This window comes from Pedobacter nyackensis, assembly GCF_032678475.1.
In the GTDB taxonomy this organism is placed as follows: domain Bacteria; phylum Bacteroidota; class Bacteroidia; order Sphingobacteriales; family Sphingobacteriaceae; genus Pedobacter; species Pedobacter nyackensis_A.
The window spans coordinates 1-115,343 of sequence record NZ_JAVTSF010000009.1 but is presented as its reverse complement, the minus strand read 5'-3'; the positions used below and the strand labels follow the sequence as shown (position 1 = coordinate 115,343).

The window sequence follows — 115,343 nt, the reverse complement described above, 5'->3', positions numbered from 1 at the left end:
TCCTGCCCTGTGGGTTCGTATACCTGGCCCTTGCAGGTGCCTTGAATACAGAAAATATACAAAATGCAGTGACCTATATGTTCTGGTTTGGACTAGGAACATTACCTTTGATGTTTATTGCTACACTTGGCATTGGATTTACAGGCGCCATGTTCCGGAAGAAGATTAACCGCGTAGTCCCCTACCTCATGCTTTGCATTGGCCTTTGGTTTATATTAAGAGGACTAACGCTAGACATACCTTATTTAAGTCCTGCTGCAACAGGTATAAGCAACTGTAACTAAAACAAAAGATGGAAGATATTCAGCATAAACAAGATATACTATATCTTGTAGAAACATTTTATAAAACAGCTTTAGCGGATCCGCTTATCGGCCCTGTATTTGAAGAGGCTAATTTCGTATTGGAAAACCACATCCCTGTAATGGTTTCGTTTTGGGAAACTATTCTTTTCGATGTCATTACATATAAAGGCAACCCCATGTTAAAACACCTGGAGTTACATCAATCTGTACCACTTTATCCATCACATTTTGAGCGTTGGATGAATATCTGGATAGCAACTGTAAATGAAAAATTCTCCGGACCTGTTGCTGAAAAAGCAATCATAAGAGCAAAATCCATTGCTCAGCTGATGGAGTATAAAATCAAACAGGCCGATCAAAAGACCAGCCTATAAGCGCCATTAATGAGCATTAATTGCGGGGGGAATATAAGTACAGATTAGTCTGCTAAGCTAAACAGCTGTTTTTCCGGTTGTTTATTCCACAAACGGGCATCCAAATTCATACAGATATTTCTTAAAAATCGTTTCCCAAAACCGGTTACCTGTAAACCATTTGGTGATAATATAATTAAACCATCCTGGGCAAGCCAGCGCATTCTTTCTATTCCGCTTGCAAAAGATTCATTTTCCAACTCAAAAACCGTCCAGGATGTATGTCCCTGGCACATGATATTTAAAATATGCTTACGGATCAATAAATCGGTTTCCGTCAGAATATGTCCTTTGACTACAGGGAATTCACCTGCATTAACCATTTCCATATAATTCTCTACCGTCTTTACATTCTGTGCAAAGGCAGTCCAGGTATCGCTAATTGATGAAACACCGAGGCTCACCATCACAGCACTATACTGATGGGTATACCCCATAAAATTGCGATGTAACCTACCCTCTTTTTCCGCTTTATAAAGACTATCCGTTACCAGGGTAAAATGATCCATGCCAATTTCTACATAGCCATTTTCTTTTAAAAGCTTTCTACCCAACTCATAAAGTTCACGCTTAGATTCCGGTGAAGGTAGGTCATCTTCTGTGTAGCGACGCTGTCCGGGCCTAACCCATGGTACATGGGCGTAACTGTAAAAAGCAATACGATCTGGTTTTAATCTTAGCACTTCATATATAGTATCAGACAAGCCGTCGAAAGTTTGATTAGGCAAACCGTAAATTAAATCGTAATTTATTGAATTGTAGCCAGTCTTACGGGCTAATGCAGTAATTGCCTCCACCTGTTCAACCGACTGCATCCTATTAATGGCCAACTGAACAACCGGATCGAAATCCTGGATACCCAGGCTTAAACGCCTAAAACCTAACCTATTCAATGTAAAAAGATGCGCTTCAGTTGTATTACCTGGATGTGCTTCGAAACTAAACTCTGCATCCTCATGCAACGTAGCTTTTGCCAATATCCCCCTGATTAGCGTATCTAAATTTCGGGGACTAAAAAATGTAGGTGTACCTCCCCCAAGATGAAGTTCTCTCAACACAGGTTTCTCCTTAAAAAGACCGAGATATAAATCCCATTCTTTTAATAAAGCATTGATATATGGTTCTTCAACTTTATGATTCTTGGTTATCCTTGTATTACATCCGCAATAAGTACACAAGTCTTCACAAAATGGAAGGTGAATGTAAACACTGATACCATCCTTACTGTTACTCGACTTAAATGCATTCGCAATTGCCTGGCTCCATTTTTCCGTGTTAAAATTCACTTCGTCCCAATAAGGAACGGTCGGATAACTGGTATAACGGGGAGCAGCAACATGATACTTTTCAATCAACGTGTTCGTGTTCATGAGTGTTGTGGTTATTTACGGTTGAGTGGTTTACTTGGTCACAAGATCTGGAACATACACAGGCTAAGCCCAGGCATCTATTTTGTTGCCATTTGTCCAGATTTAAAATAGTCTCTTCAGCAAGGGCCATAGGTAATTCGGATTCCGAAAGTCCGCTTAAGGCTAGTAAAGGAACGCTCGCAATTCTAATTGACCTCACTGTAGCAGCCTCACGGTCAATATGATCTGAAGAAATAGAACGCGTAGCAATATACTTCACACCCATATCTGCGAGTTTGTGAATCACATCAGCAGATACGTCATCATCTTCAAATACAATTACAGCTTCCTTTCCTGTAGCGTAACTCACAGTATCGGCACTTAGCACATTCGAAATCAGTGTGATTTCATGCTTTTTATGATTGGCGATCGCCAGGGGTTCTTTCTCAAATGTCTTTATACTGTAAGCGACTACTTTCATGCAAATTGATTATTAATAATCAAATTTACCAATACCACACCTTACAGAGAATGAGGCTAGTCAGTCAAAAAAGTGATCTTCATCAGTTTTTCATATTTTGAAGACGCGACTCATCAAGTATGATAATCTGACTACCTTTCTTTTCTATAATTTCCTCATCTCTAAAGTCACTTAAAATACGGCTCACAGTTTCAGTAGCCATACCCGCCATTGCGGCAAGGTTGTCCCTTGATATTTTCAGGTTCATTATTTCATCCTGATTTTCCTGCTTACACAATCTGATCAGCACCTCTGCCATACGTTTTCTTACCGAATGATAGGCCAATTGCAATAATTGCTCTTCTTTATCCAGTAAATTATTAGAAAGAATTTGCATGAACTGACGCGTTACATCAGGATACTTATTCAATAACTCATCTACCATATCTTTTGGCAGCAAACATACAGTAGAATCTTCTAAAGCCTCAGCAGTTTCTGCATAAGGTTCCTGACTTAAAAATGCGGGAATTCCAAAATACTCGTCCGGCCCGTACATACCAGTAAGCAATTCACGTCCATCTTCGCTCAACTTTATCGTTTTAACTTTACCTGTTATGATTAAATAAATTCCAGCAACGTCATCACCGTCAAAGTAGATCAGTTGTCTTTTTTTAACGTTCCGTACCTTACGCTCTGCAATCATTTTTTGCAGCGTATTTATTCCAGACGTTCCGCCTAATAAAGTCGTTAATTTATCTATAGATTGACTGTAAAACAGTTCATTCTTATCTTTCTTACTCAAACGGCTTTCAATTGCATTCAGCAGCTCTACATCATCAAATGGCTTAGTCAGATAATCATCTGCCCCCATTTCCATCCCTTTTCGCATATCAATCCGTTCTGCTTTTGCAGTTAAGAAAATAAAAGGGATTACAGCTGTTTTAGGATTTTTACTCAACATATATAACACCCCATAACCATCTAGTTCGGGCATCATAATATCGCATAAAATCAGATCAGGGGAATGTGTTGTAGCCAGTTCAACACCTATCTTGCCATTATGCGCCTGTATCACGTCAAAATTTGCTAGCTCCAATATTTCTGCAGTACTTTCTCTAATATCTTCGTTATCCTCTATAATCAGTACAGTTGTCTTCTTCATCTATTTATTAAAAGAAAGTTTAAAAGTTGTTTCTTTATTAATCACGCTTTCAAAATGTAGCGTTCCGTTCATCAAAGTTGCATAACGGATCACAATATTTAATCCCAAACCGGTTCCAGGAATATTCCCGGTATTATTGGCTCTAAAAAATGGCTGAAATAAGTGTTTCTGATCCACTTCAGGAATACCAATCCCATTATCCTTTATGGTAATGATAATTTGTTCCTTGGTAACCTCAGTATTAAACTCAATGAAGGTATGTTCACCTGAGTATTTAATAGAGTTAGAGATCAGGTTAATCATACAATTACGGATAAGATTTTGATCCAGCTTAACCATACTTTCCAACCCGGTGTGCTGATAAATAATATGTTGCTCCTGTTTGGCAATCATTTGCATCTCTTCGGTCACCTCCTCTGATAACCTAACGAGATCAAAAGGGAGAAAAGCCGGCTCCACCATTCCGGCCTCCAATCGTTCAAGCGACAAGAAGTCATTCAAAATAGTTGTTAAATTGCCAACAGCATTCTTAATCTTACCAACGTGTTTGGTTATATTTTTATTGTTAAAAGGTTGCGCATATTTTTCTATCAACGATGAGGAAAGTTGCACAGAGCTCAAAGGTGTTCTAAATTCATGAGAAGCCATAGATACAAAACGACTTTTCATCTGGTTCAGTTCTTTCTCCTTTTCTAAGGATATACTCACCTCTTCTTTCGCTTCGCTCAATGCCCTTACTGTTTTTCTTAATGATTTGGTTCTTTCTTCAACCAATTCTTCCAATTCCGCGGCATATTCACGTAAGCGCTCTTCAGCTTCTTTTTCTTTCGAAAGATCATGGATAAAACCGGTGTAAATGATACGGTCATCATATTGCACTTCACTTACCGCAAGTCGAAATGGAAAAGTGCTTCCATCTTTTCTAAGGCCACGAACTTCTCTTCCCTTACCAATAATACGTTTTTCCCCCGTCGTCTGGTATCTTTCCAGATACCCATCGTGACCACTTTTATCCGGTTCAGGCATTAACATTTTGATATTGTTTCCTTTTACTTCATCAAGGGAATATCCAAAAAGTTTAAGTGCGGCAGGGTTCAGACTTTCTATATGACCTCTTTTATCAATGGTAATGATACCATCAATGGCAGTTTCAATAATCGCTTCTAGTAACCTGACTTGCTCCATATGCTCCTTTTCACAAATATATACATTTTATCAATTAACAACTTATCGCCAGAGTCAATTTTAAAAGTGATTTCCGTCATATTTTAAACTAAAAATAGTACGCTTCTTTGCAATCTAAATCTTATCATAATTTCATGAACCATACCTTTCATATTCCAGTACTAGGCCTTGGCTATTCTATAGATACCCCTTTAAAAGTAGCAAAATACGGCATCTCTTCTGTTGTTTCTATTGTGGATGACGAGCTAACGGAACGTATGCGGAAATTCCATTCGGAAAAGAACAATAAAAGCTATGTACTGATTGATAAAAAAGAAACGGATAGCCGTGCCCTAAGAATTACAGCTTATTTAAACCTATTGAACACACTGGTTAATGAAGATTTTGCAGGTTTACTTCAACAAGAAACTACCTTAAACAAGTATTTTGAACTCCTGCCAGACCAATCTACGCTGAAAGCGAAATACACCGAACTACAGTTCATGTCTGACGGTCAGGAAAAGGAACTGGCACTTGATAGTCTAAAAAAACAGCTAAAACCTGGAAACATTGACGTAAACATCATGTCGAAAGTTGATAAAGCCAATTATAGCACAAATAATGAATACCTGGGCGAAGACTATACTGACGCACTTGCTGCCATGCGGGGGTTTGCCAATAGCGATCTTAAATCATCTGTAATAATTTCGGCTGGCTTAAACCCAAGACTGTATGGTTACATGGAAAAATGTACCGATTTCTATCCTACTCCTACTGGTACATTAAACAAAACAATTATTCTAAAGGTTAGTGATTTCCGTTCTGCAATGATTCAGGCGAAGATGCTGGCGAAAAAAGGATTATGGGTATCCGAATTCAGAGTTGAATCTGGATTAAATTGTGGCGGACATGCTTTTGCTACTGAAGGTTTTTTATTGGGGCCAATCCTTGAAGAGTTTAAAGAAAAACGCAATGCGCTCGCTGTTGAACTTTACGAGATATATGCAGCGGCTTTAACAACAAAAGATATTTATGTATCAACTCCCCCTTTACAGCGAATTACTGCACAAGGCGGAATTGGAACAGCCGAAGAGCACCAGTTTCTGATCAACTACTATCAGTTAGACGCTGCTGGCTGGGGTAGTCCGTTTTTATTAGTACCCGAAGCAACGAATGTAGATGACGATACACTTACGGACCTAATGAACGCTGTCGGTACCGATTATTTCGTTAGCAATTCATCACCATTGGGCGTGCTTTTTAACAACTTCAAGAAAAGCAGTATAGAGAAACAACGATTGGAGCGAATCGAAAAAGGCAGACCTGGTAGCCCATGCACTAAAAAATTCCTCTGTACAAATACTGAATTTACCGAACTACCCATTTGTACTGCATCCAGGGAATATCAGAACCTAAAAATTAAGGAACTTCAAAAGCAAAATCTTCCGGAAGCAAGCTACAAGCAGCAATTTGACACAATCACAGAGAAAATATGCCTTTGTGAAGGATTATGTGCGTCGACCTACTTAAAAAACGGGATGCTCAAACCAAAGGAAAATAAAGCTGTGAGCATTTGTCCCGGGCCCAACCTTGCTTATTTCTCTGGAAAATATAGCTTAAAAGAAATGATCCAGCACATTTATGGAAAAACGAATCTCCTGGATTCCGTAAGTCGACCAAACTTATTCATCAATGAACTGAACCTATATGTAGATTATTTAAAGAAGGATATTGCTTTACAATTGGATGAATTGAGTACTAAAAAAGCAAAATACTTTACTAAGTTCAAAGAACAATTATTGCAGGGTATAGCTTATTACCAGGAATTGATTCCCGAGCTGAAAAAACAAAGCAATGTTGCCATCAGTGAAATGCAACAGCAGTTACAACAGGCAGAAAGCAGCCTGATTGCTTGTAAAATATAATGAAATTCAGGTATGACAGGCACATTCTTCCTGCTTCTTCCAACAAAAAGGGTGGCTTTTTGTTGGATAGAGTATTAAGAGTGTGCCCCATTATACCTGAATTTTAAAATCATCAATTAAAATGGTATGGACATATGCACCATTAATCGGTTACCTGCATTAGCGCGTCCGCCCGCTAAATCCTGAGCACGAACATTCTGGTAGTTTAGGCCAAATGACAACCCCTTCGTCCCACCTTCAATTCCGGCCACGGCCGACAGCGAATATCCACCGGACACTTCCACTTCATGACTACCTGATTCTACGTCCTTTTGCGCAGTTTCATATAAAACACCGGCATTAGGAGCCACAGTAACGGTTTTTGCAATCCTTATCTTATAATAAGCCAGCAAATTCCCGGTAAACTTATTGCCATAGCGATAATCGTATTTATTTTCGGTATTGATCTTATAGTTTACATTAGCATTTAGCCCAAGATCGTTGTAACGAATATCATAGGCCGCATTAACAGTAAAATCTGTACTTGCAGTACCCAACTGAAAATTATTCGGTGATTCCTGGATAGCAGTTCTTTCTGCTGGTTCATATTTACCTGTTGGAACTTTTATGCCGCCACCAATCCACAACGACTGCACCAACAAACGCCCTCCAAGAGTTCCTTTAGTATCGAATAGCTTGTAATACCCCATTACAGCAATATCACCCAAACCATTTTTACTGCCGTTACCAGTCTGGCTTTTACGTTCATTGAAGTTATAGGGCACAAAAGCTAGTAACCTAAAATTACTGCCAATATTCCATCCACCCCATAGTTCAGCACTCTGGTAAGTTTCATCGGCTGTAATTGGCGTCCGCTCTCCATGTGGGCCCAAATGTGTACGAAGACTTTTATATTGGTAACGCATTCCTAAAAAACGCTTGTTGTATTCAGGTAAAATACCAAGATAGTAGCTTCCTACTCCGCATCCACAAATATCACATGCCCGCGTAACGGTTAAACTAATTATGATCAGCACGAATGTGACTGTTATTTTTTTAATCATTTGTTCAATTATTATTGTTCAGAAAGGGATTTATCCTTAATAAACATTTCATCATTTAATGTATTCAGAAAAGCCAGCAAATAGTTTTTATCAGCTTCTGAAAGTTGAATTCCCAACCTACCATTCTGCTGAAGCAAGGGATCAAGATTCGGTGATTGCTGCACCTCTGATGCATAATGGTCTAAAACCCCCTTTAAAGAATAGAACCTTCCATCGTGCATATATGGTGCTGTATACTTCAGGTTTCTAAGACTTGGAACTTTAAATTTATACCTATCAGTATCATTAGCAGTAATCTCATACCGCCCCAGATCGTCTACAGAACCGATACCTATCCCATTGTTACGAAAGGATTCATCTGTAAACAAAGGAGCGGTATGACAGCTTGTACAATGCTGCTTAAATAAGACAAATCCCTGTTCCTCTTCAGCTGTAAACACCTGATTATCTTCTTTCCTTAATACCTTATCATATTTAGCATTACTGGAAATACACATCAGCATAAACTGCGACATGGCCTTCATAGTCCTTGCTGTAGTAATCTCTTCGGTTCCAAAAGCGGTTTTGAACAATCCTGTATATTTAGGCATAGCTTTCAATTTAGCGAGTACCCGATCCAGCGTTTCGTCCATCTCCTCATGTGCGGTAATCGGTGCAATTGGCTGTAGGTCTAAATCAAATACGCCGCCATCCCACATAAAGGATTTTCTCCAGGCCAGATTCATAATCGGCGGAGAATTCCGTTTTCCCAAACGATCTTCTATCCCGTGACTTACGTCATGTCCGTGATGTGTAAAGGCTGCCGACTGTATATGGCATGATCCACAAGAAATAGAATTATCGCGAGAGAACCTTGGTTCGTAAAACAATGCTCTTCCAAGTTCAAAACCAGCTTTTGTAACGGGATTAGCTGCAAAATTATACTCTGGTTCAGGAAAGTTCCCAGGCTTTCTAAACCCCAGGAAACTTTCTATTTCTTCTTTTATGACCTCATTCTTACTACAGCCAACGGTAAACAGTACGATTGCCAGCAATACATACCAGTGGTTTGCTTTCATAATTCAGAGGATTAATTTTCGGTATGGTCGTGGGAGAACATGTTTACATAATTGTTAGCGACCACCGTACTAAAACTGCCCGACATTACCGTAGGGTTTGTAGCAAAACTAACATTGGTTGGTCCGTTAAACACTTTCATGATATCTGCAAACAAATGGATATTGCTGTTTCTATCTTTACGAACCTTAGCAATACCTGCTGTTCTTAAATCTATCGTTACGGTTTTAATATTATTGATACCTGGTGCTGAGTAGCCACCAAAACCACCGATATGATATCTTACCTTTTTGTCGGCAGAGCCGGCATCCGGAGCAGAACCTTCCAGCTTAACAAAAATGTAACCGCTATTCCAGGACCAGTACATACCACTTGTACTGTGATCGCCCGCCGGATCTAAAACACCCGTTCGCTTACTTACATCCATGGTACTACGCAGGCTATCCACACCAATCGTAAAAGTTAAAGACTGGTAATCCGCAACCGGCACTTTTACCTTCGCAAACTGGCTCGCCGCATCACCTTCGTTGATTAAAAAATAACTACTGTCTTGCGGAACAGTATAGTCATGTCCATCTGTAGTTTTCAGTTTAATATTACTTATAAAGTACTGTAATAAAGAAACATTGAACTGTTGTTTTAACGCATTGGTATATGTCCCGTTATTTAATACCAGGTTCTTATCTCCAACAATATTGTCAAACTGAATAGATAAACCAGCTTTTTCCGATTCATTAAAATCAGGCTTAGCCTCGTCATTCTTTGAACAGGCGGTAAATAATAGTATAGATAAACTTATAATTGATAATAATTTTTTCATTTTTTTATATAATAATCCAAGCAAAATAGAACCATAGGCTATTTTGTCGGAAATGATTAAAAATTTAGTATTTACTTGTATTCTGCTAGCAGCACATCCATATCGCTCAAAAGCTGTTCGACTTCTTTATCTTGTGTACCGTCGTATGCACCTCTGATACGTTTCTCTTTATCCACGAGTACCAGATACCCCTGATGAATAAATCCACCGGGTGCATTTTTGTCTTCCTGTGCAGAAACCAGGTAATTACGCTCGGCAAGTGCATAAATTTCGTCCCTGCTTCCCCATAAATATTCCCATTGTGTTCCTTCTACCCCAAGTTTGGTCGCATAGGTTTTCATTCTTGAAGGGACATCGTACTTTACATCAATGGTATGAGAAGCCAGCTTAACCTCTGGATTGTCTTTGTATTTCTGGTATACCTTTAACAGGTTTCTATGCATAACCGGACAAATGGTCGGACAAGAAGTGAAGAAAAAGTCGGCCACGTAAATCGTACCGTCAAAATTCTTTTCGGTCACCTCAACGCTGTCCTGATTCAATAATTTAAATGCCGGGATGGTTCTAAACGATGAATCAATCACAGTCTTTCCATCCACCATATTTTCTGACGTCTCCAATTGCAAAAACGGTAACCTTTTCTGTTCACCTTTGCAACCAAAAAGAACCGAAAGCAGCAAAAACGAATAAATGCCTAACCTTCCCATTACTTCTTAAATTTTTCCAGGTACGCGTTTGATAAACCTATCTCCTTCTTATACAAACTATCTACAGCAACGATTTTAGCTTTCTCATCTTTAAAATACTGCACGGCAACATCATTAGATTTCCCTGTCACATCAGGCTCAAACTTATGCATCCAGTCGTTCATGCTATCCTCCGCCTTAGTCAGATCCTGAATCAACGCCGTAATCGTTTCCTTCTCCTTCAAAGTATCTATGTCCGGGAACTTCAATTTCAGTCCTTTCAAATCCTTAATCAAGGTATCCAACTTCATCTGGTTACTGACAATTGCACCGTGATCAGCCATCACAACATCATGAAATTTCATCACTTCATCACGTACTACTTTATAATCTGTTTCTTTTTTCTGTTGATTACAGGCAATTGCAACAATTGCCATAAAAAATATAACTGCTATTTTTTTCATTGTATTTTAATAAAAAATTGATCAAATCGTTTGCTAAGAAATACGGTCCTCTCTTTAGAAATAACATTCCCGCATACAGCGTTACTGCTGTAAAGAATAATACTCCTGCAAAGAATACTTCCGCTAAAAAAGAAATAATGTCTTAACAAGGAATAATACTCAAGCAATAACTAATACTCAAGCAAGGAATAACACGCAAGCGAAGACTAATACGCTTGCAAAGTACACCTGCTATGGAGTATAATTTAAAATTCACCTTCTCAGAAGAGACCTCAGGCGCTTTTGCTTTTTCAGCAAAAGATGCCAGGCTCTGAAGAGAACGGTTAATTTTACCCCCTTGGCGGCTGAAAAATAGAATTTTTAATATTCTGTGGCATTCCCATAGATACAGGAATATGAAGTTTTGTCTCTGCCACAGCATAGCGTTTAAAGACAGTTGGCACATTAACCAATGCTTCCTGAAAATGACTCTTTTGAGATTGACGATCTTGTTTTTCTTCTTTCTCCTGAGCTTGTTTTAATTTTTTCATCAGGAAACACTGACCATTACAATGCAATTCAGGCTTGTTTTTATTTACACAGAGTTCTGTTGCAATGTAATTCCTATTCAATTCAAATCCTGCAAATAAAAACAGATTTGAAAAGTTAGTCATTAGCAAACTAAACAAAAGTAATATGGAAACTGGCTTCAGTAACATTTCGCTGCAAATGTAAGTATCATCATCAGGAATACTTCATAAAAAACAAAAATAAAGTTAACAACAGGTGCTTTTATATAGTAAAAAAGCCGTTGCACATCAAATTGTGCAACGGCTCTGAGTCTAAACCTATAATTCCTATTGAAATTTACTTCAAAATTGAAGTTGGCTTTTTATTATCATCAATAGCTACAAAAGAGAATTCACCTGTTACGGCTTTCTCTCTTGAGTCGGAATACATTTGTTCCGTATAAATCTCCACCCTAACCTTTAAGCTGGTATTACCTATATGGCTTACGCGTCCGATCAATTCTACAATTGTACCCGCCGGAATTGGCTTATTAAAATCAATACGATCACTGCTTACAGTAACCATCCTTTGTCTGCTGAAACGGGTAGCTGTAATAAATGCTACCTCATCCATCATATGCATTGCAGTACCACCAAATAAAGTATCATAATGATTTGTGGTATTCGGGAATACAGCTTTAAAAATTCGTGTCTCTGATGCTTGTATTTTGTCTTCTATAGTCATTTAATCTTTTTTAGACTGGCGAAGCTGCCCCCATTTAAGGTAAGTTGCCCCCCATGAAAAACCTGCTCCGAAAGCAGTTAATATCATTTTATCGCCATATTTAAAATCATCTTTAAAATCCCATAAGCACAAAGGAATAGTTGCAGCGGTGGTGTTACCATAACGATCGATATTTACCTTTACCTGATCAGCAGAAAGCCCCAGATAATCGCCCACAGATTGTATGATCCTAAGATTAGCCTGGTGCGGAATCAGATAATCGATTTGAGAACTCACCAGATCATTTGACTTTAACACTTCATTACACGTATCTGTCATTCCCTGAATTGCAGCCTTAAAAACCACTCTCCCGTCCTGACGTACATAATGCAACTTTTCATCCAGTGTAGTCTGAGAAGCAGGGTGTTTAGACCCACCAGCGGTAACAATCAAATTCTCCTTCCCTGAACCATCTGTTCTGAAAAAGCTATCCATTAACCCAACCGGTTCTTCAGTTTGCTCCAACAACACGGCACCGGCTCCATCGCCAAAAAGAATACAGGTATTGCGATCTTTATAATTAATTATTGAACTATTTTTATCAGCGCCAATCACCACAACTTTCTTACAACGTCCGCTCTCAATCATACTGGCACCGAGTGTCAATGCATATAAAAAGCCACTGCATGCTGCATTGGTATCGATCCCCCAGGCATTTTTCAGACCTGCTTTTTCACATACCATACTTCCGGTACTAACCATCACATAATCTGGGGTTGAAGTGGATACAATGACACAATCAATTTCATCCGGATCAACGTTTCCATCTTCCATTAGTCTCTTCAGCGCATAAGTCGCCATATCTGAAGTAGCAATATCAGGGTCATTTACAATCCTTCTCTCCTTTATTCCGGTCCTAGCAATGATCCATTCGTTATTGGTATCCACCATTTGTTCGAGGTCATGGTTACTTAAAACCGTATCGGGAACATAACCTCCAAGCGCGGTAATCACCGCATTTTTCCTTATTCTCATTTGTGCGTACGTAATTCTGTAAAAGGAGGCAGGTATGGCACCTGCCCTCTTTTTTTTACAAAGTTACAGCTTCTTCCACAGATTCTCGCAGTACTTTTGCTGCTGCGACCATTTCTGTTAGTGCTTTTTTTGTTTCCTCCCAGTGACGGGTCTTTAAACCACAGTCTGGATTTACCCAAAGTTGTGCTGCTGGAATAACTTTCCGGGCCTTTTCAAGCAGAAAAACCATCTCTTCCTTAGCTGGCACACGTGGTGAATGAATATCGTAAACACCAGGTCCAATTTCATTAGGATATTTAAAATCTGCAAAAGCATCCAGCAAATCCATCTGTGAGCGGGAACATTCTATCGTAATTACATCGGCATCCATGTCCGCAATGTTCTGAATGATGTCGTTAAACTCCGAATAACACATATGGGTATGGATCTGTGTATCGTCTTTAACGCCACTGGCTGAGATTCTGAAAGCCTTAACTGCCCAATGCAAATAGTCTTGCCAATCTGTTTTATGTAATGGCAACCCTTCCCTTATTGCAGGTTCATCAATTTGAATGATCTTAATTCCAGCGCTTTCCAGATCAACAACTTCATCTCTTATGGCAAGCGCAATTTGCGTACAGGTTTCAGAACGAGGTTGGTCGTTACGAACAAAAGACCATTGCAATATGGTAACAGGACCGGTAAGCATCCCCTTAACCCATTTTTCAGTTAGCGACTGTGCATAGGCCGACCATTTTACAGTCATAGGTGCCGGACGATGAACATCTCCGTAAATTATTGGTGGTTTTACGCAACGACTTCCATAACTCTGCACCCAACCATTTTTGGTAAAAGTAAAACCTGCAAGCTGCTCGCCGAAATATTCAACCATGTCATTCCGTTCAAACTCACCATGTACCAATACATCTATTCCTGCCTCTTCCTGGAAACGGATGGTTTCCTCAGTTTCTTTTTCTATAAGTTTATAGTATTCCGTCAGACTCAAATCACCTTTTTTGAATTTCGCTCTCCAGCTGCGTACTTCCTGTGTTTGCGGAAAAGAGCCAATAGTGGTTGTCGGAAACAACGGAAGATTTAATGCCTCACACTGTACCCGCTGACGAACGCCGAAAGTATTTTCTCTTTGATCATCCTTAACCGTAATAGCTGCTACACGCCTTTTTACCGCAGCATTGTGTATCAAATCAGATGTTTTTCTGCACTCATTTGCCAACTTATTCGCTTTCAATTTTGGCAACGCATTCTCATCCTGTTCAGCTAAAGCTTTTAAAACCACAACTTCGTCAATTTTCTGTCTGGCAAAAGACAACCATTGTTTAATATCAGCACTCAAAACGACTTCATTAGTCTCCAGATCCAAATCACAAGGTGAATGAATTAAAGAACAGGAAGGGCTGATCAGGATGCGATCCTTACCTAATTTATCAACTGCAGTTTTGATTAACGATAAAGAAGCTTCAAAATCATTTTTCCAAACATTACGGCCATCAACAAGCCCCAGCGACAAATTCATATGTCCAGGAATATCAGCCAGAATATCATCCAATTGCTCAGGGTTACGCACCAGATCGATATGCAAAGTATGTACAGGCAATGCAAGTGTCAGTTCCTTATTATCCTCTAAAGCACCAAAATAAGTAGCTAACAATGTTTTTAACCGTGGAAATTTCTTTTTAATTTCGGTATACACATATCTAAAAGCCTCTTTATCTTTCTCGGTAATATCCAACGCTAAAAATGGTTCATCAAATTGGACCCATTCTACATGTTGCTCCTCCAACTTGCTAAGTAACTCTAAATAAACCGGCAATAGATTTTTAACCAGGTCTATCCTGTCGAATCCACTTTCTTTTTCTTTGCCCAGCAATAAATATGAAACCGGACCGATAATCACAGGCTTTGTTTTTATACCTAATCTAATACTTTCATTATACTCATCTAATAGTTTCGTTGAAAATAATTTAAACTGCTGATTTTTTAAAAACTCAGGAACAATATAATGGTAATTGGTATCAAACCATTTGGTCATTTCCATTGCTGTAATGTCCAGTCCATCCTTCTGATAGCCCCTGGCCATCGCAAAATAAAGATCCAGTTCGGAATTACCTTTGTTTAAAATAACCTCATGATAACGTTTTGGTATTGAGCCAACGGTAAGTGATAAATCCAGCACCTGATCATAAAATGAAAAATCATTTGATGGAACCAGGTCAATACCTGCCTCTTTTTGCAACTCCCAGTTATGTTTACGGATTTCCTTCCCCGTTTGCACCAGGTTCTGAATACTTGAATTACCTGACCAATACTGCTCGCAGGCTTTTTTGAGTTCTCTTTTACTACCAATACGCGGGTAGCCCAGATTGTTTGTTAGCATTTTCTTGCTTTTAAATTGATGAAAAAATCAGTTAAAAGCTCTTTTGCTGAACTTCGCAATACTGTCGAAATAAAAAGAGTAAGAAAAAATGAATGTAATAATGAACATCATCTACACACTCTAACCCTATTTTAATACGTATCGTCTTCTGAATTTATTTCAGGATCATACAATAGCGGTTTAATAGCGAATTCGAGATCCTGAAATAAATTCAGGATGACGACAGTATTTGACCTAGTACACTATATACATCAAACTTAACTTGTGCTTCTTATCGCGAAAGCATTGTCAATTCGATAAAGGCAGGTCTCCTGACTTGTAACATCTTTACCATCCTTCCCATTCCATTAAAAGAACAGTGGATATATTATCGGTAAAAACTCTTATGTGTTACTTACAGTTGCGCGACAGTTCGTGATTTACACACGATTCCCTATTAATCTACAATTAAGTAAAACCATTATCTGTTGATGAAGAAAGTAAAGAACTTATATCGCGTAAAGTTACAGTAAAAAACTCTCTTTTGGTAAAGAAGAATTAAGCTTAGCCTATTTTACCCAGATACACACTATTGGCAATGGCCTTTCTATTAAAAGAAGTCATGCTTAAATATACATCCAGGGTCTTACCTACAAATGGCTCTACTATTTGCACAAGGCATTGTTTCTGAGACCTGTTTACCCCGCCGGTGAAACCAAAAGTCATATCCAGTTCACGGGAATAAACCACCAGCATTAACTGATCGTCAAAAGCAGTGTTTTTAGCAAAATCATCCTTCCATGTCAGCTTCAGTGTTTCAAGCGACTGAAGTTCCATATGGATATCATTAATCATCGGCAGGTTACCCACACTTAGCTGTAGTTTACTATAATCAGCTTCGAGTGTTGGATACGTGCCCGATATCATAGTGTGGTAATTAGCAGAAAACGCAGCACTAATTTCTGTCTGCTCTTCTGCTTCATGTGCAAAACCAACCGTGATGTAGGCATGAAAAGGGACCAAAATATTATTCATAAGTTTCAGTTTTTCCTGAGCTGCAATCTGTGCCGGGCTTCTTTTCTTATTTTTCTTTTTTTTAGGTTTAGTCCTGATGTAAGGGATACCCTTCCATGTGGCTCCTACCACGGGACCAATTTTTCCTGATACAGGGCCTAAAATACCTTTTCTAATCTTTGCCATTTTGTTAATTGTTTTTTGTTAATTGTTTCTGTTAATTGATATTGCGTTTATTATTAATTCTCTATAAAACTGGCTTACTGGCCTTATATTGCTTACCTGGCAAAAGCTTTAAAAAAGCCTTTCAACAGCTTTTTAAATGACGTTAAATCATAGACAGTCGTACGATACTCATAGGAGACTCATACAATACTCATATAATTTACGATACAAACAATAAAACACACTAGATATCAACAAGATACGCACCAATGTTTGCAGCAAAAAAGGATAAATCACTAACATCATAAAAAACAGATCTAAGCCTAAAAACCTGATGTACAAACATAAGCACCTACACCTCATCCGTCAAGTTCAAGGGGGTTCCCAACCCCCCACCTAAAAACCAACAAAAACAATGTCTAAGCATATGTCAGTGCCGATGTTTTTTTTTAAAAAAACACTTTATTAGCATTTTACGGTGGAGCCTGGCATCCAATCTGAGAGCCTGAGGTAAGCAATTGCCCCCTATTTAAATCATTTTTATTTATATTCTTTTGAATTTTATTATCTTTCCGATCTAAATTAAATTAACGCGAATGAAACCAATCAGCTTTTCAGCTCTGCTGCTACTTATAATACTGACAACCGGATCTTGCAAAAAAATACCGGTAATGAATAATACAAATTCCATTATCTCTTTCAAAGTTGACGGGGTACTCAAAGAGGCCAAGGGAAAGCAAAATGTATTTTCCGCATATGTGAAAGAAGAAAATGCAATGATGATCATTGGAAATCTTGACGCTACCGGAGATCAGCAAATTGCGCTCACCATTACCAATTTCCATGGTGTTGGAGAATATTATGCTGACGAAGAAACTAACATGGAAGATTTCGGGGGTATGTACACGTCCTCGGAGTTAGAACAAAGCTATTACAGCACTAAAGGCAAGATCAAAATTACCGAATATACTGAGGGAAAAAGCATAAAAGGGGAATTTCAATTTGATGGCGTAGCCGCTATATTCGTTATCGGGAACACAAATCCTACAGAAGTTACCAAGGTCTTTTCTGAGGGCAAATTTCAAACAATAATTATTCCTACCCCAGCAATGACTCCCTAATAAAAGGTTATTCAGTCTAAGTTAATGTACAATGGGTAAAGAAAAACAAAACCTGCTACCTTCACCTATCGCACTTTCAACCCAAATATTTCCATTTTCAGCTTCAATAAAGTCTTTGGAAATGGCCAACCCAAGTCCAGATCCCGATTTATTGTTTCCATCAGTTGGCACTTGAAAGTACTTATCAAACAAGCGTTTCTGATATTGCTCTTCAATACCTTTACCAAAATCCTTCACAGAAAACTCAATCCTATCGTTGTTTTCAATCACCTGTATCACAATCTTAGATTTTTCTACACTATACCGCAGCGCATTTGACAAGAAATTAACCAGTACCCAGGCTGTTTTTTCAATATCGACACTCACCTGCGGAAGGTTGTTTCTTGATACGAATTCCAGTTCAATCGACTTTTGCTCGGCCTGAAACCGAACCGCATCCATGGCGTAAATGGCAATCTTTCTCGGATCAGATTTAACAAAATTCAATTGAAGATTGCCTGTTTCCACCTGTGCAAGGTCTAAAAGTTCTGAAGTAATCTTCAATAAACGTCCACAGTCTTCTTTAATGTGTTGTACCAATTCCTTTTGCTCAGCATTCATGCTACCCACCCGCTCATCATCCAATAATTTCAGACTCATTTTAATTGATGATATAGGTGTTTTTAACTCATGTGACACGGTAGCAATGAAATTTGTTTTGGCTTCGTCCAACTCTTTAAACCGCGTAATATTTTTAAGGATGCATACCTGTCCTGCCGCTTTTCCGGTCCTGACAGTAGTATTATCTACATGATCATCATAATCAGGCACCCTAATTTCCCTGCGTTCCAACTGAAAGTAAGATTCTTTCTGATCCGCATAGATCTTCATCGGTTTATCTTCTATCTGTTCCTGTAAAATACGGTTCAGCAGATCATTCTTTTTTTTGAGCTCCATAGCATTCATACCAATCACCTGTCCCTGGTCGAGGTTCATCAGCTGACCTGCAACTTTATTAAAAAACAAAATCTCCTGTTTCTCGTTCAAGCCGATAATAGCATCCTGCATCTGTTCAATAATTGTCTCAATTCTCAACTTTTCGGACTGAATTTTAGCCAGATTGCTACTCTCCCATTTATTCAATTCAGCAACCATAACATTAAATGAATCAGCCAATTCAGAGAACTCGTCAGAACCTTTAAATTCCAATCTTTGTTTGTAATTTTTTCTACTGATTTCGTGTATCGCATCTGAAAACGCACGTAAGGGATTTGCCACAAAACCTGGGAAATTCACAATAAACGAGAATAATATGAGAAAACAGACGGAGGCTGTAAAAATCACATACGTGACTGCTTTTTCGATAGAAGCCTGTGCTGCTGCATTCTTTTTTACTATAGCATTCATATTTAGGTCATCGATCAGTTTAAAACGCAAGCGCACCTGAATTACCGCTTTCTGTTTTTCAGCTATAGATGATGAAGAAATGACAAGGTTCTCATACGCTGCTTTTAATGCGGCAACGGCTTTACCCTCGCCAGTTTCCGTAACGTTCTTTCCCTCCAGCAAAAGCTGTTTCTCAAACAGTGATTTCGCCTGTTCCGATAATGGTAGCGTATGTTCGTCCAGTATCGAACGCATCTTACTGGTATAGTTCAGCGTTTCATAGTTATCTTTCAAAATAAGCTTCGACCTTATAGAGATTTCATTCATATAGTATAAAGAAATGCCTCCAAAAATGAGTATCACCAAGAATAGAAATCCGAATCCGAGGCGAAGTTTCGTTTTTATTTTCATTATTATTCTTTTATTTCATTTATATTTAATACCATTCTGAATTTATATTGGTTAGCAGCTAATAGGTGGTCAGGCTCCCCTTAAGCACGCAACCATCACCATTTAACTCAAAATCACTAACTCAGTTTCCGTCGCCGAAATATTCCACAAAAGTTGGTTAAAAATCGCAGTTCTCATGATAATTTGAAATAAAATAACAACGAGAAACAAATAAAAAAGAAACGATCACTTGGTTGCCAAATAAAAAAAAACACCAAAATAAAATGCTTCTTTACCATTTTGGTATATTTAGGCTATGAACTTCTCTATACAATCGATACTCGAAAATGAACAAATTAAGCTTGTCCCTTTAACCCCTGCTGATTTTGAAGACCTTTATCTTGTGGCCTCCGATCCCGAAATATGGGTGCAACACCCCAATAAAGATCGATGGCAGCGGGAAATTTTTCAAAAGTTCTTTGAAGGTGCAATTGGTAGTAAGGGAGCTTTCAAAATCGTTGACAAAAGTACAAATGAAATTGTTGGCAGTACCCGCTATTACGATTATAATAAAGAAGACAATGCTATTTTTATCGGCTATACGTTTTATGCGACCAGATACTGGGGTACAGGAATAAACCCTATTGTAAAAAAGCTAATGATCGATTACATTTTTCAATATGTAGATAAAATATTGTTTCATGTAGGTTCTACAAATATTCGTTCGCAGATTGCTGTGTCGAGATTAGGTGCAAAAAAAATAGCAGAACAAGAAGTTACTTACTTTGCTGAAGTTCCAAAATTGAACTTCGTTTATGAGATCATTAAGGAATGATATTGTAAATTAATATTCACAACAGTGAACAACCCCGTAACATACTGATTTGCAGATACAAAGACTTAAACTTATATTTATATTAGGTGTAGGTGCTTTGGGTGTAATGTACCGGGTTGAAATTAAAGTGAGGGTGTATAGTGTTTGTTTGAGACTTCTAACTTAAAAACTATAAACATGAATTTAATTGAACTGTTGAAGAATGAGGTGAGTGATAAAGTTATCTCATCTTTAAGCCAGAAAGCTGGCGTTAGCGAGGATCAGGTAAAGACTGGCTTCTCTGCTGGTATCCCTGCTATTTTAGCCGGTATCCTAAAAAATGGTGCAGGTGGAAATTCAGGCTTTCTTAGTAGCATACTGTCTGGCGTTACCGGTTCAGGTGCCGATACGAACCCCACAGATTTACTAAATAACAGTGAGGACTCCTTATTAGAAAAAGGAAAATCAATGTTAGGTGGTTTATTTGGCAATGACACCAGTGCTGTAGCGGGTGTTCTTTCTTCATCTACAGGTTTAAGCCCTGAAAAATCTACAGGTTTACTGGCGATGATTGCTCCATTGGTTACCGGATTTATTACAAAAATAATGGCAGGAAAAGGCTGGAATATCACAGATCTATTGGGGAAAATTTTTGAAAACAAAGCTGATATCACCGCAGCACTGCCTCAAGGCCTGGGCGACTCGTTAAGCCTTGCCAACGTGAAAATGCCTGATTTAAAAATCCCTAAGGTAGAAACACCTGAAGTTGATATCCCTAAAGCTCCACCTTTACAATACCGCAATGTACCGGAACCAAAATCTGGCGGTGGCATTTTAAAATGGCTCATACCATTGCTAATTGTTCTTATCGCCGCATGGTGGTTAATGGGAAAATCGGGCTGTAACGAAACGAAAATGAATGGTATGGCCGACACATTATCGGCACATGTTGATTCGATAGGAACTGGTATAGATTCACGTGTCGATATGGTTGAGACAGGAGCTACAGCAGCAATAGGAACTATCACCGGCAAATTAAATGAAGCTGGTGATTTTGTGAGGGATTTAGGTGCTACAATGAGTAAAAAACTTCCTGATGGGAACGAAATCAGCATTGCCGAAAACTCTGTTGAAAACAGGTTAATCTCATTTATAGAAGATAAAGATAAACCAGTAGATAAAACTACCTGGTTTACATTTGACAGATTGTACTTCGAGACTGGTAAAACTACCTTAAAACCGGAATCACAGGAACAACTAAAAAATATGGCTGCCATTTTAAAGGCTTATCCCAATGTGCATTTGAAAATGGGCGGATATACTGATAACACTGGCGATGCAGCATTAAACAAGAAATTATCCAATGATAGAGCTAACACAGCAATGCAGGAGTTGACAAAACTAGGTATAGATGCAAACAGATTGTCTGCAGAGGGTTACGGACCAGAACATCCAATTGCCAGTAACGAGACACCAGAAGGCAGAGCACAAAATCGTCGTATTGATATACGCGTTACTCAGAAATAACCTCTAATTTTTTTCAAAAAAAACATCTCTCGGCCGTAAATCAGGCTGAGAGATGTTGTATTCTGTGAAAAGAAAAATCACCTTCTCAGAAGAGACCTTAGGCGCTTTGCTTCTTCAGCAAAGATGCCAGGCTCTGAAGAGAACGGTTATTTTTCTCCATTACTTCTCAATTTTCCGATACAAAGTAGTCAATCCTATCCCTAATAATCTGGCAGTCTCCGTTTTATTCCCCCCGGTATATTTAAGAATTTTATCGATATGTTGTTTTTCAATTGTCTCTAACTTCATCATATCTCCATCATTGCTGATTCCTTCAGCGTGAAACTCATACGGAAGAAGATTTGCATTCAGAATTGAACCGTCAGCCAGTATTACTACCCGTTCAATTACATTCTTCAATTCCCTGATATTCCCCCTCCAGGCATGTTTCATTAATAGCTCCTGAAAGTCGTCACTCATTTCGAAACCAGGCTTATTTACTTTACTTGCAAATTCCTTTAAATAATGTCGTGCAAGCAACAGAACATCCGATTTACGTTGTGATAAAGATGGAAGTTCAATAGTAAAAACCGAAAGACGATAATACAGATCTAACCTAAACCTACCAGCCTCGGCTTCCTGCTTCAAATCTCTGTTCGTGGCTGCGATAATCCGAACATTTACTTTACTGGTTTGTGTATCGCCAACTTTAATAAAAGTCTGGTTTTCAAGCACGCGCAACAATTTCGCCTGCAAGTCGAGGTTCATCTCTCCTATTTCATCCAGAAAGATCGTCCCTTCATTGGCTTCTTCGAGCAAGCCTTTTTTATCTTTAACCGCTCCTGTAAAAGCACCAATTTTATGTCCGAAAAGTTCACTTTCAAGTAATTCATGGTTAAAACCACTGCAGTTTACAGCCACAAACGGTTTCATTTTACGCAAGCTCTCGTAATGAATAGCCTGTGCAAATACTTCTTTCCCAGTGCCAGTTTCTCCAAGTAACAATACGGTTGTATCTGTTCCAGCTACTTTCTGCGCAAGGTTTAGGGCTTCATTAATAGCTTTTGATTGGCCAAGTATCCCTGAAAAACTGTATTTTTTGACTACTTTATTTTCCAGTTCATTTACACGGTATTGCAATTTAGCTTTATCCAGTGCCTTATAAACCAAAGGGATAATCTTATCATTGTCATCCCCTTTGGTAATATAATCAAAGGCTCCGTTCCGCATAGCCATTACACCATCTGCAATAGTGCCAAAAGCAGTTAGGTTAATTACCTCTGCATAAGGTTTTATTTTCTTGATTTCCTTTACAAGCTCGACACCATTAAAATCCGGAAGCTTTACATCGCTAAGCACTACATAAATGTCATTGGTTGCTAAAATCTTTAAGCCCTCCTTTCCCGTACTGGCCTGAAAAACTTTAAACCCTTCTAACTCTATAATTCGAGCCAAAAGGCTGCAGATCTTTTTCTCATCATCTATAATTAAGACTGTGTACTGCATAGCGTATATTTTCGACAATATTAGTAATTATTCGACACAACATTGGTAACATGACATCTTCTTATTTCATGACGGTATTATGGCAGTACTATACCTCGTCAAAACAATAGGGTTAATTTCATTTTGATTACATTTGCGTTCCTTCAATTATCATTATTCTTATGAAGCTAAAATTTTCTTTTTCCCTTTCTCTTTTAAGCGCTGCTGTAATTTTCTTATCCTCTTGCCAGAACGAGAAAAAACTACCAATTTTGGGTCCTAGAGCCGCTGAGACTGTTAAAAACCCTGATGGTTCTACAAGCATTGATACCGTTTATAAAACAATTCCGGCTTTTAGCTTTTTAAATCAGGATAGCGTGCCGGTTACCCAGGATACGTTTAAGGACAAGATTTACATAGCAGATTTCTTTTTTACTTCTTGTACAACCATTTGCCCAACTATGCACCGCAACATGAAGGAGATATTTGAAAAATACAAAGACAATCCTGAGGTGATGTACCTTTCACATACCATCGACTTTAAATATGACAGGCCTTCAGTCCTTAAAAAGTATGCTCAAAAACTAGGGGTCGACAATGGAAAATGGCAATTTGCCTTTGGCAGTAAGGATAGTGTTTACCGCATTGCAGAAAAAGACTACTTAGTAGCTGTTATTGAGGATACGACAGCTAAAGATGGCTATATACACCAGGGCTGGTTGGTATTGGTAGACAAGCAAAAACGTATTCGCGGTGCTTATGACGGTACAGACACTAAACAAGTGGCCCAATTGATGAAAGACATCCCCGTTTTACTAGCTGAAGATAAAAAATAAGACATGCGTAAATCTCTGATTGCTATTTTATTTTCATGTGTATTAGCAACGATCATTTATTCTTGTCAGAATGCCGCCCAGGTAAAACAAGATGTGTATTATGTAAACGGCCGGGACCTTTATATTAAACATTGTCAGAATTGCCACGGTGCAAAAGGCGAAGGACTGGGTGCACTTACACCTGCGTTAACTGACACAGTATTTTTGAAAGCAAACAGAGAGAAACTAGCTTGTTTTATTAGAAATGGAATTAAAGATACGATTACAGTAAACGGACAGCAATACGAAGGCACAATGCCTGCTTTCCCTGAGCTATATGATATCGACATTGCACAGCTACTGGTTTACATCACAAATTCATTTGGTAATAACCAGGGTATGTATACACCTGAGGAGGTTTCTACCGTACTGAAAACCTCTAGATAAAAAAGCTGTATATGCTAATTATTACACAGCAAATCTTTTTTTTTCTCTATCATTGGTTTACACACTAATGAAACATTTACATCATGAAAAAACTATTTCTATTAGCCATAGCTACAGCTTTTGGCACCTTCGGCTATGCGCAGAAGCCCTACACTAACTCTAAATTTAAACAGCTGAGCGGTGGGCATAAACTGATCGCTATCTTACCGGCTGATGTGAAAATCACTTACAAGGCCCAACCCAGATATTTCGACTATGAAGCTAACCGTGATAAAGAGACCGAACTAGCCTATAAAGTACAATCAGCACTTTATACCTTTCTGCTAGAGCGTGAAATGAAAAACGTTATCAGTTTTCAGGATCTTGAGAAAACCAATATACTTTTAAAAAGAGCTGGAATGATAGATAGTCTTAGCAGTTTTACCAAGGAAGAAGTTGCAAAAGCATTGGGTGTTGACGCAGTGGTTTCCGAAAATTACGAAGTGGAACATTTTAATGCCCGGACGGATCGCACAAAACCTGCTCCGATGGAAAGACCATCGGGTTTGACAGATCCCGCCACTATTACAGGGGCTGCAACTTTAACAGTAACTTTAAACAACAATACGTCAGGGGATTTGCTATGGAGATTCTATGTAAACGAACGCGACTATGATGTATTTTCAACAATGGACATGATAGAACGGCTTGCTAAAAAGCCGGTTAAAAACTTCCCTTACTCAAAATAAATATTAGAAAGAAGTGGTTGATCATTGGTAACAAATGATCAACCACTTTTCTTTTAGCCGTAATAGCACAGATATGCTACGTCGGACTCACATACTACATCAAAAGATGTACCTGCTGCGACATCAAATTCTTCCTGCGCACCATACGTCTGAAATTCCTTATCTTTTAGTTTGACATCCATGCTACCTGTGATCACGATCATTTTTTCGGGAGAAGATGCCGAAAAAGTGTAAGCCCCTTTTTTCATTACACCAAGGGTCGCTTTTCCGTTTGTGGTTTCAAGTCCCAGGCTTTGCACTTTACCTTCGAAATATACATTGTGACTTATTGATTCATTTGCTGAATTACTCATATTTTTTTGTTCGGTTGGTTGAGGTTTATATTGAAAAAGCAAATGTATTGAAATCATGTTATGGTTGAACATCGCTGCTGAATATTTCATCGAGATTTAAAGAAAAACCAGGCAATAAGTCCGAAGTAAACATTCCTCCCGAAATTGTGAATTGTTCAGTAACATACATTCCTGAAGTACTGAGTATATGTTTGAGTACCATTTTGGAATTCGGATCAACAATCCAATATTCCCTTACCCCGAACTCCTGGTACAATTCGTACTTGATCCGCAGTTCTTTTCGGCTATTTCCCGGAGAAAGTATTTCTACAACAAGGTCCGGTGCACCGAGACACCCTTTTCTATCCAATTTTCGAAGATCACAAATGACACAGATATCTGGTTGTACTACATTATAAATATCACGATCAGCTTTCGAACCCTTGGGAAACCTAATATCGAAAGGCGCGCAAAACACTTTGCATTTATGCCCTTTTAAATAGTTATATAGTGCGCCGAAAAGCTCTCTGGACACTTCCTGATGAAATGTAGCCGGAGCAGACATTTCGAATATCTTACCTTTGATCAGTTCAATGCGCTCCTCAAACTTCCACCTCAGATAGTGGGCATAGGAATAGCTGCCGGAAAGATCTATTTCTTTTAATTCCCTTACTTCAGGGATTTGTTCTGTGTAGTTTTTTGACGCCCGCTTGCTGCGTGCTTTGTTGTCTTTATTGTCTTCCATCTACTAAGATCCGGACATATTAATTAAAAACCACAATAAATTAAATAAATAATTCATTATGAAATACAATTACATTCATATTCAAATATATTATACTTAAAATATAGTGATAGCGGGCACTTCTTTTAAATTATTTTCAAATCAGCTGCTGATAAGTTTTTGTATCTTTGACGAAAATGCAAGCTGTTCTATCGCTGGCCTGATTCATCAGGAAAGAGGAAAGTCCGGGCAACACAGAGCATCTCGCTTCCTAACGGGAAGAGGTTCAGGAATGAATGCCTGAATTATGGAAAGTGCCGCAGAAAACATACCGCCGATGGCTTTTGCACAGGTAAGGTTGAAAACGTGAGGTAAGAGCTCACGATTTTTCCGGGCGACCGGAAAGCTGGTAAACCCCGGGAGTTGAAAGACCAAATAGGCTAACGCACGTAGGGCTGCTCGTCCGATGTTAGTGGGTAGGTCGTTAGAGATAAATGGTAACATTTATAGTAGATTAATGATAGAATCTCGGTTTCGAGAACAGAACCCGGCTTACAGGCTTGCATTTTTTATTTTTATAAATGGGTTATTAATAATATAAATTATATTAGTAGCCAAACACCAAAATGATTAGCATACCTATGGCAAAATTATTGATAATTGATGATGAAAGAGCAATAAGAAACACACTACGTGAAATTCTGGAATATGAAAATTACGAAGTTGAGGATATTGACAACGGCATTGAAGGATTAGAACTGATTAAGAAGAAAAAGTTTGATCTTGTATTGTGCGATATCAAAATGAACCGAATGGACGGCATGGAAGTACTCGAACAAGCTTTAGCCTATAGTCCGGATCTTCCATTCATCATGATATCAGGTCATGGAACTGTTGAAACTGCCATCGAAGCAAGTAAAAAAGGTGCTTTTGATTTTATTTCTAAACCACCAGATCTAAACAGATTATTGATCACGGTTAGAAATGCGCTTGACAGGGGAACTTTAGTTACTGAAACCAAAGTCTTAAAAAGAAAAGTAAGCAAGACCAGAGATATTCTTGGTAGCTCTGAAAATATCTGTAAAATAAAAGAAACCATTGAACGTGTTGCACCTACTGAAGCCAGAGTACTGATTACAGGTGCAAATGGTAGTGGTAAAGAGCTTGTTGCGCGCTGGTTACACGAAAAATCGCACCGTGCCGACAGTCCTCTTATTGAGGTTAATTGTGCAGCAATCCCTTCAGAATTAATTGAAAGTGAACTATTTGGTCATGAAAAGGGCTCCTTTACGTCTGCCGTTAAACAACGTATAGGTAAATTTGAACTGGCCAGTGGAGGCACCTTATTTTTGGATGAGATTGGCGATATGAGCTTGTCTGCACAGGCAAAAGTATTACGCGCCTTACAGGAACACAAAATTACCCGAGTAGGTGGCGAAAAAGAACAGGAGGTAAACGTTAGGGTTATAGCCGCTACAAACAAAGACTTGTTAAAAGAAATTGAAGCTGGTAATTTTCGTATGGACTTATACCATCGCTTAAATGTAATCAACATTCATGTACCTCATTTAACGGAACGTACTGAAGATATACCGGAAATTGCACTCAACTTTCTTGATGAAATTTGCCGTGATTATGGAATGCCTGTTAAAAAAATCAGTGAAACTGCGATGATTGCACTACAGGGTTTACCGTGGACAGGTAATGTTAGGGAATTACACAATATGATTGAACGTCTGATCATTCTGAGTGATAAAACCATTACTGAGAATGATGTAATTTCCTTCGCTAATCCAGGAGGAGGTACAAATATTGGTGCTGCAAATTCAAATAGCGAACAATCTGCAAATGGTAGCGGAACCGCTCTTGATTATGAAAAATTCACCAATTTCCAGGATTATAAAGATTATGCAGAAAGAGAGTTTATCAAATTTAAACTAGAGAAAAATAACTGGAATGTATCAAAGACAGCAGATGATATTGAAATTCAACGCAGTCATTTATATAGTAAAATAGAAAAATTCGGCCTTAAAAGAGCCGCAGAATAAAAGAAGCCTTAAAATAAAAAACCTGTAGAAAAAAAAATATACAGGTCTGTAATATTTCACAAAAAAATTACCTTCTCAGAAAGAGCCTCAGCGTTCTTCGCTCCTTCAGCGAAGTAATGCAGCTCTTGAGGAGAACGGTTATTTTTTATTCCATGTAATCCGCCTGCCTACTCAACAAAGCCCGGTACTTATTAAAGATGGCAGTTTTAGAAACGAAACCTATATAACTACCATATTCGTTTAATACAGGTAACAACCACACATTTTCTTTTTCCATCTTCTCTAGCACTGTTTTTAACGGATCAGATATAGTTACCGTTCCCGGTGCCGCCTGCATTAAGTCATTAACAGAAAGTCCTTCTGTATGTCCAACCCCTTTTTTAAGGATATCCTCAACATATACAAGACCTTTAAATACCTGTTCATCTCCAATAACAGGAAAAATATTCCGCTTAGACTGCAGAATCTCGCTTAATCTTTCAGCAATCAAATCATCGTCTTGCAGCACCAGATAATCCTTTTCAACCAAATGTCTCAATTTCATCATGTTTAACACGGTGGTATCTTTATCTTCCAATGAAGACAACTCGCCTCTTTCGGCTAATGGTTTCGTATAAATGGAATATTTGTTTTTACCGCGATTAATCAGATAAGAGATCGCCGAAACAATCATCAAAGGAACCATGAGTACATAGCCCCCGGTAATTTCGGCAATTAAAAAAATTCCGGTAAGAGGGGCATGCATCACAGCGCTTAACGAACCAGCCATTCCGGCAACAATAAAGTTTGCGACGTTTAAATGTGCTATGCCTAAAGTATTGATGGTAAAAGCAAGGGAAAAGCCCATCAGGCCTCCCATAATTAAACTAGGTGCGAAAATGCCTCCATTGCCACCTGCGCTCAAAGTAATTAGCGTAGCAGCTGATTTTGCAAAAACTGTAACTACTGTAAAGAGTATAATGACCCAGGGTAAATTACTATAGTCTGAAAAGATACTGTTGGTAAGCAAAGAAGCATAATTTCCTCCCAGAAGGTTCTTAATCGTGATATATCCCTCACCATATAAAGTTGGAAATAAAAATACCAAAACACCCAGCATTAAACCACCAATCACGACCTTTTTGTAAGGATTTTTGATTTTATAAAATGATGATTTAATAAAAGCACTAACCTTGGTAAAATAGAGCGAGAAAAAGCCAATGATCAGCGCCAGTAATACATAATAAATCAACGCATCTATTTTCCAGCCTTCAGTTACCAGAAAAAAGAGTTGTTCATTATAAAATAACCGGGCAACTACAGCTGCAGTCGCCGACGCAAGCAGCAAAGGGATAAAAGCCGGAATAGTAAACTCCGGAAGCAGAATTTCAATGGCGAATACAATACCAGCGATTGGACTATAAAAGGCCCCCGCAATACCAGCTGCTGCACCACAGGCCAGCAACATCGTTGTTTCCCGGTAAGATAAGCCCAAAAAACGTCCTACCACCGACCCTATACCACCACCACTGGTTACAATTGGTGCTTCCAAACCAGTGGAACCACCAAAACCGACAGTTAAAGCCGCCGTAATAATTTGCGAATAAATATTGTGTGGCTCAACTTTACTCGACTTCCTGGAAATAGTATATATCAAAGGTGTTAAACCCGTTTCAAATTTCCCTTTCCTGATAAATCTGCGTACATACATCACCGACAACAATATCCCGATAAAAGGGAAAAAGAAGTATAAATAATACTTGTACTGCCAGTGAAAGCCACTTTGCAAAAAGTCTTCAATATGATGTGTTATGGCTTTAAGTAAAGATGCGGCAAGGCCTGCAAGAATACCTACAATCAATGCTGCAATTACCAGGAAGTTTCTATTCGATATTTTTGTTTTCCTGTACTGATTAATTGCGTCTACATAATTTACTAATCTAACGTACATTTTAACTAATTTTTAAGCGTCGAACTTATCCAGTAATTTAATGAGCGTAGCAAAATCTTTAGGGTATGGAGCCTCAATCACAATTTCCTGTCCGTCTACACCTTTAAAAACGACATGTCTTGCATGCAGTGCAAAACGTTTCATAATAGGTTGTTCTTCTTCATTCTTCGCTAAACGATAGCCTTTTTTTAAACTGGAAAGGAATACTGGTTTACCTCTGTACATATCATCTCCTGCAATCGCAGCACGTTGGGTAGCCAGGTGAATACGGATCTGGTGCATGCGTCCGGTGATCGGCTTACACTCTACCAATGTATAATGTCTGTAGTGTTTTAAGGTATTGAATATGGTTTCGGCGCGTTTACCTTCTTTCCTGTCAATGGTTACGCTTTTGTTTCCATCATTTAAAATTGGAAGGTCGATAAACAGTTCTTTAAATGTAAACTGTCCGTCTACCACTGCATGATAAGTCTTATTGACTTTTCGTTTCTCGAACTGAATAGATACAGAACGATAAGCCTCAGGTGTTTTTGCAATTATAATGGCACCTGAGGTCTCTTTATCCAGACGATGACACACTTGCGCATCAGGAGAATACTGTTTGGCCAGACGAAGAATATTTACTTCACCTGAACCGCCACGTTCGTCTAACGACGCTACAAAAGGCGGTTTATTAACTACGATATAATCATCGTTTTCGAATAGTATAAGATCTTTAAAAGAAGGATATTTCAATATGATAAGAATTTCTTAGTTGCAAAAGTACTAAGAAAGTTCGAATTTATACCCCACTCCTTTAACAGTTGCCACATAAGTTTCACCTAATTTCTCGCGCAGCTTACGAATATGCACATCAATTGTACGATTGGTTACCACTACAGAGTCTTCCCAGATGTTCTTTAATATTGATTCCCTGGTATATACTTTCCCTGGTTTAGACGCCAGTAAGTAAAGTAATTCAAACTCTTTTTTAGCCAAGACTACTTTCTGCCCATTCTGATAAACCAGGTATGCTTCTCTGTCAATAACTAAATCCCCAATCTCTACCTTATTATCTGACACTTCATCAGCACTTGAATTTCTCCGCAATATGGCATTAATGCGACTTACCAATGCACGTGGTTTGATTGGCTTCGCGATGTAGTCATCTGCGCCAACATTAAAACCAGCAATTTCAGAGTATTCTTCACTACGTGCAGTAAGAAACACCATGAAAGTATTTTTAAATTCGGGAATAGCACGCATTAGTCTGCATGCCTCAATACCATCCATCTTCGGCATCATGATATCCAGAATAATTAAATCCGGGTGTACCTTTTTTGCAATCGTAATTCCCTCCTGCCCATTTCCTGCCAGATAAACCTGATAACCTTCTTTTTTCAGGTTATATTCTATCAGCTCTAAAATATCTGGTTCATCATCAACAATTAGTATCTTCTGTTTTACGGTGCTCATAGCTTTAATTATTTGTTACGAAATTAGGTAATCAATTATAATATAGCATTAAACCCAAGTTAACAAATTGTTAAGTACCTCATGTATATTAACATGAATTTAGGGTTAGCGTAAAGTCTTACTCAAAAAAGCATCCAACTCCTCACCACGTAGGTTTTTAGCAATGATATTACCCGCAGGATCTATTATAAAGGAACTTGGAATCGATTCAATGCTATACAAGCTAGCTGCAGGACTTTCAAATCCCTTCAAATCACTCCCATGTGCCCATGTTAACTTATCCGCAGCAATCGCATTCTTCCACGCTACGGCGTCTTCATCAAGAGAAACACCTACAATAGTAAAATTCTTATCTTTATAAGTATTAAAAGCCTTAACTACATTAGGGTTCTCCTGTCTGCATGGCATACACCATGACGCCCAGAAATCCAGCATTACGTATTTCCCTTTAAAATCAGCTAATTTAAGTGGCTTACCGTCTACACCGTTAATCGTAAATTCAGGAGCTTTTTGTCCAACCTGTGCCGATTTCAACTTAGCCATTCTCACTAAAAACTCAGTTACAACCTTATTTTCGTTAAAACTACTTTTTATTTTATCTGAATACTCCACCAGTTCCTTCTCAAATTCTGCCGGATTTAAAAGGTTAACAGCATAAAAACCAGCTAATGAGGTGGTATTGTCTTGTGCAAATTTTAATACAGCTTGATTTAAAGCACCTATTTCCTGTGTATAAGCCGGTCTCATCTGCTCCATAATAGCTTCTCTTTTTTCTGGCTGTGCCGCCACGGCGTCATCAAACTGTTTTTGAATCTCCGAAATCTTAACCATATACTGGTGCTTAACTTTATTCAGTTCTTCTAATTTATCAGCCTCCATCGCGCCGGAAGTAGTATAAGCAAGTGTTTTATCGGTCATGTCTGCCGAAATCTTAATGTGATCACCATTCTTCGCAATGATCATGTATTCATTATTACCCGAAACAATCTTGAAAAAATCAACTGCAGGCGTACTGTGTGTAAACTTGAATTCACCCTTTTCAGAAAAGACTGTAGAATCCGTAGGCAATGCATTATCCTTTTGTAGACTAAAAAGATATACCTTACTACCAGCAGCAGCATTCTTAAACTGTCCTTCTATTACAAAATTACGTTCATCCTTACATGCCACAAATGCTACACATAATAGTAACATATAGCTTATTCTCTTTATTATTCTCATTATTATTTTAACTTATCTTGTAACAATTCATTTATTTTTTGAGGATCGGCTTTTCCTTTTGCCAGCTTCATCACTTCACCAACAAAAAGTCCCATTACCCCTTTTTTACCTTTTTTATAGGCTTCTACCTGCGGTTGATACTTCCCAAGCACATCATTAACAAACGCAGATAATTCATCGTTATTCTCTTCAATCAGCAGATTAAGCTGCAGAGCAAGCTCCATTACATTATCTGCAGGTGCTTTAAGCAGTTCAGGCAACAATTGCTGTAAGGCAACCTGCTGACCAATTTTCTTATCATCCACCATATTAATCACATCGGCAAGTTGTTCAGGAATTACTTTAAACTCTGCTATTCCTAATTCCTTCTCATTTAACAATGCCCTTATTGACCCTGTTAACCAGTTCACCAGGCTCTTTTTAGTATTTACAAACGGTAAAGCCTCGTTAAAGTACATCAGCAAATCATGATCTTCCGATAACATTGTTGCTTCAGAATCACTTACACCATAATCAGCGACAAGTTTTTTAGCAATTTCCTGCGGTAAAGACGGCATATCAAACTTCAACTGGGCAAGCCACTCATCAGAAATATGTACCGGTGCAAGATCGGGATCAGGAAAATAACGGTAATCATTTGCTTCTTCCTTACTTCGCATTGGCGATGTCGTACCTTGCTCGGCATCGAAATTTAGCGTACTCTGCACAATACTTCCACCGGCCAAAATCACTTCTTTCTGACGGACATACTCAAATTCAATCGCCCTGCGAACATTTCTGATGGAATTTAAATTCTTCACTTCACAACGTGTTCCGAACTTAATTTCTCCGAATTCACGGATAGAAATATTGGCATCACAACGTAAACTACCCTCTTCCATATTGCCATCGCTCACATCCAGATGACGTACCAGCTTCCGGATTTCTGTCAGTAATAACGAAGCTTCTTCTGCACTTCTGATATCAGGTTCCGTTACAATTTCAATTAATGGTACGCCAGCCCTGTTCAGATCAACATATGAATATCTATCATCCTGATCATGTAAACTTTTACCTGCGTCCTCTTCCAGGTGAATCCTGTTGATACCGATCCTTTTTTCTTCACCAGTACTTAAGGTTACATTGATAAAACCATTCTGACAGATGGGTTTATTATCTTGAGTGATCTGATATCCTTTAGGTAAATCTGCATAGAAATAATTCTTTCTGTCAAAATAATTAAGCTGATTGATGGTGCAGTTTAATGCCAGCCCCATCCTTACAGCTTTTGCTACCACTTCTTTATTCAGCTTGGGTAAAGCACCTGGTAAAGCCAGTGAAACGGCTGATATATGTTCATTTGGTTTAGCACCGAATGAAGCACTGTCGGATGAAAATATTTTTGACTGTGTATTTAGTTGTACGTGGATCTCTAAACCAGATACCAATTCGAATTCTGATGGAGAAACTGCAGTTTTCGTACTCATTTATAGGGAATAGTTTTCTTTAGTTATTGATGTATTTAATATACAAACATAACTATTTATACTTTATAAAGGAGGTTAAGTCGCTATAATTATACCTCAGTTTTACATTCAGAGAATAAAGCATATTGACTCAAGACTGCTCAAGCTTTGAATTAATTATCCTTAAAAAAGGATTTTTGCGATCAAACCTTGAATAGGTCGTTCCTCAACACACTTTATTTTCTTGAGATACTACAGAATTAATATCTGTTGTATTATTTCGTAAACAAAGCTTCTAAAGTTGTATGATCTGCCCTGTTTTAACAGATTCATCGCAGGCGAAAGCAATCTTCAAGCTGTTTACTGCATCAGCTGTAGGCGTTGTTAGATCAATATCTTCTAATATAGCTTTAAGGAAGTAACGTTGTTCTCTGTTACACAATTCCTGATGATCAGGCTCATCGGTTAAATCAACCCATTTATCTGCCCGGCTAAACTTATCTTCACTGTTCAGATCAGCATAATGAACTTTGATAGACTGAGTTTTCGTATGGGCATCAATGTTATCAGATTTACCCGCGGCTGCAGCTTCCTTTGCCACAATGGAGACAGATCCCTTTGGCCCGATTACATCTTTAACAAAAAAGGCTGTTTCACTCATCATCGGACCCCAACCCGCTTCATACCAGCCTACTGACCCATCTTCAAAACGAATTTGAAGCTGTCCATAGTTATAATTTCCTTCAGGAATATCATCCGTAAGTCTTGCTCCTATTGCACTTACCTGCAGAGGTTTAGACCTTGTCATCTGACACATTACATCAATATAGTGCACCCCACAATCTACAATAGGGCTCAGACTTTTCATTAAATTGCGATGGACTGTCCATTTAGCCCCCTGGCTTTGTTGGTTCAGATTCATACGCATCACCAGCGGCTTCCCCATTTCTGAAGAAAGCTCAATAAATTTCTCCCAGGATGGATGATAACGTAAAATATAACCTACCAGTAACTTTCTATTGTACTTCTTTGCAGCAGCAGCAACACGTTCAGAACCTTCAACGGAGTCGGCAAGCGGCTTTTCAATAAACACATGAGCACCATATTCCATGGCTTTAATGGCAAATGGTTCATGTGTATCAGGATAAGTAGAAATGCAAACAGCATCAGGTTTGGTTTCGGCAAGCGCCTCGTAGTAGTCGCCAAACAAAGGGTAGTTACCTCCTAGTTTTTCGTTCAATACAACCTTACTATTACCGGTTGACACAATACCGCAAATTTCAAATCCTTCGAGATTATGATAGGCTGTAGCATGAGACGCGCCCATATTTCCACATCCCACAACTAAAACACGTATTGTTTTATTCGTTTCAGACATTTAAGTTTATAATTTAATTTTTAAAATCAGTTTTGCTTAGATAATGATGTTATAATCATCCGTATTTCAGTCCTAAATAAAAGTTTTAAATTATTATTTAATTGGCATAAATTCTATTATTATTTTCCACTTCTTTTCTATGTGATTTATTTTTAACACATTACACAGCAAGCATACTTTTAGAACTCCATTTAAAACCATCTAAAAATGGACGTATTATCAGTATAAGACAAATCACGTTTTTTTTTCGTAAAAGTTAATACAGCTCAGCATCTGCCTTCGGAATTACCAGGGTGTTAGTAGGGCGTTACTAGGGCCTTAGTAGGGCCTTGCTTTACCCCCTAGCCCTACTAAGGCCCTAGTAACGCCGTATTAAGTATAAGTTAATACTTAAGTAAATATGAACTCAGATAAACCTGTTTTATACTGCAATAAGTTTACAACCGATTCATTGTGCCTGAAATTTAAACAAGACTGAAACAATACTGCTCTGAAGGCACACCAGAAACGAAGCAATATATTACTTTAAACAAAACATAAGCACAGTCGGATTGTTACTCCCTATATTTGGAAATATATGGAAGCAATAATTGCCGGGGCAACGGGTTTAATTGGGAGCAGTCTATTACATCAGCTACTTGATCATCCCCATTACACAAAAGTAACGGCTATCGTACGAAAAGAAATTCCCCTGCAACATTCAAAATTGCAACAGCTGGTTGTAGATTTTGATCGTTTGGAAAACCACCAGGAAAATATAAAAGGTGATGTTGTATTTTGTGCTTTGGGCACTACGAAAAGCAAGACACCGGATAAAGAACAATATCGTAAAATCGACTACCAATATCCCTTGGATATAGCATTTATGGCCCACCAAAATGGCGCATCACAATATCACCTGGTATCCTCATTAGGTGCGAACGAGCACTCCTCCATCTTTTATACAAAGCTTAAAGGTGAAGTAGAGCGTGACCTCAAAACCATTCCATTTAAAGCTGTACACATTTACAGACCATCACTCCTTGATGGGGACCGCAAAGAACAACGAAATGCCGAAGGCTTTATGATTGGCCTCATGCGGGTTTTAAATCCCTTACTTATTGGAGGATTAAAAAAATACCGCAGCATTAAAATAGAAAAAGTAGCTTCAGCGATGCTAAAACAATCATTAAAACCAGTGGAAGGTATTTTTACCTATGATTCAGATGAGATAAAACGTTTAACCTAGTTGTATATCGTGTAATCTCTTCCTTATGTAACAAAACTATTGGTTCAGCACAGTTGACGCCAATTCATTTTGCCATGTAAAAAAATATCTATACGTTTGAAAAAGTATGAAACTGCGGCAAAAACTTACAATTGGCTTATGTGCATTTTACCTGATGACCATCATCGGATTTGCATTGAATATGCACTTTTGTGGTGGACGACTTGCTGATGTCAGCTTTACCGAAACTGCTAAATGTGGTAAATGTAAAATGGCAGAAAAGAAAGGTAAAGATAGTGATTGTTGTAAAAACACTACTGTTGAAGCGAAAGTTAAAGACAGTCACAAAGCTGAATTAACTTTAAAGCTTACCCATGATTTTGGTATAGAATTATTTTTAGGGTCTTTAATTAAGGAGACCTATCATACACTATCATCAAATCTATCTAATCACGCCTTAAACAAGGCACCACCCCGCTCGGCGGTAATACCGCTCCATCTATTTAATTGCGTATTCAGAAATTAGACCAGGAATAATTTTATAATCGTTGCAGATCATTTCTGTAATGATTCAGACTGCAACCAATAATCTTATCGTTTATGTGCAGCCTGTTATTATTGTTGTTGATCGGTCAAAAAAGGCCGGCATTTATTAAATAATGAACTAAATTATATCTGATGAATACCATTAAAAATCTAATTATATTATCAATCTTTTTATTTGCAGGCAAAGCATCTGCACAACAAATTTCTTCTGTAGAACTACAAGTGACCGGACTTACCTGCTCTATGTGTTCTCAGGCTACTGACGAATCTTTAAGGACTTTAGATTTTATAGAGAACATAGAACCTGATTTGAATAAAAACATCTTTCTGTTAACCTTTAAAAAGGATAAAGTTGTAGATTTTGATCAGATTAAAGACAAGGTAGAAGATGCAGGTTTCTTTGTAGGGAACCTGGATGCAGTATTTAATTTCGAAAACACCAAAATTGACGACAAAGGCCTGGCTATGGCTGGAACAAACGTTTATCAGTTCCTGAACGCTAAGGATAAAACTTTGAATGGCCCTGTAAAAGCTACAGTGGTAGACAAAAAATTCATGTCGGGGTCAACGTTCAAGAAAAAGGCAGCTCAGATTAAGCTGGAATCTTTCGCAAGTGGCACTGGAATGGTAAATGGTAAAATGACACGTATCTACCATTTAAGTATTTAAGCCTTATATGAGATTTTTCAAATTACTTTTGGTACCTATAGCCATTGCTATGGGTACTATATCTGTGCAGGCACAGGAACTGTATGTATTTTCTGAACCTGCTAGTAATATGGCTGCCAAATCAATCGGGTTTAGACTAACCAACGAGGGTGTTTTTAGTCCGGATTTCAGGAATAGATTAATCCCTGAGTTAATGGTAGGCTTCAACAAGAACTTTATGGTGCATGGGCAAGGGTATTTCTCTGACATGGACGGGAAGTACAGAGCTGAAGGAGCGGGATTATACGCCAAATATAGATTCTTGTCTATCGATGAAGTAAAAAGCCATTTTAGAGCAGCCGCTTTTGCCAGGGTTGGAACCAGCAATAGGCCAACTTATAGCGAAGATATCAATCTTGAAGGTGACAATACGGGAGTTCAGGCAGGAGTCGTTTTTACACAGTTATTGCATAAACTCGCTTTATCAACTACTTTAAGTTACAGCAAAGCTTTTGACAATATGGGAACAGGCGATAAAGCAATCACAGGTATGCCCCAACCAGATCATATGCTGGGATATAGCCTCTCTTCTGGTTATTTGCTTTTGCCATTTGTCTACAAAAACTACAACCAGCCTAATCTTAACTTATATTTTGAGGTATTAGGTAAAACTAATCCTGAAAATGGTAAGTCATATGTCGACTTTGCACCAGCAGTTCAGGTCATTATCAATAGCCGTACACGCGTAGATTTAGGTTATCGTTTTGAGATCGCAGGAAACCTGGACAACAGATATAACAAAAATATGTATATGGCACGTGTAGAATTCAATTTCTTTAACATGCTTAAATAACCATGATTTATAACACAAAAAAGGAGGGCCGGAAAAATCCGGCCCTCCTTTTTTATAAAACAGCGATATGTTTAAAACGCCGTTTTTACACCTAACGTAAACCAGGAACCAGGCATAGGCACCGCCCCCGCTTCAATATAGGCCACATTAAACAAATTCGCACCATCAGCGTAAATACTATAATTCTTTTGTTTAAAGGCCAATCGCACGTCCATTAACATATAGTCTTTGTAGCTAATCCTTTCGCAATAACGAGCTGTCATCGTTAAAGACAATTGTTTATAAAAATCCGCACTCACCGTACTGCTCAATTGATTTCTTAAACTCTCCAATGCATAACGTGAAAATATAGCACTAGCCAAAGTCTTTTTAAAACTTGGGTCCAGATTGGTATAAGAAAGACCTAATCTCACATTACCCAATGCCTTATCAGCAACAGGAACCAAAGTATAATCAGCACTTAATGTAAAGCCTTTTGTGTTTACCTGACTAAAATTATGTGGTTGCCATGGATCAGTCTGCAATGTTTTTACCCAGTCTATAAAATGATCTATCCTGCGTACAAAGTAACTCGCATTTAAAGCAAGCTTATCATTGTTAAACTTAATTCCACCTTCCGCATATTTAGATTTCTCTGGCTTTAACTGATCGTTTCCAATATTCGTTGGCCCCTTATAATACAAATCTGTATAAGTAGGTAGTCGCTGTCCTGTACCGACATTAGCAAACACCCTCCAATCGCCATAAAAATTATATCCGGCATCCAATCCAGGAAAAGCCTGCCAGCCATAATCAGAATTGTAATTGGTATATACACCAGCATTAACTAACAACCGTTCCAGGGGTTCAAACTTGTACTCACCAAATATCCCCGCATTATTACGGTTCCGCTTGCCCAGATTTGTACTTTTAATACGTTCTGTTCTGGCTTCAAGCCCCAAACCAAAAGTACCAATACTGGTCTGAATGGTATTGTTCAACTCTGCATCAACTACATTTGTGGTGTGATGGTTATGAAATTTATCCGGTGTCTGCTTGATGTATAGATAGTCGTCTACATTATTTCTATAACTGATCCTTGGCACCATAACCCAGTTCTCCGCTATTTTAGTGGTGTAGGCAATGGAAGCAATAGCAGTTTTTACTGTTTCTTCTGATTCTTTATCACCCGGAGATGAATAAAAAGCATTGGCACCAAAATTACTATGAATATAACCCGCCATTACATCAATCACATCTGTTTTTCCAGTGGAATATTTCCCCTGGTAGTAAACCTTTTGATTGTTAAAAGCTGTGTTATACCGATATCCGTTACCTGCCTCCTGTCCGGCCGATAAAATATGACTTGAGCCATTCAGCACCAGGTTACCACTTGCTCTTATCCCGTAATTGTAGTATTTATTGCCAGACACATTATCTTTAAAGCTACTGCCCGCAAAAACATTTGCGGAGACACCTGTTTTTACCGGGGTACGTCTCACAATATTGATCGCACCGGTTAATGAGTTGATCCCGTATACCCTTGATGCAGAACCACGCAGTACCTCTATATGATCTATGTCATCCATATTGATAGGCAAATTCATCATATTATGGCCCGTCTGAGGATCGGAAACCTTAATTCCGTTGATCAATACCAGAGACTGATCAAAGGTACCGCCATCAATACTAATATCAGCCTGCAAGCCTCCTGGCCCACGTTGACGAACATCTACCCCGGAAACATAGCTTAACAATTCTCCAATGGACCTTGCTGGAAGGCTCTTTATTTTCTCCTTGTCAATGATCCAGATGTTTCTATTCTGTTTAGAAAAAGGTAACTGTAGCCTGTTTTCCTTTACAACAATTTCATTCAGCCTATTAATCGTATCTCCTTTTATTTTGAGATAGGGTTGCTGAGCATATAAAGAACTGATAGGCATCATAGCCAGCACTGAAAGTGCGAAGGCCGTTGAGCGTAGAGTTAACTGTATAGTTATACTTTTTGAATACATTCTGGTTTTTAATTTCGAGTGGCAAATATAATAGCACTGATCATAAGCATACACATTATTTGCTCATTTATTTCATCGAAAAAAAGATTTCCCTGGCGTTCTTCGTGAAATGATTGGGCTAATCGTAAATACATTTTTTATGTAGAAGACATACATAGGTGCTTAATATTACAAAAGAATTGCAATTTTACTAAACAGCAACCCTATCTTAGGCTGCGCAATTTATTTCTTCGATAGAATTGCTCTCCACCTACGGTATAGAAATACTTAATTGTAAAAGCAATTTTACTTATGAATCTGTATAGTAAATTTCCTGATGCTGAATTAATCATACTTCTAAAACAGGATGACAGATATGCTTATGCAGAAATATTTAACAGATATAAGGCACCGCTGTATATTTTCGCTTACAAAAAGGTTGCTGACCGGGAGGAAGCAAAAGATCTGGTACATGAACTTTTCGTAAATACCTGGGAAAAACGGGCAGAAGCCAATATGCCTTCTGGGCTTGCCCCCTATCTGTTTGGCATGCTCAAAAACAGGATTCTTGATTTATTTAAACATAAAAAGGTAAGTCAGCGTTACCTGGATACTTTTCAATATTATTTAAACACAGACAATAACAATACTGATTATCTGGTAAGACATAATGAACTAAATGAGCTGATTGAAAAGGAAATTGCTGCTTTACCTGAAAAAATGCGTCGTGTATTTGAGCTGAGCCGGAAAACAAACCTTAGCCGCAAGGAAATTGCTGAAGAGCTGAACGTTTCCGAACAAACAGTAAAAAGCCATATGTTCCACGCGTTAAAGATTCTAAAGACAAGGTTTGGCGGCCTTGTAGTCTTTATCACTTTGTTTCATTCCTGATTTAAAAAAAATCACTTTTATTTAACCCTTGTCTACGCGCTGGTCGTTATGTATGTAATTGAGCAAATTATATGCAGCACATAGAAGCAAAAAAGCTATTTTCTAAATACCAAATGGGTCAGTGTACCCCGGAAGAACAAGCCATCGTAGAAAACTGGCTAACTTTTGGTGAGGTAACTCCTTTTAATCTCACTGACACTGAGCTTGCCGCAGACCTGGAAGATATCCAGATGAAAATACCTATGCTCAAGCCTAAAAAAAGAAAACTGTTGCCACTGGCGGCCACTGCAGCTTGCCTGGTATTATGCGGCAGTCTTTACCTCTACATCAGTAACAAAGGAAACGACAAACCATCCGGATTGATGCTTAGTAAAGCTCAAGATCTTGCTCCAGGAGGAAATAAAGCGACTTTAACACTTGCTGACGGACGAACTATTAACCTGAGTGATGCCAAAGAGGGCGAACTGGTTAAACAAGCAGGTGTTAATATTGTTAAAGCAGCAAATGGTCAATTGATTTATAATGCACTAAAAACAGGAACAGCATCCACAAGTTATAATATGGTATCTACCCCTCGTGGTGGACAATACCAGGTGGTACTGCCAGATGGTTCAAGAGCATGGCTAAATGCAGCTTCATCTTTAAAGTTTCCTGCCAGTTTTAAGAGTATGAAAACCAGAAAAGTGGAGCTTATCGGAGAGGCCTATTTTGAAATTGCAAAAGATAAAGATCATCCTTTTATTGTTGAAAGTAAGGACCAGGTTGTAGAAGTACTGGGTACACATTTTAATATCAGCAATTATGCCGGTGAGGAGACTTCTAAAACGACATTACTTGAAGGTGCTGTGCGTATTGCTGCTGTTTTAAACAGCAAAAACCCTTCATCTTTACGCCTTGCTCCTTCATCTATTCTGCAACCGGGTCAACAAGCTAAAATCAGCAAAGAAAATATAAAGATAGCGAATGTAGATGCAGAAGCAGATGTAGCCTGGAAAAATGGCTACTTCAAATTCACGGACAATCGTATTGAAGACATCATGCGGCAAGTTTCACGTTGGTACGACGTAGAAGTAAGCTATGAAGGTAAAGCTAATAATGACGTATACAGTGGCCGGATTTCCCGATTTAAAAATATAAGTCAGGTTTTAAAAATGATAGAATCTGCAGAATCAGTACACTTTAAAGTTGAAGGAAGGAGGATCACCGTTATACAATAAACATACACGACGTGATCTGATGTAAAAAAGTCAGGGACCGAATGCGAATCGGCACCTGACCTGAGTCCGGATCATTAAATATTATTACATATTATCAACAGCAAAAAGCCTGCTACATCGTCGAAAATGAATAGGCTTATGCATTAACCCAAACTAAAACAAATGTACAGTTTTTACAACAAAAAACTATGGGCACCGCCGCGTGCCGTAGCTAAACTATTGCTGATCATGAGGCTAACCACCGTTATACTTGTTACAGCCATTTTACAGGTAAGTGCCACTACCTATGCACAAAGAATAACCTTATCTGAAAAAAATGCTGCCCTGGTAAAAGTATTTGACAAAATCAGTCTGCAAAGCGGATATGATTTCTTCGTTTCAAAAGCATTGTTACAACAGTCTTTGCCGGTAAATATCAAAGTTACCAATGGCGATATTAAGACTGTACTGGATAAGCTGTTTGAAAACCAGCCATTGCAATATGTAATTGAAGACAAGTCTGTAAAGATCATTAAAAAAGAAGAGAGCTTGTTAAACAAAATCAGTCGTTTATTTACCGATATAGATGTAAAAGGCAGGATTACCGATGAAAAAGGTGAGCCAATGGCCGGTGCTACCATTCTTGTCAAAGGAAGTAAACGATCAGCCAGTACAAATAGCAATGGTGAGTTTACATTGAGTAAGGTAAACGAGAATGCCATTCTTCAAATCAGTTATATCGGCTACGCACAAACTGAAATAAAGGCTGCCCCAAACTTGGGAACTGTTGCGTTAAAACCATCAGAAACCAATTTGGATGGTGTTGAGGTAATGGTAAATACAGGGTATTATCAAATCCCTAAGGAAAGAGCTACAGGATCTTTTACCGTGGTAGATAAAGAACTGTTTAATAGAACAACGGGTACCAATGTACTGCAAAGGCTAGAGGGTATAACCAGTGGTGTTCAGTTTTTAGCACCAGGCACCAATGATCCTAAAAATATACGTGTACGTGGCGTATCTACTTTAAACTCCAACAAAAGACCATTGATAGTTATAGACAATTTCCCTTATGAAGGAAACTATTCCAGTCTGTTTAATGGTAGCTCTGATCTGGATATGGACCGGGATGTAGACTTAAGTTTCCTGAATCCGAATGATGTTGAAAGCATTACTGTATTAAAAGATGCCGCTGCTGCTTCTATATGGGGTGCCCGTGCAGGCAACGGGGTAATTGTAATTACCACGAAGCAAGGCCGCTATAACCAAAAAGCCCAGGTTTCTTTTAATTACAACACTACTATTGGTGACAAACCGAATCTGTTGTACAACAGAAATCGCTTACCAAGTGAAGCTGTAATGGCCATCGAAAAAGAAAAATTCGACCGCAAAGGCTTCTATAGTGAGACCGCTACAGACAAAGGAGTATTGCCGGAATATGTAGAATTGCTGATCAAAAAAAGGGACGGAAAGATTAGTGAGGCAGATTTTCTTGCCCGTGAAGCCCTGATGAAAAATACAGAAATAAGAAATGAAGTTTTGAAATACCTTTATCAGCCTACTATTAACCAGCAGTATGCATTTAATACTTCTGGGGGTGGCGCTGCGTACAGGTATTATGCATCTGTAGGTTACGACAAAAACCGTGGTATGCAAAAGGGCAATGACAACGACCGTTTGACCTTAAACCTTCAAAACACATTTAGTCCGGCTAAAGGATTAGACATTACTGCAGGTATCATATATAGTCAATCGAGCAACCGCAACAATGGCTTAAGTCTGACTGATCTGAGTGCCGGAAATTTTGGTATCTCTCCTTATATCCGTTTGGCTGATGAGCAGGGAAATCCTTTATCTGTACTTAAAGATTTTCGTCAGCCTTATAAAGATGAATCTCTGGCTGCTGGCTTACTGGACTGGAACTACAGGCCATTGGATGAGTTGAATATGAATGATGTAGCCGGAAAGCAGAAAGAACTGAAAATAAATACAGGCGTTAAATACAGTTTCTTAAAGCACTTTAGCGTAGAGGCGCAATACCAGCATACTTCGGGCGACAATTCTATGCTCACTAATTACAATAAGGATAGTTACTATGTACGTAACTTAGTAAATAGACTCACACAAGCCGATGGAACCAGGATACTTCCTTATGGTGCCATACAGGTTGGTCGTAAAACTGACCAAACTACCAGTAACACCGGGCGTGCACAGTTAAATTATAACCAGAACTTTGGATCTGACCACAGCATCACCGCATTGGCAGGAACAGAGATTCGCGAAATTGTCAGAAAAAATACACCAGGCTATTACATCTATAATTTTAATAAAGATATTCTGGAAGGTGAGTCTTTATATGATTATGTTAAAAGATACCCAACCCGCCCTTCAGGTACCTTAGCCATACCAAGCGCATTTCCAATAGATTTGAATGAGTACACAGACCGTTATCTATCCTACTTTGCCAATGCCAGCTACACTTATTTAGGCCGTTATATCCTTTCTGGCTCGATTCGTTGGGATGGTTCTAACCTTTATGGGGTAAAAACCAATCAAAAAGGTACACCGCTATGGTCATTAGGCGGTAACTGGAATATCAGCCAGGAAAAATTCTATCATAGTGAGCTGATTCCGTACTTACGTTTAAGAACTACTTATGGTAGCAGTGGTAATACCAATCAGTCGGTAAGTACCTTCCCTACTATCCGTTACAATACCGGCACAGAAAATAAACTACCAAACGGTACTATTGTCAGTGCAGGAAACCCTTCGCTACGTTGGGAACGCGTGAACACTCTTAATACCGGGGTAGATTTTGCGAGTAAAAATGACCGCATCAGCGGTTCATTAGATTACTATGTTAAGAATGCCGAAGATCTGATTGGTGAAGATTTTCTTGCACCAAGTACTGGTATCATCACCGGGGGAACTGCACTGGCTACAAACAAAGTTAATTACGCGAAAATCCGCACCAAAGGATTTGATATACAATTGAATTCCAGAAACATAACAGGAGATTTCAACTGGCAGAGCACTGTACTTTTAAACTACGTGACCAATAAAGTTACCGATGTGTATATCAACCCGGTATCAGCAATAACCAACTTCATCAGAGAAGTGCCGGCACAGGTAGTTGGTAAAAGCTATGATGTTCTGTATGCTACACCTTGGTATGGCCTTGATCCGAACACTGGTCTCCCACTCATGTATGCCAATGGAAATTTAACTACCAATTATGCAACTTTTTATAATAGTCTGAACAAAGATAATTTGGTTGACGCCGGATTAAGTGTTCCTACCTTTTTTGGTTCATTGAGAAACGATTTCAGTTACAAGCAAATTACACTTTCAGGATTGATTACCTGGAAAAGCAATTACAAATTCCGTCGTTCCTCGATCTCATCAGGTGCGGAGTTTAGTCTGGGAACTTACAATATGGACTATTTTAACCGTTGGCAACAACCTGGCGATGAAGCAAAAACCAATGTTCCTGCCAGATTGGATACGGCACCACAGTATGCAGCTACTTTATACAACTATTCAGAAACATTGTTAACCAGTGGTGACCACATCAGGCTACAGGACATTGCGTTAAGCTATACCTTAACTGCCAAACAATTGGGCATACCGGCTATACAAAGCGTTAAACTATATGCTAATGCAAGAAACCTGGGAATTATCTGGCGCGCCAATAAATACAAGATAGATCCGGATTACGCAAATGCTGAATATGTAGCTCCAAAAACTTACGCGTTCGGTATACAGGTAGGTTTTTAGACAAAATAAACAGAATAATTAACGATTCATTTTATGATAATGAACAGAAAAAAATATATCTACATCTTCCTTTCAGTTTTTTTACTGAGTGGATGTGGCAAAGAATTCCTTGAAAAAAAACGTGATAGCAAACAGGTTATCCCTAAGGATATCAAAGACTACCAGGCCATGCTGGATGCTTATAAAGTAATTAATCAAAATGGATCTGCAAACCTGGGCATGGTTGGTGGAGACGAATATTCTGTAACAGATGCGGTTATGACTACCTATAAGGGATTTTACCCTTACGAAGCCAATGGTTATATCTGGGCCAAAGAAGTATTTGAGACAAAAGAATCGACTGACTGGAATAATGCCTATCAACGCATTCTTTACGCCAATCTGATGCTGGAAGTGGAAAAAATAAAGCCAAGTCCTGCAGAACAGGAAAGCTGGAACAATGTAAAAGGTGGAGCTTTGTTTGTAAGGGCATTTAGCTATTATCAACTGGCACAGTTATTTTGCAAACCTTATGATGCGGATAAAGCCAGCTCAGATTTAGGTGTGCCTTTGAAACTAAGTTATGATGTAACTGAAAAGGTTAACCGCGGCACGGTTGCTGGTGTATACAAACAAATTTTAACAGATCTGGAAACAGCTTACCCTTTGGTGGCAGATCAGCCCATTAATAATTTCCGACCTGGAAAAGCTGCTGTCGCTGCGCTTCTGGCCCGTACTTTCCTGCAAATGGGAAACTATGAACGCGCTGGGTATTACGCCGATCAGGGGTTAAAATATAGAGCTCAGCTGATAGATTTCAGACCTATGACAATACCAGCTCTTGGTGAACTTTTCCCTTCTGATTACGGAGTTTCTAACCCAGAAATTCTATTCTTTGTCGGAAACGCAATCCGTCCAATCACTCCCTATATAGGCTTCAATGCCGATCCGGAATTGCTGTCGCTATATGATGCAGATGACATTCGTTTAAAAGCTTATTTTTCGGAAACAGCTGATAAACGTAAAGCCTTCAGAGCTTCTTATGGTGGTTTGTTGCTTAATTTTAACGGGTTGACTACGGCTGAACTTTGGTTAATGCGTGCAGAAACAAGGGCAAGAGCTGGTCAGAAACAGCTGGCATTGGATGACCTTAACCAGTTGCGCAAACATCGCTATATTGCGTTAGGCTATCAGGATGTAACCGCTGCTACAGCAGATGATGCCCTTGCCCTTATTGTAAAAGAACGCCGTAAAGAATTTGTTTACAGAGGCATAAGATGGGAGGATCTACGCAGGTTTAACAAAGAGCCTCGTTTTGCAAAAACAATTAAGCATACTTCGTATGGAAAGGAATATGAGTTGCCTCCAAATGATCCACGTTACGTATGGCCTCTTCCAGATAACGAGATTGAGCTGAGCGGACTAGAACAAAATCCAAGATAATAAAGCTTAAAACACACAATGATTAAGCATCCCGCGTTCACATTTTTTTGTGCACGAAGGGATGCTTATAACCAAATAATCAAGCCTAAAAGGGAACAAAAATGTCAGAGAACATTGTTAAAATTGAGAATTTATCGCACAGATATAGTAAAGCCTGGGCTATAAAAGACATCAATATTGAAATCAACAGAAAGGGAATATTGGGCTTACTAGGCTCAAATGGCGCGGGAAAATCCACAACCATGAATATTCTCTGCGGCGTACTCAACCAAACATCTGGTACTGTACTTATTGGAGGAATAGATATTCGTAAAAATCCAAAAGAAGCTAAAAAGCAGATAGGGTTTCTTCCGCAAAACCCACCACTTCACCTTGAGTTAACCGTGGATGAGTATCTAATCCACTGTGCGCATCTCAGACTTATTGATAAAAAAGATATCCGTAGAGCCGTTGATGCTGCAAAGGAACGCTGTGGAGTTTCACACTTCAGCAACCGTCTGCTCCGTAACCTTTCAGGTGGATACAGACAACGGGTAGGCATTGCGCAAGCAATTATTCACAAACCACAGTTAGTGGTGTTGGATGAACCGACGAACGGTCTTGACCCTAACCAAATCATCGAAGTAAGAGGTCTGATCAAAGAAATTGCTAGTGAAAGAGCAGTTATCTTCTCAACACATATATTAAGTGAAGTTCAGGTATTGTGCCAGGACATCAAAATGATAGAAAAAGGACAAGTCGTGTTCTCGGATACGATGGAAGCCTTTAACAATTATATTGAACCCAGCGGTGTGTTGATGTGGATGAACAACGCACCTTCAAAAGAAGAACTGGCGGCCATTCCGGGGGTAACCAGTGTAGAATTCCTGACCGATAAACAAGTACGCCTACACATCAATACCACACCCGACATCTGTCAACGGATCATTGAGATCAGCGTAAACAAAGGCTGGCAATTGAGAGAGATTAACCTTGAAAAAAGCTCTCTGGACGACATTTTTAAACAGTTATCATCTTAATATAAGAACAGAATTCATGAGAGTTATTTTAAGAATAGCCAGATTAGAACTGGCATCACTTTTCTTTTCACCTATTGCCTGGCTCGTACTGGTGGTGTTTGCCGTTCAGTTTGGTCTGCAATTTACTGGTAAAATGGATATGTATGTATCTTACAAAATGCTGGGTTATCCAACATTTAATCTTTCCGACTATATATTTACAAACGGGCAGTCAGGCGGGCTTTTCCTTACCGTTCAATCACAACTGTACCTTTTTGTACCACTATTGACGATGGGCGTACTGAGCCGGGAGATCAGCAGTGGATCCATCAAACTCCTTCTATCCTCGCCCATTAAAGTGAGTGAAATTGTATTGGGTAAGTTTCTGGGTATAATGGGCTACGGATTAATGCTCATCTTTATTTTACTATTATTTGTCGTTACCGCATCATTCAACATTGATTCTTTCGAGATGAGCTGGATGCTGACCAGCATACTCGGCATATATCTTTTATTTAGTGCTTATGCAGCTATAGGTCTGTTTTTGTCGAGCCTTACTTCTTATCAGGTTGTCGCTGCGATCAGCACCCTCGCAGTACTTACCTTCCTGCATTTCATTGGGGGAATATGGCAGGATGTTGATTTCCTAAGACACATCACTTATTTTTTGTCAGTTACCGGTAAAGCTGACAGTATGATTTACGGTTTGATCAGAAGTAAGGATATCATCTACTTTATTGTTGTCATCTCGTTGTTCCTTGGTTTAACCATGTTAAAACTACAGGCGGGCAGGGAATCACGCTCTGCAAGTTTACAGCTTGGCCGTTATCTTTTATTAATTTGTTCTTGTCTGCTAATTGGTTATATCAGCGCACTACCTTCATTTACAGGATATATTGATACGACTTCGCAAAACAACCGTACGTTAACGGACAATAGTCGCGAAGTATTAAAAAAGATTGATGCCCCCTTAACCATCACTACCTATGTAAACCTGATGGATAAAGACCATAATATTGGTTTACCGAAACAGCGTAATAACGACCTTGCACGTTTTGAACAATACCAACGGTTCTTACCACACGGATTGAACATGGAGTATGTTTATTATTATGATACTTGCGACAACTCTTCATTGTTTAATACAAAGATCAACGCAGGCCTGAGTTTAAAAGCAGTTGCGGAAAATGTGGTGAAATCTGAGAAACTGGATTTAGACGACTTCCTTTCCCCTGCAGAAATCCGTAAAGTGATAGATCTTTCTTCGGAAGGGAATAAATTTGTAAGGCGTTTACAGGTTGGAGATCAGTCTACTTACCTGCGTTTATATAATGACTTTTTCAAACACCCGGGGGAGGAAAACATTACCGCAGCGATTAAACGTTTCACCACTGCCCCACCTAAAATTGTATTCATTACCGGTAATAACGAACGTAGTATTGAGGAAGCCAACGATAGAGGTTACCAGCAATCTACCACTGAAAAATCTGCCCGCAGCGCACTGATTAACAATGGCTTTGATGCAGCAAGTATTTCTCTAAAAGATCAGGAAATCCCTAAAGGTATCGCAGCATTGGTACTTGCCGATCCGCGTTCAAGCCTTTCGGTTATTGAAGTGGAGAAAATTAATAACTACATTGCCAATGGTGGAAATATGCTTATCCTGGGTAAGCTTGACAAACAAGAATTTCTTAAACCGGTGCTTGAGCCATTGGGTGTAGGCTTTTTAAATGGCATGGTTGTGCAAAGCAATACCGATGTTTCGGCTGACTTATCTTTCGCCAGCTTTAGTACCAATGCTGGATTGCTGGGCAAAGAATATGAGAAATTTAATGGAGATACAACTTTTAAAGTAGTGATGTCAGGCGCAGGTGCTTTGACATATAAACCTACTGGAGATTTTAAAACTGTCCCCCTATTGGTTACCAACCCACGTATTGCCTGGTTAAAGGCCAAAACATTCAATAGTGATTCTCTTCAGTTGAGATTTAAACCTGAAGAGGGTGATCAACGTATGGTTATTCCTACTGCACTCGCTTTAACGCGTAAAAAAGGGGAACACGAACAAAAGATTGCTGTCATTTCAGATGCTGATTTTATCAGTAACCTGGAGATCAATACTTTTAGGAAAGTAGGCGGTAAAGGAAATACAAATTTTTACAACGGATTGTTCAAATGGTTTAGTGATGGGGAATTCCCGATAAGCGCTGTAAAGCCGGAGCCGATTGACAATGTGATCAATATGGAATCTACAGGTGTAAAAGTGCTTAAGGCAGTTTATCTTTATTTACTACCAGGACTATTGTTGTTTGGTGGTATGGGATTACTTTACATCAGAAGAAGGAAATAGTTCTTTCTATAAATAAAGCGGGGAACGATCATACCGACCTTTCCCCGCTCATCTAAATTAACGCTCTCAAATATATAGACGTGTAAATGCATAGAATATTGTATTGGAACAAAAATTTCTTTGCTTAATTTTCTACTTTAATCTTTAGTAAGGTAATGTTATATTTAGCCTTATGAAACCAAAAAAAACCTGCAGACTATTAATCGCATTATTGTGCCTAAGCAGTACAATATCCTTTGCACAGACAAAAAACTTATTTAACGGAAAAGATTTAACAGGGTGGCATAGTGATGTCCCTGATAAAGACAAAGACGCTAATATCAGGCCATCTTTTATTGTAAGAAATGGTTTACTGGTAAGTATGGGGACTCCGGGCGGACACCTCATTACTGATGACACCTACCAGAATTACAGGATTGAAGTACAATATCGTTTTTCTGATAAACCGGGTAACTGTGGTATATTGGTACATGCATCAACACCAAGGGCGCTTTATGGAATGTTCCCAAAATCAATAGAAGTACAGATGATGAACCAAAATGCGGGTGACTTCTGGTGTATTGAGGAGGACATTACTGTTCCGGACATGGAAACCAGACGCGGACCTAAGGAAAACTGGGGTGTGAATGGCGATAAACTACGTAGAATCAAAAAACTGACTAGCTATACCTTGGAAAATCCTGTGGGTGAGTGGAACAAGATGGTGGTAGAATGCGTAGACAATAATGTAAAAGTATGGGTTAACGACAAACTGGCTAATTACGGAACTAATTGCACAGCCAAAAGCGGACAAATTGCCTTGCAAGCTGAAGGGTCTGAAGTTGAGTTTAAAAAAGTTGTTCTTAAACCAATAAAAAAACTGAGCAAAGACTAATTCCTATTATTTATCGTTGTTGTAAATGTAAAATCCTTTTATTTTTTGTTTCTAAATCAAGTACTTTTGCAGCATGAATACCGAATCTACACCCGAAAAAAAAGCAGCTGCACTAAAATGGCTGAAAAAAGTTGGCGTTTGGGGATTTTTATTTTTCCTGGTAAAGGGGCTTGTATGGCTTGCTGTGGGGTATTGGGTGATTAAATAAGCGCCTCTTACCTTGCTATTTAGTTTAAACAACAGGGAGAAACACAAATAATATTTTGATTTTCAATAAATTACATTACCTTTGTTACATATTTAAATAATAATATAATGCAACAAGGAACAGTAAAATTTTTCAATGAAACAAAAGGTTTTGGATTTATCATACCAGCTAATGGTGATGCCGAAATTTTTGTTCATTCTTCAGGCTTAATTGATAGCATTCGTGAGAATGATTCTGTAAGCTATGACATCGAGCAAGGTAAAAAAGGCTTGAACGCAATTAATGTTAAGATTAGCTAATCAAAATATTTATAAATTGTTAAAAACATCCACCCTAACAGGTGGATGTTTTTTTTTGACCCTCCTATTGCATACCGTTGTGTAATTTTGCGGCAGAAAGCTATTTCTTTATATATAGCTTCGTTATACTAATACATTTATACATATGGAAACTATAAATCATAAAACAGCTTTAATTACAGGTGCAGGTAAAGGTCTGGGTAAAGCCGTCGCACTTGCATTAGCAGCCGAAGGCGTAAACCTGGCATTAGTGGCCAGAACTACAGGCGATCTGGTGAAGGTGGCAGAACAGGCTAAACAAATTAATCCGGCCATTAAAGTAGTGTACGCAACTGCTGACGTATCTAAAATCGAAGAAGTTAATACAGCATGTGCTAAAATTTCCGCTGAAATAGGTCAGATCGATATTCTGATTAACAATGCAGGTACCGGTAAATTCGGCAAGTTCCTTGATCTTGAAGTTGATGAGTGGGAGAATATGGTAAAAACAAACCTGTTTGGTCCCTATTACTTCATCAAACAGATATTACCTCAAATGCTGGAACGTAAAAGCGGTGATATCGTGAATGTTGCTTCAACCGCAGGACTAAAAGGCGCTCCTTTAACAAGTGCTTACAGTGCATCTAAATTTGGGTTGATCGGCATGTCGGAATCACTAATGCAGGAAGCAAGAAAATCTAATATCCGTGTATTTACGCTTACTCCAAGTACTATTGCAACAGATCTTGCAATTGACAATAAACTTACGGATGGCAATCCGGATACAACTTTGCAACCAGAAGATTTCGCGGAATTGTTAGTAGCACATTTAAAATTGCCAGCCAGAGCATTGGTTAAAGATGTGAGCCTTTGGTCAACAAACCCGTAAAAAAATAAACTAAGCGTTCGTCATCCTGAGTTTAGCTCAGGATGACGATAGCATCAATTCAGCGAAACGTAAAGTTCATTTTGTGTTAACCACTTCCCCTTTACTTTACGCCACATAGCGGCGTAATTACCGTGGTACTTATCATTTTTATAATTCCAGGTTCCACTTTCCCAGGCAGTGTCACCAGTATGACTAATAGTAATAGTGTCAGGAATACGTTCAAACAATGGACTGCTATTGGAAAACATGTATGTCCAATCAGCCGCAATTTGTGCTTTACCTATGGTGCAACTGCCATCACCAGCAATCTGCACAAAATCTTTCATCCAGTGTTTTGAGACCCCTGCAACGTCTTTTTTTGCTATACAGCTATTGGAATCAAGTCTTGCTTGTTTAATTAATAAAGTATCTGTTGAATCCATTACACTAATATTGTTATCTCCATGCTTTTCTCAGAAAACGAAGCCAGTTACCATGCATCAGATTTTCAACATCAGCATCTGAATACCCTCGTTTTTTAAACAAGGTAGGGATTTTCTGAAGATCTGCAATAGTTTCCAGGTCATAAGGACATTGTTCTTTACCAAAAGCACCATCTAAATCTGAGCCTATTCCAACATGAAGGGTATTTCCCGCAATCTGGCAAATATGATCGATATGGTCAACCATAACTTCCAGACTACAGTTCATATCTTTAGGAGTGGATTTACCACGAACCCAGTTTGGCACCATCATCCATGCATCCAAAGCCCCACCTATTACAGCATCTCTATCTATAAGTGCTTTAATTTGCTCATCACTAAATTGACGGTTATGATTTACCAATGCCCTACAATTGTTATGAGAAGCCCATACATGTCCATTAAAATGATCTAATGCTTCCCAGAAACTATCATCGCACAAATGCGTAGCATCGAGAATGATATTGAATCGCTCCATTTCCTTTAACAACTCATGCCCTTTTGGCCCCATAAGGCCGGTCGCATCAGTACCCTGCGCATACCTTCCCGGACCATAATGTGCTGGTCCTATTGCCCGCAATCCGTTGCGATAGGCTTTTTCCAGATGTCCAATACCTACTATTGAATCCGCACCTTCCAGACTTAAAATATAGCCAATGGGCTTTTTGGCATCAGTGGTATCGGCTGTCCATAAATCAATGTGCTTGTCCAGGCTTTCCAGATTGTTAATCTGTACCATCTCTCCTTTCTCTTCCATTGCCTGGTACCAGGCCAACTGTCCTTGTGTTTGGGCCCAGGCCTGTTCAGGCGAGTGCCATCCTGGCAAATTATTTCCGGGTGCTACAAAACGGGCAATCTGTGTAGCCACTACTAATCCTATTTTTCCATTTCTTAGTTCCGGCAAGGAAACTACCGCCTTAGCCCGATCTGGTTTATCTGTTAAGCCTTCTTCACGCTCATTAATGGAAGCAACCGGTAAAGTCAAATCCCTGTTCCATTCCAATGCATTCATGCTTAAATCTAAATGGGCATCTATTGTAAACATATCTTATACATTGATTTCTTAGATACTGATTTTCCTTTTTCTTGAAGTGATTTCCCAGTTTCCGTTAATTTTATGTTGATGCACGGTAGTAGCAACATCATATAAAGCTACAGTAGGACAAATATGAATAGGTAGACCATACAAAACATCGCCGAGTTTAAATCCATGTCCCTTTGGCATTTCCAGCACAAGATGTTCTTCACTCTGTCCGATTATTTTTGCTTCAGGCGCATTAATAAACGAGACTCTTTTGCTCAATTCATTTTCTGCCGCAACAGACTTATGTCCCAGATCAACAGTTACTTTAGTTTCACCAGGCAAAGAGATTATTCTACTTACTAAAACTGCCGCTACAAAATATTTTTGCTCTGCGCAGGCATGCAGATAGCCATTATCCCATAAAATAAAAGTACCAGGGCTACATTCTATATACTCCTGAGCCGCGTAAAAAGGAAAAGTTGGTGTACCCCCTGCAACAATAACCGGTGCAGGTAGTCCACAACCAAAAATCTTGTCGTTGAACCGTTGAATAGAATTCCAGGCTACCTGCCACTTTTCCCTCCGCTCTGCAAGTGTACCATGGATATGACCATCATAACCATGAAGTCCGAGTACATGGATCCCAACAATAGCGTTCATTTCCTGATAAAGCGCAAGTGCTTTATCATCAGGTAATATACCAGTCCTGTTCATTCCCAGATTAATATCAAGGAATACATTGATTTTAATACCAGCTTTCACAGCAGCCAGAGAAAGTGCTTTCAACGCATCAGCATTATCAACCAAACAAGAGAACTTTGTTAACGGAAAAGTATCAACCAACGTAATGTATCTCCATATTTTAGGGCCTACAGGCTGATAAGACAACAGAACATCTGCAGCACCACATGTCCCAAGCATCTCTGCCTCAGCTATTGTAGCACACTTAAACTTAGTTATACCGGCATTGATCATTAACCGGCAAACTTCTGCACTCTTATGTGTTTTTACATGTGGTCGCAACCGATCAACCGAATCAATACTGTTTTTTAGTAGCTCTATATTGGCTAAAATCCGATCTGTATAGAAAACCAAAGCGGGAGATTCCAGCTCATTTACCCCATCTATTTCGTACCAGGTTTGTTCAACCGGTATACCAAAGCTAGTCATGGAGTTCAAACAAGGCTTCAATTTCCACTGGAATATTATCAGGCAAGGAGCCAAAGCCTACTGCACTACGGGTACCGATTCCATTTTCTTCACCCCAAACCGCGGCAAAAAGCTCACTGCATCCGTTGATTACAAAAGGATGTTTTTCAAAATCAGGTGTACAGTTCACCATACCCAATACCTTAATTACGCGTTTTACCCGGTTCAGGCTTCCCAGGTTTGTCTTTATTGTGGAAAGCATGGTTAAGCCCACTTGTCTTGCTGCATGCTTACCTCCTTCCTTATCAAATTCAATACCTATACGTCCGATAATTAAGCTTTTATCGTCATTAACCGGACCATGTCCAGATAAATAAAGGTATTTACCATCAATTACATAAGGTTTGTAAACACCTAACGGTGTTGGTGCCGGGGGCAATGTTAATCCCAATTGATCAAATTGCTTATCTGCATTAAAAATTTCCATATCTATTTAAATAAGTTGATTTAATAAAAGTACACCTGCCAACCCCACAATTCCGACAATAGATTCCATAGCTGCCCATGATTTAAATGTATCCTTCATGTTTAAATTAAAATACTCTTTAAACATCCAGAAACCCGCGTCATTTACGTGTGAGAACATCAAACTACCTGCGCCAACAGCCAAAACCATCAGGTTTGGGTTTACCTGCGCAGATACCATTAAAGGTAAGATAATTCCAGCAGTTGTTAATCCTGCTACGGTTGCTGATCCAACACAAAAACGAATAATTGCAGCAATTAACCAACCTAAAAACAGTGGTTGCATATCCCAATCCTTTAAAAGCATAGCAATCTGGCCATTCACACCACTATCTACCAATACTTGCTTAAGTGCACCAGAACCACCAATAATTAGTAAAATCAAGGCTACATCCTTAATCGCCTCCGCATATATGTTCATGATTTCAGGCATTTTTTTACCCTGAAAAATACCGAGTGTAAAAGTTGAAATAATGAGCGCCACCAACATAACTATAGTGGGACTTCCCGCAAAAGCAAAGAAGCGTGCTGTTGCTGTATCCTGATTTTCGGAAAGTGTAAATACTGTAGCGCCAATCAGTAACAATACAGGTAATAACGCAGTGAAGAAACTGTTAAACGCGCCAGGCAGCTCAGCTTCAGATTTATCCGCTGACACGAAGGTTGTTAATGGCGCCGATGGAATATTTTTTAGCATTCTTGAAAAAATTGGCCCGCCGATGATGATCGCTGGTACCGCCACAATTAAACCGTACAATAGCGTTAAACCCATATTCGCATTAAACTGTATGACCAGGGCCGATGGAGATGGATGCGGGGGTAAAAAGCCGTGTGTAACGGATAAAGCTGCGAGCATAGGCAAACCAATATAAATAGCAGGAAGCTTGTATTTATATACGATGGAAAAAATTAGCGGTATCATGAGCACAAACCCAATCCCATAAAACAAGGGAATTCCAATCAAAAAACCAGTGGCAACAACTCCCCATTGAATATATTTCTCTCCGCATAACTGCATCATGGACGATGCGATTCTTTGTGCAGCACCACTTTGGGCGACTAGCTTCCCCATCATTGCACCTACAGTTAAAATGACCACTAATGAACCCAGCACATCACCTATCCCCTTTTCAACCGAGGCTGCAACTTTGTTTAATGGAATCCCAAGCAGTATACCTGCCAGTATAGATACAACAAGGAAAGAAATAAATGCATTGATCCGAAAGGCCGAAACCAATATGATCAATAAGAGAATACAGGATAAAACTATAATAATAGTCATATATACCTAGGTTTAATGTTAACATAAACTTTATGAACATACAAGAAAGTCTTTGGATTAATCCGGAACGTTCCCGGACAATGCTCCAAAAAAGTGGAAAAGGGAATTAAAGAAAAACCCATAGGGTTATCCTGTGCTTTTAAAGAAAAACTAAAAAGCATAATAATCCCGAAAAAAATTGAGGAGAAGAGAGACTTATTCATTATAATCTGTTTGCGACTACAAATTATAAAAAAATACCACTTATAAAAAGTAATTATAAAATATTTTCTTTTAGTTATTCTGAATCATACGTATTTCAACTAATTGACTTTCAAAAAGATTCCGTAAATCCACTCAAAAAAACAGCACATGAGGTATTTTAAAACTTAAATATGATTAAGTTGTTTAACTTATACTAATTGAAAAGAAATGGGACTATTTAAAACAGCATTAATAGGCGCCGCCGTTTACGGCGCCTTTAAATATCTTACAAAAAAAGATATTAGTGGTCGTTCAATGGTAGACGACATTAAGGATAAAGCTCCGGAATGGATGGAGAAAGTAAAAAATGTTAAAAATGAGTTCCAGGCAGGGCTGGAACGTCAGCGACATTAAAGCAAATTCTGCTTTTTCATAAAATCCAGTTCCTCTTTAGTAATATGGTCATCGTCAATAGCAGGCGCGGCTGTAGTTTCTGCTACTTTTAACTCATCCATAATATCTACAAAATTCTTGTAGTTGGCACCAGAAGTAGGTTTAATGATAACAAAAAGTGATTTATTGGGGTTATCTGGATTTGCGGCCTGTACTTTAAGTTTATTTGCCATAATGGATTCTCTTATCCTGTCAAATTCTTCTATTACAGGCTGACTCTTTCCAACTTCCCCCATATACCAGGCTACTTTATTATTTTTACCCAATAAAATAGTCATGGAACGGGATGCCGGAACAGGCTCCTGAACTTCGTCTATTGGTTCATCTGGCTTGGTAACATCCATTGCTACCGGTTTAGACAATGAAGTGGTGAGCATGAAAAAAGTAATCAGCAAAAATGCCAGATCAACCATTGCAGTTAAATCAACTTTAGGTACTGCTCTTCGGTTTCGGGAAACGCTTAACTCGGCCATAATCTTTTTGTTTTAGGTTTGCTAGATGATGCGGCATATCTGTATTTTCCATAAAAACTTATTAGTCTTTTCTATATTCGTATTCTTGATCTAAGCTATAAAATGAAATGAACAACATCGTCATATTAACAGGTGCCGGCATTAGTGCGGAGAGTGGAATTAAAACATTCAGAGATTCCGACGGACTATGGGAAAACTATCGTATAGAAGATGTAGCAACTCCGGAAGCCTGGGAACGCAACCCCCGGTTGGTCCAGCAATTTTACAATGAACGTCGTAAATCGGTACTGGAAGCGCAACCTAATGAAGCTCATAAGGCATTGGTAAAACTGCAGGATCGATATAATGTTCAGATCATCACGCAAAACATAGACGACTTACATGAACGTGCAGGCTCAAAAAATGTATTACACTTACATGGAATAATCACACGGTCACAATCAGATATTGATTCGGCTATAACCTACCCTATTGAAGGATGGGAACTTAGTTTTAATGATTTATGTGTTTATGGCAAACCATTAAGACCACACGTAGTCTGGTTCGGAGAGGCAGTCCCTAATATGGATCCAGCAATACGGCTCTGCAAAAAAGCCGACATACTTATTGTAATAGGCACTAGCTTACAAGTCTACCCTGCTGCTGGCTTAACCCAATATACTCCAAATCATGCCTTAAAATACATCGTAGATTTAAATATACCTTATATAGCTGGTGGAAATCAGATAAAAAAGATTGAACAACCGGCAACAACCGGCGTTCCAATGCTGGTTGACGAACTGTTAAAGCGATCTGTTTAATATTCTTCAAGAACAGCTTTATAATCATGTAATTAATTTGTCAGATCGCATTTAACATTTTTGATTTTAAAAAATAACATCGTAATATTGCGATACAAAAACTATGGGACTCACTAAAACCGAAATATTTACAACTGAGCAAAACCAGCTGGCCCAATTGCTAAAAGCTATGGCACATCCTGCAAGGATAGCCATACTAGAGCAAATTATTTCTGCAAACGCCTGCATTTGCGGCGATCTGGTGGAAGAACTTGGGCTTGCACAGGCAACGATCTCTCAGCATCTAAAAGAGCTTAAAAACGCCGGAATTATCCAGGGAACTATCGAAGGCGTTAGTGTATGTTATTGTATTAACCCGGCCACCTGGCGACTATTGGAAAACCAGATTGGCGCTTTCTTTAAATTATATAAAGGTCCGGCAAATTGCTGTTAACCTTTTTTTAACCACATCAATCGTAAAATTGCAATATATGAATACTCAAGAATTAACAACATGGCAGACCTTTAAAGCCAGTTTAGAACAAAATCCAACGCTCACCCTACAATTTCAATATGCTCCAGACAAATGGGTTGACGCCTCCTATCATATCACGGAGATAAAACAAGCACCCATCGTTTCAGTAGATTGTGGTGGTGTCGTGAATTCCTGGACAGAAATCATAGTGCAACTATGGGAGCCAGAGATTAAGGATAGCGAAAGGGCTATGCAAGTTAACAAGGCATTATCAATTGTAAAACTGGTTGAAAAATCACTACCACTAAATCCATTGGGCATTGTTAAAATTGAATTTGGCAATTCTCAGTTTGATACCAGGCAAATGTATCCCGCTGCATTTGAAATATCAGGTGAGAACCTTGTAGTAAACCTAATACCGGATGCTACACAATGTAAAGCCATTAATCGTGGTGGTAGTTGTGGCACAACACCTGAAGGAGACGAATGTTGCACACCTGCAAAAGAGACCTATATTGAAAAACCAAAAATTCAACTGCAAAACCTCATTGTTGACGGACAAACCTGCACACCTGGTTCTGGCTGTTGTTAATCCAACAGGCATTTGGAAACAAACAATTCAAATAAATGCATCATGATTTTAATAGCATCAACATCAAAAATCAACTTATAAAAGGATGAAAAAAATACTGGTATTGTGTACGGGCAACAGTTGCCGCAGTCAACTGGCAGAAGGATTTTTAAAATACTTTGCCGGCAATAAGGCAGAGATTTATAGCGCAGGGATCGAAACCCATGGTGTAAACCCCAAAGCCGTTGCCACCATGGCTGAAATTGGGATCGATATTTCTGATCACACTTCAAATAACGTAAATGAATATACAGCGATTGATTTCGATTACGTGATTACAGTATGTGACAACGCTAAAGAAAATTGCCCTTATTTCCCTACTGAGGCACAAAAATTTCATTATGACTTTCCAGATCCGGCAAAGGCAACTGGTAGAGAAAAAGAAATTAAAGCTGAATTTGCAAGGGTAAGAGATATGATCAGTTCCTATTGCGCCAATTTTGTAGAGCATAATTTGAATAATTAAAAGACCGTAGTATTAAATGTCGACAACCAATTGTGCTCCTGTAGCAAATCGAAAGCAGCTAAACTTCATTGACCGTTATTTAACTTTATGGATTTTCATGGCAATGGCAGTGGGAATAAGTATTGGTCATTTCATCCCCTCCTCGGCAGACTTTATAAATTCCTTTTCAAGCGGAACGACCAATATCCCACTGGCTATTGGCTTGATTCTGATGATGTATCCTCCACTTGTTAAGGTAAAATATGAAAATATGCGCAGTGTCTTTAAAGATACCAGGGTACTGACTGTTTCATTGATACTTAATTGGATAATTGGTCCTCTATTGATGTTTTTTCTGGCAATTACTTTTTTAAGAGATTATCCTGAATACATGGTAGGTCTGATTCTTATCGGCCTGGCCAGATGCATTGCAATGGTAGTTGTATGGAATGAACTTGCGGATGGGAACCGGGAATATGCCGCAGGACTAATAGCATTAAACAGTATTTTCCAGGTATTACTGTATAGCGTATTCGCTTATATCTTTATAACTATCCTACCCCCCTTTTTCGGAGTAAAAGGACTTGAAGTAAATATCACCATCCTTGAAATTGCAAAAAGTGTAGGAATCTACCTTGGAATTCCGTTTGTAATGGGGATAGTAAGCAGGTACGGACTGATAAAACTAAAAGGGAAGGTCTGGCTTCAAGACAAATTTATCCCTGCGATCTCCCCTCTCACGCTTGTTGCATTATTATTTACTATTGTAATTATGTTTAGCCTTAAGGGAGAACTGATTGTACAAATCCCAATGGATGTTGTCAGGATCGCTATACCCTTAACTATCTATTTCTCTATCATGTTTGTAGTCAGTTTTTTTGCTGGAAAATATTTTGGGGCCGACTATTCAAAAAGTACATCAATAGCTTTTACAGCTACAGGAAATAACTTCGAGCTGGCTATTGCCGTAGCTATTGGTGTTTTCGGCATCAATAGCGGTCAGGCATTTGCTGGGGTGATCGGCCCGCTGGTTGAAGTTCCTGCTTTAATCGCCTTGGTTAACCTCGCTTTTTGGTTTAGAAAGAAGTATTTCTTAAGTAGATAGTTGATCCCATAAATTGTTTGTAGCTTTGTAATCACATTAAAAAACCCTCATGGCAGTATTACATAGAAAAGAAGAGAAAATTGAAGTTGTGCTTAGTAAACTTCCAAAAGATTACACTGATAAGCAATTCGTGGATATGTTTATACAATTGTACTCTAAAGATTGGGGAAAGATTAAAGCAAATTACATCAAACAGTCTCAGGATAAAGAACCCGGCACGATTATCACCATGCCAAAACCAGAAGTCTATTTAAAAAACATCCTTAAAGTATATCTTGAAAATTCAAAATAAAGCGTAGCCAGATTACAACAAGGAATAAGTTATTACAACAAAAAGTCCCATTATGATGCATAATGGGACTTTTTGTTGTATACAAATCATGTACATACGCCATGCTTTGAAAATAAAATATGCCTTCTACGAAGCGGCCTTAGGCGCTAAAGATGCCAGACGCTGAATAGAATGGCTTATTTTATCAATGTTTCAGCTTTAGCCAGTACCGCCGTTAAACCATCCTTGTTCTTTCCACCTGCAGTTGCATAAAATGGTTGTCCACCACCACCACCTTGAATATCCTTAGCAAGTTCACGTACAATTTTTGAAGCATTCAGTCCTTTATCTTTTACCAGATTTTCTGAAAGCATAACTGTTATACCCGGTTTGTCGTCAATTAAAGTAGTAAATACAAGGAACAGATCATCAACCAGATCCTTTACTGCAAAAGCCAGATTTTTAACAGCATCCGCATTAGGCAGCTCTACATGAGTGGCAATCAAATTAACGCCATTAATGGTTTTAAGATGGTGTACTATTTCATGTTTTAGGTTTGCAGACTGCTCCAACACCGCCTTCTCAGCGTCTTTTTTCAATTTGTTATTTTCGTCAATCAAGGCCGCAACTGCCGATGTCAAATCTTTATTTCCTTTTAACAAGGCACGTAACTCATTCAGTTCCCTGTTCTGATCTAAAACAAAAGCTTCCGCTTTATCGGCAGTAATCGCTTCAATACGTCTTACACCTGCAGCAACTGCACTTTCAGAAATGATCTTAAAGTAGCCAATCTGACCAGTTGCTTTCACGTGGGTACCACCGCAAAGTTCTTTAGAGTAATGATCATCAAAAGTAATGACACGTACGAGATCGCCATACTTCTCACCAAATAAAGCAGTTACCCCACTTGATATCGCCTGATCATACGGCACATATCGCTGTTCTTTAAGTGGAATATTTTCTCTGACCTTTTGGTTTACCAGGTGCTCTATTTGGGCCAGTTCATCATCAGTAACCTTGGCAAAATGAGAAAAGTCGAAACGCAAATAATCCGGATTCACCAATGATCCTTTTTGATTTACATGACTCCCAAGCACCTTTTTTAACGCTGCATGTAATAAGTGGGTAGCACTATGATTATCCTGGGAAAGCAAACGCTTTTGCTCATCAATAACAGCCCAGAAATGCCCTTCAAGATCTTCCGGCAAATTATCAGTATAATGCACGATTACCCCATTTTCTTTCTTAGTATCCGTAATTTCCACAAAAAACAGGCGACTATGATCTTCCAGGCGCCCCGTATCTCCTACCTGTCCACCACTTTCAGCATAGAATGGTGTTTTGCTTAACACGATCTGATACTGTTCTTTGCCTTTTGCAATTACTTTTCTGTATTTGATAATCTGAGTTTCTGCTTCAAAATCATCGTAACCTACAAACTCAACCTCCAGATCAGGATTTACCAGCACCCAGTCACCAGTATCAACTGCAGTAGCAGCACGCGAACGTTCTTTTTGCTTCAGTAGTTCTTTCTGATAGCCTTCCATATCAACCATCCAGCGTTGCTCCCGAGCCATTAATTCTGTAAGGTCTATTGGAAACCCATAAGTATCCTGTAGTTCAAAAGCAAACTCACCAGATATAACCATCTGGTCTTTAAGTATACTATATACCCATTGATCGTCAAAAGGTTTTTCAAGTTCGATAGCATTTTCAGCCATCAACAATTCGCCTTGCTTTTTAGTATAATTATCAAATCGTTGGATACCTGTAGCTAAAGTTCTTAAGAAGGATATTTCCTCTTCTAATACCACCTTTTGTACAAAATCCTGTTGTAAAGAAAGTTCATCAAAAACACCTTTAAACTGGTTTGCCAAAACAGGAACCAGTTCATTTAAAAACGGATCTTTTAAATTAAGGAAGGTATAAGCATAGCGTACAGCACGACGTAAAATACGACGAATAACATATCCCGCTTTATTATTTGAAGGCAATTGTCCATCGGCTATAACGAAAGAGATTGCACGAATATGATCTGCCATCACACGCATGGCGATATCTGTTTTTTCTTCTGTCCCGTATTGAATTCCTGCTTTAGCAGCAATAAACTGAATCAAAGGTTGAAAAACATCTGTATCGTAATTTGAAGATTTACCTTGCAATACACGTACAAGACGTTCAAAACCCATCCCGGTATCAACATGCTGAGCTGGCAGTGACTGTAATGAACCATCTTTTAGACGGTTGAACTGCATAAATACATTATTCCAGATCTCAATTACCTGAGGATGGTCGGCATTTACCAGTGTTTTACCTTCAACAGCTTTTCTTTCATCGTCAGGGCGACAATCTACATGGATTTCAGAACATGGTCCACATGGCCCCATATCTCCCATTTCCCAGAAATTATCCTTCTTATTACCTAATATGATCCGTTCTTCCGGAACATACTGCTTCCAAAGGTCGTAGGCCTCTGTATCTCTTGGCAAACCTTCTTTTTCATCTCCCTCAAAAATGGATACATATAATTTATCCTTCGGAATTTTATAAACGTCAGTAAGCAACTCCCAGCTCCATGCAATAGCTTCTTTCTTAAAATAATCACCAAAACTCCAATTGCCTAACATTTCAAACATCGTATGGTGATAAGTATCGATTCCCACCTCCTCTAAATCGTTATGCTTACCCGAAACACGAAGACAACGCTGGGTATCTGTAACCCTTGGATACTTTATAGGCGCCTCTCCTAAAAACAAATCTTTAAACTGGTTCATTCCTGCATTGGTAAACATCAATGTGGGATCATTTTTAACTACAATTGGTGCAGATGCAACGATATGGTGTTGCTTCGATTCGAAAAATTTTAAGTACGCCTGTCTGATTTCCTTAGCTGTCATCCTTCTCTAGATTTATTTTGAGCAAAATTAGCATATTATTATATTATTTAAAGTGAATGTTCCGTTAAAAAGGATCGCACTCTAACTTTATTCAAAAATGAAATATTTTTCAGTTCTACCATTGATACTTGCGGAAGTTTTCCTAAGTTTGAATACTTCAAATAAAAGCTGTAAACAACTAATAATCAATACAAAAATATGCCTTACAAAGAAAGGGAAATAAATAAAATGTATTACACCATGGGGGAAGTAACGGAGATGTTTGGTGTAAACGCATCACAAATCCGTTTTTATGAAAAGGAATTTGATGTACTGCAACCTAAAAAAAACAAAAAAGGAAATAGGTTATTTACCCCTGAGGACATTGATAATTTAAAAATCATCTTCCACCTGGTGGATGACAAAGGCTTCACTTTAAAAGGCGCCAAAGAACACTTAAAGAACAATAGTGGTGAGGTAAAAGAAAACCAAAAGATCATTGCTTCATTAGAAAAACTAAAAGACTTCTTATTAAAACTAAACGAAGGAATTTAATTTAGTCGTTAATATTTTTTTTATCCGATAATTTCTACAGTGATTTGTCTAATTTATACTAATCGCTATGAGATTTCTATGTTTGCTTTTTTGGCTACACTGCAATTTGGCAGCAAACGCTCAGGAAGACGATAAAATAAAAGATGTAATAGAGGCCGTCACAGCACACAACCTGGACGATGAAGACCTTTCTGAGTTATCAGAAAGGTTAACTAACCTTCGCAGACATCCCATAAATCTTAACAAAGCAACACCCGAACAGTTAAAAAGCCTCTTTCTTCTCTCTCCTCTCCAAATCAGCAATTTCTTTGCTTATAGGGCTAAAACCAAATTTATGGATCCTTTGGAACTTCAAGCGATTCCTGGATTTGACATTCAAACGATCAATAGTATCTTACCATTTGTCACCTCAGCCAACCTCAGGGATTACGAGGGACTGAAATTCCACGATATGCTGAATGCAGCAAACCACGACTTAATCTTAAGATACAGCAGTCTGATGCAACGGCAAAAAGGTTTTAACGACTTACCAGGTAGCAAGTACTTAGGGACGCCAGAAAAACTACTTTTCAGATACAGATATAATTATCAACAGATTGTATCGGCCGCTCTGGTTATGGAAAAAGATGCAGGAGAACAATTGTTCAATCGGAAAACCGGAACAGACCATATTTCCGCGCACCTTGCATTATTCAAGCTTGGTAGAATCGAAAAGCTTGTTATAGGCGACTACAGCATGCAATTCGGGCAAGGTTTAACTTTGTGGTCGGGTTTTGCCTTTGGAAAGGGGCCTGACGTAACTAGTGTAGCAGCTAGAGATATAGCCATAAAACCTTACACTTCTGCGAATGAAAGTACTTTTTTTCGTGGACTAGCCAGCACTCTTAGTCTTAAAAAAAATATCTATCTGAGTCCATTTATTTCCTACAGAAGACTTGATGCGAGCTTAAAAGCTTTGCCAGATGGCACGTTCAGTCTTTCAAACATCAATATTAGCGGCCTGCACCGCACACAAACAGAACTAAAAAATCAAAGATCACTATTGCAAAAAGTATACGGAGGAGTATTACAGTATTTAACCGACAACATAAGCATTGGCATAATCGGCTATCAATCCCATTACGAACACCAGTTTGTCACCGGTACACAAGATTACAATAAGCACAGTTTCAAAGGAAAGAAACTTACAAATACTGGAATATACTACAATTACACATTAAGAAACATCTACTTATATGGCGAAATAGGGCATAGTATAAATTCAGGAAAAGCAATGATTAATGGAGCTATGGCTAGTTTATCACCTAAAATCTCATTGGTAGTCCTGCATCGAGGCTACGCCATAGACTATCACAGCTTCTTTAGCAGGGCGATAGGTGAAGGAACCGAAGCTAATAATGAAAACGGTTGGTACACCGGGCTAAACTATAGCCTTATGAGAAATTTAGTACTGTCCGCATACGTAGACCTCTTCAGATTTCCATGGCTAAAATATCGGGTGGACGCCCCTTCGGCAGGACATGAAGTACTCGGCCAGCTCATTTATACAAAAGGAAAAAAATTCAAAGCAACGATACGATTTAAAACCGAACAAAAGCAACAAAATCCAGATACAGAATACAAGGACAACAACTTAGATCTGGTAAACAAAGAGAATTACCGTTTAGAATGGAACTGGAAAATCAACCAAAAGATCAACTTCAATCAAAGAACAGAAATAACTAAATATCAAAAAGGTATAAATAAAAAAGAAATCGGATACATGAGTTATCTGGACTTTAGTCATACTCCGCTATCCTCAAAGATTTCAGCCAATATACGCCTGGCATTTTTCAACACCCCATCTTACAACAGCCGGATTTACGCTTATGAAAACAACGTACTTTACGCCTCGGGATCAGGCGTATATTCTGGAAAAGGATTCCGGACATTTATAAACGCCAGGTATAAGTTATCAAAAAAATTAGATATCTGGGGTCGATACGCACTTTTTTCCTATCAGGATACAGAGACCATAGGATCCGGACTAGAAGAAATAGAAGGCAATATAAAATCAGACGTCAAGTTACAAATCAGGTATCAATTCTGATGAATAATATCCATACGACCTACAAGCAGGAAATTGTATTTGCAAGGATATTGATCCCTTTTACACTAGGCATTATCAGTTTTTATGGAATTAAAGATACCCGTTTTTTAAACTTACTCATCCTGATAAACATAAGTTTATTTACTTACCTTCTTATGGAGAGATTTGTTTATAAAAAGGGAAAAATCACTAAGCACAAAGGTACAAAAGGACTAATACTTCATCTACTACTATATTTTTCCGGAGGATTATCTTCAACATTATATAATCAACATATCCATACTGATTATTATGCATTTAAAAAACAAAAATACTTAAAAATAAGAATTTCTAACGAACCCGAAATCAGACAAAATATAATTCTGTTCAATGCTTTTGTGAGCAAATCAGCGGACAAAAAACAGCCTTTAAACTCCACAGAAAGCGACAGCTTCGTGTTTAAGCCTGCATTTGGAAAGATTAAGCTTAGTATAATGAAAAATACAACTGATTCATGCACTTTGAAATACGGAGACGAGCTGATTATACCCGCAAATTTCATAGAGACACCCCCTGCCTTAAACCCGTCGGAGTTTGATTTCAAAAGTTGGTTAGCTGCAAGAAACATTTACCATCAATCTTTTTTGAATCAGGAACAAATAGTTAAACTAAATACCAATACAGGAAACGCACTACTTCGTTTTGCTATACAACTAAGAAAAGAACAGGTAGACGTTTACCGTAAACTGATTAAAAACAATGATGCGTTTGCTGTAGCCACCACTTTAATATTAGGTTATAGAGCTGATTTAAGTGCTGAAATAATGAACATATACTCGAAAACAGGCACTATACACGTATTGTCCGTATCAGGTATGCATGTAGGCTTATTATATTTTGTTTTGAATTCTTTACTATGGTTCCTAAATAAAACACAAACCGGAAAGATAATAAAAGCGCTTTTTATTCTCTCCAGCATTTGGTTCTACACCCTACTTACCGGCTTCTCTCCTTCTGTTCTACGTGCCTCCATTATGATTTCCATCTTTATTGTCGCCAGAATATTCAGTAAAAATACAAATAGTTATAACATTGTCGCATTTGCTGCATTTTGCTTATTGTTATACAATCCTTTCTTCATTTGGGATGTAGGCTTTCAACTTTCATTTATAGCTGTGATCGGCCTGATTTATCTACAGCCTAAAATCCAGAACTGGGTTCCCATAAAGCACCCCTGGCTGGCTAAAATCTGGAGTATAACCGCCATGTCCTTAGCCGCCCAATTGGCAACCTACCCATTCAGCGTCTATTACTTCCATCAGTTCCCTTTATACTTTTTGGTCAGCAACCTGTTTATCACGCTACCTGCCGCTTTAATTATGTATATTGGAGTAATTATACTTCTTTTTAATTTTAATGCCTTAGGACCGCTATTTGAATGGTTACTCAATTTCACAAATGCTGGCTTAAACCAAATCGCAGGGCTACCTTTTTCGGGAATAACAGCAATATGGCTCAGCAAAGCTGAGCTCATATTGCTTTGCCTATCGCTTATATTATTCATCACCGCCTGGGATAAAGTCAACAAACAACTGCTCTTCACTTCACTTATTACTTTCTTCAGTCTTCAAAGTCTGATTACATATGATAAAATCCAGTCATTCCATCAAAAAAAGACCGTCAGATATGTACTGAAAAAAAATTATGCCTTTGCTGCGATTTCCGCTCATCGAGCTGTCTTGTATACAGACCTTAAGCCAGGATGCAAAATTTATAATCACGCAGTTAAACCAGCGTTAGATCAGCACAGGGTAACTGAAATTACATTCAAAGCGGTAAATGTTACCACAGATTTAAAAGACAATCTTATCTTTGATCAACATAACTGAATATTTGTATGACGGAACCGCTGGTTTTATATGCTGTAAGTGAAAGAATAGCTACACTATCCATTAATCGTCCTGAAAAGCGCAACGCACTAAACCCGGAACTTGTTGCTCAACTTACCGCAGCCTTCGAAAGGGCGAAGGAAGATAAAGAGGTGAAAATTATTATCTTAAAAGCCAACGGCAATACTTTTAGTGCAGGTGCAGATCTCAGTTACCTCCAGCAGCTTCAGCAAAACACTTACGAGGAAAATCTTGCCGATTCGGAAAACTTAAAGAACTTATTTACGACCATCTATTATTTACCCAAGGTAGTTATTGCCCAGGTTGAAGGTCATGCAATTGCCGGAGGATGTGGCTTAGCGACAGTTTGCGATATTATATTTTCCGTCCCGGAAGCAAACTTTGGTTATACGGAAGTAAAGCTCGGTTTTGTACCCGCTATAGTTTCGTGTTTTTTATTGCGTAAGACCAGCGAAACCATTGCAAAGAGAATTTTGCTTACTGGTGCATTGTTTAGCGCTCAAGAGGCTTTAAACTACGGTTTAATCACTTTTGTAACAAGCAGGGAGGATATCGGTCTTAATGTAAAAAATTTTGCATTAAGTTTGTGTAATGAAACTTCTGCTAATTCGTTAATGGTTACAAAACAACTTATCGGCCAGACAACCAATCCTGATCTCGACAGGAGCCTATCAGAAGCTGTGCGGATCAATGCCAGGGTTAGGGAGACGGAAGACTTCAAAAAAGGTATTGCTGCCTTTATCAGCAAAGAAAAAATTAACTGGTAAACTAAATTATTATTTAAAAATATGTTTAAATCGATCAAAACTGGAGTTCTGGCTATTATTTTAATAGGAACTGCGATTATAGCTAAAGCCCAAAAAACTTTTGAAGCCGGAACAATTATTTACGGTGTTGAATACCTCCTAACCGATGAACAAAAAAAGACGATTGATACATCCATACTACCCTCGGAAAGTAAAGTTGAATTTAACGGAAGCCTTGCTAAAGTTCAGGTAGACATGGGCTTGGGGATTTTAAAAATAATTAACGATGCATCTGTTAACAATGCTCTTATTCTGGTAGATATCCCGATGTTACAAAAACAATACGCAGCAAAAATGTCTAAAGAGGATCTGGATAAACAAATGGGCTATTTAATATTCAGCGATTTTAAGGCAACCGGAGAAAAGCAGAACGTTGCAGGTTACAATACAGAAAAATATACCTACAAAGACAATAAAGGCGCAGATTATGAATTATGGGCTACAACAGAAATAAAACTACCGAAAGGCGCTACCCCTCGTGGTTTTACGGAATTAAAGGCCACAGCTATTAAATTCATGAATATACAAGATGGTGTTAAAACACTTACAACTTTAAAAAACATCCAGAAAGGAAATGTTGGACCGTTTTCAATTGAAGTTCCAAAAGGATATGAGTTAAAAACGATAGCTGAATTAAACGCTTTGAGGGGCGGCAACTAAGCCTTTTAATATAATGCTAAAAAGTCTTCTTTTCTTTCTTCGCTTCTTCTTATTCTGGCTGTTATTTTTTTTCATCGACCGCCTCATATTCATACTCATCTATCATCAAAAGCTAGCTAATGTACCCTTTGGGGAAACAATAGCCAGTTTTTATCATGCTATCCCCTTAGATCTATCCATGACAGCCTACATCGCCGTTATTCCACTTTTAAGCTATATTTTCTGGCTTTTAAATGGCAAAAAGGTAGTCGAACTAAAGTGGATATCTGTATATAACCTTATACTGGTATTCATTTGCAGTGTGTTGTCGGTTGTTAATTTCAATATTTATCGTGAATGGGGAAGTAAAGTAAATGCAAAAGCCATGAGTTTTGCATTATCTTCACCAAAAGAAGCCATGGCTTCCAGTGCATCTTCTCCCCTCGGTCTATCTATATCCTTATTGATCCTTTTAGCTGTCGTAGGTTTTTTTCTGCAACGTTATGTGGTTTCAAGAAAACTAAACTTCACAGCAACCCCTATCTGGTTAAGAGCTATAGTTTGCTTTGTTTTAGTTGCAGCAAATTTTTTATTGATCCGTGGTGGACTGGGTGGATCACCAATTACACAAAGTATGGCTTATTTCTCGAAAGAGCAATTGTTAAATAATGCCGCTGTAAATACAGAATGGAACCTCATATCAAGTGTCCTGGCTGCTAAAATGACTAAAAAGAACCCTTATTTATATCTGGATAGTCAAAAAGCCAGTAGCGATGTTAAAACCCTGTATACCTCAGTAAAAGACACTACTATTAATATTCTGAATACCAAACGGCCTAATGTTGTTTTGGTTATTATTGAAAGTTTCACTGCCGACTTAACAAAAACCCTTGGCAATGAAGATGGCATTACACCTCATTTTGATTCTCTCATCAACAAAGGTGTTCTATTTACAAAGATCTACTCTCCTGGTAACCGCACAGATAAAGGCTTAATTGCAACACTTGCAGGCTTTCCTACCCTCGGAACAGGGAGTATCGTTAAATGGCCTGAAAAAATGCAGAAAATACCGGCCATCTCTCAGTCACTATATAAAATAGGTTATAAAACCTCCTTTTTCTATGGTGGAGAATCGGAATTCGACAATTACAAAGCTTTTATCCTAAGTCATGATTACCAGAAGCTGACTGACAAGAATAATTTCACAGGTAACGAAATGAAGTCACGTTGGGGAAGATTTGACGAAGTAGTATTTGACAGGCAGCTGAACGAACTTAATAAGGAAAAACAGCCTTTCTTTTCTACCATTCTGACCCTTACCAACCATGAGCCTTTCGAAGTGCCGGGAGCATCTAAGTACGGAAGATCTGATAATGTAGCCAAGTTTAAAAGTACCGCCTATTACACTGATTCATGTATCAATGTATTTATCAGCAATGCAAAAAAACAAGACTGGTACAAAAACACTTTATTTGTATTCGTAGCCGACCACGGGCATTTATTACCAAAAAACAGTTACGATATATCAACTCCTCAACGTTACCACATCCCACTCTTGTTTTATGGTGATGTAATTAAAGACGAGTTTAAAGGATATAAGTTTAATAACGTTGGCAGTCAGACCGACCTGGCAGCAACCTTACTTGCTCAACTCGATCTTCCAACTAAACAATTTGAGTGGAGTAAAAATCTATTAAATCCTTACAATAAGTCTTTTGCTTTTTTTAGCTGGGATAATGGAATGGGCTTTATTGATAACCAGCAATGTGTTACATTTGATAATGTAGGTAAAATGATCTTGTATAACAGTGATGAGAAGAACACTGCATATACTTCAAAAACACTTGATCACGCTAAGGCGTACCTACAAACTGTATATCGTCAATTTATAGAACTTTAATAAAATGAACTTCAGAAACATCATTTTTAAGCTGTCATTAGTCGTACTTATAGGCTTTTACGGGAAAATTTCTGCGCAAACAAAACCTGAACTCAGGTGGGCAAAAGATGGTAATGCTTATTATGAGCTGATGGATGGCGAATTGGTTTCCGTTTCACTTCCAGCTAATGAACGCAGTATTGTTGTTGGCCGCAACTTACTTTATGGTAGCGGAACTAACCCTGGCAGGATTGTCGACTTCGATATATCCGAAGATGGCACTAAAGTACTCATTTACACCAACAGCAAAAAAGTCTGGCGTTATGAGACCAGGGGAGATTACTTTGTAGCCGATTTAAAAACCAACACACTTACACAGGTAGGAAAAGACAAACCAGCTTCATCGTTGATGTTCGCTAAGTTTTCGCCAGATGGTAATAAAGTGGCTTATGTAAGTAAACACAATCTGTATGTGGACGACCTGCAAACGAAAAGCAGCAAGGCTTTAACTACTGACGGGACAGACAGAATCATCAATGGAACATTTGATTGGGTATATGAAGAGGAATTTGATTGCAGAGATGGCTTCAGATGGAGTCCAGATGGCCAATCTATCGCCTACTGGCAAATCGACGCAAGGAAAATCAGAAACTTTCTGATGATCAACAATACGGATTCTATTTACGCATTTACCATTCCGGTTGAATACCCTAAAGTTGGACAGGATCCCTCGTCCTGCAAAGTTGGTATTGTTAATATCGCTAGTGCACAAACAAAATGGTTAGACATTCCTGGAGATAAAATTCAAAACTACATACCAAGAATGGATTGGATCCCCAATACCAATGAAGTGATTTTACAACAACTGAACAGAGAGCAAAATGTAAGTAAACTTTTTGTAGCCAACGCCGCAACAGCAACAGCTGAAAATATCTATACTGAAACAGACAAGGCCTGGATAGATGCTGCAAAAGAATGGAAATGGATAAATCAGGGTAAAGAGTTTATCTGGTTAAGCGAGAAAGATGGGTGGCGCCACGCTTACCGCATCAGCAAAGATGGCAAGAAACAAACTCTAATCACTAAAGGAGATTTTGATATTATTGAAACTGCTCTGGTAGATGAAAAAAACAACCTGTTATATTACATGGCCTCTCCTTTAAATGCTACGCAAAAATACCTGTTCAAGGTAAAACTAAGTGGCGGTGGAAAGCCTGAAATGGTTACACCTTCGATATTGCCAGGCACACACAGTTACGAAATTTCCCCTAATGCTGTATTTGCAAGACATACTTACACCAGTGCTGTTGTACCTCCTATTACAGAATGGATGCGTTTAACGACACTAAATCCACTTACCATGGCAGGTAGTATCACCAATCAACTGGGCAGAATAAAGCCACCTAAAAACCAGGTTGAGTTTTTTAAAATTACAACTGAGGATGGTATTGAATTAGATGGCTGGATGAAGAAACCTGACAATTTCGATCAGACAAAAAAATATCCTGTAGTATTTTATGTGTATGGTGAACCAGCCTCACAAACCGTTACCGATACTTATGGCGCCGGTCGTAATTGGCTATATGCCGGTGATATGCCAAAAGATGGCTATGTATATATATCGATTGAAAACAGAGGTGCTCCCGCTCCAAAGGGGCGCGAATGGCGCAAAAGTATTTACAAAAATATAGGTACACTCAACATCCGTGACCAGGCCATGGCGGCTAAAAAAATTATGGAATGGCCGTTCATTGACAAAGACAGGGTTGCTGTATGGGGCTGGAGTGGTGGTGGTTCATCAACCTTAAACCTGATGTTCCAGTATCCGGAAATCTACAAAACAGGCATTGCTATCGCAGCTGTAGGCAACCAGTTAACTTACGATAACATCTACCAGGAACGTTATATGGGTTCACCCCTGCTAACAAAAGAAGCTTACGTTAAAGGCTCTCCGGTTACTTACGCGAAGAACCTTAAAGGCAATTTACTTTACATACATGGTACAGGTGACGATAACGTGCATTATCAAAATGCAGAAATGCTTATTAATGAACTGATAAAAAACAGAAAAGTGTTTCAAATGATGGCTTACCCAAACAGAACACATAGCATTAATGAAGGTGAAGGCACTTCAGAACATTTATCACTTACTTATACAAAATTCTTACAACAAAATTGTCCTCCCGGGGGAAAAAACAAATAGTAAAAAGAAGCCGCATCAATAAGAATGCGGCTTCTTTTTTACATAAGATTTAGCTTATTTTAGTGTAAATTTACTTACATGATTTTTCTGGAAAATGATTTTTTAAAAGCTTCCTTTAGCAGTAAAGGTGCTGAACTACAAAGTTTGATTTATAAGCAGAACGGAGTCAGTTATATATGGAACGGCGATGCTAATTATTGGGCTAAGTTTAGTCCCGTACTTTTTCCAATTGTAGGTGCACTAAAAAACAATACCTATTACTTTGAGGAAAAAGTTTATGAGTTGCCACGACATGGCTTTGCAAGAGATCATAATTTTGAAGCGTTCCTCATCAGCGATACTGAAGTTGTTTTCAAGCTTTCTCATAACGAGGAAACTTTAAAGAACTATCCTTTTCAATTTATATTACAATTGCGGTACACCCTAAAGGGATCATCATTATCCTGCAAATACGAAGTAACGAATCCCTCTGGCAATAGTTCTTTGTACTTTTCAATTGGCGCACATCCCGCCTTCGCTGTGCCCTTAACAAATAACCTGCAATACACAGACTATTTCCTTGTGTTTAATAATGACCAGGTATTATCAAGTTATAAAATCAACGATAATCTTTTAACTGATGAAACCGTTGAAATCGACTTAAAAGACAGCAAACTCCCATTGAACCACGAGCTGTTTTATGGTGATGCACTGGTTTTCAAATCGCTAAAAAGCGATTGTATCTCCATTTGCTCTGACAAAGACACACATGGCCTTCACTTCAAGTTTAAGGACTTTCCGTTTTTCGGGATCTGGGCTGCAAAAAATGCGAATTTCGTGTGTCTTGAACCCTGGTGTGGTATTGCCGATGGGATAACACACCAACAAGACCTGAAGCACAAAGAAGGGATTATTCAACTCGCCCCACAACAAATATGGGATCGAAAATGGGAAATAACAGTCTTTTAGATTGATGTAAGTAGTGGCAGTTGGATCGTAAACCTTGATCCTTTATCTTTACCCTCACTCTCTGCAAATATTAAACCTCCGTGTGCCTCAACAAGTACCTTTACGATAGACAGACCAAGCCCTGTAGAATTTTCCCCCCCTGTAGGTTGTGCACTCAGGCGTGTAAAACGCTGAAACAATAGTTTTTTATCTTCGATAGTTAAGCCCGGACCTTCATCTTCAACAGAAATAAACACTTTATTATTTGAATTACGTAATTTAACATAAATATTTGTGTTTAATGGAGCATACTTGATTGCGTTGTTAATCAGATTGTCTACAACCTCGTTTAGACGACCTTCATCTGCTTTCACAAAAGCATCCATTTCACTTTCAAAATGAATATTTTGTCCTTTTCTTTCGGCCAAAGGTTGATTCATTGCAACCACATTACTGACCAGATAACTTACATTTAGCTTCACAAGTAAGAGTCTTACTTCACCTGCTTCCATACTGCCCGATTGCAATAGTTCATCTATGATTCGAACCATATTTAAACTTGCAGTTTTAATATGATCACACATGGTATCGACAACATCAGGATCGTGTTTTTTAAGCTTAATAAGATCCGCACGAACAGGTATCGTTGTCAGTGGATTTTTCAAATCGTGAGCAGTGGTATGTAATATTTGATTGTGGCGGGCTACAGAAAGTTTTGAAGTCAGTCTTAATTCAATCTGCTCCATAGCTATATCTCTCAGATCTCTTAAAACCTCCTGCTCATCTACAGTTAATGATCTGGGCGCTCTATCTATAATACAAAATGCCCCTAAATTGAAGCCGTCTTTTGTTTTAAGTGGATATGCTGCATAAAACCTCAGACCAAAGTCGCCCACAACCAATTTGTGTCCAAGCGTTCTCGGATCGACTGCTGCATTTTCAACCTGGTAAAACTCTTCTGATAAAACAACTGTAGTACACAAGCCCTCTTCACGTTCCATTTGCTGTACGTCTAGTCCGTACTTAGATTTGAACCAAACCCGATCCTTATCAACAAAACTAATGATAGCCACAGGCACTTTCATCAACTGAGCAGCAAGCTTAGTTAACTTATCAAAAGTTTTATCTGGAGGCGTGTCCAGTATATCATACTTTAACAAGGCTCTCACCCTTTCTTCTTCAACTGAAATCAGTTCTTGATCTGTGTACGTAGCCATGAGATTCTTAATAGAGATATGATAAAGTTAACATTTGTTCTTTCTTAATGCAAATTATAATATTTACTTGATCACAACAGAACGTTTACTACTTGTATAAGCATTAAAAATACCTAAAGCCCCGTTATTAAAATTAGATACCGGGTTTGAGGGAGCTACCGGAGGCCCTCCTCTACCATTATTTTGTCCTAAACTGTAAAAATAACGATAAACATTACGGTCAATACACTGAAACTCTACGTCTAATTTCTCTCCGGCACCTAAATCTTCTACTTCATAATAAATCACATCCGAAACGCTGTTACCATTATTAAAACGATCTTCGCTCACCATATCCTCCTCAATTTTACCCTTTACTGTTAAAATATAACGGTACTGATTTTGGAAAGCCGCAGGGTCATTATAGTTAACAGCAACATATGTATCTTTTGTGCTAAAAAAATTAAACTGTTTAAATGTAAGTGAATCCAGGACTACGCGTCCTGGCATGGTAGAACTTGCCGTGTAAGTTTTACCTTCCAAAGTAACATTCAATACATACATATTACCAGGCACACCCCTGGTTTTTACACTTTGGTATATCCCTTGCGAAACCTCATTATAAGTGACGGTGCTACCATTTGGTCTTGTTACCACCACTTTCGCGCCGCTAACTCCGTTAAATTTGTTTGGCTCAGTAAAATTATTAGTCCTGGAAATCTTTACCACCTGATTTTCATTTTGATCACTTATTCCTCCATCAATAACCAGAACGGGAGCAGAATTATCCAGTTTCAATTCAATCACCTTTTCACAACCACTTAAAAGCAGTCCTGTGACAAGAGATACAAGCACACATTTTTTTACAATACTCATTATTCAATTAAATCAAGCAAAGATTAAAACTTAAAATTCCAGGTTACCGAAGGTATTATTCCAAATAGTGTTGTTTGTACGGCCTGAGTTCTGGATGGATCATCTGGGTCATCCTTAAAATCAATTGAGAAAGGGTTCTTTCTATTGTACAAATTATATATACCAAAAGACCAGCTCGACTGAAGTCTTCTACCCGGCTTACCTTCAAGCGTAGCAGAAACATCCAGGCGATGGTAATCCGGTGTACGGTAACCATTTTTTTCTGTATAATAGAAAACAGTACGTTCGTTAATCTGATATTTCCCGCTCGGAAAAGTTACCGCATTCCCCGTATTATATACAAACACAGAAGAGAAGGTCCAACGTTGGCCTGCCTTGTAAATACCTACAATAGACAAATCATGTGTTCGGTCTTGTTTGGCGTAAAACCAGCGACCACCATTAATGGCGTCAAACTGGCGCTGTGTACGCGACCAGGTATATCCAACCCAGCCATTAAATTTACCAAACCGTTTTTTAAAAAATAACTCCAAACCATACGCTCTACCATCTCCATATAGTAAATCTGCTTCTACATTTCCATTGCCCCGCAAATCGGTACCACTTCGATATTCTATCTGATTTTGCATCCATTTATAATATATTTCGGCAGAAAACTCATAATTATCATCGTTAAAATTCCTGAAATATCCGGCAGCAATCTGATCCGCAATTTCTGGTTTTACATTATTGCTGTTCATAATGTAAAGATCTGTTGGCGAAGTCGAAGTGGAATTAGACATCAGATGAATATTTTGTACGTTACGTGTATATGCTGCCTTTAACGAACTGGAACTGGTAAGCTGATAACTAGTCGATATTCTTGGTTCAAGATTAACATAGCTTTTTATAATTTCTCCAGACTTATAAGGCACCTCACCAATGGTGTTACCTTCCGCATCATAAGATTTGATATTCGCTGGTCCTATTAATAAAAAACTGCTTAGACGTAAACCATAAACAAGATTCATACGTTTGCTTACCGACCATTCGTCAGAAATATATGTGGCTAAGTCTAATCCTTTGCGGTTTTCAAAATTAGTTTCATTTACACTTGAACTTTCTGTTGCTGTTAACCTCCCGGGTGCTATGGTATGATGAATTGCATTAACACCAAACTTTAAATTATGATTGTTACTGAGACTGTATTCGAAGTCCTGTTTTAAATTAAAGTCTTTAATAGAAGAGTTGACTTCAAAATTATTCTCTTCCATAAAGTTCTGAATCACATAATTGTAATTACTATAGATTAAAGAAGTGTTAGAGAAGAGCCTGTTGCTAAACAAATGATTCCAGCGGAGCGTGACTGTACCGTTTCCCCAGTTAAAGCCAAAAGTCTCGGAAAGTCCTAACTTATCCCTACCAAAGTACCCTGAAAGATAGAGTGTATTTTTTTCGTCCAGCTGATAATTTGCTTTTGCATTCAGGTCATAAAAAAAAAGAATATTGCCATTTACAGCACTATCTGATGACAGCGCCAAAAAAGCATCCATATAGGTTCTTCTTGCACTTACCATAAACGATCCTTTATCTTTTACGATCGGTCCTTCCACCTTCAAACGTGATGAAATCAGTCCAATTCCACCTTCAGCTGTAAATGTTTTTCTATTTCCATCATTCATTTTAATATCAAGTACTGATGCCAGTCGGCCACCATATTGCGCCGGCATGCCTCCCTTATATACGCTAACGTCTTTTATCGCGTCGGAATTAAAAGTAGAGAAAAATCCAAGTAAGTGCGAAGCATTGTAAACAGGTGCCTCATCTAGTAGAATAAGATTCTGATCGGTAGAACCTCCTCGTACATAAAAACCGCTATTCCCCTCTCCTGCTGATTTTATTCCCGGAAGGAGCTGTAACGTTTTAAGGACATCCCGTTCCCCCAATAGAACAGGTATATTGTTAATTTCCTTGACGTCAATTTTCTGAAGCCCCATTTGTGGACTACTTACGTTTTCATTTCTTTTCGTTGCTGATATCACGACCTCATTGAGCTGATTGTCTTCTTCCAAAACAAAATTAAGCCTGGTATCCTTACTAATCTTAATCTTCTGTATGACCGTTTTATAGCCAATAAAACTAACTGCTATTTCATATTCACCCTCCTGACTCATAATGGAATAAAATCCATAGGAATTCGTCATTGCCCCTGAGTTAGAAGTACCTGTTAATTTAACACTGGCCCCGATTAATGTTTCGCCTGTTTTCTTATCAGTTACATTTCCATTAACAATACGTTTATTTTGAGCAGATACAAGACCGATTTGAGTAAAAAAAATAAACAGGATCAGAACAAGGCTATTGGTATTTGGCATAATTACATCATGAATTGTAAAAATAGAAAGATTTCCGGTACCTTACATGTTATGAAAGAATTCTATTGGTCTTATCAGCAAACAAATTTTCGCGGAATCAAATGGCAACCGGAAAAATTCAACAAGGTAATGATCATTGTTCACGGAATTGGAGAACATATAGGGCGTTATGACCATGTTGCGACATTCTTTATGGAGCAGGGTTTTGCTGTTGTGGGTATCGATCATTACGGTCATGGTAAAACTGACGGACTTCCAGGAGCTTCCAGAGGCCTCGAATATATGTTCGATTATCTGCAGAAATTTTTGCTTCATGTCAAAACAGAATTCAATAAACCGGTAGTAATGTTCGGACACAGCATGGGTGGTGGCGTACTGACCGGCTTTCTATTAAAACGTCAACCAGAAATACTGGCGGCTGTTATTTCAGCCCCAGCCCTCATTATCGGTACACGTCCGGGCCCTTTACTCAAAGGGGTACTAAAAGCTATTACTTCAATTGTGCCGAACGTTCGCATTCCTCAGGGTCTCGATATCAACAAAATATCTCACGATCAGGCAGCAGTAGAAAAATTCAGAAACGATCCATTGCGACACGGAAAAATCAGTTTTAGACTGGCGAATGATATGATTCAAAATGGTACCTGGTGTCTTGAACACGCAAGCGAGTTGCATGTTAAAACACTATTAATTCATGGCAATGCTGATGAGTTTACCGCCATAGAAGGGTCAAGGCAATTTGCAGCGTCTGCCCCTAAACAACTACTTACTTTTAAGGAATGGGATAACCTGTATCACGAAATGCATAATGAACCGGAAAGCAATGAGGTATTGAACTATGTTATGAACTGGCTAAAGCTACAGAACTAATAAACCTTAGCTATTAACCAGCGGGTAAACACTGACCCACCCACTGGTTAAAAGTACACCATCTTAAAGCGTACTACTCCTTTAATTCAAATCGTCGAATAAATGGCTAAGATCCACATTATGTGCATCCTCCATCTCACTTAACACAAAAAATGTTGTGATGTTGCAAACACTATTAATATTAGACAAAGTATTGATCAAAAAATGATGATAGTCCTGCATATCTTTAGCCACCATATGGAGTAAAAAATCAAACATCTCATTTACATGATAGCAATTGTAAACCTCAGGAATATCTTTTATTTGTTCAGCAAAATAAGCCAGGTTTTCATTATTATTTTGAGATAAACGAACGCCTGTAAAACAAACTAAATTCTTATTTACCATACTCTTATTTAAAATAGTTATATATCGCAGAATATAACCATCACTTTCCAGACGTCTGATTCTGGCACTTACAGCACTAGCTGATAAATGAATTTTATGCGAAATTTCCCGTGCACTAATTCTCGCATTCTTTTGTAACTGGACCAATAGGTTAAGGTCGAATTTGTCTAATTTGAAAGCCATATAATTTATTGTTGTATGGTGGCAAGTTAAATGAACTCCATTATAAAAAAAACTGTCTGTAGATACTTTTTCGCTTCACTTTTCTTCTTAGCATACTCTCCTCTAAGTCTGCTCAGATAAGAAGGTTGCATACCAAGAAAACTCGCTATGTGTTTAATTGCAAAATATTGTTCTATTTCGTTTCCAAAAAACTTTAAGAACTCCCTGTACCTTTCTCTTGGTCTCAACTTCAGCATACACATCCTCTTCATTCCTTCCGGTCTATCCCTGGCCAGTATTTTATTGATAAGTTTAATCATTTTCGCTTCATCCAATTCTAAAGCATCAAAATACTCCTTTTGAAAAGGGACAATTACAGTCCCGGCAGCTAACTGAAGATCGAAAACACCTGGTAAATCTAGAAAAACACACTCTCTTACAAATAGTATTTTTCCTGGTTTGCAAAAATCTATTGTGTCTTCCACTTCTACACCATCTTCATTAGTTTTCACCTTAAAATAACGGCCATATCCGGACTGAAGCCAGAATACATTTTTATTCAGCTCCCCTTCCTTCACAAATGTGTGTTTTTTCTTCAAAGTCTGCGCTTCCAATAATGGAGTTTCCATTTCACATAATTTCGATTCCTCACCCAAATGGCGACATAGGTAGGTCAATAAATTTTCACCACCCCTTTTACAATTCATACAATTTTTCTTCTCATTCATGTGTTTTTTTCTTCAGAAATTACGTATGTTTCAACAAAGCATCCACACTAACGAGTAAATTTCTTTTTTAAAAACATAAATTCAATATTTTGGTTTATAAATAAAACATATCACCGTGAATTACAAAACGCTATTTTTAACAGGGCTAATCATTTTATCTGGTGTCACCACCTTCTCTCAGATTAAACAAACGTTTACCTACAGTAAAAAAGACAGTCAGATTTTAAAACTGGATGTATACAGTAATCAGGATCTACGCATAAAAAAGCCGTCTATAATATTTTTATTCGGCGGCGGATTTGTTAAAGGCAACCGGGATGATAGTTTTTACCAACCTTATTTCAAAAAACTGGTAGAGAATAATTACAAAGTCATTTCCATAGATTATCGATTGGGTTTAAAAGGAGAAAAATGGCCAACAGTTTTTAATACAAGTGTACTTAAGAATGCTATATCTTATGCTGTAACCGATCTGTATGATGCCACTGTGTATCTTATTAAAAATGCTGAGGAAATCGGCATTGACACATCAATGGTAATACTTTCTGGTTCTAGTGCAGGAGCTGTAACGATATTACAGGCTGACTGGGAAAAAAGGAACAACACCTCTATTTCCGAGGTGCTTCCTGGTAGCTTCCAATATAAAGGTGTGATTGCTTTTGCAGGATCCATTTTAAGCTATAAGGGCAAACCTAAATACGAAACTCCACCAGCCCCTACCATGATGTTCCATGGTACAGACGACAAAGTGGTTGTTTACAACAAGATAAAATTATTCAACCGGGGAATGTTCGGTTCCAGATATCTGGCTAGCTATTTTAAAAAACAAAAATACCCATATTATTTCGAGTTTGTGCGCAATATGGGACACGAAGTTGCTGGTACACCAATGCATGATAAGCAGGATGAAATTCTCTGGTTCATCCACACTTATATAGGGCAGAAAAAACCATTTCAAATAGAGGTAGAATTCAATAACCTACAGGAAAAAGGTAAATAGTTTTTTATATTTCTTCTAATGCCTTTAAAATGGTTTTATAAATATATGCCAGATCTTCATCACTGATTACATACGGTGGCAATATATATAAGACATTACCTAAAGGGCGTAATACTATACCACGTTCCAGAAAATAGAGATATAAGTTATCCCTTAGCCCACTCAAATATGTAGTATCGTCTCCGGTTTCCCATTCCATAACCAGAATCGTCCCTCTCTGCCTTATGTCTTTCAGCTTAACATGTCCTTTAATGCTTTCAGCAAATGCAGCATGCCTGGTTTCAATTCTTTTTATATTTTTCAAGGTCTCAGGCTTCAGTAAAATATCCAGACTTGCCAATGAAGCTGCACAAGCTACCGGATTTGCCGTGAATGAATGTCCGTGATATAAAGTTTTAAGTTTATCATCACTTAAAAAGGCTTCAAACACCTTACTATTACAAGTCGTTACACCCAGGGGCATAGTTCCGCCAGTAAGCCCTTTAGAAAGACAAAATATATCAGGTTTAGCTGTCAATGCTTCGCATGAAAAATATTTGCCCGTACGCCCAAAACCAGTCATCACCTCATCTGCAATAGTTAAAATTCCGTGTTTCTGACAAGTTTCTATGAGCTGATCAAGATATTGCGCTTCATACATCAACATTCCACTGGCACCAAGTACCATAGGTTCAAAAATAAAACAGGCAACTTCGTTAGAAAGGTAGTTGATTCTTGATTTTAAACTTTCAATATTTTGCGCATTGGGCAGCTCTATAAATTCTACATCAAATAACAACTGATTAAAAGGATCGGTAAATATGCTACGTCCACTAACAGACATGGCACCAAAAGTATCGCCATGATAGGCATTTTTAAAAGCAATAATTTTCTTTCGTGTCTGCTTACCTATGTTTCCCCAATACTGGAGGCACATTTTTAAGGCAACTTCAACAGCGGTTGAGCCATTATCCGTGTAAAAAACCTTAGCCTGCTCTCCAGGTAATAAGGGTAACAAACGTTCTGCAAGTTGCACTGCAGGCTCATGTGTAAACCCTGCGAAGATCACGTGTTCAAGTGTATTTAACTGCTCAAAAACCTTAGCGGCAATATGTGGATGTGCATGGCCGTGAATATTGACCCACCAGCTTGAAACAGCATCTATATATTTTTTACCATTTTCATCATACAGATATACACCTTCCCCCCGAACAATAGGGATGTGTGGCAATGGATTCTTCATTTGTGTATAAGGATGCCAGATTACTTTTGCATCACGTACTATTAAGCTCATAAATCGTACTGTTTCAATAAAAATTCTACTGCAGTCTTGTCTGTTTTAAAAGTCACATCTTCGGTATTTAGTTGATCAAGTGGTATCCACCTGAAAGACTGTAACGTTCCCTCGTTAAAATCAAACGGTACTGTCTTAAAATCGAGCAATAAGGGATGTTTCTCTTTTACCAAGTAATAAATGCTCAAAATCTGGCTATCATTAAAAGAAGATTGCTCATAAAAATCAGTTGTATAAAGGTGACTAAGCACTTCAATTTTAGCATTACACTCCTCCATAAACTCCCTCTTAAGGGCATCTACAAGCCCTTCCCCCAACTCAAGTCCCCCACCTGGAAATTTGCTAAAAGTGCGTCCGCCCGACTGTTCATCGCTTACCAGCACCTCGTTTTTATGGTTTATCAATAAACCGTATACCCTAACATTAAAATAGCTCATTATTATTGGTCAAAATGTTTTTGGTTTTTAGTGGCATTTTCTATTGTCCACATGATCTCAGCTCTAAAATCCTCTCCTCTTACCGGACATTCTTTCATCTTACAGTAGTTACAACAGGCTGGCAGACAAGGATCCGCATGAATAAAAAGTTCCGTTTTACGATCAGCCTTACCGTTTATCATCCTGTCGATTTCAGATATTTCCTGATGAACGTGGTTCAAGTCAAAATAATAAGGAAGCGTAATGTGACAATCGATGTGTAAATCGGCCCCGTATTGCTGGGCTCTTAAATTATGTACATCAATCCATGGGTCTTTTCTGTTCTTTTGAAGAATATCGATAATACCTTTTACCAGATCAACATTACTTTCGTCCATAAGTCCGCCAACAGAGCGCCTGGTTAACTTATATCCATTGAATATGATATACAGTCCTAACACGATAGAAATAACGCTATCAAGCCAAAAAACACCTGTCAGCTTAATTAGAAGAATCCCTAAAACAAGTCCGGCACTCGTAATCGCGTCTGTCAGCAAATGTTTACCATCAGCTTCAAGTGTTATGGATTTATGATTCTTTCCGGTGCTAATTAAATAATAGCCAAGAATAAGGTTAACTAATCCGGTAACCCCAATAATGGTCGCACCCTCGATAAGCTGTACTATGGGTTTGGGATAGAGCAAATCGTAACCTGATTTAAAAACGATAATAACCCCGGCAATGGCAATCAATACCCCCTCAATAAAAGCCGAAAAAAATTCTACTTTCCCATGTCCATAAGGATGGTTTTTATCCTTAGGCAAAGTGGTTAGATAAATGCTGTAAAAAGCAAAGCTACTGGCTAATACATTTACAATACTTTCAGCAGCATCGGTAAGTATCGCATTGGAATTTGTGAGGAAATAAGCGCCAAATTTAGCTAGCATAAGCAGTATACTTACGCACATGGCAATTAATATCGCTTTCTTTTGAGGTTGCAAATTGCTGAGTTTAGCAGCCAAAAATACTGTTTCCTTGTCAAATTATGATAAAAAGTATTTTTTTATAGTTTATAATACGCTTAGGTTTATATATTTGCTATTTCACAAAATAATATTTGCTTGCGCATTAATCATTATGACATTTTTATCAAAAAGAATCAACAACCTATCTGAGTCACAGACTATTAAAATGGCTAAGTTAGGAAGAGAGCTATCTGCAAAAGGGATAGACGTTATCAATCTAAGCTTCGGCGAGCCCGACTTTTTTACACCAGATGACGTAAAAGCAGCTGCCAAGAAGGCAATTGACGAAAATTACTCTTATTACACGCCTGTTTCAGGTTACCCTGAACTACGTAAAGCTGTTGTTGACAAGCTTTTAAACGAAAATGGATTAACTTATACTTTTGAGCAGATTGTCCTGTCTACAGGTGCAAAACAATCTCTGGCAAACGCAGTAATGTGCCTGGTTGATCCGGGAGATGAAGTCATAGTACCTACACCTTATTGGGTATCATACTCAGAAATGATTAAACTTGCTGAAGGAACAACAGTTTTCATCAATGCAACGGTAGACAACAATTTTAAAATTACAGGTGCACAACTGGAAGCTGCAATAACGCCTAAAACAAAATTGTTCATGTTCTCTTCGCCATGTAACCCTACAGGATCAGTGTACAGCAAAGAAGAGCTGGCTGATCTGGTTGCTGTATTCGAAAAATATCCAAACATCTATATCATTTCTGATGAGATCTATGAACACATCAACTTTGTTGGAAAACATGCTTCAATTGCTGAATTCGATTCAATTAAGGATAGAGTAATCCTGATCAATGGTTTTTCTAAATCATACGCAATGACTGGCTGGAGAGTTGGTTACATGGCCGCCAATAAAGAAATCGCCAATGCATGTGACAAATTGCAGGGACAGATTACTTCTGGTACTTCTTCAATTGCACAACGTGCTGCTTTAAGTGCTTATTTAGGCGGACTTGAATCGGTAAACAATATGGTAGGTGAATTCAGAAAACGCAGAGATATTGTTTACGCTTTGTTATCAGAAATTCCAGGGATCAAAGTAAATCTTCCTGATGGTGCATTTTATTTCTTCCCAGAGGTAAAATCTTACTTCGGTAAAAAGAACGGTGATGTGGTAATTAACAATGCAGAAGACCTTTCACTTTATTTATTAAATGAAGCACATGTATCAACTGTAACTGGCGAAGCCTTCGGTAATGAGGACTGCATCCGTATTTCTTATGCAGCTTCTGAAGAAAAGTTAAGGTTAGCTGTTTCCAGAATAAAAGATGCTTTAGCTAAATTAAGCTAAGCAATTAAAGGATAATATCCGGCAATTAAGCCGCTGAAGTAACACAAAGGGCCTGTATCATTAATTTGAACAGGCTCTTTGTAGTATTTTTGACTATAAAACAACTTCATGGAAACAAAAAATCATCTTTCCACCGTAATTACCATGACCGAGTTTAATACTCCCCTGGGCCCTATGCTTGCTGGCGCTACAACTGAAGGTCTTTGCATCCTTGAATTTAAAAACCGTATCAGGTTAGAAAAAGAACTTGCTGATTTACAGAAATTATTAGAAGCAACGGTAGTTTACGGAAAAAACAAGCATCTGGTACAAACAGAAACAGAATTAACTGAGTATTTTGCGGGAAGCCGAAAAACCTTTTCCGTATCTCTTCATACGCCTGGTAACGAATTTGCACAATCCGTTTGGAAAGCACTTCAGGAAATCCCTTATGGAAAAACCTGCTCCTACAAGGATCAGGCAGATCGGATGAATAATCCAAGAGCTATCCGGGCTATTGCTTCAACCAACGGACGTAACAGACTGGCTATCATCATCCCCTGTCACCGAGTAATTGGCAGCAACGGAAGCATGACGGGCTATGCCGCAGGCATTGACAAGAAAAAATGGTTACTAAAATTCGAAAGAGAAAACTCAGATATACCTGAAGGTAGTCTTTTCAAATAACCGGCGTTTTTTATCAGGAGCGAATTGCTTCAACAGGATCCAACTTCGAGGCCGAATAGGCAGGCCAGAATCCTGATATTGTTCCAATCGCAAATGAAACCCCGACACCAAGTGCTATATTCTTCCAGAAAAGAATCATGGTAAAACCCATAGCCCCTGTTATAAGTGTAATAAGGTACACCAATAAAATTCCAAGTGCCCCCCCCAATAAACATAAAGCCACTGCTTCAAATAAAAATTGTAGCAGAATAAAATAATTTTTAGCGCCTAACGATTTTTGAATACCAATGATATTGGTACGCTCCTTTACAGACACAAACATAATATTTGCGATACCAAAGCCGCCAACCAGTATAGAGAACCCCCCAATTACCCAACCCGCAATATTCACTACACGAAACATCTGATCCAGTTGATTCGAGGCGATTGTACTTTTATTTAAAGCAAAATCGTCTTCAGCACCGGGCTTAACTTTATGTACGGCCCTCATTGCACCTCTAATTTCACTTTCTATTTCATCAAGATCAACATATTCCTTTCCTCGCACAGTAATCGTCGGATCATACCGCCCACTTTCAACATCAAATAGTCCTTTTGCAAAATTTAATGGAATGAGTATATTTTTATCCTGGGACATCCCAAGCATGTCCTCTCCCTCTTTTTTAAAAACTCCAACAACAGTCAGTCTACGTCCCATCACCACAACCTTATTTCCGATAGCAGGCTCTCCATTAAACAAACCATCTGCTATATCTGCTCCTAAAATAATTACGGGAGACCCAGACCTGCCTTCATTTTCAGTAAAATACCGTCCTTCCTGAAAATCAATCATCCAGGTTTTATTGAAATCCTGAGAAGCAGCTTTTAAACCAGCACCTTCTACAGAGTTGCTCCTGTATTTGATGGTCCTGCTATCCGCATATATTTCGTAAGACACGCCTTCAGCGTGTTCCAGACGATCTTTAAGCGCATTGTAATCTCTAAGTGATGGCTCGGGCCTGTTCACATATTTCCACCAGGGATAATCACCAAAACCACCCCATGGCCATTTTTGCACAAAAATAGTCTTAGATCCAAGCTTATCTATACTATCCTGAAGCTTACTCCGAAAGGTATCCGTTGCTGTAAAAACAAATATAATTGCGAAAATACCAATAGTAATTCCCAATAAGGAAAGCATGGTCCTTAGTTTGTTTTGGCGTAATGCATCGGCAGCGAACCTAAAACTTTCTCCTATTAGTCTGAAAATAATCATAATTATTGTTTAGATCAAAACTACCCAAAAAGGTTACAGGAATATTAAATTATAAGCTAAAAAAAACATCAGGATAAAAAATAATAAAACTCTTTACATAGCTTATAAAGAAATGTACATTAATAAAGATAATATTTTGTAAATTTGCGCCCTTAAATATTACATTAAAACATATGAAGTTATCTCAATTTAAGTTTAATTTACCTGAATCGTTGGTTGCCAACAACCCTTCTGAACAAAGAGATGAAGCCCGTTTAATGGTTTTACATAAGGATAGCGGAAAAATTGAACATAAAATATTTAAAGATGTTTTAGAATATTTCGATGATCAGGATGTAATGATCCTGAACAACACTAAAGTTTTTCCTGCCCGTTTATATGGAAATAAAGAAAAAACAGGTGCTACAATTGAAGTTTTCCTATTGAGGGAACTAAATAAAGAACTTCGCTTATGGGATGTTTTAGTTGATCCTGCACGAAAAATCCGTGTTGGAAATAAATTATATTTCGGTGATGATGATCTTTTAGTTGCCGAAGTTGTTGACAACACCACATCACGTGGACGTACCATCCGTTTCTTATTCGACGGAACAGATGAAGAGTTCAGAAAAAACATTGAAATTTTAGGTGAAACACCATTACCAAAATACATCAAACGTAAAGCTACTGCTCAAGATAAAGAGCGCTATCAGACTATTTTCGCTAAACATGAAGGTGCTGTTGCTGCTCCTACCGCAGGATTACACTTTAGCAGAGAATTGATGAAACGCCTGGAACTAAAAGGCATTAACTTTGCTGAAGTTACTTTGCATGTTGGCTTGGGCACATTCAGATCGGTTGAAGTTGAAGATCTGACGAAACACAAAATGGACTCTGAGCAATTTATTATTGAGCAGAAAGATGCTGATATTGTCAACAAAGCAATTGAACGTAAAAAAAGAATTTGTGCTGTAGGTACAACTTCTATGCGTGCTATTGAATCTGCAGTTTCTTCTGGAAGAATGCTTAAAGCAGCTAATGACTGGACCAGTAAATTTATCTTCCCTCCTTATGATTTCAGCATTGCAAACTCAATGATTACAAACTTCCACACTCCTGAATCTACATTATTGATGATGGTCAGTGCTTTTGGTGGTTACGATTACGTGAGACACGCCTATGATGTAGCTTTGAAAGAAAAATATCGTTTCTACAGCTACGGCGATGCGATGTTGATTATCTAACTGATTTTTAGCGGTTATAAAATATAAGATAGGAGCTTGAAACGGTGGTTTTAATGCTCCTATTTTTATTTAAATGCAACACAACATGAAATATTATGCCATTATAGTAGCCGGTGGTTCTGGCAACAGGATGCAAAGCTCAGTTCCTAAACAGTTTCTATTGTTAGATGGAAAACCTATATTAATGCATACAATAGCTGCATTTAACACCTGTGAAACTAAACCTCAAATATTACTGGTACTTAATATCGACCAGCATAAATATTGGGAAGAGCTTTGCTTAACCTACAACTTTACAATTCCCCATCTCGTAATAAAAGGCGGCACTCAAAGGTTTCATTCAGTAAAAAATGGATTAAAAGCAATTAAAGGAAAAGGAATAGTCGCTGTACATGATGCAGTGCGACCTTTAATTTCTGCTGACCTTATCACAAAAGCATATCACAAAGCAGAAGAAACCGGAAATTGTATAGTTGGCATCCCTCCCACTGATTCCGTTAGAAAACTACTGGTAGACGGTTCAAGTGCAGCCATAAGCCGGGATGATTTGATGCTGATACAAACACCGCAGACATTTGAAATTGATCTTCTAAAGAAAGCATACCAAACCCCTTATAGAAATGAATTTACTGACGACGCTTCTGTAGCGGAATATTCAGGGGTTAAAATCAATATGATAGCCGGAGAAAGAGAAAATATAAAAATTACACATCCGGAAGATTTAGAGATTGCGTCAATTTTAATAAGGCAACTGAATAAAAGTCAAAAAATTTAAACAGTTGCCTCATTTTATATTATGCAGCCCTGTTTATTACTTTTAGTAAAATAGCAATAACGGCAATAACCAGTAAAACGTGAATCAGACCACCCACATTAGGACCAAAACCTTGAAAGAAAAAGCCGATAATCCATAATATAACCAGTACAACCGCAACAAGATAAAGTAGATTTCCCATAACTTTTATTTTTAGATGAGTTAGTAAATGAACCTGACTGTGTTAAACAATCCATGACAATTCATAAACAATCATCGTTCCAAAAATAAAAAAAGGCTCCAGTTACGGAGCCTTTGCTATTCATTGCTGATTAATATTCATCTTCATTGAAGAAGAAATCATCTTTTGTAGGGTAATCAGGCCAAATTTCCTCAATGGTTTCATATGGTTCACCATCATCTTCCAAAGCTTGTAAATTTTCGATCACCTCAACAGGGGCGCCTGATCTTATACCGTAATCAATTAATTCATCTTTTGTTGCAGGCCATGGAGCGTCTTCCAGATGCGATGCGAGTTCTAAAGTCCAATACATATTTCTTATCCTATTAAGTTATTCAAATTTATTTCGCAAAAGTATACTAAAAAAACTGAGCAAAACAATTTTTTTTTACACTATTTACAAACGTGGAATCCAAATGTTTTCATCCGTTTTAGCATCTGAATTCAGTTTTCGTGCCAAAACAAACAAATAATCACTTAAACGATTCAAATAAATAGTCATTTTTTCGTCAACAAAGCTATCCGAAGCCAGATGCACCGTTAAACGTTCAGCCCTCCGGCATATGCATCTTGCTATATGACAATACGATACAACAGTATTACCACCGGGAAGCACGAAGTGTTTTAGCTCAGGTAATTTTTCGTTCATATTGTCCATTTCTGTTTCCAGTAAGGTAATATCACTATCCAGCAAATCAGGAATCTTCATTCTCGACTTTTCAGGATCAGCAGCCAATGCTGCACCAACGGTAAAAAGACGGTCCTGAATTTCCTTTAGCATCTTCTGATGATGAGCGTCAATATCCTGACACATGATGAGCCCGATATAAGAATTCAATTCGTCAACAGTCCCATAGCACTCTATACGCAAATGGAATTTAGGTACACGAGTCCCTCCAATTAACGAGGTCAACCCCTTATCGCCGGTTTTGGTATATATTTTCATCGGTATTTAATTGTCTTTATTGGTTAGTCAATATTTTCTGGAGCATTACCACGAAACTAACCAATCTTTTCGAAATCGTCCCCTTTTAGCTTTACCAGGCGAGGCGAAACAGTTTTGATATCTGTATTTTGATAGTCTTTTTCAATTAACCCGTCACGCATTCTAACAATACGATGTGCATGTTGCGCAATATCTTCTTCGTGAGTTACCAATATAATCGTATTTCCTTTACTGTGAATTTCTTCCAGCAGGCCCATAATCTCAATTGATGTTTTTGTATCCAGGTTGCCCGTAGGCTCATCCGCAAGAATAATAGATGGATTATTAATCAATGCCCTTGCCACGGCAACCCGCTGCCGTTGGCCACCCGAAAGCTCATTAGGTTTGTGCGTCACCCTATTACCTAACCCAACGTTCTCCAGCGCCTTTTGCGCCCTTTCCTGACGTTCCTTTTTGTTTGCTCCCGAATAAATTAAGGGCAAAGCTACATTATCAAGCGAAGTGGAACGAGGCAATAGATTAAAAGTCTGAAACACAAAACCTATTTCCTGATTGCGTACTTCGGCAAGCTCATTGTCAGACATATGACTAACATTGGTCCCATTCAAGATATAATCGCCTTTACTTGGTGTATCCAGACAGCCTAAAATATTCATAAGGGTCGACTTACCAGATCCAGAAGGCCCCATTAGTGCAACGAATTCACCTTTATGAATATCGAGCGTTACAGATTTTAACGCATGGATCACCTCAGTACCTATAACATATTTGCGGCCAATATCTTTAATGTGTATCAATGCTTTTTCTGGCATTCCTAACTTGCCTGAGGCTTTTTCCATTACTATTCTTTTAACATTAGATGATGCTTAAGTACGCAATGTTACAATTCCGTATTATTTTTCTATGATCTTAGGCACAAAGAAAAATGACTCATTGTGCACTGCAGCATTTTTCAGTCCATCTTCAACGCTGATTTCCTGCTTTACCACATCTTCGCGCCAAACATTCTCCTCTGTATTCATGTATATTAAAGGCTCAACACCTATTGTATCCAATTCATTCAGTTTTTCCATAAATGTAAGAATTTTGTTCATATCGGGTATCAATGCACCAATTTCTTCTTCCTTTATGGCAATTCTTGCTAAATCCGCAACTTTATATATGGTCTGCTTATCTATAATCATCTGTCAACAAGTTTACTTTTTATCAGTTCAAAAATACGGTCTTTTAACTCATCTGAATCATTTATTGTCAAATTGCTTGTTAAAACCGGCTTATGAACATAAATATCTACTTTACCGGGGCTAGAACCCCATTTTTTTCCATCGTCCCACATACGCTTCCATAAATTGGTAACACTGACCGGTACAATAGGTACCCCTTGTTCTATCGCCAATCTGAAAGGGCCGTTTTTAAAAGGCATTAATTTAGGTGGATAATGACTATCAGAAATCCCACCTTCCGGAAAAATAATCAAACTCATGCCATTCCCAAGGTTATCAGCGGCACGTTTAAATGCTCTGAAAGCAGACATCCTGCTATCCCTGTTTACCGGAATGTCTATTGTCTTAAAGAAAATCCTTAATACCGGGTTTTTCAGGAGTTCATCTTTTCCCATAAAATGAAACCTTCCTTCCGCAAGTATGCATAGAAGCATAATGTCATGATTAGAAGTATGATTTGCACAGTAAATATAAGTCTGATTAGGCACTAAGGATTCCTCGAAAGTAAAGTTGGGAGACAAACCAATAAACAGTGCACAAAGCCGGCTCTTTGATTTGCGCAACCAGTTCAACAAACCGTAAGTTTTCGGACTTCTGGCAGCCAAGTAATAAAAGGGATAAAAAAGCAACGAGAATATCAATATGATGGATACAGAGTAAACACGATGTACTTGTTTAAGAATGTTAATCATTGAATTCAAAAATATTAAAAATACCACATATGGTCACTAAAACGCAATTATGCCATAAACTATTCAAATATGGATAAAAAAAGAAATTATAAGCGGGTGCAATTATAGTTTTTTATTATTTTCGACCCTTTGAATCTTTCCGGAAATTATTAGCAATATTTGTAAGGAGTAGTTTCAACAATTTAACAATATATAATCAGATGAAAGAAACGGTAGTTAGCGGTATTCGCCCGACGGGAAAATTACACTTGGGAAATTATTTTGGTGCAGTAACCAATTTTGTAAAAATGCAGTACGATTACAACTGCTTTTTTTTCATAGCTGACCTTCACTCTCTAACCACCCATCCTACCCCTCAGGATCTTCATGGTTATGTAAGGCACGTATTGGTTGAATACCTTGCATGTGGAATAAACCCTGAAGAAACAACAATTTATATACAATCAGATGTTCCGGAAGTTGCTGAACTGTATTTGTACCTGAACATGAATGCTTATATGGGTGAACTGGAAAGAAGCACCTCATTTAAAGATAAGGTAAGATCACAGCCTGACAACATAAACGCAGGCTTATTAACCTACCCAACACTTATGGCGGCCGATATCCTTATCCATAAAGCCACAAAAGTACCTGTTGGTAAAGATCAGGAACAACACCTTGAATTTACACGTACCTTTGGTAATCGTTTTAACAGATTGTACGAAACAGAATATTTTCCAGAATCATTTGCTTTTAACTATGCCCAGAATCTTGTAAAAGTACCGGGCTTAGATGGAAATGGGAAAATGAGTAAATCCAACGGTGAAGCAACCTGTATATATTTGTCTGATAGTCCAGAGATGATCCGCAAAAAAGTTTCCCGTGCGGTAACTGACAGTGGTCCGACTGCTGAATATCAGGCTAAGCCAGAAGCGATACAGAACTTGTTTGACTTAATGAAAATCGTTTCTCCGGCCGACACTATAGCACATTTCGATGATTTGTACAATAAAATGGGTATCCGATATGGTGATTTTAAAAAGCAACTTGCTGAAGATATGATCGTATTCAACACCCCTATCCGTGAACGAATCGAAGAGCTTTCCAAAGACAGTGCTTATTTACGTCAGGTAGCTATACATGGTGCATTGAAAGCTAGAGAAAGTGCACAGAAAACGATCAAAGAGGTTAGAGAAATCATTGGCTTTAAATCATTTTAACATTTAGCGTAATTTAATTACCTTTCTCTTCTTCAAAATTAAGATATGCATATAGCGATAGTTGGAAATATTGGTGCAGGCAAAACTACATTAACAGGATTGCTTGCCAAAAATTATGGTTGGGAAGCCTTATATGAAGCGGTAGATAACAATCCGTATCTGGAGGATTTTTACAGCGATATGAAACGCTGGAGTTTTAACCTACAGATCTATTTCCTAAACAGTCGCTTCCAACAGCTTGTAGACATCCAGAATTTCAACAGAAATGTAATTCAGGATAGAACAATATATGAGGATGCCTACATATTTGCGGATAACCTGCATGAAATGGGATTGATGACTACAAGAGATCATCAAAATTATAAGGCGATATTTGAAAATGTTACTTCTTTCATTAAGCCGCCCGATTTGTTGGTCTACCTGCGTGCTTCTGTACCTACGCTGGTTAACAATATCCAACGTCGGGGTCGCGAATACGAAACGAGTATCCGTATTGATTATTTATCCAAACTAAATGAAAAATACGAAACATGGATTAAGAGTTACAGTCAAGGTAAACTACTGATCCTGGATAAGGACAAACTTGATTTCAGCAATAATCCAGAAGATCTGGGCACTATTATTCAATCTATTGAAGCTGAAATTAACGGATTATTTTAAAATGAAAATACTAGGTATAATACCTGCAAGATATGCTTCAACCCGTTTTCCGGGTAAGCCTTTAATTGATATTCAGGGCAAAAGTATGATCCAGAGGGTTTATGAACAAGCTTTAAAATCCGAAAGTTTAGACAAAGTAGTTGTTGCGACGGATGATGAACGTATTGCTGAAGCTATTCTCAACTTTGGTGGTGAGTTTGTTATGACTGGTGCTACTCATCAAAGCGGCACGGACCGTTGTGCTGAAGTATCAAAACAACTGCCTGATTTCGACATCGTCATCAATATACAAGGTGATGAACCTTTTATCAATCCAAAGCAAATTGATTTATTGGTTTCCTGTTTTGACCAGCCCAATGTTCAGCTCGCTACCCTGATCAAAGAAATCCATACTGAAGAGGAGCTTTTTAACAACAATATACCGAAAGTTGTCACCAACAATAAACAAGAAGCCATCTACTTTAGCAGACATACCATTCCTTATATCAGAAATGCTGAAAAAGAACAATGGCTAAAGGCACATCAATTCTATAAACACATAGGAATTTATGGCTATACTACACAGGCGTTGCATGAGATTACCCTGCTAGAGCCATCCAGACTGGAAATTGCCGAAAGCCTGGAACAGTTGCGCTGGATAGAAAACGGGTATACAATACAAACCCGCATTACCGATCTGGAAACTATTGCCATTGATACACCTGAAGATCTGAATAAAATCATAAACTGATAATTTCTTATATTAGGTGGACTTATGAAAAACTATTTTATCCCCATCCTATTGCTTTTCGCTATTATCGGTGCCTGTAACCCTGGTGGAAAAGAACTAAAAGGTAACCTTGAAGATCACCTGGTGTTAAAACCATTTAGCGACTCTGTACTGATCGATACTTTTAAAGTATCGATGGTTGGACAGGAGTTGAAAGATATGACCATTAGGTTCAGCATAACAGCACATAACGGTCAGCAGATTTATCAAAAGGATTTTGCAGCCAGGGATCTGATTGCTGATTACAAATCTTCTGTTGATTTAAAAAAAGAACGTAGCCAGATGGACTTCATACTCAATGAGTACAAGCAGTTTTTAGATGATGAAAACTTTTTAGAACCTGCAGTTACAGAAAATGAAAATGCCGATCAGTACACGCCTGACAAAACGTTTTACGAAGAACTTAAACAATCGTCCTTAAACGGTTTCAAGTACCGTACAGGAAAAGAGAACAATGTATATATAGCCTGGTCTGAAAAGGAAAAAAAAGTAAAACCTTATTACGATTGCTGTAAATAACTGTGTTTAATTTTATTGCTAAGAAATGCCCCTGTGAATAGTTGGAAGTGTGTCTGAAGACAAAAAAGCAATACTTTGTGTACCTGATTAAAAAAAAATAAAAATAAAATTATGATTCTTATAAATTTTATATTATGTTTATATAATCAAACAACAAATATGAAGTTTGTTTTTTTGAAAACCAGCATATTCTAACCAAATATACATTTACAAAAGCGCCCGGAAATTTTTCGGGCCTTTTTTATGATATGCCATTTTTCTTCAAAAACCGAAAAGACAATATAATTTCTATAATTTAATGCTGGCAAAAAAATAGTTCTTAGCTTTAAGAATTATGTCCCTTTCGTTACATGGTAGTTTATGCTCAAAAGATTTTTCATAATTATTCTCTTTCTGTTTTCCGCTTCTATGGCCTTGGCTCAGCAAGCATACATAAAGGGTGTAGTTACTGATTCTGTAGAAAAGAGAAAACTGGAACATAGCGTTATTCTACTCATCAGATCTACAGACTCCATACTAGTAAAATCAATCCGGGCCGACAAAGAAGGAAAATTCGAATTCAAAAACTTAAAAAAAGGCGACTATAAGTTATTAATTTCCTATCCGAAAATGGGCGACTATATTCGCCATTTCAGATTATCAGATACTTCCAGTTTCGATTTAGGTAACATACCTATGGAATTAAAATCCAAACTCTTACATGAGGTTGTTATTCAAGCGAACAAAAGTGCCATTCGCATGAAAGGTGACACCGTTTTCTTTCAGGCCGATAGTTTTGCCGTACGTAGTAATGCCAATGTACAGGAACTCTTAAAAAGGCTTCCTGGCATTGAAGTAGATAAAAACGGAAACATCAAAGCTGAAGGAAAATTGGTAAAAACAGTATTGGTTGATGGAGATGAGTTTTTTGGTGATGACCCACTTCTGGCCACAAAATACCTTAAAGCCAATGCAGTCGAGGAAATACAGGTATATGATAGAAAAAGTAAAAGTGCTGAACTAACCGGAATCGATGACGGAATAAAAAACAAAACCATCAATATCAAATTAAAAGAAAACGCAAAAAACGGGTATCTATCTACTTTAGACCTCAATACAAACATGTCTACACTAGGCGACTACGGGGGCATGATCGGCGTTTTTCAGAACAAGCTCAAAGCTGCCCTTTATGGTACTTATACCACCTTGAATAATGAGTCTAAAATCAACACTTCCATGCGAAAACTGAAAGGAGAAGAATATGATCTGATTGAGGTTGGCGACGATGGAAGCTCAATTATGTATGTTTCCGATGGGGATGATGAAGATTATATAGCTGCTTCGGGAGGCTTACCAAATAATTTAAGTCTGGGTGCCTATTATTCAGATAAATTTGATGAAAATAAAATGGGCATCAAACTCAATTTCAAAGGCTTCAACAACAAAAATGTTAACCATACCACTGCAAATGCAGAGGAACTATTACCTAACGACACAAAATTCACAAGTTCCGGAAAAACTGATAGTTATGCCAATGTATCTGGAGAATCACTAAAAGGCACCTACACCTATAATACGAGTCCGCGCTCTACTCTGAAGATGTCATTTGGATTAAGCAAAAGTCGAAACGAGAACAACTCTACAAGTGAAAGCGAAACAAAAGGCGGCAACGGGCTTTACATTAGCAGAAACAACCAGGAGAATACCGGTCGTGGCACAAATGAAATCTATAACGGAAATATCAACTGGTCCAAAAGGTTCAAAAAAAAGGGACGTACGTTATCTATCGATCTACAGCCTGAAAGTCAGACCAGCAAGAGTACAGAAAACAGCTTAAACAGAACCAATTACTTTAATAGCAATGGGGTGCTTGACCGTTATGAAGACACTGATCTTCGAAAAAAGAACTCAGCCACGCAAAACTCGCTGGGCACACGTATCAATTATACCGACCCTATTTCCAAAAACTGGACACTAGAGGCAGGTTACAGTTTTAAAACCATATCATCTGGAAGCAACAGAGTTGTTTTTGATAACCTTATGCAGGATTTCAAGAAAATAGATTCTTTAAGTAACGATTTTAAGTTCATCAATTTTTCTAATGTTGGAAAAATGATCTTACAGTACAATAACGAAAAATTTTCGATATCAACAGGAATTGAAGCTACCCAAACTAATTTTGAATTGAATGATCTGGATAAGGGTACCGACTTTGAACGGAATTATCTAAACCTTTCTCCTCGCACCAATATCTTCTATAAGGTAAACAACACAACCACTATGTCTGTAAACTATAACGGATACATGCAGCAACCAAGCATAGATCAGCTACAGCCTGTACGACAAATCAATACACCATTATACCAGGTTATTGGAAATTCGGCCTTAAGACCATCATTTAGTAATAATTTCGGCATTTCGTATAATAGCTTCGAGTTAAAATCAGATCAATATATTTCGGCTAACTTCAATTACAGCTTTACCAACAATGCTATAGTAAGTACTGAATTGGTGGATGATTTCAACAAAAGAATTTCAAGTTTTATAAATGCCAATGGAAACAATTCAATAAACGGCAATGTAAGTTATTCAAAAGGCCTTTCTAAAATACACATGCGCCTGGGTGCCGACTTCGGATTCAACAGATCAAAAACCATTGCCATCATTAATGCTACCCAAAATAAAGCGGCAAACATGCAATATAATTTAAGGGCTTCCTTTAATTACTTTACACAAAAGATTGATTTCAACTATGTCCCCTCAGCAACATTGATGACCGGGAAATCATCTATTGGCGAAATAAACGATGGAAGGAGTGTTATGCACAACCACGAAATCTCGACTACCGTACAACTCCCCTATAAATCAGAGTTCAACACATCGTTTTCACTTTCTTTCAGGCCAGCCAATGCTTCGTTCGGACAAGACCTGAACACCGCCATCTGGAACAGCTACCTGGCCACCAAACTACTTAAAAATGAAACACTCGAAATTAAATTATCTGTTACCGACATTCTGAACCAAAAAATCGGATACAATAGATTTGTTGGTGGAAACGTTAAAAGTGAAGACACATTCAGTTATATCCCCCGCTATATATTAATTGGAATAAACTGGAATTTAAGTGGTAATTTTAAAAGGCAATCAGTATCGCAATAAATACAACAAATGAAACAATATGCCTTCCTGTTACTTTTATGTTTGGTGTACCTAAATATTAAAGGTCAGGATACGTTTTTACCCTACGGCAAAATAACTTTTGAAAAGAAAGTAAACTTGGTACGTGCGCTGGAAAATTCGGATCTCCCCCCTGAAGCGAGAGAAAAAATGCAGAAGTATATCACCAGCAATTGGGAATTGTATTTTGATCAGAACAAATCATTGTACAAACCCGCAAAAAAAGAAAACAACCCTCCAGGCCTTTTTTCCTTCACTTTAGGTAAACAAACCAATGAGATTTATACAAATTACAGTAAAAATCAAAGGGTGCTAAAGCGCAATATTATGGACGATCATTACCTGCTTACTGATACCATTCCGAAGGTCAACTGGAAAATTATGCACGATGCGCGAACCATAGCAGGATATGAATGTCGTAAAGCAATTGGGATAATTTATGATACTGTATACGTAGTGGCTTTTTATACAGATGAAATATTACTACGGGGTGGCCCCGAAGGTTTTGGTGGTTTACCCGGTACAATTCTAGGTTTAGCTATCCCCCGTTACAACACAACATGGTTCGCAACAAAAGTAAATGGTTTTGAAAATCACCTGACAGAAATAGTACCTTCAACAAATGGCAAAAAAATTGAAACGGAGAAGGATTTGAAGAAACTGATTGAATTATATACCAGATACGACCTGGATAAAAAAGAAAAAGCAGAAGAGGCCAGAAAAAGAATATACGGTTTCATTTTGTAACATTTTATCCGTTAAGACATTAAGCCATTTTTTTAACATTAGTTATTTTTTATAAAAAGAGCCTCCCCGCTTTGGTTTTATTTGCTAACTTTGTATCCCGTACAAAAACAATAAAACAGTAATCATTTTACTGCTTTGTTTCAGAAAATCACAAACATGACTAAGTATATTTTTGTTACGGGCGGTGTTACTTCCTCATTAGGTAAGGGCATCATCTCCGCTTCATTAGCCAAATTATTACAAGCACGCGGCTATAGTGTTACCATCCAAAAGTTCGACCCCTATATCAATATTGATCCGGGAACATTAAACCCTTACGAGCATGGAGAATGCTACGTTACCGAAGATGGTGCAGAAACAGATCTTGACCTTGGCCATTATGAGCGTTTCTTAAACGTTCCTACATCACAGGCAAACAACGTTACTACAGGACGCATTTATCAGAATGTAATCAACAAAGAAAGACAAGGTGAATACCTTGGTAAAACTGTTCAGGTGGTGCCGCATATTACGGATGAGATTAAACGTAACATGCGTTTATTAGGCGAAACAGGTCAGTATGACATCGTAATCACAGAACTTGGCGGTACTGTGGGCGACATCGAGTCTCTACCATTTATTGAGGCTGTACGTCAGTTCAAATGGGAAGAAGGTGCGCACAATGCCATTGTTATCCACCTAACGCTTATCCCTTATCTTGCTGCTGCCGGCGAGCTTAAAACTAAGCCTACACAACACTCTGTTAAAGCATTATTGGAATACGGTATACAGCCAGACATCCTGGTTTGCCGTTCTGAACGCCCTATTTCTACAGATATCCGTAAAAAAATCGCGTTATTCTGTAACGTAAACGTAAATGCAGTAATTGAATCATTAGATGCATCTACCATTTACGATGTTCCATTGCTGATGATGAAAGAGCAGCTGGATAAAACGGTTTTGAGCAAACTTAAGCTTGCTCAGAAAAACGAACCAGATATGGAAAAATGGAAAGAATTCCTTGGTCGTTTAAAAAACCCAACATCAGAAGTAAAAATTGGTCTTATTGGTAAATACGTAGAATTACCTGACGCTTACAAATCAATTATTGAATCATTTATACATGCTGGTTCAAGAAATGAGTGTAAAGTAAAAGTTGAATACATTCATTCAGAAGGTATTTATCCAGACAATGCAAAAGAAAAACTTGCACACCTTGATGGTGTATTGGTGGCACCAGGTTTCGGAAGTCGTGGTATTGAAGGAAAAATTGATACCATTAAATACGTAAGGGAAAACAATGTACCGTTTTTTGGTATATGCCTTGGTATGCAATGTGCTGTAATTGAATTTGGCCGTAACGTATTGGGACTTCAGGGAGCAAATACTACTGAAATTGATGAAGAAAGTGTGCATCCGGTAATCAATATGATGGAAGATCAGAAATCTGTTACAGCTAAAGGTGGTACAATGCGTTTGGGTTCTTATCCATGTGATCTGAAAAAAGGCACAAAGGCCTTCGCTGCTTATGGAAAAACACACATTTCAGAACGCCACAGACATCGTTATGAGTTTAACAGTGCTTATCTTAACCAATATGAAGAGGCAGGAATGATTGCTTCAGGTATTAACCCTGAAACCAAACTGGTAGAGATTGTTGAGCTTAAAAACCATCCTTTCTTTGTTGGCGGTCAATTTCACCCTGAATTAAAATCAACAGTTGCTAATCCTCACCCACTTTTTGTTAAATTTGTCGCCGCTGCGATGGAGTTTGCGAAGAAGAAAACAAAATAATACGCGTTTAATTAACAATAATGGATAGAAATACGTTTACAGGATTGTTCCTGATCATGATCGTTTTAGCAGGTTCCTTCTATTTCTTTAAGCCTACTGAGGCCGAAATGAAATCAATTCAGGAAAGAAATACTGCCGATTCAATAAAAAAGGCCGGAGGTTCAGCTACACCTGCCCCGGCTGCTACTATTGCAGCTTTGCCTGCCCTTGATTCTGCAGCATTACAAGGACCATTTGGAGGTAACATTTCCGGAACTGTACAAACGAGTGTTCTTGAAAATGAAAACTTAAAACTTACTTTCAGTAATAAAGGAGGTAAAATATTATCAGTACAAGTTAAGGGACATGATACCTATAATGGCAAACCTGTAATTTTGTTTGAAGGTGACCAAAATAAATTTGGCTTAAACTTAAATATTGGTGGTAAAATTGTAAGCACAAACGACTTGTACTTCACAGCTACTCAAAATGCGGGAAGTATTAATATGCGTGCCAACTATTCGGCCGATAAATACATCGAGTATGTATATAACTTACAGCCAAATAGCAGCCAGGTTGGTTTTAACATCAATTTAAACGGATTAAACCAGGTTATTCAGAATAATACAATTTCTTTAAACTGGGAAGCGACTTTACTTGAACAGGAAAAATCTGCAAAAAAAGAACAGGAACATGCTGCACCTTACTATAAATATGTAGATAAAAACCCTGACCATCTAGGCGTTGCTAAAGACGTTAAAGAGGACCTGAAAGAAGGAAAAATTCAGTGGTTCTCCTTTAAACAGCAATTCTTTAGTGCTGCATTGATTCCTAAAGATGCATTTGAGAAGGGTGACCTTGAGGTTAAAGTACTTACAGCACCGGGCCAAATTAAATGGTATGCTGCAAATATGATCATGCCTTTTAATCAACTTGCTTCACAAAGCTATAGCATGAACTTTTACTTCGGTACGAACAAGTTTGATACTTTAAAGGCACAAGGTCATGAATTAGAGAAACAAGTAGACATGGGCTATTGGCCACTTAAATACATCAACAGATTTATCGTGTTGCCTGTATTTAAATTCCTTGAAGGCTTTGGCTGGAACTACGGTTTGATCATCCTGATCTTAACAATCCTACTGAAAGTAGCAATGTCACCTTTAACTTATAAATCATACATTTCAATGGCTAAAATGAGAATTTTAAAGCCAGAGATGGATGAGATAAAAGCTAAAGTTGGCGAAGATAACCCTACCCTATTACAACAGGAATATCTAAAGCTTTACAAGCAGGTGGGTGTAAATCCATTAGGTGGTTGTTTACCTATGTTGCTACAATTACCTTTTGTAATGGCTTTCTTCTTCTTCTTCCCTAACCTTTTTGAATTAAGAGGAGAATCATTCTTATGGATGAAGGATCTTTCGACTTATGACGATTTCATTAAATTTGGCTTCAACATTCCATTGATTGGTGATCACCTGAGTTTAATGTGTGTGTTGATGACCATATCTACATTAATTTATACTTATTTCAATAATCAGATTTCTGGTGCTACAGGTCAAATGAAATACATTGGTTACATCATGCCAATCATTTTCTTAGGGGTATTGAATAGCTATCCTTCAGGATTAAACTATTACTATTTCCTTGCGAACATGTTAACCTTTGCACAGCAATTCCTGATTAAATCAATGGTTGATGATAAAAAGATTCACCAGACTTTGCAGGACAACAAAACAAAACCTGCAGAGCAGAAAAAGAAATCTAAATTTCAGACCAGATTAGATGATTACATGCGTCAGCAACAACAAGCTGCACAGCAAAAAAAGAATAAATAAGATTTTTTCTTTTAGATACCGAAGCCGCATTCTTTAAACAGAATGCGGCTTCTTTTTTATCTACTCCCCATTAAAAATTACTTCTATTGTAAAATTTGACATACAATAAGCGTATTCTATTTAAAATTTCTAATTTTTATATTTTAAATCCATTCAAGGATCAAACTATATCTTCACACATGTTACAGAGACTCACTTTTCTTTTATTTTTGTTTATTACCAGCGTTAGCTTTGCGCAGAAAAAACCTTTAAACCATAGCGTTTACGACAGCTGGGAAGCCGTTGGCAGCAAACTATTGTCAAACAACGGACTATGGGCCGCTTATAACATCAATAAACAGGAAGGCGATGCCATGCTATACCTGACTAATCTAATGGCCAATTCAAAGTTAAATGTAGCCAGAGGAACAAACCTGCAGTTTAGCAGCGATTCAAAATATGCTGTATTCGCAATTAAGCCTTTATACCAGGATACACGTCAGGCCAGAATCAAAAAGAAAAAAGCAGACGATATGACGAAAGATTCCCTGGGCATTGCTAACCTTGGCAGTCTGGATCTCGTAAAGGTACCAAGAGTAAAATCTTATAAAATGCCACAAGAGGGGGCATCTCTTCTTGCCTATCTTTTAGATAAGCCGGTTGACACAGCCAAAAAAGCTAAACCTACAGGGATAACACCCGCCACAGAGAAAAAAGAAGACGGCACATTAGTCATTTTACAGGAACCGGATACCAAAGGGAAAATTGAAGGTACAGACCTGATCTTTAAAAACTTAATTAACGGAACAACGCGTACTTTTAAATATGTTACTGACTATAGCTTTAATAAAAACGGGAAACAACTTATTTTTACCAGCACTGGTTCAAAAAAAGATAAATCAGTACCAATGGGTGTATTTCTTTACGATACTGAAAAAGGAAGCTTAAAAACACTCGTAAATGGCAAGGGTAACTTTAGCGGCTTTACTTTTAACGAAGAAGGTGAATACCTTGTGTTTTTAGGCGAAAGAAGTCCTGAAAAAAAGGAAATCAAAGACTTCAATATCTACTACAACTCCCCTACATTAGACACTGCACAGATTCTGGTAGACAATGAGATTAAAGGAATGCCCGCCAAATGGTCGGTTAGTGGTGATGGAAAACTTAATTTCAGCAAAGATGGCAACAAGCTGTATTTTGGTATTGCTCCAATAAAAACACCGAAAGACACTACCCTGATTGACTTTGAAAATGCGAAATTAGATATCTGGGGATATAAAGACGATTATCTGCAACCTATGCAGTTGAAAAACCTAGACAGGGACCTTAAAAAATCTTACCTATCTGTAATAGAAGTGTTTAATAGCGAACCAAGAATAATTCCTTTAACAGACACCAAACTACCGGAGGCCGGATTAGTCGCTGAAGGAAATGCTGCTTTTGTACTGGCATCAACCGATTATGGCAACAGGATTCAGTCGCAATGGAGCGGTGGTTCTTTAAGAGATTACTATCTGGTCGACACCAAAACCGGTACTAAAAAGAAAATCATTGAAAACTTGTATGGTCAGGTTATGTCTTCACCATCAGGGAAATACATCCTATATTTTGATAAAAAAACAGCAGGATGGTATACATACAATGTACTTACGGCAAAAGTTACGCAGTTAAACAGTAGTTTAAATGTGAAATTTGTAGATGAGGAAAATGACATGCCCGACGAGCCCTCGGCCTACGGTGTAGCTGCATGGACAGAAGATGATAAAGCTGTATTAATTTATGATCGTTATGATATCTGGGAATTTGCGCCAGATGGGAAAAACGCTCCCGAAAACCTGACCAATGGTTTTGGCAGACAAAACAAATTAACCTTCAGATATGAAAAAACAGATCCTGAAAGTAGGTTTTTAGACAAAAAACAAAGCATATGGTTAAAGACTTTCAACAATGTCACAAAAGAATATGGCTGGTATAAAAAGAACATTGGAAACAACAATAATCCAGAACTGGTAATTATGGAAAAAATGTCCTATTCGAACCTGGTAAAAGCAAAGGATACTGAAAGGTACATTTTTGATAAAGGAAATTACGCAAAATCGCCAGATGTTTATGTGTCTACAGATATGAAAACTCAGGTAAAGCTGAGTAATACCAATCCACAGCAACAAGATTATAACTGGGGTACAGCAGAACTAGTAAAATGGACAACACCAAAAGGTTACGCCGCTGAAGGAATATTGTATAAACCTGAAAACTTTGATCCGACCAAAAAATATCCAATGATAGCCTATTTTTATGAAAAGCTTTCAGACGGACTGTATGCTTATCAAGCACCAGCCCCTACTCCATCCAGATTAAATATCCCATATTTTGTGAGCAACGGATACCTCGTCTTTGCGCCAGACATCAGTTATGAAGAAGGCTATCCAGGAAGATCAGCGGAAGAATATATCAATTCAGGTGTTGAATCTTTAAAGAAAAACAGCTGGGTTGACGGTAGCAAAATTGGTATACAAGGACAAAGCTGGGGAGGTTACCAAGTGGCACACCTGATCACCAGAACTGATATGTATGCAGCGGCATGGTCTGGTGCACCGGTAGTCAACATGACTTCAGCCTATGGTGGTATGCGTTGGGAAAGTGGTATGAACCGTCAGTTCCAATATGAAAAAACACAAAGTCGTATTGGTGCAACTTTATGGGATAAACCTGAGTTATATATCGAAAATTCACCTTTATTTAAATTACCAAATGTAAAAACCCCTGTTGTAATTATGGCTAATGATGCCGATGGAGCTGTACCATGGTACCAGGGTATTGAAATGTATACAGGTCTAAGAAGATTGGGTAAACCGGTTTGGATGCTCAACTATAACAATGAAGCGCATAACCTGATACAACGCCAAAATAGAAAAGACATACAAATCAGAGAACAACAGTTTTTTGATTACTACTTAAAAGGTGCAAAAGCTCCCGTATGGATGGTGAACGGTATTCCTGCGACGGAAAAAGGCAGAACATGGGGTTTTGAACTGACTGATGAAAAACCTTAATTTAAAGCAGAGATAATTAGAATCAAAACTCTAAATTTAGAGCCTTAACTAAATCATGTTTAATGGCATTAAGTAGAATCTGGTCTGCTTTTATAATCGTTGCAATTGTTGTAGCTAGTATAAAGTGTTTCTTTTTTGGGCAAAGTGAAATTTTTAACTGGATGGTCATCGGTAAGGCCGATGACCCGGCAAATCCGTTAAAATTGGATGGGATAATTCAAACATGCTGGGTTGCTGTAGAGCTTTGTTTGAAACTGATCGGAATCCTGGCCTTGTTTATGGGCTTAATGAGTATTGCGGAAAGAGCCGGAGGTATACGTTTATTATCCAGGATCGTTGGCCCCTTCTTCTCAAAATTATTCCCTGATATTCCAAAAGGACATCCGTCTATGGGGCACATGATTATGAATTTCTCTGCTAATTTACTGGGGCTCGACAATGCGGCTACTCCGTTCGGTCTAAAGGCTATGGAAAGCTTGCAGGAACTGAATCCGAGTAAAGATGTAGCATCTAATGCACAAATTATGTTTTTATGCCTCCACGCTGCAGGTTTAAACTTAATCCCTGTAAGTGTTATTGCAATACGTGCTTCGCAAAATGCATCTAACCCTACTGATATTTTTATTCCTTGTTTAATTGTGACCTTTGTTGGTACCATAACGGCAATGATGATTGTTTCCTTTAAGCAAAAGATCAACCTCTTGCAACCTGTTGTAATTGGATGGATCTTAAGCATTTCGTTCATAATTGCACTGTTGGTATTATACATTACTACGCTTAATGCTGATGGGATTAAATCATTTTCAGGTATTCTGAGCAACGGACTTATCCTTTTAGTCTTTTTAGTCATTATACTGGGTGGGCTTTACAAAAAAATTGACGTGTTTGATGCCTTCGTTGATGGCGCAAAAAACGGCTTTGATACTGCAATCAGAATTGTTCCTTATCTGGTCGGAATGTTGGTTGCGATCAGCTTACTACGTACAAGTGGTACATTCGATGTTGTTATCAATGGTATAAAAACCTTGTTCGCATCATTAGGGGCCGACACGCGTTTTGTTGAAGGTCTGCCAACAGCACTCATAAGGCCCTTAAGTGGTGGTGCCGCACGAGGAATGATGGTAAGTACTATGGAAACTTACGGACCAGATTCGTTCGCAAGCAGATTGTCTGGTATATTTCAAGGCGCATCAGACACTACATTTTATGTAGTCGCTGTTTATTTTGGTGCTGTAAGTATTAAAAATACCCGATACGCTATTGGAGCTATGTTGTTGGCCGATTTAGTTGGAGTATGTACAGCAATTGGTCTTGCCTATCTGTTTTTTGGATAACAGTATACTTTATAAAGCAAAAGGGCAGATCAATCGTGATCTGCCCTTTTGCTTTTACCAAACTTATTAAAACGTGCTACTGACCCATTGAAAAACTGATTGGTATGTTATACTTCACCCTAACCGCTTTTCCGTTCTGTATACCCGGCATCCATTTTGGACTACCTTTCAATACGCGAACAGCTTCTTCATCCGTGCCATAGCCCAACTTTCTTTCTATTTTTATATCGGTAAGTGTACCATTCTTTTCAATGATGAACGACAAGAAAACTTTACCCTGTATGCCAGCCTCTTGTGCCGGCCCCGGATACCTTATCGACCTGGATAGATACATATAAAACTTTTCCATTCCACCAGGGAATGTGGGTTGTACTTCCAGGGGTTCAAATGTACCGTACACTTTATCATCTCCAACAACTTTAGCATCTTTAGGTCCTTCACCAGGCGTACTTATCACGACCAAAGTACCATCATCCATACCTTCAATAGTCTTTTGCGAAGGATCTGCATTAACAAGGTCTTTAATCTGCACCGGATCGGCATTAATCACCTTATCATCTACAACGACAATTGGTGGCGGAAACTTAATCTGTTTTTGCTTTGCAGGTGGAGGTTCCACAGCTGCCGGAGGTGGCGTTTCTGGATTTACAGCCGGTGGTGGTTGCACGTTTACAACCGTTACCTTATCGGCTACGTCGTCAATTGTCTCGCTACCTTTAATCAGGCTCATGATTTTTGGAGATAAGAACAACAGGATAAACAGCGAACTCGCTATAAATAAAGCTTTCACTGTATTTGCTGAACTCTCCCTGCGCATTACATAAGCACCGTAACTTTTGTTTTTTTGATTGAATACTACATCAAGCCATCCATTGCCAAATAAATCGATTTTTGAACCCAACATTGCTTTAAATTTTAGATTAAACATTATACCATTGTTTTAGCTTCTTAAACCTTATAATGAAGAAGGCTTGATGCTTTATTAATAGTCTGATGCTAATCTTCCGGTCTTTCCATAAGCCGGATTAAGAAAAATTGAAATTAAAACACGCGTGGACAAATAAATGATCTTGGTACACGTCCAAAAGTTAGCCCCATAGTTATTTCATGAGAACCATTTTGGTTGCTACTCAGCTTACTAGTCACATGATCATAGGAATAGCCAATTCGGAAACGGTCAGTTATAAAAACCTGGATAATACCAGAAACAGAGTTCTGCTTCCCAAGGTGAAGCTCATTAATCTCTTTTTTCCAAAGACCAAAGCCAGTTCTATAGGATGCCCCCAACCATAGTTTATCATTAAAGATCGTCATTACATTCAGGTCGACACTTGTCGGGCCTCTAAAATCCTCTTTAATTAACAAGCTAGGTCTAACCCTCATGTCCGGAGAAACATTCACTAAGCTTCCAGCAATAAAGTAGGCATGTCTGCTTCGTGCGATGTTAAAAGAGGGCGACATCGTTTTATTGTTCACATCAGAACCAGAAAATGCATCAAGCAAAGAAAGACCTAAATACCAAAAATCGGAATTGTAATAAACACCCAGGCGCATATCAGGCTTTAACCTACTTTCATCATTTAACGATATTGCCTGATCGCCCCCTTCCGAAGTATTTATCATTTCTCCGCTCAGGTTATATTGTACCACCCCCACACCTATTCCAAAGCTTAATCTTTGTGTATCATCTCCATTTAACTGTAAACGATATGCATAATTTGCAGTTAAAGCCGTGGTAAATTGTGGACCAATTTTATCAGAAGTTACCTGAAAACCTAAACCCATTTTTCTATCTAAAGGATCCAAAATACCATCGATAGATATGGTACCTGTATTAGGTGCTCCTTCTACCCCTATCCATTGTGAGCGTAAAGCCAGCTGAGCAAACCACTCCTCCTTATAACCAGCATAAGCTGGATTAATACTTAAACTATTGAATACATATTGAGAAAACTGAATATTTTGTTGTGCAGATACCTGCCCTACAAATAAATGAAGGAGAAATATAAGTCCAGCTATACGTTTTACAATTTTAATCATCATTATATTTTAATCGATACTGCTATCTTTTTATCATTACCCAGCTCCTGCGCGTTTCTTCCGCTTTTCCTTTCTTCAATTTCAGTACGTAGAAATAAGTACCGTCATTTAATCCATTGCCATTCCATTCATTTTTGTAATTATTACTTCTATATACTTCATCGCCCCATCTGTTGTAAACAAAAAGACTAACATCATCATAACTTTCAAGGCCTTTAATGAGGAAGTTGTCATTCTTACCATCACCGTTAGGCGTGAATGTATTGGGAATTTCAACTGGAGGTGGAGTTACCTGAATGCTCACCAAAGCAATGTTTGATGAAAGACCATTTGCATCATCAATCTTATAAGTGAATTTTTCTATTCCGAAAAATCCTTTATTAGGTCTATACATCACTTTTCCGTCTTTACCTACAATGATCTTTCCGTTAGAAGGCTGGCTTTTTACGTCTACCGTCGACACATTTAGCGGAAATAATGCAGGGCGGTCGTTAATTACTATCGGGATTGCCACCTCTTCTTCAGCTTTAGTAGTTGCATAATCATCAATTGCTATTGGATATCTTGTAATGTCTATTACTGTAGGATCATCATTATTTTCGACTGTGCCCGAAACATCTGTAACCGGGGTTCCCGTTTTAGTAAAACCCTTCACAGTAGCGGTATTCGTTGTCGATCCAGCAATTTTCTCAGGTTCCGTAATCGTATAAACAACTGTCGCAACAGTCGTTTTCCCTGGAGCAAGTGTAGTTTCTTTCAAAACAACAGGTTCGGTAAATTTAAGATCCGTTAAAGCAAGATTGTAAAGCGCTACATTTCCGTTATTGGTAACCTTAAACCTATAAGTAATTGTTTTAAATCCATTATCCAGTTTACCCGTTTTAACCAAAGTTAACGATGGCGAATTTTGTATTGAGACTTCTGCTATAGCCGACATAGGTAAAGGCGATTCGACTGAACTTACCGTTGCAGTATTTACAATTTTACCAGTCCCCATTCCTGGACTTCCATTATTTTCCAGATCATTTTGAGTTATGGTGTAAGTTGCTTCATATACCCATGCTTCACCTTTTTCCAGGATGCCATTTCCATTATCACCTTTTGGATGATTAAGTACACCTCCAAACATAGGGTCCTTAACTGTTACCTGATTATGATTTGCATTACCGCTATTACGTATCGTAATGGTATAGTTGATTTTATCACCTACAGTTGAAACGGCACTCTTATTTGCTACTTTATCAATTGAAATTGCAATACACGCTGGTACCTTCACAGTTACTTTAAAAGGCTGTCCCGCACAACCACCCGATTCAGCAATTGGTGTTATGGTATAAACTATACTTTGCTCAAGTGTTGAGGTATTGATTAAACTGGCGTTTATCGTTTTCCCGGAACCATTGCTTACACCGGTTACCACAGTAGAACTTGCACTCCACGTAAATGCTGCCGCAACAGCATTACCTCCCTTAGCCAGGTTATTTACATTAGCTTGAAGATCATAAATGAATGATGATTGTGTACAACTGAGCGTGTTAATCTGATCATTGTATCCTTTAGGCACTTTGTTTACTGTAACATTAGTTAATGATGAACTTGCACTCTCGCACCCGGTTGCATTGGTCACCTTTACAGTGTAATCACCAATTTCATTCACATCGAGAGTTTGATTTATTGCCCCTGGTATCAGGTTTCCATTTTTATACCATTGATTACCGCTGTTTGAAGACGAAGTAAGCACAACAATTCCACCTTCACAGAAGGTTGTTACGCCTGCTGGAGAAATACCCGGTGTTATTGGATATGAAACAACAGTTACCTTAACAGACTGAGCAGGCGAACTGGAACATCCGTTTGTATTGGTAACAATCAAAGTGTACTGTCCACTTGTTGTTGCGATGTAAGTCTTATTGATTGCACCAGGAATAATTTGACCATCTTTATACCACTGGTTACCTGTGGCAGATGATGAAGTTAAGGTAACCGAACCGCCTTCGCAGAAGGTTAATTTGTCCGCATCCACATTGATCGTTGGTACCACTGGCAAATCGTTCACCACTACTGTTGCTGCAGCTGAAACGCTTGAACAAGCACTTGCATTTGTCACTTTAACCGTATATACACCAGCCTGGGTCGCCACATAAGTGGACTGGTTTGCACCGGTAATTTCATTACCATCTTTATACCACTGATTGCCCAAAGCAGATGACGAAGTCAGCAATACCGAACCGCCTGCACAGAAGGTTAGCTTATCTGCATCCACATTAATCGTCGGCACCACTGGCAAATCGTTCACCACCACGGTTGCAGCAGCTGAAACGCTTGAACAAGCACTTGCATTCGTGACTTTAACTGTATATAAACCAGCCTGAGTCGCCACATAAGTGGACTGGTTTGCACCGGTAATCTCGTTGCCATCTTTATACCACTGATTGCCCAAAGCAGATGACGAAGTCAGCAATACCGAACCGCCTGCACAGAAGGTTAATTTGTCCGCATCCACATTGATCATCGGTACCACTGGTAGGTCGTTCACTACTACCGTTGCAGCAGCCGAAACACTTGAACAAGCACTTGCATTTGTCACTTTAACCGTATATACACCCGCTGCCGTTGCCACATAAGTGGACTGGTTTGCACCA

Annotated in this window: 105 protein-coding genes, 1 other RNA gene and 1 riboswitch (1 of these 107 running past the window's edge); of the genes, 56 read left to right on the top strand and 50 right to left on the bottom strand. The window is 38.3% G+C overall.

Annotated elements, in window-relative coordinates; all coding sequences use genetic code 11:
• A protein-coding gene (locus R2Q84_RS23215; RefSeq protein WP_316818995.1) for a sulfite exporter TauE/SafE family protein crosses the window boundary here: on the top strand, positions 1–284 show its 3' end. 373 nt of this gene lie to the left of the window's left edge; only the last 284 of its 657 coding nucleotides appear in the window; the start codon falls outside the window, past its left edge; the stop codon is at positions 282–284.
• 8 nt (positions 285–292) lie between these two features.
• Positions 293–679: a group III truncated hemoglobin gene (locus R2Q84_RS23210; protein ID WP_316818994.1), complete on the top strand. Its 387-nt coding sequence runs from the start codon at positions 293–295 to the stop codon at positions 677–679.
• Between the two features lie 44 nt (positions 680–723).
• Here R2Q84_RS23210 and hemN read toward each other — a convergent pair whose 3' ends face one another.
• From hemN to R2Q84_RS23190, 4 genes are all read right to left on the bottom strand, one after another.
• A complete protein-coding gene (gene hemN, locus R2Q84_RS23205) occupies positions 724–2,088 on the bottom strand; it encodes an oxygen-independent coproporphyrinogen III oxidase (RefSeq protein ID WP_316818993.1) in 1,365 nt (454 codons plus the stop codon).
• Entirely contained in the window at positions 2,066–2,548 is a 483-nt protein-coding gene (locus tag R2Q84_RS23200) for a lactate dehydrogenase (RefSeq protein ID WP_316818992.1), read from the bottom strand. The genes hemN and R2Q84_RS23200 overlap by 23 nt, the downstream gene beginning before the upstream one ends.
• A gap of 82 nt (positions 2,549–2,630) precedes the next feature.
• Positions 2,631–3,689 carry a response regulator gene (locus R2Q84_RS23195; protein ID WP_316818991.1) on the bottom strand — a complete coding sequence of 353 codons (1,059 nt, stop codon included), beginning with the start codon at positions 3,687–3,689 and terminating at the stop codon, positions 2,631–2,633.
• Positions 3,690–4,874, bottom strand: a complete 1,185-nt coding sequence (locus tag R2Q84_RS23190; protein WP_316818990.1) for a PAS domain-containing sensor histidine kinase — start codon at positions 4,872–4,874, stop codon at positions 3,690–3,692.
• A gap of 134 nt (positions 4,875–5,008) precedes the next feature.
• On the opposite strand from R2Q84_RS23190, the gene R2Q84_RS23185 reads away from it, so the two are divergent.
• Positions 5,009–6,778: a hypothetical protein gene (locus tag R2Q84_RS23185; protein ID WP_316818989.1), complete on the top strand. Its 1,770-nt coding sequence runs from the start codon at positions 5,009–5,011 to the stop codon at positions 6,776–6,778.
• Positions 6,779–6,894: 116 nt separating this feature from the next.
• Here R2Q84_RS23185 and R2Q84_RS23180 read toward each other — a convergent pair whose 3' ends face one another.
• The 10 genes from R2Q84_RS23180 to R2Q84_RS23135 all read right to left on the bottom strand — a co-directional run bounded on the left by R2Q84_RS23180 (position 6,895) and on the right by R2Q84_RS23135 (position 16,647).
• Positions 6,895–7,821 (bottom strand): transporter, encoded by a 927-nt coding sequence (locus tag R2Q84_RS23180; RefSeq protein ID WP_316818988.1) that lies wholly within the window; start codon positions 7,819–7,821, stop codon positions 6,895–6,897.
• Positions 7,822–7,832: 11 nt separating this feature from the next.
• Positions 7,833–8,879, bottom strand: a complete 1,047-nt coding sequence (locus R2Q84_RS23175) for a cytochrome-c peroxidase (protein WP_316818987.1) — start codon at positions 8,877–8,879, stop codon at positions 7,833–7,835.
• Positions 8,880–8,890: 11 nt separating this feature from the next.
• Entirely contained in the window at positions 8,891–9,697 is an 807-nt protein-coding gene (locus R2Q84_RS23170) for an MbnP family protein (protein WP_316818986.1), read from the bottom strand.
• Positions 9,698–9,768: 71 nt separating this feature from the next.
• Positions 9,769–10,404, bottom strand: coding sequence for an SCO family protein (locus tag R2Q84_RS23165; protein ID WP_316818985.1), 636 nt, complete (start codon positions 10,402–10,404; stop codon positions 9,769–9,771).
• Entirely contained in the window at positions 10,404–10,847 is a 444-nt protein-coding gene (locus R2Q84_RS23160) for a hypothetical protein (protein ID WP_316818984.1), read from the bottom strand. The genes R2Q84_RS23165 and R2Q84_RS23160 overlap by 1 nt, the downstream gene beginning before the upstream one ends.
• Positions 10,848–11,176: 329 nt before the next feature.
• On the bottom strand, positions 11,177–11,545 hold the full coding sequence (locus tag R2Q84_RS23155; protein ID WP_316818983.1) for a hypothetical protein: 369 nt from the start codon (positions 11,543–11,545) through the stop codon (positions 11,177–11,179).
• Between the two features lie 148 nt (positions 11,546–11,693).
• Entirely contained in the window at positions 11,694–12,080 is a 387-nt protein-coding gene (locus tag R2Q84_RS23150) for an acyl-CoA thioesterase (RefSeq protein WP_316818982.1), read from the bottom strand.
• Positions 12,081–13,094, bottom strand: a complete 1,014-nt coding sequence (locus R2Q84_RS23145; protein WP_316818981.1) for a beta-ketoacyl-ACP synthase III — start codon at positions 13,092–13,094, stop codon at positions 12,081–12,083.
• Between the two features lie 55 nt (positions 13,095–13,149).
• Positions 13,150–15,468, bottom strand: a complete 2,319-nt coding sequence (gene metE / locus R2Q84_RS23140; protein WP_316818980.1) for a 5-methyltetrahydropteroyltriglutamate--homocysteine S-methyltransferase — start codon at positions 15,466–15,468, stop codon at positions 13,150–13,152.
• Between the two features lie 283 nt (positions 15,469–15,751).
• Positions 15,752–15,945, bottom strand: a riboswitch (cobalamin riboswitch).
• 66 nt (positions 15,946–16,011) lie between these two features.
• Positions 16,012–16,647, bottom strand: a complete 636-nt coding sequence (locus R2Q84_RS23135) for a DUF6266 family protein (protein ID WP_316818979.1) — start codon at positions 16,645–16,647, stop codon at positions 16,012–16,014.
• A gap of 650 nt (positions 16,648–17,297) precedes the next feature.
• On the opposite strand from R2Q84_RS23135, the gene R2Q84_RS23130 reads away from it, so the two are divergent.
• Positions 17,298–17,747, top strand: coding sequence for a hypothetical protein (locus tag R2Q84_RS23130; RefSeq protein WP_316818978.1), 450 nt, complete (start codon positions 17,298–17,300; stop codon positions 17,745–17,747).
• A gap of 21 nt (positions 17,748–17,768) precedes the next feature.
• Here the strand turns inward: R2Q84_RS23130 and R2Q84_RS23125 are convergent, their stop codons facing one another.
• Entirely contained in the window at positions 17,769–19,523 is a 1,755-nt protein-coding gene (locus tag R2Q84_RS23125; protein ID WP_316818977.1) for an ATP-binding protein, read from the bottom strand.
• A gap of 295 nt (positions 19,524–19,818) precedes the next feature.
• Between R2Q84_RS23125 and R2Q84_RS23120 the strand changes: the two genes are divergently transcribed.
• Both R2Q84_RS23120 and R2Q84_RS23115 read left to right on the top strand, forming a co-directional pair.
• Positions 19,819–20,337 carry a GNAT family N-acetyltransferase gene (locus R2Q84_RS23120; RefSeq protein ID WP_316818976.1) on the top strand — a complete coding sequence of 173 codons (519 nt, stop codon included), beginning with the start codon at positions 19,819–19,821 and terminating at the stop codon, positions 20,335–20,337.
• A gap of 177 nt (positions 20,338–20,514) precedes the next feature.
• On the top strand, positions 20,515–21,843 hold the full coding sequence (locus R2Q84_RS23115) for an OmpA family protein (RefSeq protein ID WP_316818975.1): 1,329 nt from the start codon (positions 20,515–20,517) through the stop codon (positions 21,841–21,843).
• 159 nt (positions 21,844–22,002) lie between these two features.
• On the opposite strand, the gene R2Q84_RS23110 is transcribed toward R2Q84_RS23115, so the two are convergent.
• A complete protein-coding gene (locus R2Q84_RS23110) occupies positions 22,003–23,328 on the bottom strand; it encodes a sigma-54 dependent transcriptional regulator (protein ID WP_316818974.1) in 1,326 nt (441 codons plus the stop codon).
• A 161-nt stretch (positions 23,329–23,489) separates the two neighbouring features.
• On the opposite strand from R2Q84_RS23110, the gene R2Q84_RS23105 reads away from it, so the two are divergent.
• The 3 genes from R2Q84_RS23105 (at position 23,490) to R2Q84_RS23095 (ending at position 25,297) form a co-directional block, all read left to right on the top strand.
• Positions 23,490–24,143: an SCO family protein gene (locus R2Q84_RS23105; protein ID WP_316818973.1), complete on the top strand. Its 654-nt coding sequence runs from the start codon at positions 23,490–23,492 to the stop codon at positions 24,141–24,143.
• Between the two features lie 3 nt (positions 24,144–24,146).
• Complete coding sequence (locus tag R2Q84_RS23100; protein WP_316818972.1) at positions 24,147–24,569, top strand: cytochrome c; 423 nt, start codon at positions 24,147–24,149, stop codon at positions 24,567–24,569.
• A gap of 83 nt (positions 24,570–24,652) precedes the next feature.
• The gene (locus R2Q84_RS23095) at positions 24,653–25,297 is read left to right on the top strand and encodes a hypothetical protein (RefSeq protein WP_316818971.1); all 645 of its coding nucleotides are present in this window, start codon (positions 24,653–24,655) and stop codon (positions 25,295–25,297) included.
• Between the two features lie 53 nt (positions 25,298–25,350).
• Here R2Q84_RS23095 and R2Q84_RS23090 read toward each other — a convergent pair whose 3' ends face one another.
• Together R2Q84_RS23090 and R2Q84_RS23085 are read right to left on the bottom strand one after the other, a co-directional pair.
• Entirely contained in the window at positions 25,351–25,650 is a 300-nt protein-coding gene (locus R2Q84_RS23090; protein WP_316818970.1) for a pyrimidine/purine nucleoside phosphorylase, read from the bottom strand.
• Between the two features lie 58 nt (positions 25,651–25,708).
• Positions 25,709–26,374, bottom strand: a complete 666-nt coding sequence (locus R2Q84_RS23085) for a Uma2 family endonuclease (protein ID WP_316818969.1) — start codon at positions 26,372–26,374, stop codon at positions 25,709–25,711.
• Between the two features lie 175 nt (positions 26,375–26,549).
• On the opposite strand from R2Q84_RS23085, the gene rnpB reads away from it, so the two are divergent.
• Positions 26,550–26,924, top strand: an RNA gene (rnpB, locus tag R2Q84_RS23080) — RNase P RNA component class A.
• A gap of 70 nt (positions 26,925–26,994) precedes the next feature.
• On the top strand, positions 26,995–28,401 hold the full coding sequence (locus R2Q84_RS23075) for a sigma-54 dependent transcriptional regulator (RefSeq protein WP_316818968.1): 1,407 nt from the start codon (positions 26,995–26,997) through the stop codon (positions 28,399–28,401).
• A 145-nt stretch (positions 28,402–28,546) separates the two neighbouring features.
• On the opposite strand, the gene R2Q84_RS23070 is transcribed toward R2Q84_RS23075, so the two are convergent.
• The 6 genes from R2Q84_RS23070 to R2Q84_RS23045 all read right to left on the bottom strand — a co-directional run bounded on the left by R2Q84_RS23070 (position 28,547) and on the right by R2Q84_RS23045 (position 35,830).
• A complete protein-coding gene (locus R2Q84_RS23070) occupies positions 28,547–30,331 on the bottom strand; it encodes a chloride channel protein (protein WP_316818967.1) in 1,785 nt (594 codons plus the stop codon).
• Positions 30,332–30,343: 12 nt separating this feature from the next.
• Complete coding sequence (locus R2Q84_RS23065; protein ID WP_316818966.1) at positions 30,344–31,066, bottom strand: RluA family pseudouridine synthase; 723 nt, start codon at positions 31,064–31,066, stop codon at positions 30,344–30,346.
• 30 nt (positions 31,067–31,096) lie between these two features.
• A complete protein-coding gene (locus R2Q84_RS23060) occupies positions 31,097–31,786 on the bottom strand; it encodes a response regulator transcription factor (RefSeq protein WP_316818965.1) in 690 nt (229 codons plus the stop codon).
• A gap of 105 nt (positions 31,787–31,891) precedes the next feature.
• Complete coding sequence (locus R2Q84_RS23055; RefSeq protein ID WP_316818964.1) at positions 31,892–32,980, bottom strand: TlpA disulfide reductase family protein; 1,089 nt, start codon at positions 32,978–32,980, stop codon at positions 31,892–31,894.
• A 29-nt stretch (positions 32,981–33,009) separates the two neighbouring features.
• On the bottom strand, positions 33,010–34,473 hold the full coding sequence (gene gatB / locus R2Q84_RS23050; protein WP_316818963.1) for an Asp-tRNA(Asn)/Glu-tRNA(Gln) amidotransferase subunit GatB: 1,464 nt from the start codon (positions 34,471–34,473) through the stop codon (positions 33,010–33,012).
• Between the two features lie 274 nt (positions 34,474–34,747).
• Entirely contained in the window at positions 34,748–35,830 is a 1,083-nt protein-coding gene (locus R2Q84_RS23045; protein WP_316818962.1) for a Gfo/Idh/MocA family oxidoreductase, read from the bottom strand.
• 577 nt (positions 35,831–36,407) lie between these two features.
• Here R2Q84_RS23045 and R2Q84_RS23040 point away from each other — a divergent pair.
• The 4 genes from R2Q84_RS23040 to R2Q84_RS23025 all read left to right on the top strand — a co-directional run bounded on the left by R2Q84_RS23040 (position 36,408) and on the right by R2Q84_RS23025 (position 39,084).
• On the top strand, positions 36,408–37,058 hold the full coding sequence (locus R2Q84_RS23040) for an oxidoreductase (RefSeq protein ID WP_316818961.1): 651 nt from the start codon (positions 36,408–36,410) through the stop codon (positions 37,056–37,058).
• A 106-nt stretch (positions 37,059–37,164) separates the two neighbouring features.
• Positions 37,165–37,563 carry an HYC_CC_PP family protein gene (locus tag R2Q84_RS23035; RefSeq protein ID WP_316818960.1) on the top strand — a complete coding sequence of 133 codons (399 nt, stop codon included), beginning with the start codon at positions 37,165–37,167 and terminating at the stop codon, positions 37,561–37,563.
• Positions 37,564–37,715: 152 nt separating this feature from the next.
• A complete protein-coding gene (locus tag R2Q84_RS23030) occupies positions 37,716–38,252 on the top strand; it encodes a heavy-metal-associated domain-containing protein (RefSeq protein ID WP_316818959.1) in 537 nt (178 codons plus the stop codon).
• A 7-nt stretch (positions 38,253–38,259) separates the two neighbouring features.
• The gene (locus R2Q84_RS23025) at positions 38,260–39,084 is read left to right on the top strand and encodes a hypothetical protein (RefSeq protein ID WP_316818958.1); all 825 of its coding nucleotides are present in this window, start codon (positions 38,260–38,262) and stop codon (positions 39,082–39,084) included.
• A gap of 71 nt (positions 39,085–39,155) precedes the next feature.
• Here R2Q84_RS23025 and R2Q84_RS23020 read toward each other — a convergent pair whose 3' ends face one another.
• A complete protein-coding gene (locus tag R2Q84_RS23020) occupies positions 39,156–41,078 on the bottom strand; it encodes a TonB-dependent receptor plug domain-containing protein (RefSeq protein WP_316818957.1) in 1,923 nt (640 codons plus the stop codon).
• A 291-nt stretch (positions 41,079–41,369) separates the two neighbouring features.
• Here R2Q84_RS23020 and R2Q84_RS23015 point away from each other — a divergent pair, with 291 nt between their 5' ends.
• The 10 genes from R2Q84_RS23015 to R2Q84_RS22970 all read left to right on the top strand — a co-directional run bounded on the left by R2Q84_RS23015 (position 41,370) and on the right by R2Q84_RS22970 (position 53,940).
• Positions 41,370–41,948, top strand: coding sequence for an RNA polymerase sigma-70 factor (locus tag R2Q84_RS23015; RefSeq protein WP_316818956.1), 579 nt, complete (start codon positions 41,370–41,372; stop codon positions 41,946–41,948).
• Positions 41,949–42,019: 71 nt separating this feature from the next.
• The gene (locus tag R2Q84_RS23010) at positions 42,020–43,165 is read left to right on the top strand and encodes a FecR family protein (protein ID WP_316818955.1); all 1,146 of its coding nucleotides are present in this window, start codon (positions 42,020–42,022) and stop codon (positions 43,163–43,165) included.
• A gap of 162 nt (positions 43,166–43,327) precedes the next feature.
• Positions 43,328–46,921 (top strand): SusC/RagA family TonB-linked outer membrane protein, encoded by a 3,594-nt coding sequence (locus tag R2Q84_RS23005; protein WP_316818954.1) that lies wholly within the window; start codon positions 43,328–43,330, stop codon positions 46,919–46,921.
• Positions 46,922–46,960: 39 nt separating this feature from the next.
• A complete protein-coding gene (locus R2Q84_RS23000) occupies positions 46,961–48,343 on the top strand; it encodes a RagB/SusD family nutrient uptake outer membrane protein (protein WP_316818953.1) in 1,383 nt (460 codons plus the stop codon).
• A gap of 101 nt (positions 48,344–48,444) precedes the next feature.
• Entirely contained in the window at positions 48,445–49,362 is a 918-nt protein-coding gene (locus R2Q84_RS22995) for an ABC transporter ATP-binding protein (protein ID WP_316818952.1), read from the top strand.
• A 16-nt stretch (positions 49,363–49,378) separates the two neighbouring features.
• Positions 49,379–51,691 (top strand): Gldg family protein, encoded by a 2,313-nt coding sequence (locus R2Q84_RS22990; RefSeq protein ID WP_316818951.1) that lies wholly within the window; start codon positions 49,379–49,381, stop codon positions 51,689–51,691.
• Positions 51,692–51,863: 172 nt separating this feature from the next.
• Positions 51,864–52,565 carry a DUF1080 domain-containing protein gene (locus R2Q84_RS22985; RefSeq protein ID WP_316818950.1) on the top strand — a complete coding sequence of 234 codons (702 nt, stop codon included), beginning with the start codon at positions 51,864–51,866 and terminating at the stop codon, positions 52,563–52,565.
• Positions 52,566–52,638: 73 nt separating this feature from the next.
• Positions 52,639–52,773, top strand: coding sequence for an alanyl-tRNA synthetase (locus R2Q84_RS22980; protein ID WP_316818949.1), 135 nt, complete (start codon positions 52,639–52,641; stop codon positions 52,771–52,773).
• A gap of 107 nt (positions 52,774–52,880) precedes the next feature.
• Positions 52,881–53,072, top strand: a complete 192-nt coding sequence (locus R2Q84_RS22975; protein ID WP_301052267.1) for a cold-shock protein — start codon at positions 52,881–52,883, stop codon at positions 53,070–53,072.
• Between the two features lie 145 nt (positions 53,073–53,217).
• Complete coding sequence (locus R2Q84_RS22970) at positions 53,218–53,940, top strand: 3-ketoacyl-ACP reductase (RefSeq protein ID WP_316818948.1); 723 nt, start codon at positions 53,218–53,220, stop codon at positions 53,938–53,940.
• A gap of 53 nt (positions 53,941–53,993) precedes the next feature.
• Here the strand turns inward: R2Q84_RS22970 and R2Q84_RS22965 are convergent, their stop codons facing one another.
• The 5 genes from R2Q84_RS22965 to R2Q84_RS22945 are packed head-to-tail and all read right to left on the bottom strand — an operon-like array spanning position 53,994 to position 58,381.
• Positions 53,994–54,362 carry a YybH family protein gene (locus tag R2Q84_RS22965; protein ID WP_316818947.1) on the bottom strand — a complete coding sequence of 123 codons (369 nt, stop codon included), beginning with the start codon at positions 54,360–54,362 and terminating at the stop codon, positions 53,994–53,996.
• 13 nt (positions 54,363–54,375) lie between these two features.
• A complete protein-coding gene (locus R2Q84_RS22960) occupies positions 54,376–55,446 on the bottom strand; it encodes a dipeptidase (RefSeq protein WP_316818946.1) in 1,071 nt (356 codons plus the stop codon).
• 18 nt (positions 55,447–55,464) lie between these two features.
• Positions 55,465–56,595 (bottom strand): D-TA family PLP-dependent enzyme, encoded by a 1,131-nt coding sequence (locus R2Q84_RS22955; protein WP_316818945.1) that lies wholly within the window; start codon positions 56,593–56,595, stop codon positions 55,465–55,467.
• Entirely contained in the window at positions 56,588–57,061 is a 474-nt protein-coding gene (locus R2Q84_RS22950) for a RidA family protein (protein ID WP_316818944.1), read from the bottom strand. The genes R2Q84_RS22955 and R2Q84_RS22950 overlap by 8 nt, the downstream gene beginning before the upstream one ends.
• A gap of 6 nt (positions 57,062–57,067) precedes the next feature.
• Positions 57,068–58,381: a gluconate:H+ symporter gene (locus R2Q84_RS22945; protein WP_316818943.1), complete on the bottom strand. Its 1,314-nt coding sequence runs from the start codon at positions 58,379–58,381 to the stop codon at positions 57,068–57,070.
• Between the two features lie 411 nt (positions 58,382–58,792).
• Between R2Q84_RS22945 and R2Q84_RS22940 the strand changes: the two genes are divergently transcribed.
• A complete protein-coding gene (locus R2Q84_RS22940; protein ID WP_316818942.1) occupies positions 58,793–58,978 on the top strand; it encodes a YtxH domain-containing protein in 186 nt (61 codons plus the stop codon).
• Here R2Q84_RS22940 and R2Q84_RS22935 read toward each other — a convergent pair.
• Complete coding sequence (locus R2Q84_RS22935) at positions 58,975–59,490, bottom strand: biopolymer transporter ExbD (RefSeq protein ID WP_316818941.1); 516 nt, start codon at positions 59,488–59,490, stop codon at positions 58,975–58,977. The genes R2Q84_RS22940 and R2Q84_RS22935 overlap by 4 nt on opposite strands.
• A gap of 107 nt (positions 59,491–59,597) precedes the next feature.
• Here R2Q84_RS22935 and R2Q84_RS22930 point away from each other — a divergent pair, with 107 nt between their 5' ends.
• The 6 genes from R2Q84_RS22930 (at position 59,598) to R2Q84_RS22905 (ending at position 63,217) form a co-directional block, all read left to right on the top strand.
• Positions 59,598–60,290: an NAD-dependent deacylase gene (locus R2Q84_RS22930; RefSeq protein WP_316818940.1), complete on the top strand. Its 693-nt coding sequence runs from the start codon at positions 59,598–59,600 to the stop codon at positions 60,288–60,290.
• A 103-nt stretch (positions 60,291–60,393) separates the two neighbouring features.
• Positions 60,394–60,723 (top strand): metalloregulator ArsR/SmtB family transcription factor, encoded by a 330-nt coding sequence (locus R2Q84_RS22925; protein WP_316818939.1) that lies wholly within the window; start codon positions 60,394–60,396, stop codon positions 60,721–60,723.
• 37 nt (positions 60,724–60,760) lie between these two features.
• Complete coding sequence (locus tag R2Q84_RS22920) at positions 60,761–61,336, top strand: DUF6428 family protein (protein WP_316818938.1); 576 nt, start codon at positions 60,761–60,763, stop codon at positions 61,334–61,336.
• An 85-nt stretch (positions 61,337–61,421) separates the two neighbouring features.
• The gene (locus R2Q84_RS22915) at positions 61,422–61,841 is read left to right on the top strand and encodes an arsenate reductase ArsC (protein ID WP_316818937.1); all 420 of its coding nucleotides are present in this window, start codon (positions 61,422–61,424) and stop codon (positions 61,839–61,841) included.
• Positions 61,842–61,857: 16 nt separating this feature from the next.
• A complete protein-coding gene (gene arsB / locus R2Q84_RS22910) occupies positions 61,858–62,925 on the top strand; it encodes an ACR3 family arsenite efflux transporter (protein ID WP_316818936.1) in 1,068 nt (355 codons plus the stop codon).
• Positions 62,926–62,974: 49 nt separating this feature from the next.
• Complete coding sequence (locus R2Q84_RS22905) at positions 62,975–63,217, top strand: hypothetical protein (RefSeq protein WP_316818935.1); 243 nt, start codon at positions 62,975–62,977, stop codon at positions 63,215–63,217.
• Positions 63,218–63,393: 176 nt separating this feature from the next.
• Here R2Q84_RS22905 and alaS read toward each other — a convergent pair whose 3' ends face one another.
• Positions 63,394–66,093, bottom strand: a complete 2,700-nt coding sequence (alaS, locus tag R2Q84_RS22900; RefSeq protein ID WP_316818934.1) for an alanine--tRNA ligase — start codon at positions 66,091–66,093, stop codon at positions 63,394–63,396.
• A gap of 198 nt (positions 66,094–66,291) precedes the next feature.
• Here alaS and R2Q84_RS22895 point away from each other — a divergent pair, with 198 nt between their 5' ends.
• The 8 genes from R2Q84_RS22895 (at position 66,292) to R2Q84_RS22860 (ending at position 77,080) form a co-directional block, all read left to right on the top strand.
• Positions 66,292–66,627, top strand: coding sequence for a MerR family transcriptional regulator (locus R2Q84_RS22895; protein WP_316818933.1), 336 nt, complete (start codon positions 66,292–66,294; stop codon positions 66,625–66,627).
• A gap of 67 nt (positions 66,628–66,694) precedes the next feature.
• Positions 66,695–68,716 (top strand): helix-hairpin-helix domain-containing protein, encoded by a 2,022-nt coding sequence (locus R2Q84_RS22890; protein WP_316818932.1) that lies wholly within the window; start codon positions 66,695–66,697, stop codon positions 68,714–68,716.
• Positions 68,716–70,584: a ComEC/Rec2 family competence protein gene (locus tag R2Q84_RS22885; protein ID WP_316818931.1), complete on the top strand. Its 1,869-nt coding sequence runs from the start codon at positions 68,716–68,718 to the stop codon at positions 70,582–70,584. Before R2Q84_RS22890 ends, R2Q84_RS22885 begins: the two co-directional genes overlap by 1 nt.
• An 8-nt stretch (positions 70,585–70,592) precedes the next feature.
• Positions 70,593–71,372 carry an enoyl-CoA hydratase/isomerase family protein gene (locus tag R2Q84_RS22880; protein ID WP_316818930.1) on the top strand — a complete coding sequence of 260 codons (780 nt, stop codon included), beginning with the start codon at positions 70,593–70,595 and terminating at the stop codon, positions 71,370–71,372.
• A gap of 21 nt (positions 71,373–71,393) precedes the next feature.
• Positions 71,394–72,071 (top strand): hypothetical protein, encoded by a 678-nt coding sequence (locus R2Q84_RS22875; protein ID WP_316818929.1) that lies wholly within the window; start codon positions 71,394–71,396, stop codon positions 72,069–72,071.
• 178 nt (positions 72,072–72,249) lie between these two features.
• Positions 72,250–73,950, top strand: a complete 1,701-nt coding sequence (locus R2Q84_RS22870) for an LTA synthase family protein (RefSeq protein WP_316818928.1) — start codon at positions 72,250–72,252, stop codon at positions 73,948–73,950.
• Positions 73,951–73,954: 4 nt separating this feature from the next.
• Positions 73,955–76,132 carry a S9 family peptidase gene (locus tag R2Q84_RS22865; protein WP_316818927.1) on the top strand — a complete coding sequence of 726 codons (2,178 nt, stop codon included), beginning with the start codon at positions 73,955–73,957 and terminating at the stop codon, positions 76,130–76,132.
• Positions 76,133–76,210: 78 nt separating this feature from the next.
• Positions 76,211–77,080 (top strand): aldose 1-epimerase family protein, encoded by an 870-nt coding sequence (locus R2Q84_RS22860; RefSeq protein WP_316818926.1) that lies wholly within the window; start codon positions 76,211–76,213, stop codon positions 77,078–77,080.
• Here the strand turns inward: R2Q84_RS22860 and R2Q84_RS22855 are convergent.
• The 3 genes from R2Q84_RS22855 to R2Q84_RS22845 form a co-directional block, all read right to left on the bottom strand.
• Positions 77,077–78,276 carry a GAF domain-containing sensor histidine kinase gene (locus R2Q84_RS22855; RefSeq protein ID WP_316818925.1) on the bottom strand — a complete coding sequence of 400 codons (1,200 nt, stop codon included), beginning with the start codon at positions 78,274–78,276 and terminating at the stop codon, positions 77,077–77,079. The genes R2Q84_RS22860 and R2Q84_RS22855 overlap by 4 nt on opposite strands.
• 63 nt (positions 78,277–78,339) lie before the next feature.
• Entirely contained in the window at positions 78,340–79,131 is a 792-nt protein-coding gene (locus R2Q84_RS22850) for a DUF4249 domain-containing protein (protein ID WP_316818924.1), read from the bottom strand.
• Between the two features lie 23 nt (positions 79,132–79,154).
• Positions 79,155–81,485, bottom strand: a complete 2,331-nt coding sequence (locus tag R2Q84_RS22845) for a TonB-dependent receptor (RefSeq protein ID WP_316818923.1) — start codon at positions 81,483–81,485, stop codon at positions 79,155–79,157.
• A gap of 51 nt (positions 81,486–81,536) precedes the next feature.
• On the opposite strand from R2Q84_RS22845, the gene R2Q84_RS22840 reads away from it, so the two are divergent.
• Positions 81,537–82,355, top strand: a complete 819-nt coding sequence (locus R2Q84_RS22840) for an alpha/beta hydrolase (protein ID WP_316818922.1) — start codon at positions 81,537–81,539, stop codon at positions 82,353–82,355.
• Positions 82,356–82,436: 81 nt separating this feature from the next.
• On the opposite strand, the gene R2Q84_RS22835 is transcribed toward R2Q84_RS22840, so the two are convergent.
• Both R2Q84_RS22835 and R2Q84_RS22830 read right to left on the bottom strand, forming a co-directional pair.
• Positions 82,437–82,925 carry an Lrp/AsnC family transcriptional regulator gene (locus R2Q84_RS22835; protein ID WP_316818921.1) on the bottom strand — a complete coding sequence of 163 codons (489 nt, stop codon included), beginning with the start codon at positions 82,923–82,925 and terminating at the stop codon, positions 82,437–82,439.
• A gap of 26 nt (positions 82,926–82,951) precedes the next feature.
• On the bottom strand, positions 82,952–83,611 hold the full coding sequence (locus R2Q84_RS22830; protein ID WP_316818920.1) for a hypothetical protein: 660 nt from the start codon (positions 83,609–83,611) through the stop codon (positions 82,952–82,954).
• Positions 83,612–83,747: 136 nt separating this feature from the next.
• Between R2Q84_RS22830 and R2Q84_RS22825 the strand changes: the two genes are divergently transcribed.
• Positions 83,748–84,632, top strand: a complete 885-nt coding sequence (locus tag R2Q84_RS22825) for an alpha/beta hydrolase (RefSeq protein WP_316818919.1) — start codon at positions 83,748–83,750, stop codon at positions 84,630–84,632.
• Positions 84,633–84,636: 4 nt separating this feature from the next.
• Here the strand turns inward: R2Q84_RS22825 and bioA are convergent, their stop codons facing one another.
• From bioA to R2Q84_RS22810, 3 genes are read right to left on the bottom strand one after another with little or no spacing between them, the layout of a single operon-like run.
• Positions 84,637–85,905 (bottom strand): adenosylmethionine--8-amino-7-oxononanoate transaminase, encoded by a 1,269-nt coding sequence (gene bioA / locus R2Q84_RS22820; RefSeq protein ID WP_316818918.1) that lies wholly within the window; start codon positions 85,903–85,905, stop codon positions 84,637–84,639.
• Positions 85,902–86,342, bottom strand: a complete 441-nt coding sequence (locus R2Q84_RS22815) for an NUDIX domain-containing protein (RefSeq protein ID WP_316818917.1) — start codon at positions 86,340–86,342, stop codon at positions 85,902–85,904. Before R2Q84_RS22815 ends, bioA begins: the two co-directional genes overlap by 4 nt.
• Positions 86,343–86,344: 2 nt before the next feature.
• On the bottom strand, positions 86,345–87,322 hold the full coding sequence (locus R2Q84_RS22810) for a cation diffusion facilitator family transporter (protein ID WP_316818916.1): 978 nt from the start codon (positions 87,320–87,322) through the stop codon (positions 86,345–86,347).
• 136 nt (positions 87,323–87,458) lie between these two features.
• Between R2Q84_RS22810 and R2Q84_RS22805 the strand changes: the two genes are divergently transcribed.
• Both R2Q84_RS22805 and R2Q84_RS22800 read left to right on the top strand, forming a co-directional pair.
• Positions 87,459–88,652: a pyridoxal phosphate-dependent aminotransferase gene (locus R2Q84_RS22805; RefSeq protein ID WP_316818915.1), complete on the top strand. Its 1,194-nt coding sequence runs from the start codon at positions 87,459–87,461 to the stop codon at positions 88,650–88,652.
• 108 nt (positions 88,653–88,760) lie between these two features.
• Positions 88,761–89,318 (top strand): methylated-DNA--[protein]-cysteine S-methyltransferase, encoded by a 558-nt coding sequence (locus R2Q84_RS22800; protein ID WP_316818914.1) that lies wholly within the window; start codon positions 88,761–88,763, stop codon positions 89,316–89,318.
• Between the two features lie 13 nt (positions 89,319–89,331).
• Here the strand turns inward: R2Q84_RS22800 and R2Q84_RS22795 are convergent, their stop codons facing one another.
• Positions 89,332–90,573, bottom strand: a complete 1,242-nt coding sequence (locus R2Q84_RS22795; RefSeq protein ID WP_316818913.1) for an ABC transporter permease — start codon at positions 90,571–90,573, stop codon at positions 89,332–89,334.
• A 173-nt stretch (positions 90,574–90,746) separates the two neighbouring features.
• On the opposite strand from R2Q84_RS22795, the gene queA reads away from it, so the two are divergent.
• Both queA and R2Q84_RS22785 read left to right on the top strand, forming a co-directional pair.
• On the top strand, positions 90,747–91,796 hold the full coding sequence (gene queA, locus R2Q84_RS22790; RefSeq protein WP_316818912.1) for a tRNA preQ1(34) S-adenosylmethionine ribosyltransferase-isomerase QueA: 1,050 nt from the start codon (positions 90,747–90,749) through the stop codon (positions 91,794–91,796).
• Positions 91,797–91,881: 85 nt separating this feature from the next.
• The gene (locus R2Q84_RS22785; protein WP_316818911.1) at positions 91,882–92,571 is read left to right on the top strand and encodes a 2-C-methyl-D-erythritol 4-phosphate cytidylyltransferase; all 690 of its coding nucleotides are present in this window, start codon (positions 91,882–91,884) and stop codon (positions 92,569–92,571) included.
• A 19-nt stretch (positions 92,572–92,590) separates the two neighbouring features.
• Here the strand turns inward: R2Q84_RS22785 and R2Q84_RS22780 are convergent, their stop codons facing one another.
• The 6 genes from R2Q84_RS22780 to R2Q84_RS22755 form a co-directional block, all read right to left on the bottom strand.
• On the bottom strand, positions 92,591–92,752 hold the full coding sequence (locus R2Q84_RS22780) for a lmo0937 family membrane protein (protein ID WP_316818910.1): 162 nt from the start codon (positions 92,750–92,752) through the stop codon (positions 92,591–92,593).
• Positions 92,753–92,882: 130 nt separating this feature from the next.
• Positions 92,883–93,104 (bottom strand): DUF2795 domain-containing protein, encoded by a 222-nt coding sequence (locus R2Q84_RS22775; RefSeq protein WP_008240955.1) that lies wholly within the window; start codon positions 93,102–93,104, stop codon positions 92,883–92,885.
• 84 nt (positions 93,105–93,188) lie between these two features.
• Complete coding sequence (locus tag R2Q84_RS22770) at positions 93,189–93,737, bottom strand: cob(I)yrinic acid a,c-diamide adenosyltransferase (protein ID WP_316818909.1); 549 nt, start codon at positions 93,735–93,737, stop codon at positions 93,189–93,191.
• Between the two features lie 56 nt (positions 93,738–93,793).
• The gene (locus R2Q84_RS22765) at positions 93,794–94,576 is read right to left on the bottom strand and encodes an ABC transporter ATP-binding protein (RefSeq protein WP_316818908.1); all 783 of its coding nucleotides are present in this window, start codon (positions 94,574–94,576) and stop codon (positions 93,794–93,796) included.
• Between the two features lie 54 nt (positions 94,577–94,630).
• Positions 94,631–94,921: an Asp-tRNA(Asn)/Glu-tRNA(Gln) amidotransferase subunit GatC gene (gatC, locus tag R2Q84_RS22760; RefSeq protein WP_316818907.1), complete on the bottom strand. Its 291-nt coding sequence runs from the start codon at positions 94,919–94,921 to the stop codon at positions 94,631–94,633.
• Entirely contained in the window at positions 94,918–95,652 is a 735-nt protein-coding gene (locus R2Q84_RS22755; RefSeq protein ID WP_316818906.1) for a lysophospholipid acyltransferase family protein, read from the bottom strand. The genes gatC and R2Q84_RS22755 overlap by 4 nt, the downstream gene beginning before the upstream one ends.
• 200 nt (positions 95,653–95,852) lie before the next feature.
• On the opposite strand from R2Q84_RS22755, the gene trpS reads away from it, so the two are divergent.
• The 10 genes from trpS to R2Q84_RS22705 all read left to right on the top strand — a co-directional run bounded on the left by trpS (position 95,853) and on the right by R2Q84_RS22705 (position 110,661).
• Positions 95,853–96,851, top strand: a complete 999-nt coding sequence (gene trpS / locus R2Q84_RS22750; RefSeq protein WP_316818905.1) for a tryptophan--tRNA ligase — start codon at positions 95,853–95,855, stop codon at positions 96,849–96,851.
• A gap of 45 nt (positions 96,852–96,896) precedes the next feature.
• Positions 96,897–97,511 carry a deoxynucleoside kinase gene (locus R2Q84_RS22745; protein WP_316818904.1) on the top strand — a complete coding sequence of 205 codons (615 nt, stop codon included), beginning with the start codon at positions 96,897–96,899 and terminating at the stop codon, positions 97,509–97,511.
• 1 nt (position 97,512) lies between these two features.
• Positions 97,513–98,241, top strand: a complete 729-nt coding sequence (kdsB, locus tag R2Q84_RS22740; protein ID WP_316818903.1) for a 3-deoxy-manno-octulosonate cytidylyltransferase — start codon at positions 97,513–97,515, stop codon at positions 98,239–98,241.
• A gap of 24 nt (positions 98,242–98,265) precedes the next feature.
• Positions 98,266–98,799: a hypothetical protein gene (locus R2Q84_RS22735; protein WP_316818902.1), complete on the top strand. Its 534-nt coding sequence runs from the start codon at positions 98,266–98,268 to the stop codon at positions 98,797–98,799.
• A 360-nt stretch (positions 98,800–99,159) separates the two neighbouring features.
• A complete protein-coding gene (locus R2Q84_RS22730) occupies positions 99,160–101,937 on the top strand; it encodes an outer membrane beta-barrel family protein (RefSeq protein ID WP_316818901.1) in 2,778 nt (925 codons plus the stop codon).
• A 9-nt stretch (positions 101,938–101,946) separates the two neighbouring features.
• Positions 101,947–102,702, top strand: coding sequence for a GLPGLI family protein (locus tag R2Q84_RS22725; RefSeq protein ID WP_316818900.1), 756 nt, complete (start codon positions 101,947–101,949; stop codon positions 102,700–102,702).
• A gap of 156 nt (positions 102,703–102,858) precedes the next feature.
• A complete protein-coding gene (locus R2Q84_RS22720) occupies positions 102,859–104,475 on the top strand; it encodes a CTP synthase (protein ID WP_316818899.1) in 1,617 nt (538 codons plus the stop codon).
• 20 nt (positions 104,476–104,495) lie between these two features.
• Entirely contained in the window at positions 104,496–106,295 is a 1,800-nt protein-coding gene (gene yidC, locus R2Q84_RS22715) for a membrane protein insertase YidC (protein ID WP_316818898.1), read from the top strand.
• Between the two features lie 179 nt (positions 106,296–106,474).
• Complete coding sequence (locus R2Q84_RS22710) at positions 106,475–109,327, top strand: prolyl oligopeptidase family serine peptidase (protein WP_316818897.1); 2,853 nt, start codon at positions 106,475–106,477, stop codon at positions 109,325–109,327.
• A gap of 62 nt (positions 109,328–109,389) precedes the next feature.
• Positions 109,390–110,661, top strand: a complete 1,272-nt coding sequence (locus R2Q84_RS22705) for a nucleoside recognition domain-containing protein (RefSeq protein WP_316818896.1) — start codon at positions 109,390–109,392, stop codon at positions 110,659–110,661.
• 76 nt (positions 110,662–110,737) lie between these two features.
• Here the strand turns inward: R2Q84_RS22705 and R2Q84_RS22700 are convergent, their stop codons facing one another.
• The 3 genes from R2Q84_RS22700 to R2Q84_RS22690 form a co-directional block, all read right to left on the bottom strand.
• Complete coding sequence (locus R2Q84_RS22700; RefSeq protein ID WP_316818895.1) at positions 110,738–111,589, bottom strand: TonB family protein; 852 nt, start codon at positions 111,587–111,589, stop codon at positions 110,738–110,740.
• 113 nt (positions 111,590–111,702) lie between these two features.
• Positions 111,703–112,704 carry a type IX secretion system membrane protein PorP/SprF gene (locus R2Q84_RS22695; RefSeq protein WP_316818894.1) on the bottom strand — a complete coding sequence of 334 codons (1,002 nt, stop codon included), beginning with the start codon at positions 112,702–112,704 and terminating at the stop codon, positions 111,703–111,705.
• A gap of 19 nt (positions 112,705–112,723) precedes the next feature.
• The coding region (locus R2Q84_RS22690; RefSeq protein WP_316818893.1) for a gliding motility-associated C-terminal domain-containing protein at positions 112,724–115,343 on the bottom strand (2,620 nt) is incomplete at its 5' end.

Coding starts and splice junctions, on each gene's coding strand:
- metE (WP_316818980.1), bottom strand. CDS start 15,468: ATGCTAACAAACAATCTGGGCTACCCGCGTATTGGTAGTAAAAGAGAA.
- R2Q84_RS23040 (WP_316818961.1), top strand. CDS start 36,408: ATGGAAGCAATAATTGCCGGGGCAACGGGTTTAATTGGGAGCAGTCTA.
- R2Q84_RS22995 (WP_316818952.1), top strand. CDS start 48,445: ATGTCAGAGAACATTGTTAAAATTGAGAATTTATCGCACAGATATAGT.
- R2Q84_RS23195 (WP_316818991.1), bottom strand. CDS start 3,689: ATGAAGAAGACAACTGTACTGATTATAGAGGATAACGAAGATATTAGA.
- gatB (WP_316818963.1), bottom strand. CDS start 34,473: ATGAGTACGAAAACTGCAGTTTCTCCATCAGAATTCGAATTGGTATCT.
- R2Q84_RS23095 (WP_316818971.1), top strand. CDS start 24,653: ATGAAAAAACTATTTCTATTAGCCATAGCTACAGCTTTTGGCACCTTC.
- R2Q84_RS22845 (WP_316818923.1), bottom strand. CDS start 81,485: ATGCCAAATACCAATAGCCTTGTTCTGATCCTGTTTATTTTTTTTACT.
- R2Q84_RS23165 (WP_316818985.1), bottom strand. CDS start 10,404: ATGGGAAGGTTAGGCATTTATTCGTTTTTGCTGCTTTCGGTTCTTTTT.
- R2Q84_RS22735 (WP_316818902.1), top strand. CDS start 98,266: ATGAAAAACTATTTTATCCCCATCCTATTGCTTTTCGCTATTATCGGT.
- R2Q84_RS22940 (WP_316818942.1), top strand. CDS start 58,793: ATGGGACTATTTAAAACAGCATTAATAGGCGCCGCCGTTTACGGCGCC.
- R2Q84_RS23100 (WP_316818972.1), top strand. CDS start 24,147: ATGCGTAAATCTCTGATTGCTATTTTATTTTCATGTGTATTAGCAACG.
- R2Q84_RS22915 (WP_316818937.1), top strand. CDS start 61,422: ATGAAAAAAATACTGGTATTGTGTACGGGCAACAGTTGCCGCAGTCAA.
- R2Q84_RS22800 (WP_316818914.1), top strand. CDS start 88,761: ATGGAAACAAAAAATCATCTTTCCACCGTAATTACCATGACCGAGTTT.
- R2Q84_RS22795 (WP_316818913.1), bottom strand. CDS start 90,573: ATGATTATTTTCAGACTAATAGGAGAAAGTTTTAGGTTCGCTGCCGAT.
- R2Q84_RS22850 (WP_316818924.1), bottom strand. CDS start 79,131: ATGAGTATTGTAAAAAAATGTGTGCTTGTATCTCTTGTCACAGGACTG.
- R2Q84_RS23145 (WP_316818981.1), bottom strand. CDS start 13,094: ATGAGAATAAGGAAAAATGCGGTGATTACCGCGCTTGGAGGTTATGTT.
- R2Q84_RS23060 (WP_316818965.1), bottom strand. CDS start 31,786: ATGAGCACCGTAAAACAGAAGATACTAATTGTTGATGATGAACCAGAT.
- R2Q84_RS23025 (WP_316818958.1), top strand. CDS start 38,260: ATGAGATTTTTCAAATTACTTTTGGTACCTATAGCCATTGCTATGGGT.
- R2Q84_RS22755 (WP_316818906.1), bottom strand. CDS start 95,652: ATGATTAACATTCTTAAACAAGTACATCGTGTTTACTCTGTATCCATC.
- R2Q84_RS23115 (WP_316818975.1), top strand. CDS start 20,515: ATGAATTTAATTGAACTGTTGAAGAATGAGGTGAGTGATAAAGTTATC.
- trpS (WP_316818905.1), top strand. CDS start 95,853: ATGAAAGAAACGGTAGTTAGCGGTATTCGCCCGACGGGAAAATTACAC.
- R2Q84_RS22770 (WP_316818909.1), bottom strand. CDS start 93,737: ATGAAAATATATACCAAAACCGGCGATAAGGGGTTGACCTCGTTAATT.
- R2Q84_RS22965 (WP_316818947.1), bottom strand. CDS start 54,362: ATGGATTCAACAGATACTTTATTAATTAAACAAGCAAGACTTGATTCC.
- kdsB (WP_316818903.1), top strand. CDS start 97,513: ATGAAAATACTAGGTATAATACCTGCAAGATATGCTTCAACCCGTTTT.
- gatC (WP_316818907.1), bottom strand. CDS start 94,921: ATGATTATAGATAAGCAGACCATATATAAAGTTGCGGATTTAGCAAGA.
- R2Q84_RS22835 (WP_316818921.1), bottom strand. CDS start 82,925: ATGGCTTTCAAATTAGACAAATTCGACCTTAACCTATTGGTCCAGTTA.
- R2Q84_RS22830 (WP_316818920.1), bottom strand. CDS start 83,611: ATGAATTGTAAAAGGGGTGGTGAAAATTTATTGACCTACCTATGTCGC.
- R2Q84_RS23105 (WP_316818973.1), top strand. CDS start 23,490: ATGAAGCTAAAATTTTCTTTTTCCCTTTCTCTTTTAAGCGCTGCTGTA.
- R2Q84_RS23150 (WP_316818982.1), bottom strand. CDS start 12,080: ATGACTATAGAAGACAAAATACAAGCATCAGAGACACGAATTTTTAAA.
- R2Q84_RS23030 (WP_316818959.1), top strand. CDS start 37,716: ATGAATACCATTAAAAATCTAATTATATTATCAATCTTTTTATTTGCA.
- R2Q84_RS22970 (WP_316818948.1), top strand. CDS start 53,218: ATGGAAACTATAAATCATAAAACAGCTTTAATTACAGGTGCAGGTAAA.
- R2Q84_RS23010 (WP_316818955.1), top strand. CDS start 42,020: ATGCAGCACATAGAAGCAAAAAAGCTATTTTCTAAATACCAAATGGGT.
- hemN (WP_316818993.1), bottom strand. CDS start 2,088: ATGAACACGAACACGTTGATTGAAAAGTATCATGTTGCTGCTCCCCGT.
- R2Q84_RS23135 (WP_316818979.1), bottom strand. CDS start 16,647: ATGGCAAAGATTAGAAAAGGTATTTTAGGCCCTGTATCAGGAAAAATT.
- R2Q84_RS22860 (WP_316818926.1), top strand. CDS start 76,211: ATGATTTTTCTGGAAAATGATTTTTTAAAAGCTTCCTTTAGCAGTAAA.
- R2Q84_RS22730 (WP_316818901.1), top strand. CDS start 99,160: ATGCTCAAAAGATTTTTCATAATTATTCTCTTTCTGTTTTCCGCTTCT.
- R2Q84_RS23185 (WP_316818989.1), top strand. CDS start 5,009: ATGAACCATACCTTTCATATTCCAGTACTAGGCCTTGGCTATTCTATA.
- R2Q84_RS22840 (WP_316818922.1), top strand. CDS start 81,537: ATGAAAGAATTCTATTGGTCTTATCAGCAAACAAATTTTCGCGGAATC.
- R2Q84_RS23175 (WP_316818987.1), bottom strand. CDS start 8,879: ATGAAAGCAAACCACTGGTATGTATTGCTGGCAATCGTACTGTTTACC.
- R2Q84_RS22880 (WP_316818930.1), top strand. CDS start 70,593: ATGACGGAACCGCTGGTTTTATATGCTGTAAGTGAAAGAATAGCTACA.
- queA (WP_316818912.1), top strand. CDS start 90,747: ATGAAGTTATCTCAATTTAAGTTTAATTTACCTGAATCGTTGGTTGCC.
- R2Q84_RS23015 (WP_316818956.1), top strand. CDS start 41,370: ATGAATCTGTATAGTAAATTTCCTGATGCTGAATTAATCATACTTCTA.
- R2Q84_RS22950 (WP_316818944.1), bottom strand. CDS start 57,061: ATGGAAATTTTTAATGCAGATAAGCAATTTGATCAATTGGGATTAACA.
- R2Q84_RS22905 (WP_316818935.1), top strand. CDS start 62,975: ATGGCAGTATTACATAGAAAAGAAGAGAAAATTGAAGTTGTGCTTAGT.
- R2Q84_RS22925 (WP_316818939.1), top strand. CDS start 60,394: ATGGGACTCACTAAAACCGAAATATTTACAACTGAGCAAAACCAGCTG.
- R2Q84_RS23020 (WP_316818957.1), bottom strand. CDS start 41,078: ATGTATTCAAAAAGTATAACTATACAGTTAACTCTACGCTCAACGGCC.
- R2Q84_RS23005 (WP_316818954.1), top strand. CDS start 43,328: ATGTACAGTTTTTACAACAAAAAACTATGGGCACCGCCGCGTGCCGTA.
- R2Q84_RS23075 (WP_316818968.1), top strand. CDS start 26,995: ATGGCAAAATTATTGATAATTGATGATGAAAGAGCAATAAGAAACACA.
- R2Q84_RS22705 (WP_316818896.1), top strand. CDS start 109,390: ATGGCATTAAGTAGAATCTGGTCTGCTTTTATAATCGTTGCAATTGTT.
- R2Q84_RS23155 (WP_316818983.1), bottom strand. CDS start 11,545: ATGTTACTGAAGCCAGTTTCCATATTACTTTTGTTTAGTTTGCTAATG.
- R2Q84_RS22975 (WP_301052267.1), top strand. CDS start 52,881: ATGCAACAAGGAACAGTAAAATTTTTCAATGAAACAAAAGGTTTTGGA.
- R2Q84_RS22980 (WP_316818949.1), top strand. CDS start 52,639: ATGAATACCGAATCTACACCCGAAAAAAAAGCAGCTGCACTAAAATGG.
- R2Q84_RS23055 (WP_316818964.1), bottom strand. CDS start 32,980: ATGTTACTATTATGTGTAGCATTTGTGGCATGTAAGGATGAACGTAAT.
- R2Q84_RS23120 (WP_316818976.1), top strand. CDS start 19,819: ATGAACTTCTCTATACAATCGATACTCGAAAATGAACAAATTAAGCTT.
- R2Q84_RS22955 (WP_316818945.1), bottom strand. CDS start 56,595: ATGACTAGCTTTGGTATACCGGTTGAACAAACCTGGTACGAAATAGAT.
- R2Q84_RS22720 (WP_316818899.1), top strand. CDS start 102,859: ATGACTAAGTATATTTTTGTTACGGGCGGTGTTACTTCCTCATTAGGT.
- R2Q84_RS22700 (WP_316818895.1), bottom strand. CDS start 111,589: ATGTTTAATCTAAAATTTAAAGCAATGTTGGGTTCAAAAATCGATTTA.
- R2Q84_RS23090 (WP_316818970.1), bottom strand. CDS start 25,650: ATGAGTAATTCAGCAAATGAATCAATAAGTCACAATGTATATTTCGAA.
- R2Q84_RS22805 (WP_316818915.1), top strand. CDS start 87,459: ATGACATTTTTATCAAAAAGAATCAACAACCTATCTGAGTCACAGACT.
- R2Q84_RS23200 (WP_316818992.1), bottom strand. CDS start 2,548: ATGAAAGTAGTCGCTTACAGTATAAAGACATTTGAGAAAGAACCCCTG.
- R2Q84_RS23085 (WP_316818969.1), bottom strand. CDS start 26,374: ATGGAAGACAATAAAGACAACAAAGCACGCAGCAAGCGGGCGTCAAAA.
- R2Q84_RS23045 (WP_316818962.1), bottom strand. CDS start 35,830: ATGTCTGAAACGAATAAAACAATACGTGTTTTAGTTGTGGGATGTGGA.
- R2Q84_RS22815 (WP_316818917.1), bottom strand. CDS start 86,342: ATGAGCTATTTTAATGTTAGGGTATACGGTTTATTGATAAACCATAAA.
- R2Q84_RS22865 (WP_316818927.1), top strand. CDS start 73,955: ATGAACTTCAGAAACATCATTTTTAAGCTGTCATTAGTCGTACTTATA.
- R2Q84_RS23210 (WP_316818994.1), top strand. CDS start 293: ATGGAAGATATTCAGCATAAACAAGATATACTATATCTTGTAGAAACA.
- yidC (WP_316818898.1), top strand. CDS start 104,496: ATGGATAGAAATACGTTTACAGGATTGTTCCTGATCATGATCGTTTTA.
- R2Q84_RS22765 (WP_316818908.1), bottom strand. CDS start 94,576: ATGGAAAAAGCCTCAGGCAAGTTAGGAATGCCAGAAAAAGCATTGATA.
- R2Q84_RS22870 (WP_316818928.1), top strand. CDS start 72,250: ATGACAGCCTACATCGCCGTTATTCCACTTTTAAGCTATATTTTCTGG.
- R2Q84_RS23160 (WP_316818984.1), bottom strand. CDS start 10,847: ATGAAAAAAATAGCAGTTATATTTTTTATGGCAATTGTTGCAATTGCC.
- R2Q84_RS23180 (WP_316818988.1), bottom strand. CDS start 7,821: ATGATTAAAAAAATAACAGTCACATTCGTGCTGATCATAATTAGTTTA.
- R2Q84_RS22945 (WP_316818943.1), bottom strand. CDS start 58,381: ATGACTATTATTATAGTTTTATCCTGTATTCTCTTATTGATCATATTG.
- R2Q84_RS23110 (WP_316818974.1), bottom strand. CDS start 23,328: ATGCAGTACACAGTCTTAATTATAGATGATGAGAAAAAGATCTGCAGC.
- R2Q84_RS23070 (WP_316818967.1), bottom strand. CDS start 30,331: ATGTACGTTAGATTAGTAAATTATGTAGACGCAATTAATCAGTACAGG.
- R2Q84_RS23000 (WP_316818953.1), top strand. CDS start 46,961: ATGAACAGAAAAAAATATATCTACATCTTCCTTTCAGTTTTTTTACTG.
- R2Q84_RS22985 (WP_316818950.1), top strand. CDS start 51,864: ATGAAACCAAAAAAAACCTGCAGACTATTAATCGCATTATTGTGCCTA.
- R2Q84_RS22895 (WP_316818933.1), top strand. CDS start 66,292: ATGCCTTACAAAGAAAGGGAAATAAATAAAATGTATTACACCATGGGG.
- R2Q84_RS22775 (WP_008240955.1), bottom strand. CDS start 93,104: ATGTATTGGACTTTAGAACTCGCATCGCATCTGGAAGACGCTCCATGG.
- R2Q84_RS22710 (WP_316818897.1), top strand. CDS start 106,475: ATGTTACAGAGACTCACTTTTCTTTTATTTTTGTTTATTACCAGCGTT.
- R2Q84_RS22855 (WP_316818925.1), bottom strand. CDS start 78,276: ATGGCTACGTACACAGATCAAGAACTGATTTCAGTTGAAGAAGAAAGG.
- R2Q84_RS22990 (WP_316818951.1), top strand. CDS start 49,379: ATGAGAGTTATTTTAAGAATAGCCAGATTAGAACTGGCATCACTTTTC.
- R2Q84_RS23170 (WP_316818986.1), bottom strand. CDS start 9,697: ATGAAAAAATTATTATCAATTATAAGTTTATCTATACTATTATTTACC.
- R2Q84_RS22785 (WP_316818911.1), top strand. CDS start 91,882: ATGAAATATTATGCCATTATAGTAGCCGGTGGTTCTGGCAACAGGATG.
- R2Q84_RS22725 (WP_316818900.1), top strand. CDS start 101,947: ATGAAACAATATGCCTTCCTGTTACTTTTATGTTTGGTGTACCTAAAT.
- R2Q84_RS23190 (WP_316818990.1), bottom strand. CDS start 4,874: ATGGAGCAAGTCAGGTTACTAGAAGCGATTATTGAAACTGCCATTGAT.
- R2Q84_RS23125 (WP_316818977.1), bottom strand. CDS start 19,523: ATGAAAATAAAAACGAAACTTCGCCTCGGATTCGGATTTCTATTCTTG.
- R2Q84_RS22695 (WP_316818894.1), bottom strand. CDS start 112,704: ATGATGATTAAAATTGTAAAACGTATAGCTGGACTTATATTTCTCCTT.
- R2Q84_RS22875 (WP_316818929.1), top strand. CDS start 71,394: ATGTTTAAATCGATCAAAACTGGAGTTCTGGCTATTATTTTAATAGGA.
- arsB (WP_316818936.1), top strand. CDS start 61,858: ATGTCGACAACCAATTGTGCTCCTGTAGCAAATCGAAAGCAGCTAAAC.
- R2Q84_RS22930 (WP_316818940.1), top strand. CDS start 59,598: ATGAACAACATCGTCATATTAACAGGTGCCGGCATTAGTGCGGAGAGT.
- R2Q84_RS22885 (WP_316818931.1), top strand. CDS start 68,716: ATGAATAATATCCATACGACCTACAAGCAGGAAATTGTATTTGCAAGG.
- R2Q84_RS22890 (WP_316818932.1), top strand. CDS start 66,695: ATGAGATTTCTATGTTTGCTTTTTTGGCTACACTGCAATTTGGCAGCA.
- R2Q84_RS22920 (WP_316818938.1), top strand. CDS start 60,761: ATGAATACTCAAGAATTAACAACATGGCAGACCTTTAAAGCCAGTTTA.
- alaS (WP_316818934.1), bottom strand. CDS start 66,093: ATGACAGCTAAGGAAATCAGACAGGCGTACTTAAAATTTTTCGAATCG.
- R2Q84_RS22935 (WP_316818941.1), bottom strand. CDS start 59,490: ATGGCCGAGTTAAGCGTTTCCCGAAACCGAAGAGCAGTACCTAAAGTT.
- bioA (WP_316818918.1), bottom strand. CDS start 85,905: ATGAGCTTAATAGTACGTGATGCAAAAGTAATCTGGCATCCTTATACA.
- R2Q84_RS23130 (WP_316818978.1), top strand. CDS start 17,298: ATGAATAATACAAATTCCATTATCTCTTTCAAAGTTGACGGGGTACTC.
- R2Q84_RS22960 (WP_316818946.1), bottom strand. CDS start 55,446: ATGTTTACAATAGATGCCCATTTAGATTTAAGCATGAATGCATTGGAA.
- R2Q84_RS22745 (WP_316818904.1), top strand. CDS start 96,897: ATGCATATAGCGATAGTTGGAAATATTGGTGCAGGCAAAACTACATTA.
- R2Q84_RS23035 (WP_316818960.1), top strand. CDS start 37,165: ATGAAACTGCGGCAAAAACTTACAATTGGCTTATGTGCATTTTACCTG.
- R2Q84_RS22780 (WP_316818910.1), bottom strand. CDS start 92,752: ATGGGAAATCTACTTTATCTTGTTGCGGTTGTACTGGTTATATTATGG.